At 72.8% G+C, this 112785-nt stretch carries 108 protein-coding genes and 3 pseudogenes (2 of these 111 cut by a window edge); 53 read left to right on the top strand and 58 right to left on the bottom strand.

Translation table 11 applies throughout. The features are described from left to right. From QI554_RS04845 to QI554_RS04860, 4 genes and pseudogenes are all read right to left on the bottom strand, one after another. Nucleotides 1-441, bottom strand: partial view of a response regulator gene (locus QI554_RS04845; protein WP_281466192.1) — the 5' portion only. Its footprint begins 207 nt before the window's first position; 441 of the gene's 648 nt are visible here — the first part of the coding sequence; it begins with the start codon at nucleotides 439-441; its stop codon lies beyond the left edge, outside the window. Continuing rightward, on the bottom strand, nucleotides 429-1520 hold the full coding sequence (locus tag QI554_RS04850; RefSeq protein WP_281466194.1) for a sensor histidine kinase: 1092 nt from the start codon (nucleotides 1518-1520) through the stop codon (nucleotides 429-431). Before QI554_RS04850 ends, QI554_RS04845 begins: the two co-directional genes overlap by 13 nt. 172 nt (nucleotides 1521-1692) lie before the next feature. Further along, a complete protein-coding gene (locus QI554_RS04855) occupies nucleotides 1693-2445 on the bottom strand; it encodes a sigma 54 modulation/S30EA ribosomal C-terminal domain-containing protein (protein WP_281466196.1) in 753 nt (250 codons plus the stop codon). Between the two features lie 195 nt (nucleotides 2446-2640). Continuing rightward, nucleotides 2641-2928, bottom strand: a pseudogene (locus QI554_RS04860) (chlorophyllase); the annotation flags it as partial. Here QI554_RS04860 and QI554_RS04865 point away from each other — a divergent pair. Continuing rightward, a pseudogene (locus QI554_RS04865) lies at nucleotides 2924-3037 on the top strand (TetR family transcriptional regulator); the annotation flags it as partial. The pseudogenes QI554_RS04860 and QI554_RS04865 sit on opposite strands and share 5 nt — an antisense overlap. 15 nt (nucleotides 3038-3052) lie before the next feature. Here QI554_RS04865 and QI554_RS04870 read toward each other — a convergent pair. The 3 genes from QI554_RS04870 to QI554_RS04880 form a co-directional block, all read right to left on the bottom strand. Further along, a complete protein-coding gene (locus tag QI554_RS04870) occupies nucleotides 3053-4195 on the bottom strand; it encodes a site-2 protease family protein (RefSeq protein WP_281466198.1) in 1143 nt (380 codons plus the stop codon). A 510-nt stretch (nucleotides 4196-4705) separates the two neighbouring features. Further along, on the bottom strand, nucleotides 4706-6709 hold the full coding sequence (locus QI554_RS04875) for a sigma-70 family RNA polymerase sigma factor (RefSeq protein WP_281466200.1): 2004 nt from the start codon (nucleotides 6707-6709) through the stop codon (nucleotides 4706-4708). A 74-nt stretch (nucleotides 6710-6783) separates the two neighbouring features. Continuing rightward, a complete protein-coding gene (locus tag QI554_RS04880; protein WP_281466202.1) occupies nucleotides 6784-7098 on the bottom strand; it encodes a YciI family protein in 315 nt (104 codons plus the stop codon). Between the two features lie 246 nt (nucleotides 7099-7344). Here QI554_RS04880 and QI554_RS04885 point away from each other — a divergent pair, with 246 nt between their 5' ends. The 3 genes from QI554_RS04885 to QI554_RS04895 all read left to right on the top strand — a co-directional run bounded on the left by QI554_RS04885 (nucleotide 7345) and on the right by QI554_RS04895 (nucleotide 9742). Continuing rightward, nucleotides 7345-8031, top strand: a complete 687-nt coding sequence (locus QI554_RS04885) for a DUF998 domain-containing protein (protein ID WP_281466204.1) — start codon at nucleotides 7345-7347, stop codon at nucleotides 8029-8031. A gap of 173 nt (nucleotides 8032-8204) precedes the next feature. Continuing rightward, on the top strand, nucleotides 8205-8726 hold the full coding sequence (locus QI554_RS04890; RefSeq protein WP_281466206.1) for a hypothetical protein: 522 nt from the start codon (nucleotides 8205-8207) through the stop codon (nucleotides 8724-8726). Between the two features lie 182 nt (nucleotides 8727-8908). Continuing rightward, nucleotides 8909-9742, top strand: a complete 834-nt coding sequence (locus tag QI554_RS04895) for a hypothetical protein (protein WP_281466208.1) — start codon at nucleotides 8909-8911, stop codon at nucleotides 9740-9742. A gap of 105 nt (nucleotides 9743-9847) precedes the next feature. On the opposite strand, the gene QI554_RS04900 is transcribed toward QI554_RS04895, so the two are convergent. From QI554_RS04900 to QI554_RS04920, 5 genes are all read right to left on the bottom strand, one after another. Then, nucleotides 9848-11044: a globin domain-containing protein gene (locus QI554_RS04900; protein ID WP_281466209.1), complete on the bottom strand. Its 1197-nt coding sequence runs from the start codon at nucleotides 11042-11044 to the stop codon at nucleotides 9848-9850. 76 nt (nucleotides 11045-11120) lie between these two features. Continuing rightward, nucleotides 11121-11564, bottom strand: coding sequence for an RrF2 family transcriptional regulator (locus QI554_RS04905; protein ID WP_281466211.1), 444 nt, complete (start codon nucleotides 11562-11564; stop codon nucleotides 11121-11123). A gap of 259 nt (nucleotides 11565-11823) precedes the next feature. Beyond that, complete coding sequence (locus QI554_RS04910; RefSeq protein WP_281466213.1) at nucleotides 11824-12285, bottom strand: hypothetical protein; 462 nt, start codon at nucleotides 12283-12285, stop codon at nucleotides 11824-11826. A gap of 35 nt (nucleotides 12286-12320) precedes the next feature. Then, complete coding sequence (locus tag QI554_RS04915; protein WP_281466215.1) at nucleotides 12321-12983, bottom strand: response regulator; 663 nt, start codon at nucleotides 12981-12983, stop codon at nucleotides 12321-12323. After that, nucleotides 12980-14185, bottom strand: coding sequence for a sensor histidine kinase (locus QI554_RS04920; protein ID WP_425527913.1), 1206 nt, complete (start codon nucleotides 14183-14185; stop codon nucleotides 12980-12982). Before QI554_RS04920 ends, QI554_RS04915 begins: the two co-directional genes overlap by 4 nt. A 132-nt stretch (nucleotides 14186-14317) precedes the next feature. Here QI554_RS04920 and QI554_RS04925 point away from each other — a divergent pair, with 132 nt between their 5' ends. After that, entirely contained in the window at nucleotides 14318-14896 is a 579-nt protein-coding gene (locus QI554_RS04925; RefSeq protein WP_281466219.1) for a class I SAM-dependent methyltransferase, read from the top strand. Between the two features lie 131 nt (nucleotides 14897-15027). Here the strand turns inward: QI554_RS04925 and QI554_RS04930 are convergent, their stop codons facing one another. Beyond that, nucleotides 15028-15864, bottom strand: a complete 837-nt coding sequence (locus tag QI554_RS04930; RefSeq protein WP_281466222.1) for an NAD(P)H-binding protein — start codon at nucleotides 15862-15864, stop codon at nucleotides 15028-15030. Nucleotides 15865-15946: 82 nt separating this feature from the next. On the opposite strand from QI554_RS04930, the gene QI554_RS04935 reads away from it, so the two are divergent. Further along, complete coding sequence (locus tag QI554_RS04935) at nucleotides 15947-16939, top strand: AraC family transcriptional regulator (protein WP_281466224.1); 993 nt, start codon at nucleotides 15947-15949, stop codon at nucleotides 16937-16939. Between the two features lie 156 nt (nucleotides 16940-17095). After that, nucleotides 17096-18565, top strand: coding sequence for an amidase (locus QI554_RS04940; protein ID WP_281466226.1), 1470 nt, complete (start codon nucleotides 17096-17098; stop codon nucleotides 18563-18565). Between the two features lie 15 nt (nucleotides 18566-18580). Here QI554_RS04940 and QI554_RS04945 read toward each other — a convergent pair whose 3' ends face one another. From QI554_RS04945 to QI554_RS04955, 3 genes are read right to left on the bottom strand one after another with little or no spacing between them, the layout of a single operon-like run. After that, entirely contained in the window at nucleotides 18581-19234 is a 654-nt protein-coding gene (locus QI554_RS04945) for a response regulator (RefSeq protein ID WP_281466227.1), read from the bottom strand. Next, nucleotides 19212-20414: a sensor histidine kinase gene (locus QI554_RS04950; RefSeq protein WP_281466230.1), complete on the bottom strand. Its 1203-nt coding sequence runs from the start codon at nucleotides 20412-20414 to the stop codon at nucleotides 19212-19214. The genes QI554_RS04945 and QI554_RS04950 overlap by 23 nt, the downstream gene beginning before the upstream one ends. Further along, a complete protein-coding gene (locus QI554_RS04955; RefSeq protein ID WP_281466232.1) occupies nucleotides 20351-21184 on the bottom strand; it encodes a hypothetical protein in 834 nt (277 codons plus the stop codon). Before QI554_RS04955 ends, QI554_RS04950 begins: the two co-directional genes overlap by 64 nt. Nucleotides 21185-21354: 170 nt before the next feature. On the opposite strand from QI554_RS04955, the gene QI554_RS04960 reads away from it, so the two are divergent. Continuing rightward, nucleotides 21355-21672, top strand: coding sequence for a hypothetical protein (locus QI554_RS04960; protein ID WP_281466234.1), 318 nt, complete (start codon nucleotides 21355-21357; stop codon nucleotides 21670-21672). A gap of 20 nt (nucleotides 21673-21692) precedes the next feature. Here the strand turns inward: QI554_RS04960 and QI554_RS04965 are convergent, their stop codons facing one another. Next, a complete protein-coding gene (locus tag QI554_RS04965) occupies nucleotides 21693-22256 on the bottom strand; it encodes a type 1 glutamine amidotransferase domain-containing protein (RefSeq protein ID WP_281466236.1) in 564 nt (187 codons plus the stop codon). A gap of 47 nt (nucleotides 22257-22303) precedes the next feature. After that, the gene (locus QI554_RS04970) at nucleotides 22304-22876 is read right to left on the bottom strand and encodes a DUF2231 domain-containing protein (RefSeq protein WP_281466238.1); all 573 of its coding nucleotides are present in this window, start codon (nucleotides 22874-22876) and stop codon (nucleotides 22304-22306) included. A gap of 138 nt (nucleotides 22877-23014) precedes the next feature. On the opposite strand from QI554_RS04970, the gene QI554_RS04975 reads away from it, so the two are divergent. After that, nucleotides 23015-23332 (top strand): hypothetical protein, encoded by a 318-nt coding sequence (locus tag QI554_RS04975; protein WP_281466240.1) that lies wholly within the window; start codon nucleotides 23015-23017, stop codon nucleotides 23330-23332. Nucleotides 23333-23525: 193 nt separating this feature from the next. Further along, nucleotides 23526-25370 carry a transketolase gene (locus tag QI554_RS04980; protein WP_281466242.1) on the top strand — a complete coding sequence of 615 codons (1845 nt, stop codon included), beginning with the start codon at nucleotides 23526-23528 and terminating at the stop codon, nucleotides 25368-25370. A gap of 61 nt (nucleotides 25371-25431) precedes the next feature. Here the strand turns inward: QI554_RS04980 and QI554_RS04985 are convergent, their stop codons facing one another. Continuing rightward, nucleotides 25432-28572: an FAD-binding and (Fe-S)-binding domain-containing protein gene (locus QI554_RS04985; RefSeq protein WP_281466244.1), complete on the bottom strand. Its 3141-nt coding sequence runs from the start codon at nucleotides 28570-28572 to the stop codon at nucleotides 25432-25434. A 305-nt stretch (nucleotides 28573-28877) separates the two neighbouring features. Here QI554_RS04985 and QI554_RS04990 point away from each other — a divergent pair. The 3 genes and pseudogenes from QI554_RS04990 to QI554_RS05000 all read left to right on the top strand — a co-directional run. After that, nucleotides 28878-29435: pseudogene (locus QI554_RS04990) on the top strand (hemerythrin domain-containing protein); the annotation flags it as partial. Between the two features lie 263 nt (nucleotides 29436-29698). Then, nucleotides 29699-29896 (top strand): hypothetical protein, encoded by a 198-nt coding sequence (locus tag QI554_RS04995; protein ID WP_281466246.1) that lies wholly within the window; start codon nucleotides 29699-29701, stop codon nucleotides 29894-29896. 40 nt (nucleotides 29897-29936) lie between these two features. Continuing rightward, nucleotides 29937-30245, top strand: coding sequence for an HGxxPAAW family protein (locus QI554_RS05000; RefSeq protein ID WP_281466248.1), 309 nt, complete (start codon nucleotides 29937-29939; stop codon nucleotides 30243-30245). A gap of 379 nt (nucleotides 30246-30624) precedes the next feature. Here QI554_RS05000 and QI554_RS05005 read toward each other — a convergent pair whose 3' ends face one another. The 3 genes from QI554_RS05005 to QI554_RS05015 all read right to left on the bottom strand — a co-directional run bounded on the left by QI554_RS05005 (nucleotide 30625) and on the right by QI554_RS05015 (nucleotide 33408). After that, complete coding sequence (locus tag QI554_RS05005; protein ID WP_281466250.1) at nucleotides 30625-30909, bottom strand: hypothetical protein; 285 nt, start codon at nucleotides 30907-30909, stop codon at nucleotides 30625-30627. Further along, complete coding sequence (locus QI554_RS05010) at nucleotides 30906-31382, bottom strand: hypothetical protein (protein WP_281466252.1); 477 nt, start codon at nucleotides 31380-31382, stop codon at nucleotides 30906-30908. Before QI554_RS05010 ends, QI554_RS05005 begins: the two co-directional genes overlap by 4 nt. A gap of 214 nt (nucleotides 31383-31596) precedes the next feature. Next, nucleotides 31597-33408 carry a glycoside hydrolase family 35 protein gene (locus QI554_RS05015; protein WP_281466254.1) on the bottom strand — a complete coding sequence of 604 codons (1812 nt, stop codon included), beginning with the start codon at nucleotides 33406-33408 and terminating at the stop codon, nucleotides 31597-31599. Nucleotides 33409-33700: 292 nt separating this feature from the next. Here QI554_RS05015 and QI554_RS05020 point away from each other — a divergent pair, with 292 nt between their 5' ends. The 4 genes from QI554_RS05020 to QI554_RS05035 all read left to right on the top strand — a co-directional run bounded on the left by QI554_RS05020 (nucleotide 33701) and on the right by QI554_RS05035 (nucleotide 37845). Next, on the top strand, nucleotides 33701-35065 hold the full coding sequence (locus tag QI554_RS05020) for an ABC transporter substrate-binding protein (RefSeq protein WP_281466256.1): 1365 nt from the start codon (nucleotides 33701-33703) through the stop codon (nucleotides 35063-35065). 233 nt (nucleotides 35066-35298) lie between these two features. After that, nucleotides 35299-36165, top strand: a complete 867-nt coding sequence (locus QI554_RS05025; RefSeq protein WP_425527916.1) for a carbohydrate ABC transporter permease — start codon at nucleotides 35299-35301, stop codon at nucleotides 36163-36165. After that, on the top strand, nucleotides 36162-36998 hold the full coding sequence (locus QI554_RS05030; protein WP_281466261.1) for a carbohydrate ABC transporter permease: 837 nt from the start codon (nucleotides 36162-36164) through the stop codon (nucleotides 36996-36998). The genes QI554_RS05025 and QI554_RS05030 overlap by 4 nt, the downstream gene beginning before the upstream one ends. A gap of 40 nt (nucleotides 36999-37038) precedes the next feature. After that, the gene (locus tag QI554_RS05035) at nucleotides 37039-37845 is read left to right on the top strand and encodes an AraC family transcriptional regulator (protein ID WP_281466263.1); all 807 of its coding nucleotides are present in this window, start codon (nucleotides 37039-37041) and stop codon (nucleotides 37843-37845) included. Between the two features lie 42 nt (nucleotides 37846-37887). On the opposite strand, the gene QI554_RS05040 is transcribed toward QI554_RS05035, so the two are convergent. Next, a complete protein-coding gene (locus tag QI554_RS05040) occupies nucleotides 37888-38799 on the bottom strand; it encodes an aldose 1-epimerase family protein (protein ID WP_281466264.1) in 912 nt (303 codons plus the stop codon). Nucleotides 38800-39095: 296 nt separating this feature from the next. Here QI554_RS05040 and QI554_RS05045 point away from each other — a divergent pair, with 296 nt between their 5' ends. The 6 genes from QI554_RS05045 (at nucleotide 39096) to QI554_RS05070 (ending at nucleotide 45067) form a co-directional block, all read left to right on the top strand. Further along, nucleotides 39096-40040, top strand: coding sequence for a hypothetical protein (locus QI554_RS05045; protein WP_281466266.1), 945 nt, complete (start codon nucleotides 39096-39098; stop codon nucleotides 40038-40040). Between the two features lie 213 nt (nucleotides 40041-40253). Continuing rightward, a complete protein-coding gene (locus QI554_RS05050) occupies nucleotides 40254-41516 on the top strand; it encodes a substrate-binding domain-containing protein (RefSeq protein ID WP_281466268.1) in 1263 nt (420 codons plus the stop codon). Between the two features lie 5 nt (nucleotides 41517-41521). Further along, nucleotides 41522-42280, top strand: a complete 759-nt coding sequence (locus tag QI554_RS05055) for an ABC transporter ATP-binding protein (protein ID WP_281466270.1) — start codon at nucleotides 41522-41524, stop codon at nucleotides 42278-42280. Continuing rightward, nucleotides 42277-43077, top strand: a complete 801-nt coding sequence (locus QI554_RS05060) for an ABC transporter ATP-binding protein (RefSeq protein WP_281466272.1) — start codon at nucleotides 42277-42279, stop codon at nucleotides 43075-43077. Before QI554_RS05055 ends, QI554_RS05060 begins: the two co-directional genes overlap by 4 nt. Continuing rightward, nucleotides 43077-43943: a branched-chain amino acid ABC transporter permease gene (locus tag QI554_RS05065; RefSeq protein WP_281466274.1), complete on the top strand. Its 867-nt coding sequence runs from the start codon at nucleotides 43077-43079 to the stop codon at nucleotides 43941-43943. The genes QI554_RS05060 and QI554_RS05065 overlap by 1 nt, the downstream gene beginning before the upstream one ends. Before the next feature lie 5 nt (nucleotides 43944-43948). Continuing rightward, complete coding sequence (locus tag QI554_RS05070) at nucleotides 43949-45067, top strand: branched-chain amino acid ABC transporter permease (RefSeq protein ID WP_425527917.1); 1119 nt, start codon at nucleotides 43949-43951, stop codon at nucleotides 45065-45067. A 126-nt stretch (nucleotides 45068-45193) separates the two neighbouring features. Here the strand turns inward: QI554_RS05070 and QI554_RS05075 are convergent, their stop codons facing one another. Continuing rightward, the gene (locus QI554_RS05075; protein ID WP_281466276.1) at nucleotides 45194-45820 is read right to left on the bottom strand and encodes a hypothetical protein; all 627 of its coding nucleotides are present in this window, start codon (nucleotides 45818-45820) and stop codon (nucleotides 45194-45196) included. A gap of 323 nt (nucleotides 45821-46143) precedes the next feature. On the opposite strand from QI554_RS05075, the gene QI554_RS05080 reads away from it, so the two are divergent. The 7 genes from QI554_RS05080 to QI554_RS05115 all read left to right on the top strand — a co-directional run bounded on the left by QI554_RS05080 (nucleotide 46144) and on the right by QI554_RS05115 (nucleotide 53324). Next, the gene (locus QI554_RS05080; protein ID WP_281466278.1) at nucleotides 46144-46872 is read left to right on the top strand and encodes a class I SAM-dependent methyltransferase; all 729 of its coding nucleotides are present in this window, start codon (nucleotides 46144-46146) and stop codon (nucleotides 46870-46872) included. 54 nt (nucleotides 46873-46926) lie between these two features. Further along, the gene (locus QI554_RS05085) at nucleotides 46927-47790 is read left to right on the top strand and encodes a hypothetical protein (RefSeq protein WP_281466280.1); all 864 of its coding nucleotides are present in this window, start codon (nucleotides 46927-46929) and stop codon (nucleotides 47788-47790) included. Nucleotides 47791-47931: 141 nt separating this feature from the next. Beyond that, nucleotides 47932-48921: a hypothetical protein gene (locus tag QI554_RS05090; RefSeq protein WP_281466282.1), complete on the top strand. Its 990-nt coding sequence runs from the start codon at nucleotides 47932-47934 to the stop codon at nucleotides 48919-48921. 87 nt (nucleotides 48922-49008) lie between these two features. After that, entirely contained in the window at nucleotides 49009-49776 is a 768-nt protein-coding gene (locus QI554_RS05095; protein WP_281466284.1) for a maleylpyruvate isomerase family mycothiol-dependent enzyme, read from the top strand. 89 nt (nucleotides 49777-49865) lie between these two features. Further along, entirely contained in the window at nucleotides 49866-51092 is a 1227-nt protein-coding gene (locus QI554_RS05100) for an ATP-grasp domain-containing protein (RefSeq protein ID WP_343230761.1), read from the top strand. A 227-nt stretch (nucleotides 51093-51319) separates the two neighbouring features. After that, nucleotides 51320-52039 (top strand): DinB family protein, encoded by a 720-nt coding sequence (locus QI554_RS05110; RefSeq protein ID WP_281466286.1) that lies wholly within the window; start codon nucleotides 51320-51322, stop codon nucleotides 52037-52039. Between the two features lie 271 nt (nucleotides 52040-52310). Beyond that, nucleotides 52311-53324, top strand: a complete 1014-nt coding sequence (locus tag QI554_RS05115; RefSeq protein WP_281466289.1) for a hypothetical protein — start codon at nucleotides 52311-52313, stop codon at nucleotides 53322-53324. Between the two features lie 92 nt (nucleotides 53325-53416). Here the strand turns inward: QI554_RS05115 and QI554_RS05120 are convergent, their stop codons facing one another. Together QI554_RS05120 and QI554_RS05125 are read right to left on the bottom strand one after the other, a co-directional pair. Continuing rightward, nucleotides 53417-53800, bottom strand: coding sequence for a VOC family protein (locus tag QI554_RS05120; RefSeq protein WP_281466291.1), 384 nt, complete (start codon nucleotides 53798-53800; stop codon nucleotides 53417-53419). Between the two features lie 160 nt (nucleotides 53801-53960). Then, on the bottom strand, nucleotides 53961-54458 hold the full coding sequence (locus QI554_RS05125; RefSeq protein WP_281466293.1) for a hypothetical protein: 498 nt from the start codon (nucleotides 54456-54458) through the stop codon (nucleotides 53961-53963). Between the two features lie 336 nt (nucleotides 54459-54794). On the opposite strand from QI554_RS05125, the gene QI554_RS05130 reads away from it, so the two are divergent. Then, complete coding sequence (locus tag QI554_RS05130) at nucleotides 54795-55541, top strand: alpha/beta hydrolase (protein ID WP_281466295.1); 747 nt, start codon at nucleotides 54795-54797, stop codon at nucleotides 55539-55541. A gap of 56 nt (nucleotides 55542-55597) precedes the next feature. Then, a complete protein-coding gene (cas3g, locus tag QI554_RS05135; protein WP_281466297.1) occupies nucleotides 55598-57832 on the top strand; it encodes a type I-G CRISPR-associated helicase/endonuclease Cas3g in 2235 nt (744 codons plus the stop codon). 29 nt (nucleotides 57833-57861) lie between these two features. Here cas3g and QI554_RS05140 read toward each other — a convergent pair whose 3' ends face one another. From QI554_RS05140 to QI554_RS05160, 5 genes are all read right to left on the bottom strand, one after another. Beyond that, nucleotides 57862-58116 carry a hypothetical protein gene (locus QI554_RS05140; RefSeq protein ID WP_281466299.1) on the bottom strand — a complete coding sequence of 85 codons (255 nt, stop codon included), beginning with the start codon at nucleotides 58114-58116 and terminating at the stop codon, nucleotides 57862-57864. A 67-nt stretch (nucleotides 58117-58183) separates the two neighbouring features. After that, the gene (locus QI554_RS05145; RefSeq protein ID WP_281466302.1) at nucleotides 58184-58729 is read right to left on the bottom strand and encodes a hypothetical protein; all 546 of its coding nucleotides are present in this window, start codon (nucleotides 58727-58729) and stop codon (nucleotides 58184-58186) included. 233 nt (nucleotides 58730-58962) lie between these two features. Beyond that, nucleotides 58963-60438 carry an extracellular catalytic domain type 1 short-chain-length polyhydroxyalkanoate depolymerase gene (locus QI554_RS05150; RefSeq protein ID WP_425527914.1) on the bottom strand — a complete coding sequence of 492 codons (1476 nt, stop codon included), beginning with the start codon at nucleotides 60436-60438 and terminating at the stop codon, nucleotides 58963-58965. Between the two features lie 76 nt (nucleotides 60439-60514). Further along, nucleotides 60515-60706, bottom strand: coding sequence for a hypothetical protein (locus tag QI554_RS05155; RefSeq protein WP_281466307.1), 192 nt, complete (start codon nucleotides 60704-60706; stop codon nucleotides 60515-60517). Next, complete coding sequence (locus QI554_RS05160) at nucleotides 60697-60930, bottom strand: hypothetical protein (RefSeq protein WP_281466309.1); 234 nt, start codon at nucleotides 60928-60930, stop codon at nucleotides 60697-60699. Before QI554_RS05160 ends, QI554_RS05155 begins: the two co-directional genes overlap by 10 nt. An 82-nt stretch (nucleotides 60931-61012) precedes the next feature. Here QI554_RS05160 and QI554_RS05165 point away from each other — a divergent pair, with 82 nt between their 5' ends. The 3 genes from QI554_RS05165 (at nucleotide 61013) to QI554_RS05175 (ending at nucleotide 63826) form a co-directional block, all read left to right on the top strand. After that, nucleotides 61013-61969 (top strand): helix-turn-helix domain-containing protein, encoded by a 957-nt coding sequence (locus QI554_RS05165; RefSeq protein WP_281466311.1) that lies wholly within the window; start codon nucleotides 61013-61015, stop codon nucleotides 61967-61969. 32 nt (nucleotides 61970-62001) lie between these two features. Beyond that, on the top strand, nucleotides 62002-62571 hold the full coding sequence (locus QI554_RS05170; RefSeq protein WP_281466313.1) for a hypothetical protein: 570 nt from the start codon (nucleotides 62002-62004) through the stop codon (nucleotides 62569-62571). Nucleotides 62572-62677: 106 nt separating this feature from the next. After that, complete coding sequence (locus QI554_RS05175) at nucleotides 62678-63826, top strand: hypothetical protein (RefSeq protein WP_281466315.1); 1149 nt, start codon at nucleotides 62678-62680, stop codon at nucleotides 63824-63826. A 56-nt stretch (nucleotides 63827-63882) separates the two neighbouring features. Here QI554_RS05175 and QI554_RS05180 read toward each other — a convergent pair whose 3' ends face one another. From QI554_RS05180 to QI554_RS05205, 6 genes are all read right to left on the bottom strand, one after another. Beyond that, nucleotides 63883-65169 (bottom strand): MFS transporter, encoded by a 1287-nt coding sequence (locus QI554_RS05180; protein WP_281466317.1) that lies wholly within the window; start codon nucleotides 65167-65169, stop codon nucleotides 63883-63885. Continuing rightward, nucleotides 65166-65705 carry an ArsR/SmtB family transcription factor gene (locus tag QI554_RS05185; RefSeq protein ID WP_281466319.1) on the bottom strand — a complete coding sequence of 180 codons (540 nt, stop codon included), beginning with the start codon at nucleotides 65703-65705 and terminating at the stop codon, nucleotides 65166-65168. Before QI554_RS05185 ends, QI554_RS05180 begins: the two co-directional genes overlap by 4 nt. A 40-nt stretch (nucleotides 65706-65745) precedes the next feature. Beyond that, nucleotides 65746-66387: a CoA transferase subunit B gene (locus tag QI554_RS05190; protein WP_281466321.1), complete on the bottom strand. Its 642-nt coding sequence runs from the start codon at nucleotides 66385-66387 to the stop codon at nucleotides 65746-65748. A gap of 1 nt (nucleotide 66388) precedes the next feature. After that, nucleotides 66389-67162 (bottom strand): CoA transferase subunit A, encoded by a 774-nt coding sequence (locus QI554_RS05195; protein WP_281466323.1) that lies wholly within the window; start codon nucleotides 67160-67162, stop codon nucleotides 66389-66391. A 180-nt stretch (nucleotides 67163-67342) separates the two neighbouring features. Next, a complete protein-coding gene (locus tag QI554_RS05200) occupies nucleotides 67343-69301 on the bottom strand; it encodes a helix-turn-helix domain-containing protein (RefSeq protein ID WP_281466325.1) in 1959 nt (652 codons plus the stop codon). A gap of 142 nt (nucleotides 69302-69443) precedes the next feature. Beyond that, on the bottom strand, nucleotides 69444-70238 hold the full coding sequence (locus tag QI554_RS05205) for a 3-hydroxybutyrate dehydrogenase (RefSeq protein ID WP_281466327.1): 795 nt from the start codon (nucleotides 70236-70238) through the stop codon (nucleotides 69444-69446). Between the two features lie 301 nt (nucleotides 70239-70539). Between QI554_RS05205 and helR the strand changes: the two genes are divergently transcribed. Next, nucleotides 70540-72696, top strand: a complete 2157-nt coding sequence (gene helR, locus QI554_RS05210; protein ID WP_425527915.1) for an RNA polymerase recycling motor ATPase HelR — start codon at nucleotides 70540-70542, stop codon at nucleotides 72694-72696. Nucleotides 72697-72700: 4 nt separating this feature from the next. Here helR and QI554_RS05215 read toward each other — a convergent pair whose 3' ends face one another. Then, a complete protein-coding gene (locus QI554_RS05215) occupies nucleotides 72701-73966 on the bottom strand; it encodes a tannase/feruloyl esterase family alpha/beta hydrolase (protein ID WP_281466331.1) in 1266 nt (421 codons plus the stop codon). A gap of 241 nt (nucleotides 73967-74207) precedes the next feature. On the opposite strand from QI554_RS05215, the gene QI554_RS05220 reads away from it, so the two are divergent. Beyond that, entirely contained in the window at nucleotides 74208-75851 is a 1644-nt protein-coding gene (locus tag QI554_RS05220) for a hypothetical protein (RefSeq protein ID WP_281466333.1), read from the top strand. A 26-nt stretch (nucleotides 75852-75877) separates the two neighbouring features. Here QI554_RS05220 and QI554_RS05225 read toward each other — a convergent pair whose 3' ends face one another. The 3 genes from QI554_RS05225 to QI554_RS05235 form a co-directional block, all read right to left on the bottom strand. Continuing rightward, the gene (locus tag QI554_RS05225) at nucleotides 75878-77350 is read right to left on the bottom strand and encodes a serine/threonine-protein kinase (protein WP_281466335.1); all 1473 of its coding nucleotides are present in this window, start codon (nucleotides 77348-77350) and stop codon (nucleotides 75878-75880) included. Between the two features lie 483 nt (nucleotides 77351-77833). Beyond that, nucleotides 77834-78454 (bottom strand): pyridoxamine 5'-phosphate oxidase family protein, encoded by a 621-nt coding sequence (locus QI554_RS05230; RefSeq protein ID WP_281466337.1) that lies wholly within the window; start codon nucleotides 78452-78454, stop codon nucleotides 77834-77836. A gap of 87 nt (nucleotides 78455-78541) precedes the next feature. Continuing rightward, nucleotides 78542-78868 carry a hypothetical protein gene (locus QI554_RS05235; protein ID WP_281466339.1) on the bottom strand — a complete coding sequence of 109 codons (327 nt, stop codon included), beginning with the start codon at nucleotides 78866-78868 and terminating at the stop codon, nucleotides 78542-78544. 115 nt (nucleotides 78869-78983) lie between these two features. Here QI554_RS05235 and QI554_RS05240 point away from each other — a divergent pair, with 115 nt between their 5' ends. Then, nucleotides 78984-79880, top strand: a complete 897-nt coding sequence (locus tag QI554_RS05240) for a PfkB family carbohydrate kinase (RefSeq protein ID WP_281466341.1) — start codon at nucleotides 78984-78986, stop codon at nucleotides 79878-79880. A 19-nt stretch (nucleotides 79881-79899) separates the two neighbouring features. On the opposite strand, the gene QI554_RS05245 is transcribed toward QI554_RS05240, so the two are convergent. The 3 genes from QI554_RS05245 to QI554_RS05255 all read right to left on the bottom strand — a co-directional run bounded on the left by QI554_RS05245 (nucleotide 79900) and on the right by QI554_RS05255 (nucleotide 82157). Next, on the bottom strand, nucleotides 79900-80520 hold the full coding sequence (locus tag QI554_RS05245) for a DUF459 domain-containing protein (RefSeq protein ID WP_281466343.1): 621 nt from the start codon (nucleotides 80518-80520) through the stop codon (nucleotides 79900-79902). Nucleotides 80521-80763: 243 nt separating this feature from the next. Further along, the gene (locus tag QI554_RS05250; RefSeq protein ID WP_281466345.1) at nucleotides 80764-81606 is read right to left on the bottom strand and encodes a hypothetical protein; all 843 of its coding nucleotides are present in this window, start codon (nucleotides 81604-81606) and stop codon (nucleotides 80764-80766) included. Then, nucleotides 81603-82157 (bottom strand): SigE family RNA polymerase sigma factor, encoded by a 555-nt coding sequence (locus QI554_RS05255; RefSeq protein WP_281466347.1) that lies wholly within the window; start codon nucleotides 82155-82157, stop codon nucleotides 81603-81605. Before QI554_RS05255 ends, QI554_RS05250 begins: the two co-directional genes overlap by 4 nt. Before the next feature lie 417 nt (nucleotides 82158-82574). Between QI554_RS05255 and QI554_RS05260 the strand changes: the two genes are divergently transcribed. Continuing rightward, nucleotides 82575-84581: an APC family permease gene (locus QI554_RS05260; RefSeq protein WP_281466349.1), complete on the top strand. Its 2007-nt coding sequence runs from the start codon at nucleotides 82575-82577 to the stop codon at nucleotides 84579-84581. Here the strand turns inward: QI554_RS05260 and QI554_RS05265 are convergent. The 3 genes from QI554_RS05265 to QI554_RS05275 form a co-directional block, all read right to left on the bottom strand. Then, nucleotides 84569-87199, bottom strand: coding sequence for a serine/threonine-protein kinase (locus QI554_RS05265; protein ID WP_281466351.1), 2631 nt, complete (start codon nucleotides 87197-87199; stop codon nucleotides 84569-84571). The genes QI554_RS05260 and QI554_RS05265 overlap by 13 nt on opposite strands. A gap of 85 nt (nucleotides 87200-87284) precedes the next feature. Continuing rightward, nucleotides 87285-87713 carry a DUF6299 family protein gene (locus tag QI554_RS05270; protein ID WP_281466353.1) on the bottom strand — a complete coding sequence of 143 codons (429 nt, stop codon included), beginning with the start codon at nucleotides 87711-87713 and terminating at the stop codon, nucleotides 87285-87287. A gap of 76 nt (nucleotides 87714-87789) precedes the next feature. Continuing rightward, on the bottom strand, nucleotides 87790-88680 hold the full coding sequence (locus QI554_RS05275) for a PhzF family phenazine biosynthesis protein (protein WP_281466355.1): 891 nt from the start codon (nucleotides 88678-88680) through the stop codon (nucleotides 87790-87792). Nucleotides 88681-88864: 184 nt separating this feature from the next. Between QI554_RS05275 and QI554_RS05280 the strand changes: the two genes are divergently transcribed. After that, entirely contained in the window at nucleotides 88865-89644 is a 780-nt protein-coding gene (locus QI554_RS05280) for a S1 family peptidase (protein ID WP_281466356.1), read from the top strand. 4 nt (nucleotides 89645-89648) lie between these two features. Here QI554_RS05280 and QI554_RS05285 read toward each other — a convergent pair whose 3' ends face one another. Then, the gene (locus QI554_RS05285) at nucleotides 89649-90467 is read right to left on the bottom strand and encodes an SAM-dependent methyltransferase (RefSeq protein WP_281466358.1); all 819 of its coding nucleotides are present in this window, start codon (nucleotides 90465-90467) and stop codon (nucleotides 89649-89651) included. Between the two features lie 153 nt (nucleotides 90468-90620). Between QI554_RS05285 and QI554_RS05290 the strand changes: the two genes are divergently transcribed. The 6 genes from QI554_RS05290 to QI554_RS05315 all read left to right on the top strand — a co-directional run bounded on the left by QI554_RS05290 (nucleotide 90621) and on the right by QI554_RS05315 (nucleotide 94960). Continuing rightward, the gene (locus QI554_RS05290; RefSeq protein WP_281466359.1) at nucleotides 90621-91070 is read left to right on the top strand and encodes a hypothetical protein; all 450 of its coding nucleotides are present in this window, start codon (nucleotides 90621-90623) and stop codon (nucleotides 91068-91070) included. Between the two features lie 112 nt (nucleotides 91071-91182). Then, nucleotides 91183-91743 (top strand): MOSC domain-containing protein, encoded by a 561-nt coding sequence (locus QI554_RS05295; RefSeq protein ID WP_281466361.1) that lies wholly within the window; start codon nucleotides 91183-91185, stop codon nucleotides 91741-91743. Between the two features lie 14 nt (nucleotides 91744-91757). Then, on the top strand, nucleotides 91758-92738 hold the full coding sequence (locus tag QI554_RS05300) for a DUF5996 family protein (RefSeq protein ID WP_281466364.1): 981 nt from the start codon (nucleotides 91758-91760) through the stop codon (nucleotides 92736-92738). A gap of 233 nt (nucleotides 92739-92971) precedes the next feature. Continuing rightward, a complete protein-coding gene (locus QI554_RS05305) occupies nucleotides 92972-93889 on the top strand; it encodes a DMT family transporter (RefSeq protein ID WP_281466366.1) in 918 nt (305 codons plus the stop codon). 163 nt (nucleotides 93890-94052) lie between these two features. Further along, on the top strand, nucleotides 94053-94520 hold the full coding sequence (locus QI554_RS05310) for an SRPBCC domain-containing protein (RefSeq protein ID WP_281466368.1): 468 nt from the start codon (nucleotides 94053-94055) through the stop codon (nucleotides 94518-94520). 65 nt (nucleotides 94521-94585) lie between these two features. Beyond that, nucleotides 94586-94960 (top strand): ArsR/SmtB family transcription factor, encoded by a 375-nt coding sequence (locus tag QI554_RS05315; protein WP_281466434.1) that lies wholly within the window; start codon nucleotides 94586-94588, stop codon nucleotides 94958-94960. Between the two features lie 318 nt (nucleotides 94961-95278). On the opposite strand, the gene QI554_RS05320 is transcribed toward QI554_RS05315, so the two are convergent. Both QI554_RS05320 and QI554_RS05325 read right to left on the bottom strand, forming a co-directional pair. Next, complete coding sequence (locus QI554_RS05320; protein ID WP_281466370.1) at nucleotides 95279-95779, bottom strand: MarR family winged helix-turn-helix transcriptional regulator; 501 nt, start codon at nucleotides 95777-95779, stop codon at nucleotides 95279-95281. 131 nt (nucleotides 95780-95910) lie between these two features. Next, nucleotides 95911-97347: an MFS transporter gene (locus QI554_RS05325; protein WP_281466372.1), complete on the bottom strand. Its 1437-nt coding sequence runs from the start codon at nucleotides 97345-97347 to the stop codon at nucleotides 95911-95913. Nucleotides 97348-97530: 183 nt separating this feature from the next. Between QI554_RS05325 and QI554_RS05330 the strand changes: the two genes are divergently transcribed. Then, nucleotides 97531-98187, top strand: a complete 657-nt coding sequence (locus QI554_RS05330) for a TetR/AcrR family transcriptional regulator (RefSeq protein WP_281466374.1) — start codon at nucleotides 97531-97533, stop codon at nucleotides 98185-98187. Between the two features lie 124 nt (nucleotides 98188-98311). Continuing rightward, the gene (locus tag QI554_RS05335) at nucleotides 98312-99496 is read left to right on the top strand and encodes a serine hydrolase domain-containing protein (RefSeq protein WP_281466376.1); all 1185 of its coding nucleotides are present in this window, start codon (nucleotides 98312-98314) and stop codon (nucleotides 99494-99496) included. A 435-nt stretch (nucleotides 99497-99931) separates the two neighbouring features. Here the strand turns inward: QI554_RS05335 and QI554_RS05340 are convergent, their stop codons facing one another. The 3 genes from QI554_RS05340 to QI554_RS05350 form a co-directional block, all read right to left on the bottom strand. Further along, complete coding sequence (locus QI554_RS05340; protein WP_281466378.1) at nucleotides 99932-100768, bottom strand: ATP-grasp domain-containing protein; 837 nt, start codon at nucleotides 100766-100768, stop codon at nucleotides 99932-99934. Next, complete coding sequence (locus QI554_RS05345) at nucleotides 100765-101703, bottom strand: ATP-grasp domain-containing protein (RefSeq protein WP_281466380.1); 939 nt, start codon at nucleotides 101701-101703, stop codon at nucleotides 100765-100767. The genes QI554_RS05340 and QI554_RS05345 overlap by 4 nt, the downstream gene beginning before the upstream one ends. Nucleotides 101704-101936: 233 nt before the next feature. Further along, nucleotides 101937-102848, bottom strand: a complete 912-nt coding sequence (locus QI554_RS05350) for a LysR family transcriptional regulator (RefSeq protein ID WP_281466382.1) — start codon at nucleotides 102846-102848, stop codon at nucleotides 101937-101939. A 147-nt stretch (nucleotides 102849-102995) separates the two neighbouring features. Here QI554_RS05350 and QI554_RS05355 point away from each other — a divergent pair, with 147 nt between their 5' ends. The 5 genes from QI554_RS05355 (at nucleotide 102996) to QI554_RS05375 (ending at nucleotide 108172) form a co-directional block, all read left to right on the top strand. Continuing rightward, a complete protein-coding gene (locus QI554_RS05355; protein WP_281466384.1) occupies nucleotides 102996-103349 on the top strand; it encodes a YybH family protein in 354 nt (117 codons plus the stop codon). A gap of 234 nt (nucleotides 103350-103583) precedes the next feature. After that, entirely contained in the window at nucleotides 103584-104039 is a 456-nt protein-coding gene (locus QI554_RS05360; RefSeq protein ID WP_281466385.1) for a MarR family winged helix-turn-helix transcriptional regulator, read from the top strand. 67 nt (nucleotides 104040-104106) lie between these two features. After that, on the top strand, nucleotides 104107-105189 hold the full coding sequence (locus QI554_RS05365) for an epoxide hydrolase family protein (protein ID WP_281466387.1): 1083 nt from the start codon (nucleotides 104107-104109) through the stop codon (nucleotides 105187-105189). 183 nt (nucleotides 105190-105372) lie between these two features. Further along, nucleotides 105373-106110, top strand: coding sequence for a type 1 glutamine amidotransferase domain-containing protein (locus QI554_RS05370; RefSeq protein ID WP_281466389.1), 738 nt, complete (start codon nucleotides 105373-105375; stop codon nucleotides 106108-106110). 151 nt (nucleotides 106111-106261) lie between these two features. Then, a complete protein-coding gene (locus tag QI554_RS05375) occupies nucleotides 106262-108172 on the top strand; it encodes a ricin-type beta-trefoil lectin domain protein (protein ID WP_281466391.1) in 1911 nt (636 codons plus the stop codon). Between the two features lie 133 nt (nucleotides 108173-108305). Here the strand turns inward: QI554_RS05375 and QI554_RS05380 are convergent, their stop codons facing one another. From QI554_RS05380 to QI554_RS05400, 5 genes are all read right to left on the bottom strand, one after another. Continuing rightward, complete coding sequence (locus QI554_RS05380) at nucleotides 108306-109556, bottom strand: vanadium-dependent haloperoxidase (RefSeq protein WP_281466393.1); 1251 nt, start codon at nucleotides 109554-109556, stop codon at nucleotides 108306-108308. 116 nt (nucleotides 109557-109672) lie between these two features. Next, a complete protein-coding gene (locus QI554_RS05385; RefSeq protein ID WP_281466395.1) occupies nucleotides 109673-110332 on the bottom strand; it encodes an HAD family hydrolase in 660 nt (219 codons plus the stop codon). An 82-nt stretch (nucleotides 110333-110414) separates the two neighbouring features. Then, nucleotides 110415-111209 carry a VOC family protein gene (locus tag QI554_RS05390; RefSeq protein WP_281466398.1) on the bottom strand — a complete coding sequence of 265 codons (795 nt, stop codon included), beginning with the start codon at nucleotides 111207-111209 and terminating at the stop codon, nucleotides 110415-110417. A 64-nt stretch (nucleotides 111210-111273) separates the two neighbouring features. After that, the gene (zapE, locus tag QI554_RS05395) at nucleotides 111274-112419 is read right to left on the bottom strand and encodes a cell division protein ZapE (protein WP_281466399.1); all 1146 of its coding nucleotides are present in this window, start codon (nucleotides 112417-112419) and stop codon (nucleotides 111274-111276) included. A gap of 98 nt (nucleotides 112420-112517) precedes the next feature. Next, nucleotides 112518-112785: the 3' portion of an organic hydroperoxide resistance protein gene (locus tag QI554_RS05400; RefSeq protein WP_281466401.1), read on the bottom strand. Its footprint extends 143 nt past the window's final position; only the last 268 of its 411 coding nucleotides appear in the window; its start codon lies off the right edge, out of view; the stop codon is at nucleotides 112518-112520.

The following is a 112785-nucleotide window of genomic DNA, read 5'->3' on the forward strand; positions in this document are numbered from 1 at the left end:
CGTCAGGGGGTCGTCCCGGCGGCGGACGACCTGCGCGATGACCTCGGCGTCGAGCGCCATGCCGCCCGCCGCGACCTTGTGCAGGGCGTCGATGAATTCGGTGACCCGGCCCACCCGGTCCTTCAGCAGGTAGCCGACGCCCTGGTGGCCGGTGGACAGCAGCTCGGTCGCGTACGCCTGTTCGATGTACTGCGACAGGACCAGGATCGGGAAGTCCGTCCGCTTCCGGCGTATGGCGATCGCCGCTTGGAGGCCCTCGTCGCGGAAGGACGGCGGCAGGCGCACGTCCACGATGGCCGCCTGCGGCTCGTGCTCCTCCACCGCCGCGAGCAGGCCGTCGGCCGTCTCGGCGACGTGGGCGACCTCGAATCCGTGCTTGGCGAGGATGAGCTGCAGGCCCTCGGCGAGCAGCACGTTGTCTTCTGCGATCACGAGGCGCACGGCAGCTCCACGGTGATGACGCTCGGGCCGCCGGCCGGGCTGTCGACGGTCATCTCGCCGTCGAGCGCCATCGCGCGGCGGCGTATGCCGGCCAGGCCGGTGCCGCGGTCCTCGTCGGCGCCGCCCTCCCCGTCGTCGGTGACGCGGATCCGCAGGCGGTCGGCCTCGCGTTCGACGGTGACGGTCGCGGAGGAAGCGCCGCTGTGCTTGGCCGCGTTCGTCAGCGACTCGACGACCGTGAAGTAGGCGGCGGTCTCGACCGCGACGGGTACGGCGCCCAGTTCGCCCATGTCGAGCCGGGCGGGCACGCCCGACCGCGCGACGACGGCGCTCAACGCCCCGGACAGTCCGCGGTCGGCGAGGATCGGCGGGTAGATCGTGCGCACCACGTCGCGGAGTTCGGACAGCGCGGCCTCGGCGCTGGCGTGCGCGTTCTCGATGAGGTTCTCGGCGGCGTCCGGCTCGTCGCGGACCGCCTGCCGCGCCAGGGCGAGCTGCATCGTCATCGCGACGAGGCGGCCCTGGGCGCCGTCGTGCAGGTCGCGTTCGATCCGGCGCAGCTCCGCGCCGTGCGCGTCGACGACGTCGGCCCGGGTCTGCGTCAGCGTCTCCACGCGCGCCGTCATCCGCTCCTTCTGCGACGGTTCGAGGACGCGGGACTGCAGGCGGGCGAGCGGCGGCAGCACGTAGTAGGCGGCGGCGCCGAGGACGACGGCCTGGAGACCGCCGAGGAACACCGCGTCGGCCCAGCCGTCGATCGCCACGTCGACCCACAGATGCGGGCCGTTGTCGGCCGGGAACGCCCACCACAGGGTCATTCCGATCAGGCCTTCGACGAGGTTGCCGAGGACGAGGAGTGCCAGCAGGCCCGCGGGAACGCCCGTCAGCGCGTTGAGCGCCAGCATGCGCCGCGTGGTCGGCGACGCGTCGATCTCCGCGCCGAGCCACCGCCGCGCGGCCGACCGCCGCCGGTTCGCCCAGCCGGTCACCGGGTGGGGCAGGAGGAACAGACCGCCGAGTGCGGCGAACAGGTTGCCGATCAGGTAGGCGCCGGCGCGCAGCGCTTTCGTTCCGTGCATGACGATCAGTATGCGAATGTGATCGCCGCTGTGGGAGTACAGCTGGCTGTACCCCTGGGCTCGGGGTCCGACGTGGGCGTGCCCCGGCAGGGGGCGGCACGGGCGAACGCAGCCATGGTTACCGTGCCGTCCCCTCCCGGGGCACGCGTGCTGTCGCGTCGGGCTGCTGTGCCTAGGCCAGGCCGCCGGCGGGCCTGAGGAGCCCGTAGTGGCCGTCGAAGCGGCGGTAGAGGACGCGGCCGAAGCCGGTGTCCGGGTCCGCGTAGAACAGGTGCGGCAGACGGGCCTTCTCCAGCCGGTCCACGGCCTGTTCGTCGGTGAGTCGGTTCGCCGCGCCGGGCTGCAGCGTCCACGGGATGCCGCGGTTGTCCTTCGGCGGGCCGGCGGCGACGGTGCGGGCCACGCGGTAGCCGGTGGGGCCTACGCGGTAGACGACGGCCTCGGTCTCGGTGTCGGGGTCGACGAAGAGGTGGATGTCGTAGTCCATCGCGTCCATGGTCTGGGCCGCGGCGTCCGGCGAACACCACACCAGGGTGGGCGTCTTCACCCGCGCGATACGGGCCTGGCCCGGCGGCAGCGTCGCCGACGCGGCCGGCGCGGCGGCGGCCGAGGTCCACGGCCACGGCCGGGGACGCCACGGGCCGGTCACGTCGGCGATCCGCTGGCGCAGGGCGTCCGCCGCCCGCTCCGCCGCGGCGCCGACACCCGCCGCCGAACACTGCACGCGCACGCGGCGCCCGTCGACCTCGGCGCCGATCTGCACGAGCCCCGCCCGGGTGGGGTCGCTCGCGCCGGTGAGCCGGACCCGCACGTTCTCCACGAGCGCGTCCGCGCTGAGCGCCACCGAGGCCACCCTCGTCCGCGCGCCCGCGGCGAAGCCCTGTGCCATTCCGGTGACAGCGACCGTGATGTTCTTGACCGACACTGCACGCCTCTCATGCCGTCCGCGGCCACGTCGTGCCCGCTTCGTCGCGAGCTTCGACCCTACGATCGCCTGACGATAGGGCCATAGGGCCCTACTCCGACATCCCTGCACCAAAGCGGCCCCTGGCCGCGCCGATTTCGGGCCGGTCGCCGCACGCTGTCGGGGCGCCTCGACACCGCGAACCCGGGCCTCGGGCTACTTGCTCCGCAGCCGCCCCAGGGGGTCGGATTCCCCCTCCAGCGCGGCGGCGGCCGCCTTCCAGGCGGTGTCGTCGCGGTCGAGGGCGCTGCGCAGGTAGGCCGTGGTGAGCCGCTGGAGCAGGGCGACCCGGGCGGGGTTCTCGTCGGTCGTCTCGGCGACCTCGTACCCGGCGATCCCGCCGAGGGAGTGCTCGGCGCCGAACAGCGTGAGCAGGGTCTTGCCCGCGGAGCTGTGGACGTAGGGGTCGGTGAACCAGTCCGGCCCACGGGTGGACAGCTGGGAGCTCATGCGCGGCATCGGGAACCTCTGCATCGGCGCCGACAGCGACCCCCGCTACGACGCCCGCCCCCTGGTCGCGCTCCTCGTCGCGGGACTCGGCCGACCGAGCTGACCTCCGCGGCCGTGCTCAACTCCCGCGGCGCCGGGGGTCGGTCGTCGTCAGCCACGTGACCATGCGCGTGACGTCCGACCCGGACAGCACGCCGAGGAGCCGGCCCTCGTCGATCACCAGCACCCGGTGCTCGGGCCCCGGTTCGAGCCGGGGCAGCAGGTCCCGCAGCGGCTCGTCGGGGCCGACCACGGCGACCTGCGCGAGGGGCAGCATGACCGCTCCCACGGTCACCGCGCCGCGCCGGTACTCGGGCACGTGCTGCGCGGCGTGCAGCGTCAGCAGGCCGAGCGGGGCGCCGGCCTGGTCGGTCACCGGGTATGCGGAGTGCCGGTAGCGGTAGGCGTCGCCGAGGAGGAACTCGGCGACGGTGGCCGAGTCCGGCACGGTCACGGGCTCGCGCGTCATGGCGTTGCGCACGGGGATCTGGCCGAGCGTCGCCCGCACCTCCGCCTGGCGGGCCTCCATCGTCGCCGCCGCGACCAGGAACCAGCCGATCGCCGCCAGCCACAGCCCGCTGAACGTGGTGCCGCGGATGAAGAGGAACAGGCCGAGGGCCACCAGCAGCCACCCGAAGGCACGACCCGCCGTCGCGGCACCGGTGGTCGCGCGCAGCCGGTCTCCGGTACGCCACCACAGCAGCGCGCGCAGGAGCCGGCCGCCGTCCAACGGCGCGGCGGGAATCGCGTTGAACACCGCCAGCGCGACGTTGATGACCGCGAGCCAGACCAGCGCGTCGACGGCCAGGCCCGCTCCGGAAGCCGTGTCCGCCGTCCACGCGCCCAGGGCGAACACCCCGCCCAGCAGGAGGCTCACCAACGGCCCGACCCCGGCGATCCGCAGCTCCGCGCCCGGGGTCGCCGCCTCGCCCCTGAGCCGTGCGACGCCGCCGAGCAGCCACAGGACGATGTCGTCGACGTCGACCCCGTTCCGCCGCGCCACCACGGCGTGCGCCAGCTCGTGCGCGAGCAGGCAACCGAAGAACACGGCGGCCGTCAGCAGGCCCACCGTCCAGTAGGCCTCCGTCGAGTGCCCGGGATGCGCGTCCGGCAGCCGGCTGCGCGCCAACCCGATCGCGATCACCCCGAAAATGACCGCGACGCTCCAGTGCACCCCGACCCGCACCCCGAGGATCCGCCCGAGCCGGAACGTGGCCCGCACCGTCCACTCCCAACCTCACACGCGGCACCCACCCGGCACCGCACCACCGCGACGACGAGGCCTGTCGGACCTCACGCCGCCGCCGTCCTGCACCTTCGATGAAACCTCGCCCAGCCCGCCGAGGCCAGTCCCGAACGGCGCCCCCACCCCCCACCTCGGCATACGCCCGCCCGCTCCCCGACGCTCAGCACCGCCTACGTGCCGGGGCGCACGCCTGCACCGGCTCACCCGCCCGCTCGGGAGGAACCGTGGGCACCTCCGAATCCGATGTGCGTCGCGCACTCGGACTGCCCGACCCGACACCGGAGAACCCGGCCGGGGCCGACTTGAGGGCGTCCTCGGTAACACGTTTCCGGCCGACTCCACGCGGGTCGAGTGGCGCTGCGGGTACTGCGCGGGTGAGGGCATGCTCGGCGGTAACACCGCGTACGACTACTCGTACCGCGCGGCCGTGAGGCTGCCCGGCGGGCCCTTCGTCGAGCCGCTCCCCCTGTGAGCGGGAGTGCGGTGTCAGAGCCGGCGTCGGGACGTCGCGAGTTGGCTGAGCGTGTAGCCGGTGCCGGTGGGGTCGAGGTGCTTGGTGGCCTGTTTGAAGAGGTACTCGGCGCGCTCGTAGGAGAGTCGGCCGCGGCCTGTGTCGGGGCACAGGTCGGCGGGGGCGGGCGTCCTGGCCGGGGCGGGTCTGCGGTCCGCCAGGAAGAGCGGTCCTCGGGTGCGGCCGCCGACCAGGGCGGGCAGCAGGCGGGCGGCGCCGGAGCGCCAGGAGACCGGGACGGAAGCCGTTCGGCCCTCGGCCGTGACGCGGGCGCAGCGGGCCGTGAGGTCGAGGTCTTCGACGTTGACGGACAGCACCTTCGCGGCGCCGGCGCCCGACTCGAACACGATCCGCCAGAGCGTTCGTTCGCGTAGCGGCACCGCGGGCATCCGCCACAGGGCGTCGAGTTGCCCGGCCCCCAGGGCCGGTCGCCCCGTGCGGTCCTCGAGTCGCCGCTCCACGTCGGCCGCCAGGTCTGCCACGGACGCCCAGGACGAGAAGGAGCGGACCGCCGCGCGGTGGCGGTTCCACGTCGGGGCCGCCGTGGCGCCCCACGTGACGGCGAAGACCCGGCCCACCTGACCGGCGGTCACGTCGGCCAACGCGGTCCGCGGCCCGAGGTCGAGGCACAGCCGGTGCAGGGTCTGGCCGTACGACCGGACCGTCGCGGCGCCGAGGTCCTCGCGGGCGAGGAAGTCGCGGACGGCCCCGCCCAGGGTGACGCCCGCCGTCCGGGTCGGGGCGTCGGCCGCGCGGCGCAGGAGGAAGGCCCGTTCGGGCGCGTTGCGGGTGAGCGCGGCCGCGCGTTCGAACTCCGGCGCGGCCTCGGCGTGGCGCCCGAGCCTGGTCAGCAGGTCGCCGCGGACGACGGACAGCAGGTGGTAGTCCTTGAGCGCCGGATCGGCGGTGAGCGTGTCGACCACGTCCAACCCCGCCTGCGGACCGTACGCCATGCCCAGGGCGACCGCGCGGTTGAGCTGGACGACGGGGGACGGCACCAGGCGGATCAGCGCGTCGTACAGCGCCGCGATCTGCCGCCAGTCCGTCTCGTCCGCGGTCCTCGCCTGGGCGTGCGAGACGGCGATGGCGGCCTGGAGGACGTACGGCCCCGGCGGCCCGCCGACCTCGCGGGCCCGCAGCATCGCCGCGAACCCGCGCCGGATCAGGAGCTGGTCCCACCGAGCGCGGTTCTGCTCGTGGAGCTGGACGGGCTCACCGGAAGGGCCGGTGCGCGCCGCGCCGCGCGACGCCTGGATCTCCATCAGCGCGACCAGGCCGTGGACCTCGGCCTGGCGCGGCGCCAGTTCGGCGAGCAACCGCCCCAGGCGCAGCGCCTCAAGGCACAGCGACGGACGCATAAGGTCGTCGCCGGACGTCGCCGTGTAGCCCTCGTTGAAGATCAGGTAGATGACCTCGAGCACCGACGAGAGCCGTCCCGCGAGTTCGGGGCCCGGCGGGAGTTCGAACGGGATGCGCTCCTCGGCGAGGACCCGCTTGGCCCGGGCGATGCGCTGCGCGACGGCCTGCTCCGACACCAGGAACGCGCTCGCGATCTCCGCGGCGGTCAGGCCGCCCAGGAGCCGGAGCGTCAGGGCGGCTCGGGCGTCGGCGGGCAGCACGGGGTGGCAGGAGACGAACATCAGGCGCAGGACGTCGTCGTCCACGCGTTCCTCGAAGTCCCGCTCCTCCGCTCCCTGTTGTTCCAGCGTGCGGGCGAACTCACCGTGCTTGCGCGCCATCCGCTCGCTGCGGCGGAAGTGGTCGACGGCGCGCCGCTTGGCCGCGGTCATGAGCCAGGCGCCGGGGTTGTCCGGGACGCCCTGCGTGGGCCACTGCTCCAACGCCGCGACCAGCGCGTCCTGCGCGAGCTCCTCGGCGAGACCCACGTCGTGGACCATCCGGGTCAGCCCGGCGATGATGCGCGCGGACTCGAACTTCCACACCGCGTCGATCGCGCTATGGGCGCCCGGGGCCGTCACGCGCACGATCAGAGCACCGCCCGAGCCGCTGTGCAAGCCAGGGCGGTGCCCGTCACCGTAGCCGACCCCGACTCTCAGAAGAGCTGGCGCATGAGGGTCTCGCCGTCACCGATGATCTTGAGGAAGCGCCGGGACAGCTCCATCGCCTCCTCCTTCGACTGCACCTCGATCAGCGCGTACCCGCCGACCGCCTCCTTCGCCTCGGTGAACGGCCCGTCGGTCACGGTGATCTCGCCGCCGGCCGACGTGATGAAGCTGCCCCCGAGCTCCATCCCGCCGGTGGCCAGCAGCACACCGGTCTTCGTCAGCTCCTCGACGAACTTGCCCATCTCGGCGAACAGGGCCTCGTCGTGGCTCTTGTCGCTGGTGCTCGTCAGCAGGAATCGCATCGCCGTGTCTCCTTCGTGCTCGAACCCGTAGCCGGGCTTTCCCCTGTGCGTCGAACGACCCCATGTGACAGGGAACGCAGCCCGCGCACCCGATGCGTTCCCTGTCACATCCCCAAGACGACGCGTGGTCGAAAGCCGAAAGCCGAAAGCCGAAAGCCCAGAGCCCGAAGCCCGAAAGCCCGGAGCCCGAAGCCCGAAGCCCCGAAACCGACGCCGACGCCGACGCCGCCACGAAAGGCCAACGCCATGACCACCGCCGCCGCCACCGCCACCGCCACCGCCTCCCTCCCCCGAGCCACCTCCCCCGCCTCGGCCACGACTCGACGCCTGCTGACCGCCGGCGCCCTGGCCGCACCCGTCTGGGCGGTCGTCTCCCTCACCCAAGCCCTCACCCGAAACGCGTTCGACCTGACCCGGCACCCCCTCAGCGCCCTGGCCAACGGCTCGCTGGGCTGGATCCAGATCACGAACTTCCTGGTGTCGGGAACGCTGTTCATCGCCGGATCCGTCGGCCTGCGCCGCGCCCTCCTCGGCACACCGGGCGCGACCTGGGTGCCCCGCCTCGTCATGACCGCCGGCATCGGCATGATGGCCGCCGGCATCTTCCGCATGGACCCGATGGACGGCTTCCCGGCCGGCACGCCCTCCGGCACCCCGGACACCCAGTCCTGGCACAGCAACCTGCACATGGTCAGCGGAATGCTGTCCTTCACCGCCCTGGCGGCCGCCTGCTTTGTCCTCGCCCGCCACCACTCCCGCGCCGGCCGACCCCGCACCGCCATCGCCTCCCGCACCGCAGCCGCCGCCCTCATCGCCGGCAACGCCTGGGCCCTCTCCGGCGCCCCTGCAGGAGCCCTGACCATGGCCGTAGGCGTCACCACCGCCATGACCTGGATCAGCACCACAGCCTTCCGCCTCCGCACCCCCGTCTGAGACCCCACCACCGAACGCCCCCTCAGAGGCCCTGCCGGATTCCCCGACAGGGCCTCCGGCGCACCCCCTGACAACCCCGGAGGCACCGCCCGACAACGCCATCGATATGGTTCCGGCGGATTGCGGACGGGGCGCGGTTCTCACGCCTTTGCACATCTCAGCCAGGAGCACCCGTGCGCGCCCGCATCGCCACCGTCAGCGTCGTCTTCGCCCTGTCCCTCGTCACCGCGGGATGCGGAGGCGGGGACGACGCGGGAGCGATGCCGACGACCGCAGCCAGCTCTGCACCTACGCCTGGCCTCCAGACCGAATCGGCCGCCGGCACCCCGACGAGCGCACCCGCCGGCACCCCGAGCCGCACCGCCTCAGCCGCTCCGCCCGCCATCGACACGGGCTCGATGCACCTGGCCGAGGCCGCACAGGCCGCCGGCGTACAGGCGCCGAGTTCCGCAGCCGTCGCCGCCTATTTCGCGGACCTGAACGCGATCGACCCGGCGATCATCGGCGGACGCCCCACCATGATGTCGCTGATGTTCAACAGCCTGGGCACCTGCCGAGCCCTCGCGAGCCACCGGGACCCGCAGAACCTCCTCGTCCAGACGCTGATGAGTTTCAGCAACGACCAGATCCAGCTCACCCGCGACCAGGCCACCCGCGTCATCGACGCCATCCGCCGCAACCTCTGCGCCGCGTAAGACCGCGGCCACACGCCTGCACCGCACGCGCTGTCCGCGCGTCTCAGCAGGACAGCCGCGTCACCACCGCGTCTCCCGCCAGCACGGGCGTCGGAAAAGCGGTTGGCTTCATCCGGCTGGCGGGCGAGAGTGGGGCCGCAGTCCCGACGGGCGGGGCTACGAGGGTCATGGAGCAGCCTGCTTTGACGGAGACCACGCCGTATGACGCTGACCGAAGTGCCTTTACGCGTGCGGCGCTTGCACGTCTGGTCCTCAGCGACACCAGCGCGGAGCTCGCCGATGTGGCGGGGAATCTCGCGATCACGCGCTTTGACGATCAGACGGGACTGGGCGGGCGGGCCAGTGAGGCCGCGGCCGTGCGGGAGAGTGCCGAGCGGCTCGTCGCCGAGGCGGTGATCTTCGAGCGGGAGCGCGGGAGTTCGTGGGAGGAGATCGCCGGATATCTTGGGATTGACGCGGACAGCGCTCGCGAGCGGTTCACCCCGGCGGTCGAGCGCTGGCACCGTGCCTTTGAGGAGCCGTACCGGCTGGACGAGAGCGGGCGCAAGCGCGTGCTGCAGCTGCCCTTCGCGGCGTACGACCCCGAGTCCGTGTGTCGGCTGCTCGATCTGAGGGTGCGTCTTCGCGTCTACTTCAACGACGAGCACCCCGTCAGCGGGGCACTGCGTTCCGATAGCGCGGCCGACGGGGCTCAGGCTCCGGACTACGACCTCGGCGGCCGGGTTATGCGCGAGGACCTCGGTCGGCTCATGCGCCTGCTGGCGCGCTTCGCGCACGCGGACGGCGGTCCGACCGACTGGGACGCCGTTGCGGCGGGACTGCGCGGCACGGACGAGGACGAACTCGACGCATGGGATGCCTACGTCGTGGAGGGCACCTCGACGTCGCTCCGCATGCGGTTCGCGAACGTCTCCCGTGACGACGGACTTGTCGAGGTCGTCGTTTCGGGGGCGACGGACCGCGAACTGCGGTTGCGGATCGACACGTTGTTCACGGTCTTCGGCCCTGACGCGTAGGGGCCGTCAGGGCCGAAGCCGGACCGTCCACGAGGCCGGGCGCCGGGTTGCGGCGCGAACCGAGGTCCGCGCCGAAGCATGCCCGGCGTCCGGCCCGAACGGGTTCTACTGCTGCCCGAGCCAGAGGTCCGGGCCGAAGACCTCGTAGTGGATGGCCTCGGCGGGGACGCCGCGGCGCAGGAGGTCTCCGCGGACCGCGCGCATGAACGGGAGCGGGCCGCACAGGAACGCCGTAAGTCCGTCCGGGAGTTCGAGCGCGTCGAGGTCGGCCTGGCCGACGGCCGCGTCGGTGTCGGGGTCGGCGGCGTCCTCGTACCAGACGTGCAGGGTCGCGCCCGGGTGGGCGGCGACGAGGTCGCGCTGTTCGGCGCGGTGGGCGTGGTCGGCGGGGCCGCGGTCGGCGTGGACGACGGTCACCGGTCGGGTCGATCCGACGGCGGCCAGGTGGTCGAGGATGGACAGCATCGGGGTGATGCCGATGCCCGCCGAGGCCAGCAGCAGCGGGCCGTCGCCGTCGGGCAGGACGAGGTCGCCGAACGGCAGGGACACGTCGAGGACGTCGCCGACGCGGGCGTGCTCATGAAGCCGGCTCGACACCTCGCCCTCGGGCCCGACGCCGCCGCGGACGCGCTTGACGGTGATGCGCCACTGCGCGGCACCGGGCGCCGCGGACAGGCTGTACTGGCGGATCTGCCGTGCACCGTCCGGGAGTTCGACGCGCACGCTGACGTACTGCCCGGCCTTGAACGCCGGCGCGGCGGTGCCGTCGGCGGGCCGCAGGACGAACGAGACGGCGTCGGCGGTCTCTTCGTGCCGCTCCGCGATCTCCATGCGCTGCCAGATGTCGCCTTCGGTGCGCCCGGCGTCCTGGTACAGCCCGGCCTCGAGGGCGATGAGCGCGTTGGCCATCAGCCAGTAGACCTCGTCCCACGCCGCGGCGACCTCGGGGGTGACGGCGTCACCGAGGACGTCGACGATGGCGGCGAAGAGGTGCTGGTGGACGATCTTGTACTGCTCGGACGTGACACCCAGCGCGGCGTGCTTGTGGGCTATGCGCGCCAGCATGGCGTCCGGGCGGGCGTCGGGCCGCTCCACGAGCATGGTGGCGAACGCCGCGATGGATCCGGCCAGGGCCTGGCGCTGTTCGCCGTTGGCCTGGTTGCCGCGGTTGAACACGTCGCGCAGGAGCTCCGGGTGGGCCGCGAACATCCCCGCGTAGAAGCGCTGGGTGATGTCGCCGAGGGCGGCGCCCACCGCGGGGAGGGTGGCGCGGACGACCGGTACGGACTGCTCAGAGAGCACGGTGACTCCTTTTATTTGGTAAAGGATCTTCGTATTTTTCGGCCCGATGCGCCCTGCCCTCGTAGGGCGCTCCGGGTCAGTCTTCGGTGCGGTCGGACAGTCCGATCAGCACGGGCCCCGTGGGTGACGAGACCAGATCGCCGACGGTCAGCCCGTCCAGCGACGCGTAGAACGCCTCCTGCGCGTCGCGTAGTGCCCGCCGCAACCGGCAGGCGCCGCGGAGCGGGCACGGCGGGTCGCCTGCGCACGCAACGACCTCACCCTCCCCCTCCAACTCCCGTACCAGCCACCCGACGGTGGCCGACCGGCCGAGGCCGGTGAGCTCAAGGCCGCCGCCGCGGCCCCGGCGTGCGTCGACGACGCCGAGTTCGCGCAGCCGCGAGACGGCCTTGGCCATGTGCGTGTACGGGACGGCGACGTCGTCGGCGACCTCACGCGTGGTCACCACCGCCTCCGCGTCGGACACGGCAAGGCGCATGACGGCGCGCAGCGCCAGGTCAGTGAACTTCGTCAACCGCACGCCAGGACGCTATCAAATACGCATCGGCGATACGTATTCAGATGAGGTGTCCCGCGCCACATCCGCCTTGCGTCGGATCCTATGCACCCGACATTGGGCCCGAGAGGCCCCGGTCCCTGGGCCGTTCGGCCCTATTGGGACCCCTCCCCCGTGCCGGGATCATGGCGCGACGGCAGGGAGGGGTTCGTAGCCCTCACGCGCATCTGCGCACCCCTCCCGGCCGGTCTGTTCGTGCACACGCAAGGAAACGCGGCGGCGTTCAGGCGCCGAGATGACGCTGGAACTCGTCGATCGTGCGCCGCCGCATGGTGAAGAAGCCGAGCCAGGACCCGTCGGCGTAGTGGACGCGGAACCGCGCCACCACCTGGAGCCGGGGTCGGCGTTCGACGCGCACGACCCACCCGCGCGGCACCTCCCACACCGGGGTGCCGTTCATGTGGTTCACCAGGCCGACACGCCGGTCGGTGATCCGCAGAAGGAGTGCCCCCGTGGTCTCGGGCATCGACGCGGCGATGCTGCCCGCGCCCCCGGAGACCGCCCCGACGCTCTGCATCAGCCGGTCGCCCAACTCGGCCCCGCGCCGCCCGCGTCCGTCGGGATTGAAGTGGTTCAGACGGACGCCTTTGGCGCTCTTCGCCGGTACGGCGATCCCGTACGCCACCAGCACCTCGGCCGGTTCCAGCCCTGCCGACGCCGCCTGCTCCCGCACGGATTCCGCCACGTTCGCCCCTCCCCCGTCCAATAAAGGGGACGAGCCTATCCACCGGGCCGGACGAGCCCCGACTCGTAGGCGAACACGACCGCGTGGATGCGGTCACGGAGGTCGAGCTTGGCCAGCACCCGGCCCACGTGGGTCTTCACCGTCGTGTGCCCGATGTGCAGCCGCTCCCCGATCTCGGCGTTGGTGAGGCCCGCCGCGACCAGGGCGAGCACCTCGCGCTCACGGTCGGTGAGCATCCTCAGGCGCGCCTGGTCGCGCGGGTCCGCGAGGCCGGTGAGGTGCTGTTCGAGCAGCCGGCCGATCACGGACGGCGCGACCATCGCGTCGCCGCGCAGCACGCCCCGTACCGCGACCAGGAGTTCGGGTGCCGGGGCGTCCTTGACGACGAACCCGCCGGCTCCGGCGCGCAGCGCGGCGTACGCGTAGGAGTCCAGGTCGAAGGTCGTGACGATCAGCACGCGCGGCGCGTCGTCCCGCGCGCAGATCCGTTCGGTCGCGGCGATGCCGTCCAGACCGGGCATGCGGACGTCGAGCACCACCAGGTCGGGGGCCAGCTCGCGCGCCAGTTCGACGGCTTCGGCGCCGTCCGCGGCCTCGCCGACCACCTCGAGGTCGGGCTGCGACCCGATGATCATGCGCAGCCCGACGCGGACCAACTCCTGGTCGTCGCACAACAGGACACGGGCCACGTCGGTCATGCGGCCACCGGCCTGTTCCCAGCGCCTGCGCGGTCGACCGGCAGGTCCGCACGCAGGGCGAACCCGCCGTCGGACGTCGCCCCCGCATGGACCCGCCCGCCGAACATCGCCACCCGCTCCTCCAGCCCCCGCAGCCCCTGCCCCGCCGACGGCAGCCCGGCCGGCGCCGCGGTCCCCGCCGCGTTGCGCACCTCGATCCGCACGCGCCGCCCGGCGGTGTGCGCGGCGCCGAAGTCGACGTGCACGGTGCCCGCCGCGTCCGGGGCGGCGTGCTTGACCAGGTTGGTCAGCCCCTCCTGGACGACGCGGTAGACCTGGAGCGTGAACGACGCGGGCAGGCCGTCCGACTCACCGGTGGTGGTGTAGTCGATCGGCGCGCGACCCAGCGAGCACCGGGCGACCAGTTCGCCTATGTCGCGCGATCCGGGCTGCGGACCGAGGGCGGCCTCGGGCGCCCGCAGGACCTCCAGCAGCACACGCAGGTCGTGCAGCGCTGCCCGGCCGGTTTCGGAGACGATGTCCAACGTACGGTCGACCGCGGCCGGATCCGCGTGCCGGACGAGCTTCGCCCCTTCCGCGTTGAGCACCATGACCGAGACGCTGTGCGCCAGCACGTCGTGGATCTCCCGTGCCACGCGGGCGCGTTCCTCCGCGACCGCGGCCCGGGCCAGCGCCTCGCGCTCGGACTCGGCGAGCCGGGCCCGGCGTTCCACCTCGGCCAGGTACTCGCGACGAGAGCGGTTGAACGCGCCGAGCAGCGCCGCCGACGCGAACAGCAGCGCGGTCGCGCCGGGCGTCATCACGCGCACGTCGGCGTCCACCTGCGGGTACGTGGACACGGCCCACACCAGCGTCAACCCGGCGGCGAAAGCCGCCAGTCGCGCGGCATCGCGCACCAGTCCACGCACGACGAGGGTGTAGAGCACGGCGGCCAGCGCGACGTTGCCGCGCTGGATCTCGTCGCCCCACACCTGGCCGGCGAACTGCACGAGACCGGCCGCCGCGACAACGACGGCCACCAGCCTCGGGTGCCGCCGACGCGCCAGCAGCGGCAGCACCAGGAACGCCATCACCACGATCTGGACCGGCACAGGCCGCCACTCGGGATGGGCGCCCACGCGCGGCGGCACGGCGACCGCGGTCGCGAGCAGCACGTCCGACACCCACGGATGGGAATGCCACCAGCGCGTACACCTGTCCACGAGCGCAACGTAACCGCCGGGCGCGTACGCCCGCGTCCTCCACGGCGTCGATCATGCGTCCTCCTGGGGAAGGACCAGCCAGGTCAGCCACGCTGACGACCTGTCACGGCGACCCGCCCGAGGCTGCGTCGCATGTCCATCCCCCTGCAGTTCCTGCACCACCCGCGCCGCACCGGTGCCATCACCGCCAGTTCGGCCGCACTCGCCCGCCGCCTGACCGAGCCCCTGGCGCTGCACAGCGCCCGCACCGTCGTCGAACTCGGCCCCGGGACAGGCGCGGTCACCGGCGCCATCCGCGCCCGGATGCACCCGGACGCCCGGCTGATCGCCGTCGAGCTCAACCCCGTCCTCGCCCAGGCGGTGCGCGAACGCTTCGCCGGACCCGACGTCGACGTGCACACCGCGTCCGCGGCCGACCTGGTCGACCTCGTCGACGGCCCGGTCGACGCCGTCGTCTCCGGGCTCCCGTGGGCCGCGATGCGCGCCGACGAACGCACGGCCGCACTCGACGCGGTCACCGCGGTCCTGCGCCCCGACGGAGCGTTCACGACCTTCGCCTACATCCATGCCGCCTGGTCGCCCCCGGCGCGTCGCCTGGCCGCCGACCTGAGGGCGCGCTTCGCCGAGGTCCACCGCAGCCCGGTGGTGTGGACGAACACGCCCCCGGCCTTCGTACACCACGCCGTAAACCCGAAGGCCGGACGCCCCTGAGGTTGGCAACCCCCGGTACCTCGACGGGACTCCGTGCGGGCGACGCGACGCGCCACGACCCGCCCGCGGTCAACGGGACGGGTCGCGGCGCGCCCGGCTTAATGCATCAGTTCCACATCCCCGTTAGTGCATCAGTTCCACACCCCCGTGGCCGCCGCCGCGGCCACGTAGTCCTCGAACGCGCGGGCCGGCCGCCCCAGAGCCTGGTCCACCCCGTCGGAGACCACGGCGCCCCGGCCTTCGCGGACGTCGACGAGCAGCCCGGCGAGCAGCCGCGCCACGTCCTCCGGGACGCCGTTCGCGAGCCAGCGCCGGACCAGGACTTCGGCGTCGACGTCGGTGTACGTGATCGTCCGCCCGGCGGCCTTGCCGATCAGTTCCACCGCTTCCCCGAAGCCGACCGTCCGCGGCCCGGTGAGCTGGTACGTCCGGCCGTCGTGTTTGTCGTCGGTGAGCGCTGCCGCCGCGACCTCGGCGATGTCCTCGGCGTCGATGAACGGCGTACGCCCGTCGCCGGTCGGCAGCGCCACCTCGCCGGCGAGGACCGCCGGCAGCCAGAAGCTCTCGCTGAAGTTCTGCGCGAACCAGTCCGGACGCAGCACGGTCCAGCCCACGCCCGAGTCGCGGACCGCCTGTTCGGCCGTCTTCAGCGGATGACCGTCCGCGGCCTCACCGACTCCGTACGCCGACAGCAGCACCAGCCGCCACACCCCCGCCGCCACCGCGTCGGCCACGAACGCCGGTATCCGCGCCCGGTGGTCGACGCCCGCGCGCAGCTCGGGCTCCAGGAGGTACGCCGCGGTCACTCCGTCCAACGCGGGCGCCCAGCCCGCCGGGTCGCCGAGGTCGAAGGGGACGTCGCCGCGGGTACGCGACGCGGTACGGACCGACAGCCCCGCTGCCCTGAGCCGACGCGTGATGCGCCGCCCGGTCGTGCCACTGCCGCCGATAACAAGGAAGTTCGCCATGCCTCCAGCGAACTGCACCGCCCGCGGACGATCCATGGGTGAACGTCGCCGGAACCTTGGTGATCGTCTAGCCTCGTCGGGCATGGACGTCCTCAGCGACCTGTTGCACCGGGCCCGTGCCACCAATCCGCTGATCCGTCAGCTCGTCCAACGGCCGCCCTGGTCGATGACGTTCGCCGACCCGCCGCCGCTGACCGCCGTGACCGCGCTCGGCGGCCCCGCGTGCGTCCGGCTCGGCGGGTCTCCCGACCCCGGCCCCAACCCGGACTCAGACTCCGCCGTCGACCCCGTGCACGTCGCCCTCGCCCCCGGCGACATCGTCCTCATCACCGGCCCGGGCCCGCACACGGTCTCCGACGCCCCTTCCACCCCAACGCAGTTCGTCATCCGAGGCGGACGCAAGTACCTCGCCGACGCGAACTCCGAGGCGGTGTACGGCCAGGAGGCACTGGCACCGCGCACCTACGGCGACGGCCTGCCCGGCGCCACGACCGTGCTCCGGGCGGCGTACGAGCTCCGCGGCGGCGCGGGCGACCGCCTGCTGGACCTGCTGCCGCCGCTCGCGGTCGTGCCCGCCGGACCTCGGACCCGGGCGGCGCTCGACCTGCTCGCCGCCGAGGTCGCCCGTGAGGAGCCCGGCCAGGACGCCGTCCTGCACCAGATGCTCGACCTCCTGCTCGTCCTGGCGCTGCGCGCCTGGTGCGCCAGGCCAGGGGCCGACCCGTCCTGGTACCGGGCGCTCGCCGCCCCGGCCGTCGGCGACGCGCTGCGCCTGCTGCACGAAGAGCCCGCCCGCGCCTGGACGGTCGCCGGCCTCGCCGCCGAGACCGGCCTGTCCCGCGCCGCGTTCGCCGCCCGCTTCACCCGCCTCGTCGGCGAACCCCCGCTCGCCTATCTCACCGCCCACCGCATGACCCTCGCGGCCGACCTGCTCCGCGACACCGACACGACCGTCGCCGCCGTCGCCCGCGCGGTCGGCTACCACGACGCCTTCGCCTTCAGCACCGCCTTCAAGCGGGCCCGCGGAGCCACCCCGTCCGAGTGGCGCCGTCAGGCTCGCCGCGTCCAGCCGTGAGCCGGATCCCGCCGTCACCGATACGGGTGAGGAGTTCCCGGAAGCGGGCGCGCCCCGCGGCGCCGGTGGGATAATGCTGCTGTGGCCTCGCCGTGCCCGGCACGACGGCCGGCGGGGCTCGGCTGCGCGACGTACCGTCATCCTCGAGGCCGGCCCATGAGCACTCTCAGCGCCACCGACGTCGACACCGTCACCGCGCTCGACGCCACCGCCCAAGCCGCGCTCGTACGCGACCGCCACGTGACCGTGGAAGAGCTGGTCACCGCGGCGATCGCCCGGATCGAGCGCCTCAACCCGGCCCTCAACGCGGTGATCACGCCGACGTTCGAGCAGGCGCTCGCGCAGGCACGCGCGGGCCTGCCCGACGGTCCCTTCACGGGCGTCCCGTACCTGATCAAGGACCTCGCCACCGAGCAGGAGGGGGTGCGCTTCACCGAGGGGTCGGCGTACCTGCGCGGCAACGTCTCCCGGCACGACCAGGAGCTCGTCCGGCGGCTGCGCGCCGCCGGGCTGGTGCTGCTCGGCAAGACCAACACGCCCGAGTTCGGCATGGCGCCGACGTGCGAGCCCGTCCTGTACGGGCCCACCCGCAACCCGTGGGACCCGGCCCGCACCACAGGCGGGTCCTCGGGCGGTTCGGCGGCCGCCGTCGCCGCGCGGATGGTTCCGGCCGCGCACGGCAACGACGCGGGCGGTTCGATCCGCTTCCCGGCGTCCTGCTGCGGCCTGTTCGGGCTCAAGCCCAATCGCGCCCGGGTGCCGCTCGGGCCGGCCTACGGCGACGCGTTCGGGGGCTGGGCGGCGGAACACGCGCTCACCCGTTCGGTCCGCGACTCCGCCGCGCTGCTGGACGCCGTCGCGGGACCCGCGCCCGGCGACCCGTACACCGCGCCGCCCGCGCCCGGCCCGTTCGCCGCGGAGGTGGACCGCGAGCCGGGCCTGCTGCGCATCGCGTACAGCCTGACCGCGTCCGGCGGCCACCCCGTCCACCCCGACTGCGCCGCCGCCCTGGAGGACGCCGTCGGGCTGTGCGCGGACCTCGGCCACGACCTGGTCGAGCAGGACCTGCCCGGGCTCGGCGACGAGGTCGGTGAGGCGATCGGCACCGTCTACTACGCGGCGATGGACTGGATCGTCGCGTACTGGACCCGGGAGCTGGGCCGCCCTCCGGCGCCGGGGGAACTGGAGCCGTACACCCGGGCCTACTGGGAGCACAGCCGTCGCGTCACCGGCGGCGACTACCTGCTCGCGGTCACCACGCTCCAGGCGTTCGCGCGCACCGTCGCCGACTTCCTGACCGGCTACGACGCCTGGTTGACCCCGACACTCGCCCAACCTCCGCTCCTTCTCGGCGAGATGACGTCGTCCGAGGACGACCCGTGGCGTACGGCCCGCAACAGCTCGCCGTTCGTCGCGTTCCCCGCGATCGCCGCGAACATCACCGGCGGACCGGCCATGTCCGTGCCGCTGTACTGGTCGCGGGAGGGCCTGCCGATCGGCGTCCACTTCCTGGGCCGGGTCGGCGACGAAGCCACCCTGTTCCGCCTCGCGGGGCAGCTCGAACGGGCCCGCCCCTGGGCCGGCCGTGTGCCGCCGGCGGCAAGGACGTGGCCCGCCCGTGTGTGAGCGCCGAGGACGCGGTCAGCCCGCGGGCCGGGCGAGCAGCAGGTAGGTGACCGCGGCCAGCACTCGGCGGTGGTGGTCGGCGGTCTCCGGGATGTCGAGCTTCTGGAGGATGGCGCGCATGTGGGTCTCCACGGTGCGCTCCCCGAGGTGGAGCCGGGTCGCGACGCCCGCGTTGGAGTGGCCTTCGGCGACGAGGGCGAGGACGTCGCGTTCGCGGTCGGTCAGGCGGGACAGCGCGGTGTCGCGGCGGGCGGGGGCGAGGAGCGCGCCGACGACCTGGGGGTCGAGGGCCGAGCCTCCAGCGGCGACCCGCGTGAGGGCGTCGAGGAAGTCGTCGACGCGCAGGACGCGGTCCTTGAGCAGGTAGCCGAAGCCGCCCTCGGCGACGAGCGCGACCGAGTGCCGGGTCTCGACGTGCTGGGAGAGCAGCAGCATCGGGAGGCCCGGGTGGGCGCGGCGGAGTTCGCCCGCCGCCTTCGCGCCGTCGTCGGTCATGGTCGGCGGCATGCGGACGTCGATGACCACGAGGTCGGGCGCGGATTCGGCGACCGCGGCGGGGAGTTGGTCGGCGTCGCCGACGGCGGCGACGACGGTGTGGCCGACCTCGGTCAGCAGCCGGACCAGCCCTTCGCGAAAGAGCACCGAGTCATCGGCCACCACGATCCGCATGGGGGATCACCGCCTTCACGGTCGTTCCGACACCGTCGGGGCTTTCTATCGCGAACTCGCCGCCGACGGAGGTGACCCGGTCGCGCACCGAGGTCATCGGGCCGTGCGCGCCGCCCACGCCGTCGTCGGCGACGAGGACGGTCAGCGCGTCGCCGGTGTGCGCGACCTCGACGGTCAGCTCGCCCGCCGCGGCGTGCTTGAGGGCGTTGGCGTACGCCTCGGCGACCACGAAGTACAGCGTCGTGGCCAGCACTTCGGGTAGCGGAACGTCGGCCACCGAGAGCCGGACGGGTACCGGGCTGTCCGCGACCAGGGACGCCAGCGCGGCGGGCAGGCCGTCGTCGAGGCGGCTGGGCCGCAGGCCGTGGGCCAGGCTGCGGAGTTCGGCGATCGAGGCCTCCAACGCCTCGACGGCGGCGTCGAGTTCGCGATGCTCTGGGCTTCCGGACTCAAGCCGCCGCTGCACCGAGCGCAGCCGCATCCCCGCCGCGACGATCTGCTGCTGAGCCCCGTCGTGGAGGTCGCGTTCGAGGCGCCGGCGTTCCTCGGTGGCCGCCTGGACGAGACGGGCCCGGCTGGTGCGCGCGTCCTCCAACGCGGCGCGCAGTTCGAGCCGGAGCCTGCTCACCTCGATCGGCAGTGCGGCGAGAGCTACGAGTTCTCTCGCTCGGCGCTGCCTGCGGGCCGACGTCCGGCCGAGCACGACCAGGCCCACCTCGGCGGGTCCGCTGCGCAGCGGGATGCGCCCGCCGTCCGGCGGCGCCGCGACGGCGGTACCGGACGGGTCGACGTAGCCGTCGGCAGTGCTGCCCGGCAGCTTGAGCCACAGCGTCAGACCGGGGTCGTCCAGGGTGTCGCGCAGGACGGTCTCGACGTCCTCCGGCGCGGCCGTCCCGTCGCGCACGTCGCGCACGAACTGCTGGATGCGCGCGGCGTGGACGTACCTCTCCCGGTCGACCACGCGGCCCACCGCCGCCTGGACGCGCCGGTGCAACGGCAGGACGAGCAGCGCCACCGCGAACGCGGCACCACCGCCGCCGACGGCGCCCGATGCACCGACCGCCGCGCCGAGTCCGAACACGACCGCGGCGAACACGCCCGCGGAGACCAGGGTGGTCAGCAGCCAGGCGAGCGTCTCCCCCATGAGCCGGTCGACGTCGAAGAGGTCGTGGCGCAGCACGCGGTCGCGACCGACGCCGGGACGGCGACCAGCATCGCGACGAGGAACCCGGTGTAGGCGACGCTCGGCGGGGCGTCCCACCACGCCTGCATCGCCCAGCCGGCGGCCAGCAGCACCGGCACGGTGGACGCGCCCGCGACCAGCCAGCGCAGTTGCAGGCGGGTCGTCGCGTCGCCGCTGCGATAGCGCCCCACGAGCGTGCGTACGGCCGCGGCCGGCACCGCGAGGATGCCCGCGAACACGCAAACGGCCAAGGTGACTTCGACCGGCGTCGGCAAGGGGGAGGACTCGCTCGAGTACGCGAGCCACGACGCCAGCGCGTGCGCCGCCACCCCGGTGCCAAGCGCCCACCACAGCATCACCCGCCCGCGACGCCCGGGGATCGGGCCGTTCGGGAACACCAGGCACAGCGCGGTGAATCCGGCCAGGTTCCACACCCACGCCCCGAGTTTGACCACGTAGAGGATGTGGGCGCCGACCCACGGGTGCGCCGTGTGCGAGGTCTCGCCCCACAGCTCAACGGCGAACACGGCGGCCGGCGCCGCCCCCACCCAGACCAGGGCCGCGCCCACCCAGGCGTCCGGCACGCGCAGCCCGACCAGGACCCCGATCACGACGGGGACCGTCAACACCGCGACGGTGACCGCGACGACGGCCGCCGGGTCCTCCCCCGCGGGGCCCGCCGACAACGCGGCGAACAGCCCGACGGCCGAAGCGAACACGGCGACGGGCAGCACGATGCGGCCGCGCCACCGGGTCCGTGCGTCCACAGCGCCATGATGCCCGCCGGGCGGAACGGCGGCATCCGTACAGGCACTTAGGCGTCGGCCCGTGTCAGGGTTCGGGGCCGGCCCCGATGTGCGGCGCACCCCCGCGAGGCGACGCTGGCAGCGCGGTCACATCGACCCGAACTCCGACCCCGGACCCGGGAGGGCCTCTCATGGAACTGGCGATCCTGCTCGTACTGCCGCTGCCGTTGGGCTACTTCGTCCGCGATCGACTGGCGGCCTACCTCGCCTACGTCGCGGTGCACTCGTACGTCTTCACGTTTCAGACCATGACGCTCACCAAGGCCTGGGTGGGCGGCGACCATTCCGCATTCGCGAAGGACCCGGACGCCGTGGAGTGGGCGTACGGCGCGGTCAACCTCGCCTTCTACGCCGTCGGCCTGACCCTGGTCGCCGCCGGCCGCCGACTGCGCGCACGCCGCACGGGACGCGCCGCGGGCGTCGACCTCGCGGCGGGCGACCGGGCGTAGGAACCGCCGAACAGCGCGGCTCAGCGGACGCGCACGCGGTTTGCGAACACGTTCAGGAAGGCCTCGTCGAACGCCTTGAGGTCGTCGGGCTTCCGGCTGGTGACCAGCATGCTGCGGCCGTTTTCGCAGACCGCGACGGGCTCGTCCACCCACATCGCGCCGGCGTTGCGCAGGTCGGTCCGCAGACTGGGCCACGATGTGACGGTGCGGCCCAGCAGGACCCCGGCCTCGATGAGCGTCCACGGGGCGTGGCAGATCGCCGCGACGGGCTTGCCGCTGTCGAAGAACGACTTGACGAAGGCCACCGCCGCGGTGTTCGTCCGCAGCTGGTCGGGGTTGGCGACGCCGCCCGGGAGGACGAGGCCGACGAAGTCCTGGTGGCCGAGCGGGAGGACGTCGTCGACGACGAAGGTGTCCGCCTTGTCGAGGTGGTGGAAGGCCTGGATCTCACCCGGCTTGGTCGACACCAGGCGCGGCGTCCCGCCGGCGTCCTGTACCGCCTGCCACGGGTCGGTGAGTTCGACCTGTTCGACGCCCTCGGGGGCGACGAGGAACGCGACCTGCTGTCCTTCCAAATCGACCATGGCGATGACCTCCCTGTGCTGTGCTGTCGTGTCGTGCTGTTTCGGTGTCAGCGCGCGTCCACGCGGGTGAAGAGGTCCCCCGTCGGCTGCCCGTCCGGGCTCGGCCCCGGCACGTCGACGCCGACACCCAGCCGGTACGCCAGGTGCCCGCCCAGGTAGCCGCCCGCACCGACGGCGGTCAGCCCGCCGAGCGCCCACAACCTGCCGCGCAGCGGCCGGTGCCGCATGCGTGCGGTCAGCGACGCGCAGTAGCAGGCGATGCCGATCCAGTTGCAGGCCGCGTGGGCGACACCGACGCGGCGTTGCGCGGGGCGTTCGGCAGCGGCGAGGTCGACCGCGCCCGCGGCGGCGGCCGGCACCGCGGCGGCGAGGCCGACCGCGATCAGTTCGGCGGATGCCCGTCCGGTGCCCGGCACACAGTCCAGGACGGCGGACGACAGCCAGGCCCCGATCGGAACCTGGACGAGGATGGGGTGCGCGGGGTGCCCGAGGGGTGTGCCGCGCAGGGCGTCGCGCACCGTGCCGTCGGGGGCGCGTGCCGCGAGGGCGCGCAGCCACGCCGCTGGGCGGTCCAGCACGCCGGCCCGTTCGAGGCGCGTGGTGATGGTCGTGGTCCGCATGTCTGGCGGCTGCCCAGGCTCGCGCAGGGTATGCGCCCGGGTCGCCGCCGACCGTCTTTCGGCCCAGCCGCGGCAGGTCGCACCGGGCGGCCCGCGTGGTCGGCGGGTCAACCCGCACGGCACGGGTAGCCGCCGAGCATGAACCTCACCCTCGCGGACTCCGCGGGGCCGGGCGCCGGCACGGTCGCCCTGACGGTCGTGGCCGTCCTGGTCCTGGCCGCGATGATGTTCGTCCCGCTCGTCCACCGCCTGCGCCGGGAACGCCGCCGGGCGACCGTCGGCCGAACGCCGCCTACCGACTCCACGCACCCCGGCGGGAACCCGCACGCCGCACCGGGCACGGACCACCGTCCGCGCCTCGAACCCGACGAGGGCCGCCCCGCCACCACCGGGCCCGGCGCCGGCACCGACACCGGCGACGAAGCGGACGCGGGCCGCCGCCGAGAAGCCCGATGACGTCCGCCGCACCGCCCCGCGGGACCCGGGCTGCGGCGCCGCCGGCTCCCGCCCGCGCGGACGGCGCCGCCGCTCGCCGTAAGGGCGTCCCCGGGCCCGTCCCCCCTGCCCCGGCGGCCACGTCCTGGGCATGCTCCGCCGCGGACCGGGTAGCCGACCGCCTGGCCAGGATCGTCGTCCTTGAGGACCCCCGATGGATCATCCGCAACTGACCGAACTCGCCCGCACGCTGCGCGTGGACTCCGTGCGCGCGTCCAGCGCCGCCGGATCGGGCCATCCGACGTCGTCGCTGTCGGCGGCCGACCTGATGGCGGTGCTGCTCGGCCGTCGGCTGCGCTACGACTTCGCCGACCCCGGGCATCCCGGCAACGACCGGCTGGTGTTCTCCAAGGGGCACGCGACGCCCCTCCTCTACGCCATGTACCGCGCGGTCGGCGCGGTCTCCGACGACGAGCTGCTGACGTTCCGCACGCGGGGCAGCCGCCTGGAGGGCCATCCGACGCCCCGGCTGCCGTGGGTCGACTTCGCGACCGGGTCGCTCGGCCAGGGCCTGCCGATGGGTGCCGCGCTCGCATGGGGGATCCTGCGCCTGGAGGCCGGCCCCGCGCGGGTGTGGGTGCTGTCCGGCGACGGCGAGACGGCCGAGGGGTCGGTGTGGGAGGCCGCCGAGTTCGCGGGGGCGCACGGGCTCGGCAACCTCACGCTCGTGCTGGACGTGAACCGGCTCGGGCAGCGCGGGCCGACCCGGCACGGGTGGGACCTGGACGCCTACGCGACGCGCTTCGCCGCGTTCGGCTGGCACACCGTCACCGTCGACGGGCACGACATAGCGGCGATCGACGCCGCGTACGGCGAGGCCCTCGACACCACCGACCGGCCCACCGCCGTCATCGCCCGCACGATGAAGGGCCGGGGCGTGCCCGACGTCGAGAACCGCGAGGGCGCGCACGGCAAACCGGTGCCGGACGAGGCGCGGGCGATCGCGGCGCTGGGCGGCGAGCCGTCCAGGCAGGTCGTGGTTCCGGTGCGTCCGCCGCTCCCCACCCACCTCGCCGACCGGGAGACGCTGGACAAGGACGCGGACCTGCCCGTGTACGAGGTCGGCGACGAGGTGCCGACGCGCAAGGCGTTCGGCGAGGCCCTGGCGGCGCTCGGCGACGTGCGCGGCGACGTCGTGGCGGTCGACGGCGAGGTGGGCGACTCGACGGGCCTGAACTCGTTCGCCGAGCGGCACCCCTCGCGGTTCCTGGAGTGCTACATCGCCGAGCAGCAGCTGGCCGCGTCGGCGGTCGCGCTGCAGACCCGCGGCTGGCTGCCGTTCGCGTCGACGTTCGCGGCGTTCCTGACCCGCGCCCACGACTTCCTGCGCATGGCCGCGATCGGGCACGCGAACGTCTGTATGGTCGGCTCGCACGCCGGCACCTCGATCGGGCAGGACGGGCCGTCCCAGATGGGTCTCGAGGACCTGGCGATGTTCCGTGCCCTGCACGGTTCGACGGTGCTGTACCCGTGCGACGCCAACCAGACCGCGCGGCTCGTCGCCGCGATGGCCGAAGCGACCGGCATCCGCTACCTGCGGACCACGCGCGGCGCGACCCCGGTCGTCTACGGCGCCGACGCCGTCTTCCCCGTCGGCGGCAGCCGCCTGCTCCGGCCCGGCGACGGGGCGCAGGTGACGGTGGCCGCCGCGGGGATCACCGTGCACGCCGCGCTCGCCGCGGCCGACCGCCTGGCCGAGCGCGGCGTTCCGGTACGGGTACTCGACCTGTACTCGGTCAAGCCGGTCGACACCGAGGCGCTGTACGCCGCGGCGGCCGCCACCGCGTGCCTGATCACCGTCGAGGACCACCGCCCCGAGGGCGGCCTCGGCGACGCTGTCGCGGAGACGTTCGCCCGCACCGACGCCCCGCCCGCGCCGCGCCTGGTCCGTCTGGCGGTGCGTCACATGCCGGGCTCGGCCACGCCGGGCGAGCAGTTGGCCGAGTCGGGCATCGACGCCGACGCGGTCGAGACCGCGGTGCTGGCGTGCCTGGCCTGACCGCCTGACCACCTGACCATCTGACCACCTGACCGATCACGTCCGGGCCACGGACACCCTGTCACCCCTCCGGTACCTCGAACCCGTCGACGTATCGTGTCAGTTCGCGCACGCCACGCCCGGTCCGCCGCCCCGACAGCGCCGCCAGTGCGGCCGCCACGAGTGCCCCGCCGCCCGCCGCGGTCGCGAGCAGCCTGGCCCGGCGGGCGGGCGGTACGGGTCGCGGCAGCCGTTGTTCGGGCAGGCCGCCGTCGGCCGGGCCGCCGTCCATGCCGCGTTCCAGCGCTTCCGCGAGGTGCATCGCGGTGCGGCCGGTGTCGGCCTGGGAGATCTGGGTGCGGCAGCTGAAGCCGTCGGCGATCACGAACGCGTCGGGGTCGGTGCGCCGCACGGCGTCCAGCAGCCCCAGGTCGGCGATCTCCAGGGACAGCGCGTGGTGCCCGCGCTCGAAGCCGAAGTTGCCGGCGAGGCCGCAGCAGCCGACGTCGAGCACGTCGGCGTCGAGCCCGGCACGGCGCATGAGTTCGCGGTCGGCGTCGAACTTCATGACGGCGTGCTGGTGGCAGTGCGTCTGGACGGTCGCGGCCCGGCCGATGTGCGGCGGCCGCCACCCGTCGGCCTCGTCGCCCGTCAACACCTCTGCGAGGGTGCGGACCTGGTCGGCGAGCCGCCGCACCCGGTCGTCGCCGGGCAGGAGTTCGGGCGCGTCGGCGCGGAACACGGCGGTGCAGGACGGCTCGAGCCCGACCACGGTCGTCCCGGCGTCGAGCCATGGCGCCAAGGCGTCCGCCGTGCGGCGCAGCACGCGCTTGGCCGTGCGCAGTTGGCCGGTCGAGATCCAGGTGAGCCCGCAGCACACCGGCCGGTCGGGCACGGCGACGTGGAAGCCCGCGGACTCCAACACCCGTACCGCGGCCTGCGCGACGTGCGGGTGGAAGTGGTTGGTGAACGTGTCGGGCCACAGCAGGACGGTGCGCGGGTCGCCGGGATCGGGACGTGTGCGCCCGCTCTCGGCCCACCAGGTGAGGAAGGGCCGCGCCGCGAACACGGGCGCGTCGCGCTCGGGGGCCACGCCCGCGAGCCGCTTGCCCGCGGCGGCGAGGCCCGGCGCGTACAGGAGGGCGTTGACCACCTCGGGCGCCGCGCTCGCGAGGTGCGCCCACAGCGGCAGCCAGCCCATCGAGTAGTGCGCGGCGGGCCGCAGCCGGCCGGCGTAGTGGTGGGACAGGAACTCGGCCTTGTAGGTGGCCATGTCGACGCCGGTGGGGCAGTCGGAGCGGCAGCCCTTGCAGGCGAGGCACAGGTCGAGTGCGTCGCGCACCTCCGGGGAGCGCCAGCCCTGCGTGACGGTGGAGTCGGCCTGCCCGCCGAGCATTTCGAACAGCAGGCGCGCGCGGCCACGGGTGGAGTGCTCCTCCTCGCCGGTCGCCCGGTAGGAGGGGCACATGACGCCGCCTTCATGCGAGCGGCAGTTGCCGATGCCGATGCACCGGGTGACCGCGCGGGTGAAGGAGTGGTCGTCGTGCGGGTAGTCGAACGCGGTGGCGGCGGGTTCGCGCGGGCGCCACCACGGCCCGAGCCGCAGGTCCTCGTCGACGCGGTGCGGGGCGACGACCTTGCCCGGGTTCATGTGGTCGCCGGGGTCGAACAGCGCCTTGGCCTCGCGGAAGGCTGCGAGCAGGCCGGGGCCGTACATGCGTTCCAGCAGTTCGCCGCGGGCCTGGCCGTCTCCGTGCTCGCCGGACAGCGATCCGCCGTACGACGTCACCAGGTCCGCGGCGCGGCCGAGGAACGCGCGGAAGGCGACGACGCCTTCGGGCGTGCGGAGTTCGAACGGGATGCGGGTGTGCACGCAGCCGTGCCCGAAGTGCCCGTACAGCGTGGGATGGTCGAGGCCGAACTCGGCGAACAGCCCCTTCAGGTCCCGCAGATAGTCGCCGAGCCGGTCGGGCGGGACGGCCGAGTCCTCCCAGCCCTCCCACGTGTCGCGGCCGTCCGGCGGCCGTGCGGTGACGCCGAGCCCGGCCTCGCGGGCCTTGAGCGCGCGGACCTCGCGAGCGGGGTTGTCGGAGAAGGCGACGGTCGGGTCGTCGGGTGCGCGCCCGATTGCGTGCAGAAGGTCGTTGGCCTGCCGGTCGACGTCGTCGCGGGTGTCGCCGGCGAACTGCACGAGCAACCAGCTCTCCCCCTCGGGGAACGTGTCGAGCGATTCGAGGTGGACGCCTTCCTCGCGCATGAGCTGCGCCATGCGGCCGTCCAGCGCCTCCAGGAGGTGTGGGCTGCTGTGCTCGAGCATTCGGGGTACGGCGTCCGCGGCGGCGCAGATGTCGTCGTAGCCGAGCACGAGCATCGACTCGGCCGGCGGCACGGGCACGAGGTCGAGCTCGGCGCGCAGGACGGCGACCATCGTGCCCTCGCTGCCGACGAGCGCGCGGGCCAGGTGAAAGCCGCGTTCGGGGAGCAGGTCGTCGAGGTTGTAGCCGGAGACCCGGCGGGGCAGCTCGGGGTAGCCGGTGCGCAGGTCGGCGAGGTGCCGGTCGACGAGGGCGCGCAGCTCCGCGTACAGCGTTCCGCGGCGGCCGCCTGCGGCGACCACGGCGTCGAGCTCCTCCGGCGGTGTGGGGCCGACCCAGCAGCGCAGGCCGTCGTACGTCACGATCTCCAGGCGCCGCACGTTGTCGGCGGTCTTGCCGTACGCCTGCGCGCTCGCGCCGCACGAGTTGTTGCCGATCATGCCGCCGAGCGTGCACTGGCTGTGGGTGGCCGGCTTGGGACCGAACATGAGGCCTGCGTCGGCGAGCTGACGGTTGAGCTCGTCGAGGACGATGCCCGGTTCGACGACGCAGACCCGGCGTTCGGCGTCGAGCGACACGAGGTGGTTGCAGTACTTCGTCCAGTCGATCACCACGGCCGCGTTGGTGCACTGGCCGCCGAGGCTGGTTCCGCCGCCGCGCGAGAGGACGGGGGCGCCGTGGCGGGCGCACACGGCCACCGCTTCCGCGGCGGCGTCGACGTCGTACGGCACGACGACGCCGACGGGTGGCTGCCGGTAGTTGGACGCGTCCGTGGAGTACACCCCCCGGCTGCCCGCGTCGAACCGGACCTCGCCGCGCACACACTGTCGCAGCTCGGCCGCCAGGGCCTTCGCGTCCAGCGCCGCTCCGTCTCGATGCTCTCCGTCGTGCCGCCGAACGCCGTGCATGCCGCCGTCTCCCCATTCGTCTCCCGGGCCCGACGCGACCACGCAGCGCCCGGGCCCGCACATGTCCGCCTGTGCGGCTACCCGATGCGCCGGACGGAAACCGACACCGGGCACCGCGTCGCAGGCGACGCACCCGGGTAGCGGCCCGCCATGACGGATCACCGCGAGGAACTCGCCGCGGTACGGGAGAAGATCGAGGCGGTCTACGCAGCCCGCCACACCGGCCGCGACGCGTCATGGACCGGCCGCCCCGGGGTGGCCGCCCGAACGCCAGGACACGAAATCCCGCGAAGTGAGGCGCAGCCATGGGCCACGGCGGCGACATCATTCACGAACTCAAGGCCGACCACCGCGAGGTCGAATCCCTCTTCGAACGCATAAGCGCGGCGGCGCACGAGAACCACAAGCGCAAGCGCCTCGCCGAGGAGCTGACCGTCGAGCTCGTCCGGCACTCGGTCGCCGAGGAGCAGTACCTCTACCCGGCCGTGCGGGCGCGCGTCCGCGACGGCAACGCGCTCGCCGACAAGGAACTCGCCGACCACGCCGAGGCCGAGGGGCTCCTGAAACGCCTCGAACGCACCGTGCCCTCCGACCCGGCCTTCGGGCGGCTCGTCGCGAAGCTCGAGACCGAGGTCCGCGTGCACATACGCGACGAGGAGCGGCGGCTGTTCCCGCGACTGCGCCGGGCGTGCGGCAAGGCCGAACTGGCGGCGCTCGGCGACGACGTCCGCCGCGCCAAGCAGGTCGCACCGACCCGCCCGCACCCGACGACGCCCAGTACACCGACGGCGAGCAAGGTGCTCGGGCCCGTGGTCGGCCTGGTCGACCGCGTCCGCGACCTCTTCGCCGCCCGCGGGCGGGAGGACTGGCCGGACGTCGACGAAGCGGAGGCCGCCGACAGGGCACGGGCCCGCGTCGCCCGGCGCGAGGCCGACACGTGGACGTACGACGAGCTGTACGCCGAGGCCAGGCGCCGCGGCGTCAGCGGCCGTTCCAAGATGAACAAGCAGGAGCTGACGTCGGCGCTGCGGCGGTAGCGGCGCACGCGGCCGCTGGGGCGCACGTGTCGTACGCCCCGATGCCGGGTAGCGACGCGATGCCCGAGCCACGACGAGAGGAGCACGCCATGCCCCGCCGATTCGAGTCACGTCACGGAGCCGCGGCACGCACCATCACCCCGACCCCCGGCGCGGTCAAGGACCAGGCGGACGCGCACGGCGCGACGCGGGGGAACATGGGCAAGCGCGCCGCCTGCACCGCCGGTGCGGTGGCGGCCGGCACCGGGCTGCTGCTGTGGCGCCGGTCCCGCGCCAAGGCCGGCTGACGGGCGCGCCGCCGCCGCCCGCTCCGACGAGGAGGACCCCGTGCCGACGCACCGACCGGCCAAGCACTACGACAAGGGCAGCAGCCCTGCCGGCTGGACCACCGTCGTGGTGATCCTGGCCGGCGTGCTCGTGGCCGCGGCGGCGATCGTCCTCGACCACCCCTGGCTGGTCGGCGTCGGCGCGGGCGTGGCCCTCGTCGGCGCACTCGCGGGACACCTCCTGGCCTGGGCCGGCTGGGGCGACCCCCCGAGCTTCCGCAGCACCGACGACGAAAAGCGCAACGCGGCCTGGAAAGCGGGCCGCCTGAGACTGCACCCACACCGCGGCGGCCCCGACACGACAGTCTGAATCCCGGCCACTCCGCCGTTCGACGAGGAGGCCGCCCGCGCGTGGGTCGAGGCCGAGGTCGCGTGCGTGCAGGAGACACGATCATCGAGAAGGCCGCCGCCATCGAGCCCATCGACAACCAGGCCGTCGCCTTCACCCTCACCGACCCAGCGGTCGAGCACCCGAGCAGCGACCGCGGCGCGAGGACGCAGCCGCGCGCCGCCGCCGAGGTCCGCCTCGGCTCGCCAGGCCGGCGCAGGGGGAGGTCCGCCTCGGCTCGCCAGGCCGCGCAGGGGCCTCGGCCCGCGCCGCTGCCGGAGTCGGAGCCGGTCGGCACGAGCACGCGGCCGGTTCCTTTCGCGCCGGTCGTCTGTCGCCCGTCGGCGCCCCCGCCCGCTCGTCAGCTCGTCTCGGCCGAGCCGTCCTCGTCCTTCCCTGTGGCGGCCTCGCGGGCCCCCTCGATGTCCGCGGCCGATGCTGCGTTCTCATCGGCGCCCTGGCGTTCGGGGGCTTCGCCTTCGCCCGTCGGCGACTCCGCCGTGCCGTCGTCGCCTGCGGCGCGTTCGGCTTCGCGGCGTTCGCCCAGGGGGACCGGGGACTCCTTCTCGCGGTAGAGGCGCACCGCCTCCCGGGCCTCTTCGATCTTGCGGGCCACGCGTTCGGGGCCCGTCTCGTGGCCGGTCACAGCGCGTCCTCGACGGTCACCGGCGCCAGCCCGTGGAGGATCGTCCCGGCCTGCGCGGCGGCCGTGAGCCGGTCGTTGAAGGCTTCCAGGCGCTCGTCGGGCGTGAGGTGGTCGACGTCGTCGGGCCAGGTGCCCGGTGGGACGAGCTCGACGACGGCGCAGCCGATCTCGGTCGCGGCGCCCAGCCACCCGGAGGTCAGCGGCGTCGGGGCGCCCGTGCGCCACGTGTGGCGGCCGCCGAGCATGCTCAGCGCCGCGAAGCAGCCGTCCCATACGTGGATCTCGGCCGAGGTGGCGGCCGCGTCGCCGACGCACAGCAGGAACCCGGACTCGTACGCCTGGTCCACCAGCCGCAGGTAGCGCGACCGCGTCGGCTCGACCAGCACCTGGGCGAGCAGCCCGTCGTCGAACACCTCGAGCGCGAAAGCGATCCGCAGCCGCGCGGGCGCCTCCGCGGGAGGAGGCGTGTTCATAACGGCTCCCTTCGCCGGCCCCGAGTCCTGCCGGGCCGCTACCCGCGGCCGTGTCCGTGGCACCCCCACGAGGGCACGGTGCCCGGCGCCCGCACCCGCTCCGGTGTGGCGTCGACGTGCACACTCTCCGTGACCTCGGACGGAGTCATGACGTACCTCCGTCCCCCACCTTCGAGCATGCGCACCCCGACGCGGTCAGGGCAAACGGCGGCGCTCACACCTCCGGGGCCGCCGCCTCCGTGCCCAGGTCCGGGGTGTCCGTCAGCGTCACGAGCCCCGGTCCGGGTCCGTGCAGTTCGAGGACGGTGAGCTCGTTCAGGCCGCGTCGCAGGACCGGTGCCGGGACGTACAGGGTCCGCTGCGGTCCCGCCGACCAGTAGCGGCCCAGGTGGAAGCCGTTCACCCAGCACAGGCCCTTCTCCCAGCCGTCCAGCCGGACGAAGGTGTCGGCGGGGTCGGCCACCTCGAAGGTGCCGCGGCGCAGGACGGGTGTGCCGGGCAACGCGGCCGCGGCGCCGTCCGGCAGCACCGGGGCGTCGATGAACGGCAGCGGGTAGATCTGCCACGAGAACAGGTTCTGCCGTTCGAGCCGGACGCCGCGGGTGATGCCCTTGCGGTCGTGGAGCCCGGGCCCGTAGTTCACGCGGCCGCAGTTCTCGACGAGGATGTCCAGCCGCGCGCCCCCGGCCGGTACCGCCGGCAGGTGGGCCGTCGCGTCGGCGCCTCCCGGGCCGGCGGTGCTGCGGTCGAGCACCGCGACGGGCACGCCGTCCAGGAAGACCTGGGCGCGGTCGGCCAGCCCGTCGAGGTGCAGCGGGCCCGGCTCGCGGGGGCCGCTGACCCAGGTGCGGTACAGGATCAGCCCGTACGCCTGGTCGACCTCCTCCATGGTGAGCGTGTGCGGCGACAGCACCGGCGTGCTGAGGTCGTCGAGGTGGGCCAGCAGCGGCGCCGCGTGCGGCAGCCGGACGTCCCCGAGCTTCAGCCGGGGCGGGGCGGGCGGCGGCGGTGCGGCGGGCAGGTCGGCATGCCTGCCGATGACCTCTCGGAACGCCCAGTACTTGGGCGTGAGTTCGCCGGCCTCGCTGATCGCCGCGTCGTAGTCGTAGCTGGTGACGGTCGGCTGGTAGCCGTGTTCGGCGTCCTCGTTCGCGCCGTTCATGAAGCCGAAGTTGGTGCCGCCGTGCGCCATGTACAGGTTGACGGACGCGCCCGCGGCGAGCATCTCGTCGAGTACGGCCGCCGCGTCGGCGGCGTCACGGACGTGGTGCGGCTCGTGCCAGTGGTCGAACCAGCCGTTCCAGAACTCCATGCACACCGGCGGCCCGTCGGGCGACCAGCGGCGCAGCACCTCGAAGGACTCCCCCGCCCGTGACCCGAAGTTGGCTGTCGGCAGCACACCGGCCAGGGTGCCGCCCTGCATCATCGGCTCGGTGGGCCCGTCGGAGGTGAACAGCAGTCCGGTGGCGCCGCGGCGGCGCAGTCCGTCGGCGAGGTGGCGCAGGTAGCGGGCGTCGTTGCCGTAGCTGCCGTACTCGTTCTCGACCTGGAGCGCGATGACGGGGCCGCCGTTCTCGGCGAGCAGCGGCACGAGTTCGGGCATGAGGGCGTCGAAGTAGCGGTCGACGGCGGCGAGGTAGCCCGGGTGCGCGCAGCGCAGCCGCATGCCGGGGTCCTTGAGGAGCCAGGCGGGCAGGCCGCCGAGCTCCCATTCGGCGCAGATGTAGGGGCCGGGCCGGACGATCGCCTTGAGGCCGTGCCGCGCGGCGGCCCGGACGAAGCCGGCCAGGTCGTTGGGACCGGTGAAGTCGAAGCGTCCGGGTTCCGGTTCGTGCCGGTTCCAGGCGACGTACGTCTCGACGGTGTTGAGCCCCATCGCGCGCAGCCGGGCGAGGCGGTCGTCCCATTGCGCGGGGTGCACGCGGAAGTAGTGCAGTGCCCCGGAGAGGACGCGGAACGGCCGGCCGTCGAGGGTGAATCCGCGGGGGTGCGGGACGAGGCCGGTGGTCGTCGAGGTGGTCGTCACGGTGCTCCTCGGCGGTGCAGGGGCGGCGGGTCGCGATCATCCTGCCGTGGCGTCGGGGACACGGATTTGCAGTCTTCTCCGACCGCTCCTGGACTTTTCTTCGGACCCCACAACGGCCGAATTCAGCGGGACCGGCGATGATGTTGGACTTTCCCGAAGGATCAGTACGACAAAAGCATGATCACCACGGCAACCCGTTGACGCCCCCCGGCGGACGCAACATGATCGACCGCCACCACCCCCGTTCGGCCCTTCGCCGAACGCTGCCCATCCAGGAAGGGACGGCCACACCATGTGGGGTACCACCCGTCGTGGGCGCGCCGCGCGCCGCGTCGCCGCCGCAATATCGGTCGCCGCGCTGGCCGCGCTCGCCGCGTGCTCCTCCGACGACTCCAACGACGCGAAGTCCGGCTCGGCCGCCAGCCAGTCGAGCGGCGCGGGCGGCGGCAAGGGCGACACCGCGCAGCTGGAGTTCTGGGGCTGGGCGCCCGGATACGACAAGGTCGTCGAGGCGTTCAACGCGTCGCACCCGGACGTCCACGTCACCTTCAACAAGATCGACCCGGGCTCCAAGGGCGGCTACGCGAAGATGCTCGCCGCGGTCAAGGCCGGCAACGCGCCGTGCCTCGGCCAGGTCGGCTACGAGACGCTGCCGAGCTTCCTCGTCGAGGGCGCGCTGGCCGACGTCACGAAGGAGGCCGCCGCCGCGAAGGCCAAGTACGCGCCGGGCGCGTGGTCGCAGATGGGCGTCGCGGGCCACACGTACGGCATCCCCGTCGACACCGGCCCGGTCGCGCTCTTCTACCGCACCGACGTGTTCCAGAAGTACAACCTGACCCCGCCGAAGACGTGGGACGAGTTCGCCCAGCAGGCCGACAAGGTCAAGGCCGGCGACCCGGCCGTCGCGTACTCGGCGGTCGGCGGCAACGACCCGTGGTGGCTGGCCGGCATGGCCTGGCAGAACGGCGGTTCGTGGTTCGGGACGTCGGGTGACACGTGGAAGGTGTCGATGACGGAGCCGGGCACGCAGAAGGCGATGCAGTACTGGCAGGGGCTGCTGGACAAGAAGGTCGTCGCGGCCGACCCGACGTCCACGCCGGACTGGTACAAGCGCATGCAGGACGGCACCTTCGCCACCTACGTGGGCCCCGTGTGGTTCAGCGCGCTCCTCGAGGAGAACGCGAAGGGCGCCGCGGGCAAGTGGGCGGTCGCGCCGATGCCGACGTGGGACGCGTCGTCGAAGGCGACCAGCAACATCGGCGGTTCGGGCACCGCGGTGCTCAAGGGCTGCAAGAACACGCAGGCGGCCGTGACGTTCGCCGACTGGATGTCGAGCGACCCCGCGTCGCTGGCCACCCTGGTCAAGGAGACCGGCATCTACCCGGCCGCGGCGGCGGGCGCCGACCTGGACGCGCTCAAGCAGCCGTCGGCGTACTTCAACAACCAGAAGATCTACGACGTGTTCAAGGAGTCGGCGGCGAACATCCCCGACAAGTGGCAGTGGGGCCCGACGATGACGCAGGTCTCCTCGGACCTGACCGACCTCGCGGGCAAGGCCGCGTCGGGCGGCGGGCCGCTCACGGGGGCGCTGAGCGAGACGCAGGCCAAGACGCTGAAGGCCATCCAGGACAAGGGGCTGAAGGCGGCCGCCGGCTGAGCCTCGGCGCCGGGCGGCGCTGACCGCTCCGACCTCCCCGACCAGCACCAGCGATGGGACCCGGCCCCGCCCCCGCGGCGGGCCGGGTCCCGCACCCGTACGCAACACTCCCCGGCAGGAGCCCGCCCTTGACCACCGCGTCGCCACCCCGGACCCGGCCGTCCCGGCCCTCACCGCCCCCGGACACACCGCGCCGCCGCCCGCGGCGCTGGCGGCGCAAGGCCGCGCCGCTGATGTTCCTCGCCCCGTTCGGCGCGCTGTTCGTGGCGATGTACGCGGTCCCGGTCGGGTACGCGGTCGTCGAGAGCCTGCACAAGATGAAGCGCTCGGGCCTCGGCCTGACCCCGCCCGAACGGGTCTGGGCCGGCTTCGACAACTACCGGCGCGCGCTGGACGACGACGCCCTGTGGTCCGGCGTGGGGCGCGTCCTGCTCTTCGGGATCGTCCAGGTGCCGGTGATGCTCGGACTGGCCCTGGTCCTCGCGCTCGTGCTGGACAGCCAGTCGGCGCGGCTGAAGGGGCTGTTCCGGGCGGCGTACTTCCTGCCGTACGCGATCCCGGGTGTGGTCGCCACCATCCTGTGGGCGTTCCTCTACATGCCGCGGTCCAGCCCGGTCGTGTCGATGCTCGACGGCCTGGGGCTGCCGTCCGACTTCCTCGGCGAGGACGCCGTCCTGTGGTCCATCGCGAACGTCGTGACGTGGGCCTGGACCGGCTACAACACGCTCGTCATCTACTCCGCGCTGCAGGCCGTGCCGCGCGAACTGTTCGAGGCGGCCGCGCTCGACGGCTGCGGACCCTGGCGCATCGCGTGGCGCATCAAGGTGCCGCTGGTCGCCCCCGCGATCGCGCTGACCACCGTGTTCTCGGTGATCGGCACACTCCAGCTGTACACCGAGCCGCGCGTGCTGCGCCCGCTCACCTCCACCATCAGCGCGGACTACACGCCGATCATGTCCGCCTACCACCAGGCCGTCGAGAACAACGACTACGGGCAGGGCGCCGCGGTGTCCGTGCTGCTCGCGCTCGGCACCTGCGTGCTGTCGTTCGCGGTGCTCAAGATCTCGGCCCGACTCACGAAGGGCAGGGCCAGCCTGTGAAGCCGTCCGTCCGCAGCCAAGTCCTCACGACCGCCTTCCTGTTCCTGATGGCGACGTACTTCCTGATGCCCGCGTGGTGGCTGCTCGTCGCGTCGACCAAGTCCTCGAGCGACCTGTTCGGTTCGCACGGGTTCTGGTTCGCCGACATGAACCTCGGGTCGAACCTGCACCAGCTGTTCACCACCGACGACGGGGTGTTCGGCCGGTGGATGGCGAACTCCGTGCTGTACGCGGTGGGAGGCGGCGCGGTCGCGACCCTCCTCGCCGCGATGGCCGGCTACGCGCTCGCCAAATACCCCTTCCGCGGCCGGGGGTTCGTGTTCTCCATCATCCTCGGTGCGGTGCTCATCCCCGCCCCGATGCTCGCCCTGCCGATCTACCTGATGCTGTCGAAGGCGCACCTGATCGACACCGTGTGGGCGGTGCTCCTGCCCTCCGCCGTCAGCCCGTTCGGCGTCTTCCTCGCCAAGACCTACGCCGAGGCCGCCGTTCCGGACGAACTCCTCGAGGCGGCACGGCTGGACGGCGCGAGCGAGTTCCGGATCTTCCGGACGATCGGGCTGCGCATCATGTCGCCCGCGCTCGTGACCGTGTTCCTGTTCCAACTCGTCGCCGTGTGGAACAACTTCTTCCTGCCGCTGATCACCCTGAACGACCAGGACCTGTGGCCGGTCACGCTCGGCCTCAACGCCTGGAACAGCGACCCGAACCAGCCCCGCGCCAACCTCGTCGTGGCCGGCGCGCTGGTGTCCGTCCTGCCGCTGGTGCTGGCGTTCCTGTCCCTCCAGCGGTTCTGGCGCTCGGACCTGATCGCGGGCGGGGTGAAGGCGTGACCTGGTCCGTACACCCGCCCGCGCCTACCATCGACGCGCCATGATTTTCGCGCGCTACCTCACCCCAGGGCAGGAGCACCGGCGGCTCGGGCTGGTGTGCCTCGGGGTCGGCTGGCAGCAGGTGCACGCCATGCAGTTCCAGGGCCGGGTGCTCGGCTGCTACCAGCTCACCCTGATCACCGCCGGGACGGGCTGGTTCCGCTCGGGCAGCGCCCAGGCGCCGCGGATCCCGGTGCAGGCGCCCGCGGCGTTCCTGCTGTTCCCCGGGCTGTACCACGCGTACAGCCCGGACCCGACGGGCTGGCGCGAGCACTGGGTGCTGTTCGAGGGCCCGACCGCGGCGGCGTACGAGGAGCTCGGGTTCCTCGACCGCAACGACCCGATCACCTCGCTCAGCGCCGTCAAACCGCTGCGCGCCGGCTTCGACCGCCTCCTCACCGCCGTCGAACCGGGCGCGCCGAACCGCGAGGTCGTCACGTCGGCGGTGGTGCACCAGCTGATCACCGACCTCAAGGCCGTGCGGGTCCACGAGGACGGGTCCCGCGTCGTCCGCTACTTCGACGAGCACGCCACCGAGCCCCTGACGGTCGGCGAACACGCCCGCCGGCTCGGCCTCGACGAGGCGTCGCTGCGCGGCGAGATGCAGCGCGCGACCGGCACGACGCCGAAGGAGTACATCGTCCGCACCCGGCTGTCCCGTGCGAAGCGCCTGCTGCTGGCCACCGACCAGCCGGTCCGCGAGGTCGCGCGGAACGTCGGCTACGACGACGCGGCCTACTTCACCCGGCTGTTCACCCGGCGCGTGAACCAGTCCCCGACGGAGTTCCGGAAGTCGGGGCAGGCCTGACCCTCGGGCGGTGTCAGGCCTGCCCGCGTCGGGCGGCCGCTGTCAGGAGGACGCGCTCCACGACGTCAGGCCCCAGCGCAGCACGTGCCGGGCGTCCGGCGCCAACGTCACCAGGCCGACTCCGGTGCGGAAGGCGTCCGCCGGGCACGACATCGGCTCGACGGCGATGCTCCGGCGCCGGGCGGACGAAGCGAGCGTGTCGCCCGTGAAGACCTGGAGGAACTCGGCGCCCTCGCCGAGCCACAGGTCGGTGCCGTGGCCGCCGGACGGGTGCGCGAGCGTGACCACCGCCCGCCCGTCGGCGCCGCGGGTGAGTTCCGTGAATGCGGTGTCCAGGCGTCCCGGGCCGACCGGGCGCGGCGTGCGGAAGTCGTACTCCGTTCCGGCGACCGCGGCGGCGGTCCCGTCGCCCGGCAGGCGCTGTGCCACGGGGAGGGTCAGGAGCGCGTCGTCGACCAGGTCGGTGCCGACGGTCAGGTACGGGTGCTGGCCGATCCCGTACGGCGCGGCGGCGTCGCCGATGTTGCGGGCCGTGATGGTGACCGCGAGCCCGCCCGGCCCGAGCGCGTACTCGATGTGCACCGCGACGGCGAACGGGTACCCGGGCTGCGGCCACACGGTCGCGGTGAGCTCGGCGCGCTCCGGGTCGCGCGCCGCGACCTGCCAGGACGTCCAGCGCAGCAGCCCGTGGATGGCGTTGCCGTGCGCCGGCTCGGTCAGCGGCAGCTGCTGCTCCTCGCCGTCCCACGTGTAGCGGCCGCCGCTGATCCGGTTCGGCCACGGCGCGAGCACCTGGCCGCGCCCGCCGACGATGCGCTCGGCGGCGGAGAACCCGGCCAGCACGGGGCGCCCCGCGACGGAGTAGTGGCGCAGCGCGGCGCCCAGCTCGACCACGACCGCGGTCTGGTCGCCGTGGCGCAGCTCGATCTGGTGCCCTGACGGACTCGTCGGCATGTCCCGCCTCCTCCCGTGCGCGGACGCGCCCGCCGTCGCGGTGCGTCGATCATCAGGGGTACCACGACGGAGGCCCCGTTACGCACGTGCGGTCCGCCGTTACGGCGTGTCCGTCCGTTCGAGGAGGTGCTTGAGCGTCGCCTCGGCCGGCGCCTCGTCGGCCGGCGTGGCCGCCGGGTCGAGGGAAGTTTCCGGCGCGGAGCGGCGCTTCGCTCGCCTACCGTGGTGAAAGGCGGACGCTCTGGGGGGAACCGGGCGTGGACCGCCGGGTGTGCCGTGACATCGGGGGGTGGGGCATGCGTCGGTTGTGGTCGGGGATCCGGTGGGTCCTCGTGGCGGTGATGCTGCTGCCCGCGCTCGTCGGCTGCGAGTTCGGGTCGACGTCGCCGGACGGCCCGCACGTGGGCTACGCGGTGGGGCCGGTCAGGCTGTCCGTCGGGCTGGACGGGGTGTCCGTCACGCTCGGCCGTTCGTGGGTCACCCCGCTGGGGACGTTCTCCGTCGAGGGCGGTGTGAAAGTCGCCCGCGAGCACGAGAACACCGATTCCATGACCGTGGTCATCCGGCACACGGTCGGCGGGCGGCCCACCGAGAGCGTGTTCACCGTCGGCGGCGACCGGCTGCGGGTGGTCGCGCAGGGCACGACCGTGCAGGAGTTCTCGCCGAACCTCGTCGTCATCAACGCCACGCCGGGGACCACGATCGACATCAACCCGGACGGCCCGGTCCCCACCGTCCCCGCGACCACGCGGCCGGGCACGGCGAACGGCGGCAATCCGGGCGGCGTTCCCGTCGGAACGCGCACCCCGTCGTCGACGCGGTCCTCCGCGGGCACCAAGCCCACGCGCACGCTCCCCGCCTCCGGCACGGCGCTGCCGTCCGCCTTCGTCGGCTCCTGGTACGGCCCGGTCCGGCTGGCCGGCGTGAACCAGTACGGCTCGACGATGTCCGTCGACCTGACCGGCGGCGGCGTAGACCAGACGGTGGGCCAGGCCATGACCCCCGCCGCGGCCGGCCTGTGCCCGGCCTCGCTGGTCCTGGCCAGCACCCGCGGCCACCCGGTGACGGCCACGCGCGTCCTCGTGCGCGTCCTGCCGATAAACGGATGCGACATGCCGGTATGGGCCGAACTGACCGTGCGCGGCAACGCGCTGGCCCTGGTCACCTACGCCGGCGCCGACGCCGCCGACCAGCACACCGCCGCCCTCGTCGCCGCGGACCTGCAACTGCAGTCCCGCTGACCGACCGACGTTCCACCCGCATGCCGGAAGGCCCGGTCCACCATGGTGGGCCGGGCCGTCCGGCGTGCGGGTGTGGTCCGCCCCCATGACTTCGCCGAGAGGTGCGGTTCCCGGTCACATGTCGCGCCGGTCACAGCGCGCCTAGGGTTCCCGGCACCAGGTGCCAGTCGAGGCATCGAGCGTTCCCCCCTCAGCCCTCAGGAGTCAGCCGGCATGCGTAGTCCGAACACCCTCGACAGGGACAAAGCACTGCAGACCCGGCACACCCGTCTGGCCCGGAAGGCCGTCGCGCTCGCGGTGTGCGGCCTGCTCGCGGCGGGCTGCGCGAAGGCCGGGACCGCCGGGTCGGCGTCGGGCGGCGGGACCGGGGCCGCGGACCCGGTGAAGGTCGGGCTGGTGTACTCCAAGACCGGCCCGCTCGCCGCGTACGGCAAGCAGTACGTCGAAGGCTTCAAGGCCGGCCTCGACTACGCGACGCACGGCACCGGCGCGGTCGCGGGCCACAAGGTCGAGGTCGAGGAGCGGGACGACGCGGGCGACCCGGCGAAGGCGGTGTCCGCCGCGAAGGACCTGATCGGCAAGGGCGTCAAGGTCCTGGCCGGCTCGACCGCCTCGGGCGTCGCGCTGCAGGTGGCGCCGCTGGCGGCGCAGAACAAGGTGCTGTTCATCAGCGGCCCGGCCGCCGCCGACGCGATCACCGGGGTGAACAAGTACACGTTCCGCTCGGGCCGCCAGTCGTACCAGGACATCCAGGCCGGCGCGTCCTACCTGAGCGCGCCCGCCGGCAAGAAGGTGACGGTGCTGGCGCAGGACAACGCGTTCGGCCAAGCGAACGTCGCCGCGGTCAAGGCGATCCTGGGCGCGAAGGGCGCGACCGTCGACACGGTGCTCGCGCCGCCGAGCGCGACCGACCTGACGCCGTTCGCCGCGCAGGCGAAGGCCGCGAAGCCGGACCTGCTGTTCGTGGCGTGGGCGGGCGACACCGCCGCCGCGCTGTGGACGTCGCTCACGCAGCAGGAGGTGCTGGCCACCACGAACGTCGTCACCGGGCTCGACCTGGCGGCCTCGTACCCGCTCTACGGCACGGGCGCGGACCGGATCTCGTTCCTCAACCACTACTTCGCCGGGGCGGCCGGCACCGAGGTCGAGAAGGCGATGACCGACGCGGTCGCGAAGGCGGGCGCCAAGCCGGACATCTTCACGCCGGACGGCTTCACCGCCGCGCAGATGATCGTGCACGCGGCCGAGGCCGCCAAGGGCTCGACCGCCGACACCGACGCCCTGGTCAAGGCGCTGGAGGGCTGGAGCTTCGACGGCGTGAAGGGCACGTTGACCGTGCGGGCCGCCGACCACGCGCTGCTGCAGCCGATGTTCCAGGTGAAGCTGACCGGCGCCGGCGCCACCGCAGCCCCGTCCGTGACCGCGACGCTCGCGCCCGAGAACGTGGCCCCGCCGGTGGCCGCGATGGCGGGCTGATCCACATGCCGAACCCCGCCCCGGTCCTGCGGCTGCGCGGCCTCGGCTGGTCGGTCCGCGGCGTCCCGATCGTCGAGGACGTGTCGTTCGACGTGCACGAGGGCGAGTTCGTCGCCTTCATCGGCCCGAACGGCGCCGGCAAGACCTCGCTGTTCAACCTCGTCTCAGGCATATACCCGGCGAGCGGCGGGACGTTGGAGCTGGACGGCGCCGACATCACCAGCGCCCCGGTGCACGTCCGGGCCCGGCGCGGCATCGGCCGTACGTTCCAGACGTCGTCGCTGTGGCCCGGCCTGTCGGTGGCGGAACACGTGCGGCTCGCCGCACAGGCCGCCGCCGGGCCGCGCGCCTCGTTCCGCATGTGGCGGCGCGCCGACCGCTTCGCGGCACAGGTCGCCGAGACCCTGGATCGCACCGAACTCGCGCACCGCGCCGACACGTTGGCGTCGGCGCTGTCGCACGGCGAGAAGCGCAAGCTCGAACTGGCCGTGCTGCTCGTCGGCGAGCCGCGCGTCATCCTGCTCGACGAGCCGATGGCCGGCGTCAGCGCCGAGGAAGTCCCGGCGCTCACCGACCTGGTCCGCTCGGTGCACCGCGACCTGGGGCGCACCGTGCTCATGGTCGAGCACCACATGGACGTGCTGCTCGGCCTCGCCGACCGGGTCGCCGTCATGCACCACGGCACGCTGCTCGCACTGGACACGCCGGACGCGGTCATGGCGGACGCGACCGTGCAACAGGCCTACCTCGGGGAGGCGTTGTGACGTCCGAGGCACTGCTATCCGCGCGCGGCCTGCGCGTTGTGATCGACGGGCTGCACATCCTGCACGGCGTCGACCTGGACGTCGCCCCGACCGGGGTGACCGCGCTGCTCGGCCGCAACGGCGCCGGGAAGACCACCACGGTCAAGGCGGTCATGGGCCTGGTCCCGCGCACCGGCGACATCCGCTTCGCGGGACGCGACGTCGGCCGCCTGCCCACGCACGCGGTCGTGCGCCAAGGCATCGGCTACGCGCCGGAGGACCGCGGCGTGTTCGCCGGGCTCACGGTGGCCGAGAACCTCCGGCTCGCCGAGCGGGACGCGGATCCGGCGTACCCGTTCGTGTACGAGCTGTTCCCCGAACTGCGCTCCCGTGGGCGCCAGTTGGCGGGCACGCTGTCCGGTGGCCAGCAGCAGATGCTGGCCATCGGCCGCACGTTGCTCAACGCGAACCGGCTGATCGTCGCGGACGAGCCCACCAAGGGGCTGGCGCCGAAGATCGTGGCCGAGGTCGCGGACGTGCTGGCGCGGGTGGCCGAACGCGTCCCCGTGCTGCTCGTCGAACAGAACCTCGCGCTGGTGCGGCGGGTCGCCGGGACGTGCACGGTCCTCGCCGACGGGCGTACCGCGCACCAGGGGGACGCCGCCGAACTTCTCGCGGACGAGGAGGCGGCGCGGCGGCTGCTGGGGGTGGGCGGTGGCCATCCGGTTGCCGCCTCGTCGATCGCGACTGCCGCTCCTGCTGTTGCCGCTGCCTCTGCCGCCACCGCCACCGCCACCGCCACCAAGGAGGCTCCCTGATGGCCACCGTCGTCCTGCTGGCCTGCACCGGGCTGGGGCTGGGCGCGCTGTACTTCCTCATCGCGTCGGGTCTGTCGCTGATCTTCGGGCTGATGGACGTGCTGAACCTGGCGCACGGCGCGCTGCTGTCGGTCGGGGCGTACGCGACGTGGTGGGGTGCCGCGCAGGCCGGACTGAACTACTGGCTCGCACTGGCGTTCGGCACGGCGTTCGGAACGGTCGCCGCGGTCGTCCTCGAACTGGTGCTCATCCGGCCGCTCTACACCCGGCCGAGGGACCAGATCCTCGCCACCGTGGGTGTGGGCCTGGCCGTCCCGGCCCTGCTCATGGGCATCTGGGGCGGCGACGCACGGCCGTTCCCGCAGCCCGAATCGCTCGCCGGAACCGTGCACATTGCGGGTGCGGCGGTCCCGGTCAACCGCTTCGTGCTGATCGGCGCCGCCGCCCTCGTGCTGGTCGCGCTGCGGCTGTTCCTGGCGCGGACCCGCTACGGGCTGATCGTGCGCGCGGGTGTCGAGGACCGGGCGATGGTGACCGCGCTGGGCGTCGACGTCCGCAAGGCGTTCACCCTCGTCTTCGCGATCGGCGGCGCGGCCGCCGCGCTCGGCGGCGGGCTGGCGGCCCTCTACTTCGGGTCGGTGAACCCCGGGCAGGGCGCCAACCTGCTGATCTTCGCCTTCGTCGTCGTGGTGATGGGCGGCATGGGCTCGGTGGCGGGCGCCGCCGCGGCGGCCGTCGCGGTCGGGCTCGTCCAGCAGTTCGCCAACTACTACACCGCCGACGGGCTCGGCGACCTGGCCGTCGTCGCCCTCCTCGCCGTCCTCGTCCTGGCACGGCCCCGCGAACTGACCGGGAGACTGGCTTGAGCACCGTGACCTCGTCGACGCCGCCGACCCCGGCGGTCCCGTCGCCCTCGCCGCCCTCGTCCGCGACCGGGGCGCCCGCGCGCACCGCCCGCATTGCGCTGCTGCGCTGGTGGCCGCTGGCCCTGTTCGGCGTGCTGGCCGTGCTGCCGTACGGCACGGTGCGGGTGCCGGGCCTCCTCGACGGGCCCGTCGGTAGCCCCGGCAGCCTGCAACTGCTCGCCCTGTGCCTGGTGTTCGGCGGTCTGGCGACGAGCTACGACCTGCTGCTCGGCCGCACCGGGCTGCTCTCCTTCGGGCACGCGCTGTACTTCGCGGCCGGGCTGTACTTCACCGACCTGGCGATGCTGGAGTGGCGGCTGCCGCTGGCGTCCGCCGCCCTGGTCGGCATCGGCGGCGCGGCGGTGCTGTCGGTGCTGCTCGGCGCGGTGAGCCTGCGCGTGACCGGGATCGGCTTCGCGATGGTCACGCTGGCCTTCGCGCAGGCCGGGGCCATCCTCGTGCAGCGCAACCCGGGCGGCGTGACCGGCGGCGAGGAGGGCCGCGCGGCGCCGTCCGACCTGCTGCCGGGGAGCCTGATCGGCATCGAGAACACGCCCAACCTGTACTGGATCGCGCTGGCGTACCTCGCGCTCACGCTGGCGGTGGTGCACTGGACGTCGTCCTCCCCCACCGGCCGGGTGTGGGCGGGCATCCGCGAGAACGAGCGCCGTGTCGAGGTGCTGGGGCTGCGGCCGTACGGCTTCAAGCTGGTCGCGCTGGCGGTGGCCGGCACGCTCGCGGGCGTCGGCGGCGTCGTCTACCTCCTCCTCACCGGCGGGGCGACGCCCCAGGCGGCGGGCTCGGACACGACGCTGTCGCTGCTGGTCATGGTGGTGCTGGGCGGGTCGGGGACGCGCTGGGGGCCGGTGCTGGGCGGCGTCCTGTACACGTGGGCGGCGCACCGGCTCGGCGACCTGGCCAACTCGTCCGCGATCGCCGACCTGCCGGGGGTGTTGCGGGTGCCGTTGTCCCAACCTCTGTTCCTGCTGGGCTCGTTGTTCGTCGGCGTCGTGTACCTGCTGCCGGGCGGGCTGGCGAAGCTGTCGAGCCGGTGGCGGCCGATCAGGGGTGGGTTGACGGCGTGACGGGTGGCGCCGGGCCGGGTCGGGCCCGGCGCCCCCCCCCTGGCGGGACGGCTAGCGTCCGGACGGCGGGGGGGGGGGGGGGGCGCGGGGGGGGGCGCCCCCCCCCCCACCGCCTTGTCGGGACGTCTAGCGTCCGGACGGCGGGGTCGGCTTGGAGCCACGCGCCGTCCGGGGCTTGGCAGTTGCCGTCCCGGACGCGGGCTTCGCCCTCGAACCGGCGCCCCGCGCACCGTCCTTCGCGCGGCCCGCGACCTCCTTGGCCTTGCCCTCGGTGGCGTCGGCGACTTCCTCGGCCTTGTCCCGGGCGTCGTCGACGCGCCGCTTGGCCTCGTCCTTGATCTCGTCGGCGATCCGCGTGGCGTCGTCCCAGGTCCGGTCCTTGACCCGCTTGGCCTCCTCCTCCGCGTCCTCGAGTTTGCCGCGGGCCCTCTCCACGACCCTGTAGCCGCGTACGGCCAGGTCGTCGTAGGCGTCGACGGCCTTGCCGTACTGGCCGCGCACGAAGGCACCGGGGTTGTCGGCCAGCGCGCCGACGGTGTCGCCGACCGCGGACTGCACGTCCGCGACCGTGGACGAGACGCGGTGGCGGAGCTCCTTCACGTTCGGGGGAAGGCTGATCCTTCCCTCGCTCATCATCGCGGTGGCGTCGCGGATCTTCTCCAGCGCGAGGTCGCCCGCGCCGACGAAGGCGTAGATCGGCTTCGCGTTCGTCGAGCTCTTCCGGCGTTCGATGACAGTCGCCGTGGTGTTCACTCGCTACCCCCGGAGCTGGGTGGTGGTCGGGAGGGACCGCGCGGTCCGCGGGCCCCTCGGCCCGGCCCCGCAGGCGGCAACCGGGCCGTCGGTCGCGTCGTACAGGCCTCTGCTGCCCGGGTTCGCCGCGTGCATGCACGCCGCTCCAGCCGGGCGCGCCCGCACCCCGACACCCTGATTTCGACCCATTTCCCCCTCCCCCTTCACCCGAACGCCTGAAATCCGGCCGGCCCTGCACCCACCCGGGTGGCAGGCCGCGTACCGGATTTCGACCCGGTGGTAGCAAGGGCCCCGACACCGCCGCCGAAGGAGCCCGCACCGCGATGCCGACCCACCAGTACGACCGCATCGGAAGCCGTTTCGAGGAGTCGAAGTCCACCGCGGCCTTCTCGGCCGCCGACACCCACAGCCTGCTCCTCACCATCGGCGACGTCACCGGCACCGCCGCCCTCGACGTCGCGTGCGGCGCCGGCTACAACACCCGGCTGCTCGCGGAACGCGGCGCCACGCCCGTCGTCGGCGTGGACATCTCCCCCGAGATGATCCGCCTGGCCCAGGGCCACGAGACCGAACGCCCGCTCGGCATCGAGTACGCGGTCCACGACGTGGCCGCGATGCCCGAGCTCGGCTCATTCGAACTGGCCACCGCCGTCTACCTGTTCAACTACGCCCCGTCGCGCGCCGCGCTGCGCGCCATGTTCCGCGCGATCCACGCCAACCTCACGCCCACCGGCCGGCTCGTGGCGATCGTCCCCAACCAGGCGCCGTTCCCGGACAGCAACTGGGACGCGGTCGGCGTCACCATCCGCGAACGCGTGCCCGGCCCTGAAGCCCCTTTGCTGCGCGCGGCGTTCCTGACCGAGCCGCCCATCCCGTACGAGTTCGTCGAATGGCCGCGGCGCGACCTCGAAGAGGCGGCCCGCTCAGGCGGATTCGACGCGGTCGACTGGCTGCCGACCACCACCCCGCCCCCGGACGAAACCCACGGCACCGACGTCTGGAACGCCTACCGCGCGGCCCCGGTCTCGTCGTTGATGATCTGCCACCGCTGATATGGCCGCCCACATACAGTGGGTTGCCACAGCAGTGACCATTGGGGGGACCGCATGCTGGAACTCAAAGGCGCCTTCGCTAAACCGGGGAGCGCCTACGCCGAGGCCTTCGGGCTCGTACAACAGGTGGGCGTCTTCGACGACATCATCGCCGCCACGAACACCACGCTCCTCGTGCGCGACGGCGACCTCGAACGCACAGCCGAGACCCGCATGTTCGTCGGCGGGGTCGACACCGAGGCCACCACCCACGCTGCTTGGCTGACGGAAGGCGTGCAGTCGCGCCCGACGACGATTCAGATCCACATGGTCGGCGAACCGCCGATCACCGCGACCCGGGACGCCCAGACGCGGCTCGCCGACGCCGTCGAGGTCCTCGTCCACGAGTGGTGCCTGCACGGCGACAAGTTCTGGACGTTCATCAAGGGCATGCACGGCGAGGCGTACCGGGGCACGAGCAAGCTGTCGAAGCTCGCGGACCTGTACCACGACGCCTTCCCTGCGGCGGCGACGGCCTTCGACCTGCCCGAACACCGGGCGCTCGCCGAGAACACCCACGCGTACTTCCACATGACGCTCCACACCCTCAAGGACAGCCACCCCACCCTTGCCGGCCGCCTCCTCGCCGCCTGGCAACGCGACGTCGACGGCTACGCCCCAGCGGCCCGCCCCGGCCACAAGGCAACGGTCGCCTGGGGCACGGGAGGCGTGCCTCCTGTACGCACCGAACCGAGGAAGCCGCGACAGACCGCCTCCCCGTTCGACCGCGAGGTCAGCAAGGAAGAACAGGACGCCTTCGCCGACTTCTTCAGCGACAACGAAAGCAACGACGAACACGAGAGCAAGGACTCTCACAAGTCGTCGTCCTCGTCCTCGTCCTCGTCGGAGGAGAAGCCCGTCAAGAAGGAACGGAAGTAGCCGACACCCGTGCCCCGGGTCACCCAGGCCCGGGGCCGACCGATCCGACCGGAGGAGCCCCCGCGAACCAGAACGACCATGCGCCCCGTGTAGCGCCCGGTCGCCCTTGAGCCGCGTGGCCCGTCCTGGTTGCGTGTGCGGGTGAACGAGCACTCGTCCCTGCTGGGCACCGCATCCGCCGCGACCCAGGTCGCCGTCCTGCGCCGTGTGGACGCCGGGCTCCGGGCCACGTTGCTCAGCCGGAACGTACCGTCGGCGGCGTTGACCGCCTTCGTGCTCGAACACGGGACGCTCGACGAACGGGTCGCACTGGCGCACAACTGGTTCGTGGCACCAGAGGTGCTCGTCGCCTTGGCCGCCGACCGGCACCCGGCTGTGGCCGCCGCGCTGCACGAGAACTGGGCGGCCCCGCGCGAGGCGTTGCTGCCCGGGCTCCGGCTCGTTCCGCCTCGGGAACTCGTCAATCCCGGCTGGATGGACCGCGAGCTCGGGGCCCGCTACCGGTCCGCGCGGCTCGGGCTCGCGGTGGAACTCGACGACCCCGACGTGACCGTCGAGGCGCTCACCGTCTTCCAGCCCGAGTACAACAGGTCGGGGGCCGCAGCCATCGTCGTCAGGGGGCTTTCCGGGTTGCTGCGCGCCGCGGGCGCGGACGCCGTCCGTGCCGTCAGCGCGAAAGTGCATCCGGTCCCCGCTCCGCAGCCCACCGTCGTGAGTGACGCCCTCGACCACCCGACCGATACCGCGCGCCTGGCTGCCGCACTCGACCATCTCTGCGGCCCTGCCGGGCTCCTCGACCGCGTGCGGGCCGGCACATCGTCGTGGGGCGCGGCGTTCCTGGCACCCCGCGGCCCTTTCGACTGGCCTGCCGTCGAGGCCGCCCACCGGGCGGACCCGTTGCCGAACAGGACGCTCGCCGGCCTGACCCTGCAGGTCGGGTGCCCGCCGACTCTGCGCCCGGCGCGGGACCGCCGTCCGGGCGCCCCAGCGCCCTCCCCCGAGGTGGCGGCCCTTACGGCCAGTGCCCTCGGCACCGACCCCGAACGCTGGCTCGTCGCCCTCCGCCTCCTCGCCGACTTCCCCGGTACCGTCCCCGAACTCCTCGACACCGCTGCCAAAGCGTCAACATGAGCTGTTCAGGACCTCGGCCGCGCCGCGGCTTGATCGGGCGCGAAAATCCACTGTCCGCTCAGCGGTGCACGGTGATACAAAGCCGCCATGGCCAACACCCTGGGATTCCCCGACCTGCTGCGGCTTATCGACGAGCGGTCGTCCGCCTTCTGCGCCGCGGTCGCCGCCGCGCCCGGTCTCGACGTGCAGGTGCCGACATGCCCGGAGTGGACACTGTTCGATCTCGTCCGGCATCTGGGCGAGGGGCGCCGCGCGTGGGCCGCCACGGTCGCGGCGGGGCCTGACGCCACCGGCAAGTCCGCCCCGGGTGGCGATCCCGCGCCGCAGGAGCGTGAGGCTCTGCTGGCCTGGATGGCCGAGTCGACGCAGCAGCTCCTGGACGCCCTGCGGGAGGCCGGTCCGGACCGCGGCTGTTGGACCTGGTGGGGCGCGTCGCAGTCCCCGCGGACCTGCGGTGCCGTCGCCCGCCACCAGCTGCAGGAGATCGCCGTACACACGTACGACGCCCAGGTCACCGCGGGCGCCCCGCAGCCGCTGCCGGACGAGGTGGCGGTCGACGGCGTCGACGAGTTCCTGAGCACCTGCTGCGCGACGACCGAGGCCTGGCCGCACGAGCCCGCGACCATCGAGTACCACGCCACCGAGGGCCCCTCCTGGCGCGTGTGGCTCTCCGCCGACGGCGCGCGGATCACCGACCTGACCGAGCCCGCCGGGGACGCGGCCAATGTCTCCGCCAGCGGCACGGCCAGCGAGCTGGTGCTCTTCATGTACGGCCGCAACCCGATGGAGTCCGTCAAGATCGACGGCGACCGGGTCGTGTTCGACCGGATCATCGCCTGGGAGCCGGAGGTCTAGGACCAGGCGCGTCCGGACCGGACACCGGTGAGTCCGGTCCGGACACGGCACCTGCACCCGCAGACACCGACAACATCTATCGTGTGCCGATGCCCAACGCTCTGCTCTTCCCCTGTGACCCGCTGAACCCCCGTCGCCCGGATCCGCATTTCGCGCGCGAGGCCGCCGCGGCGCGCGAACTCGGGTTCGCGGTGGCGTACGTCGACCACGACGCCGCCCTGCGAGGCGACGCCGCCGAGGCGGTCGCGCGCGTCCCGGAGGGTTTCGGCGCGCTGTTCTACCGGGGCTGGATGCTGCCGGTCGCGGCGTACGAGGCGATGGACGCGGCGTTGCGGCGGCGCGGGGCGTTTCCGGTGTCGAGCCCGCGCGCGTACCGCGTGGGCCACGAACTGCCCAGCTGGTACCCGTACTTCCGACAGCACTCGCCCGCGAGCCGGACGATCCCGCTCGCGGACGGCGAACGCCCCACGGCCACACGCCTCGCCGATGAGGCCGTCGAACTTCCGCCGGGGCCGGGCGTGGTGAAGGACTGGGTCAAGTCCCGCAAGCACGAGTGGGACACCGCGTGCTTCGTCCCCGACCTCGCCGATACTGTGCGCCTCGAGTCCGTCGTCGCGGCGTTCCTCGACGGGCAGGCGGAGTTCCTGACGGGCGGCGTGGTGATCAGGGCGTACGAGAACCTCACCGGGCCCGAGGTGCGTGTGTGGTGGCTGGACGGCGAGCCGGTGCTGGCCACCCCGCACCCCGACGCGCGGGAGGACGCCGACGCGGTCGCCCCCCAGGACGTCCCGCTGTCGAACGAACTGCGGGCCTCCGTACGCGATCTCGACGCGCCGTTCGTGACCACCGACCTCGCCCTGCGCGCCGACGGCGTGTGGCGCGTGGTGGAGGTCGGCGACGGCCAGGTGTCGGATCTGCCGGCCTCCGTCGATGCGGCGGACCTGCTGCGCCCGCTCCTCGGCGACCGACCCGCGGTACGAGTCCGGGAGTTCGACGGCCGCCTGCACGACGACCCGTCCGACGTCGTGCTGTTCGACCTCCTCGCGGACGTGACGACCTACCACAATTTCCTCGTCGTCGAACGCGTCGACACCGACCCTCCGGAGCAGTTCTACATCCAGGTCTACCTGAACGAGGACCTGACCCTGAGCGTCGAATACCGCGACGGCGGCGCGGACCGGCACTTCGAGGCGACGCTCGAACGCTGGGGCGACTTCGCCGTCCACGACCTCGCCGCAAAGGTGCTCGCGGACTGGACGGCCGACCGCCCCGGCTGGCGCGACGCGCTGCCGTGGCAGCCGTTGTCCGACTACTGAGCAGGTTGAGGGTATCTGGTCACTGATCCGCCGCGCCCTGGCCAACACCACATTCACCGACCCCGAACACCTGATCCAGGCCGTCCGGCGCCAACTACGCAGCGTGCAGCACCGACCGGGGCTCATCGACGGCGCATTGGCTGGAACCGGGCTCAAACTCACGCCGATACCGCCGAATCAAACCGGGGAGGCTGGCTTTGTCGGTGCTCGGACCTACCATGCGGCGCATGACGCGATATATCGACGAGGATCTGCACGGTGCGGAGTTCCGTGAGTGCGATCTGACCGGGGCACGCCTGATCGGCGTCGTCATGCAGGATGCCGTGATCGACGGGCTCGTCACCAACCTCGTAGTGAACGGTGTCGAGGTCACCGAGTACGTCGAGGCAGAGCTCGACCGGCGTCATCCGGTGCGGGTGCTAATCCGCTCCGAGGACCCGGACGATCTGCGCGAGGCATCGCGTCAGCTCCATGCCGGCTGGGCCGCCACGATCGAGCGAATCCGCCGTACGCCCGGCATCGAGCGCCGCAGCATGAACGACGAGTGGTCGGCGTTGCAGACGATGCGCCACCTGGTCTTCGTCCACGACTCGTGGTTCCGCCGCTGCTGCCTGGGCTCGACGGAGCTGTTCACACCGATGGGCATCGGGACGACCGTCGAGCCCTACCGTGGAGCGCACGGAATTGACCTCTCGCTCGATCCGGCCCTCGACGAGATCGTGAGCGTGCGTGACGCACAGGCCGCCGAGCTTGAGGCCTGGCTCGACGAGGTCACCGCCGTGCAGCTCGCAGCGCGAGCGCCGGTGCCCGACGACGATGTCTGGCCGCCGTACGCCCGGGGCCGCTTGGTGCGGCAGTGCCTCGGCACCGTGCTCAACGAGACCTTCGAGCACCACGGCTTCTGCGTTCGCGACCTCGACCTGATCGAGGCACAGGACGCCGAGTAGGGCCGACTACGCACAACGTGCGCCGGACCGAACAACTGTCAGCCCTCGACGACACCACACCTCAAAGCTCAGCAACAAGGCAAATGCGCTGTTCGCCGTAATCGGCGCGGCTCGCGGTGCGACACTCCCCGGATACGCCTTGGCAGCGAAACAGGGGGCATCCGATGCCGACGCCGATTCCGGCGACCGACGCGCAGCTGCGGTCCAGCGGGCGGCGGACCGATGGGCCGACGACACGCGGCGGGTCTTCGAGACCACATGGCGCGCACCCGTGACGGCCGACCGGCTGCTGGCCGCTGTGCCGTCCGGGCAACGCCGGGATTTGTGGGGCGAGTTGCTGAGGACGTTCGTGGAGGCACGTGTCCACGACCTGGCGGCCGAGGCGGCGAAGCGCCGCGTCCCCGCCGCCGACCAGGCGTACACCGCGCTGCGGGACGCCACCCCGCGTCCGACCGACCAGGACCTCGCCCAGGGCCCGGCCACCGACCGGATGCTCGCCGACACCGTCGCGGCGACGGCCGCGGGCCGTGAACTGTCCGCGTTCGCCGCCGACCTCGCCAAGCACATCGAGGACCTGGCCGGCCGCGCGATGCCTCTCGAGAGGCTTCGCGTCCACAAGGACTCCGAACTCTCCACCGCTTCAAGCCGGTTGGCGGTCCGCGTCGCGCAAGCCGACCGGATCGCGGCGCGCATCGACGCCTACCCCGACCGAGCGGCCCTGCTCGCCGCGATCGACCCTGCCTTCCGGGAAACCCTCACCTCCGGCCACGCCCTGCTCGCGGACACCGGACGGGCCTGCGCCGACGCCGACCGCGCCCTGCGCGCCGGGCTGGACGGCACCCTGGCCGACCAGGAGGCGGCGATCACGGCCGCCTTCGACGCCGTCACGCCGACCGTGACGGCGGTCGCCGACGAACTGACGTTCCAGCTGACGGCCGTCGCGGAGGCCGCCATCGGGTACATCTGCGCGCCGCCCCCGCCGGACCCCGTTCCCCCGGAGTTCGCGAGGTTCGTGACCACCTACCGCGAGGGCCGGCAGGCGGTCCTCCTCGCGCCGACCGCGGCGGCCAAGATCGCGTCCTGGCGCCACTTCGACCCAGGGCACGGCGGAGAGCTGCCGCTCTCGGCGTTGGAGAACGCTTTCGGTACGGACATACCGGCTCAGCTGCTCGCCGACGCGCTCACGCACATCGCCCGCCAAGTCCCGAACGCACCCTTGGATTACGAGGAAGCGGTGAGCTCCATCCGCAAGTGGGCGGAGGAACACAACGCGCCGCGACGGTAGCAGCCCGCAAGGCCGCCCGCCGCGGCCCGGAGCGCCAACCCGACGCCTACAGCCGCCAGAACAGCACGCCACACCGGATCCGCGCCCGAGCGTCAGGAGTCCGCGGCCGCCCGGTCGGACTCGCTGCGCAGCACGCAGAATTCGTTGCCCTCCGGATCCGCAAGGACCGCCCAACCGCTCCCGTCGGGATTGCGGTGGTCAGCGACAAACGTCGCGCCAAGACCCAACAGCCGCTCCACCTCCTCGTCCCGCGAGGTCTCGGGACGCAGGCACAGGTGCACCCGGTTCTTGACCGTCTTCGGCTCCGGCACCTGATTGAAGTACAGCACCGGGCCCTCGGTCAGCATCACCTGGGTCTCGCGGGACCCCGGCCTGTCCTCCGGATGCAGCGGGCGACCGGTCACGCCGCTCCAGAACCGGGCCAGCTCATAGGCGTCCGCACAGTCGATCGCCACGTTCTGCAATACCGAGACCATGCGCGCGAGCTTTCTCGATCTTCACCGGAATCGCCACCGGGCCGCACCCGCCCGGGTGCGGCGCATCGCCGCGCTGTGCGGCGGCGGGGTCGCCTGCGGGCGCCCCGCTCCGCGGGTGCCTGCGGCGTGGTCCGGAACGTGAACGCGATCGCGTCGCAGGTCAGTGCGTAACCACCTCACAGTCCGCGGCCACCACGTCGAACGTGTCGGCCTGGACCGTGTCGAAGCCGGTACCGCAGGTGATCTGGTCGCGCACACCGTTCTTGGCGTGGACGCTGTCGTTGCCCGAGCCCGCGCTCACGTTGGACGGGGTGCCCGGCACCGCGAGCGTGATGGTGTCGTTCTGGTCCCCGCTGGTGGCGTTGATGCCGGTCAGCGTCGCGGTGCTGCCGCAGTCGGCCGAGGTCGCCGACAGCCTGAGGCAGCCCGGCCCCGCGAACACACCGGCGGCGTCGCTCACGATGACCCGGCCGTTCGACGTCGAGAACGCGACCGTGTTCGCCGTCGCGTTCGCCGCGGAATAGGCCACCGTCGGGCCGTTCCGTATGAGCGTGGAAGGCGAGGCGCCCGCCACGCCCGACAACACCATCGGCACCGCGAGACCGATTGCCGCGGCCGGTGCGAACAGCGCCAGCCGGCGTCTCTTGGTGGTGTTCATGCCAATGCTCCTCACGTGCTTCGACAGTCCGGAGACAGCGCACAGAGGCAACGCACGGGGACAAGGGGCCCATAGGGCGGCGGCACCGACGCACATCGCCGGGCTGCCCGTCCTGCCGGTCGAGATCCTCTCCGACGACCACGGGCCGCCGAAGATCTTCCCCCTGTTCCCACGGTTCCCGCATGCGGACCGCTTGTCAACGCGTACCCAGCCTGCTCCCCCCACGGTTGCACGACGCATCTCAACGTTTGGCCGGGGCGCGACGATCGAGCAGGCGCTTGATCGGCTGTGGAACGATCACAACTGTCCTGCCAGATCCTTCGGAGGAGTCACCACGTGACCGGCGACCAGTCGATCCGCAGCGCCGCGGCGTTCGAGGGCTTCACAGTGGAGCACGACGGTGAACGCCTGAGTTGCGCGCGGGCCATCCCGTATGCCGAACACCCGGCGCAGGTCAGGCAATCGGTCGTTCTGCTGCACGGTGCCGGCACCGGCAGCAAGCAGCGCCTCGTCGGGCTGATGAGCGACAGCGCCGCACGCGGCTACCAGGCTCACTCCTTCGACTTTTCGGGCCACGGCGACAGTTCCGGACGCCTGGGCGAACTGAGCCTGGAACGCCGGTTCGTGCAGGCCCGCGCGGTCATCGACTCATGCGTCCCCGCCGACCACCGGCTCGTTCTCGTCGGGTTCAGCATGAGTGGTCACACGGTGGCGGATCTGGCGACGCACTACGGCGGCCGGGTGCAGGCCATCGGCCTGTGCGCGCCTGCCGTCTACGCCGCCGAGGCGTGGAGCGTTCCGTTCGCTGCGGGCTTCACCGAGATCATCCGCACGCCCGACAGTTGGCGCCGATCCCCGGCACTCGAAGTGTTCCGTGCCCTAACTGCGCGCGCCGTACTGGCGACCCCGGCCGTCGACGAGGTCATCCCCGAGGCCGTCACCGAAGCCGTTGCGGAGGCACTCAGCGCGTCGCCCTCGCTATTCACCCGTCTCGTCTACCCGCGGGCGGACCACAAGCTCGGTCTGTGGTTCCAGGAGAACGCCGCAGAGCGCAAGGAGTTCCTCGACGCCGTCCTGGCCTGACCGTTTTCTCCGTCGGACATCTAGAGTCGGGAGTCCGGCGGGCGAGAGGGCAGTGAATGACGAGCGGATTCGGGGAGTTCTTCCACACAGCGACCGGCTATCGCCCGTATGCCTACCAGGCGGGGCTCGCAGAGAGTGGGCTGCCGCGATTCGTGCGGGTTCCGTCCGGCGGCGGGAAGACCGCGGCCGCCGTGCTGGCGTGGCTGTACCGCCGACTGGTGTCCGCGCCCGAGGAGACGCCGCGGCGATTGGCGTACGTGCTGCCGCAGGGCGGCCTCGCGGACCAGACCCACACGCGGATCGCCGAATGGTTGCGCCGGCTCGGGTACGCGGACGAGGTGGATCTGCACCTGCTCGCCGGCCCTGAGTCGCAGAACGGCACATGGCGGCGGTATCCCGAGCGCACCGCGATTCTGGTGGGCACGCACGACGTTTTGCTGAGCCGGGCGTTGATGCGTGGGTTCGCCGATTCACGGACGATGGCGCCGGTGTCGTTCGGGCTGCTCAACACCGACACCCATTGGGTGTTCGACGAAATGCACTTGCTGGGACCTGGTTTGCCGACGAGCACGCAGCTGCAGTCACTACGCGAATCGCTCGGCACGACGGCGCCGACCCACAGCACGTGGATGTCGTCGACGCGGGACGGGGACCCGGAGATTGGGGCGGGCGAAGCCCCGACAGGCGGCCACCTCAGCGCGATTCGACGCATCAGGCGCCTCGCCCCGGACCCGACACGGTACGTACAGGACCTCGTCGACGCGCTGGGCTCCGCACACGTCCCCGGCACGCAGACCGTCGCCGTACTCGGCTCCGCACAGCGCGCTCGCGAGGTCTACGGCGCGCTACGCAACGCGCATCCGGACCGGGAGATCGTGCTGGCGCATCCGTACGCGCGTTCCGTCGACCGCCGTGATCGCGCGGCGGCGCTGGAAGACACCGGCCGGGACCGGATCCTGGTCACGACGCGGGCGCTGGACGCCGGATGCGACGTGTCCAGCCGTACGCTCCTGACCGAACTCGCCCCGTGGAGCGCGCTCGTACAACGCGCCGGCCGCTGCAATCGTCACGGCGAACACCCCGACGGCGGCGACCTGTTGTGGTGCGTCCCGCCGGAGGGCCCCGGGGCCGACGTGGGCGTCGCGACCTGGCTGAACGCCCACGAAGGCGAGGCAGTCACGACCGCCGACCTCTTTCACGCCCGTGTCGACCCAGACACACCACCTTCCCAAACCCTCCACGAGCACGACGTCTTGGCGATGTTCGACAACGCCCGAGGCGCGGCTCCGACCGACGCGAGTCCGTGGATCCGCGCCGACGAGGATCGAACGGTCTTCGTTGCGTGGCGGACCTGGGAGTCGGGAGAACCGGCGGAAGACGATCCTGAACCCGCCCGAACCGAGCAGTGCGAGGCGCCGCTCGCCGACGTCCGCGAGCTGTTGGACGGCGGCGTATGGCTGCGCGACCCCGCCGACGGCCGGTGGCGGCACGCTGTGGCCGACGACCTCCGCTCCGGATCGCTCCTGGTCGTCGACTCGGCGCGCGGCGGCTACCTCCCCGAGCTCGGCTGGGCGCCGGAGAGCGACGCCCCGGTGCCGTCGCTGTTCACGGGACGCAGGCCTCCCACGACCGGGTGTGTCGCGTGGGTGAGCCTCGACCAGCACCTGCTGGAGACCGAGGAGGAGGCCCGCGCGGTTATGGCCGGCCTCCCCGGGCTGACCGAGGCGCAGCGGGAAGCCGTCGCCCACGCCGCCAGATTCCACGACCTGGGCAAGTGCCACGACGTCTTCCAGGCCATGCTGCGCGACGGCGGCGGCGATCCGCCCGACGACCTGCTCGCCAAGTCCAAAGCCCCGTGGAACAACGGCGTTTCGGCACGTCCGTACTTCCGGCACGAGCTGGTCAGCGCGCTCATCCTGCTGAACGGCGAGTACTGGCACACCCCCAGCGTCGACCCGAGGTTGGTCGCCTACCTGGTCGCGGCGCATCACGGCCAGGTACGCGTGTCGGTGCGCCCCGAGACCGACGAGGACGAACTGACCCTGCTCGGCGTCCGGAACGGCGACCACACGCCCCCGGTCACCATCACCACGGGCGACCACTTCCCCGCGCAGTCACTCGACACCGAGGCCTTCCGCCAAGGCGGTTCGTGGACGCCGCAGACCTTGGCCCTGCGAGACCGCGACGACCTGGGCCCGTTCCGCCTCGCCTACCTCGAGTCCTTGGTCCGCGTCGCCGACTGGCGCTCCAGCGCCCGCCACGACGGCCCCACGGTGGGACTCGTGCCCTGAGCCACGGGTCCGGACGCCAGGCCGCCCGATCAGAGGTTCGCGATCAGCCCCCAGGTGAAGAGGACGGCTCCGACGTAGAAGAGGACCGACACCACCCACATGGTGCCCATCGCCTCGTCTGCGTTCTCTTGCGACATGCGGCCGATCCTGACCTTGAGCGCGAAGTGCGCCTTCGCCAACCGCGGCATGCCGATCGCCACGATCCAGCAGACGATGGCGACGAACAACCAGGTGCCGACGCCCCCGTCACTCCCCTTAGCCGCCGCCTCCGCCAAGCCCTGCATATGCTGTGCCTCCCCCGCGTCACGGCACCTTCACCATGGCATGCGATTCACCCTCGCGTTGCGAAGTTCAGCGTTCTCGGTCGCGGTGGATCTCCGCGCGGACCGCATCCCAAAGCACATCCGCCGCCCGGGTGGCCTGAGCGGCCACTGCGCCCAGGTCGTTCTGCGGGTCTTTCGCTCCGTGCGCGTCTGTCGCATCGTGAGGGGTTTCGCGCGTGACACCCAACATTTGTGCCTGCCACTTCAGTTCAAGTGCGGTCTCCTTCTCGAGCCACTGCCGGAAGGCCGTCCTGACGGCTTTGGACGCGTAGGCGTGCCGCCGAGCCTCGAAGAGATAGCGGTTCGGGGCCTCGTACTGTCCGGGCCAGTCCTGCCAATCGCTGTCGACGGCGTCTCCCCGGCTTCTTTCCATCGCGTTGGTGCGCTCCTCCACGGAGTGGTGAACGTAGGCGAGGATCTCCTCGTACACGGCGCATTCACGCTCCCAAAGGCGCTGGTCGTGAGCGAGATCTCGTTGGCGCCGGAGCGAATACCCCGCGAGCCATGCGGAGGTGCCGATGCTGATCGCAGCAATGGTGCCGGTGATGACCGCGGCGATGACAGGTGCGCTCATATTCAGGACCTTTCACGGCACCGATCTGTCCATGACCCGGATCCTGCCGCAAGGGCCGTGGCGCGCCGCGCCGTCATGACCCGTTCAGCCCAACCTTGTGCCGAGAAACGCTCGATCGGTTCGCTGGATACGACGCGGCCGAGTCCGGCCGGACGACGACGCACAGCTGAACCGACGAGCGACAGCCGTCCCGTCGGCGATACGGGGTACGGAACGGCCGTCGCGTGTGGTTCTCAGGGGCAACCCTGGTCCGCCAGCACGTAGTAGCCCGGCGCGGTCTGCTTGAGGGTGTGGACCGTGAAGACGTTCCACAGCCCCATGGCCTGGTTCGAGCCGTTGGCGTAGACGTAGCCGCCGCTCTGGTGGGCGCGGCCAGCGGTGGTGTGGGCGTAGTTGCTGGCCGTGAAGCAACTCGGGGTGGCGCTGCCGGTTGTGGTGGCGCTGACCGGGGTGGAGGTGGCCCCTGACGTCCCCGATGTGTCCACGGCGGCAACGGTATAGGAATACGCCGTCCCCGCCGCGAGTCCGCTGTCCGTGTACGAAGTCCCACTAGCGGAACCGACCTTGGCGCCGTTCCGATAGACCGCGTACGACGCGGCCCCGGCGACCGGGTCCCACCTCAGGCTCGCTGTCGTGTCGGTCGTGCCCGTCACCGTGAGCCCCGTGGGCGCGGGCAACGACGGCGTGCCGCCGCCCGTCCCGTCCAGGCCCCAGAACTGCGCCGTGTAGTAGCTGGAGCAGACCGTGTCGAGAAAGAACGCCCCCGTTGCGCCGCACTGGTCGACGCCGCTCCCGGGGTCGACCGCTAGGCCGTGGCCCATGCCGGAGATCGTGTAGAGCGCCACAGCGGGGCGCCCGCCGGTGTCGTTGTACGTGCTGACCGTCGTCCCGCCCGGCAGGGTCCGGGTGTTGGACGCCGTCTGGCCGACGCCCCACACGTTCGTCCACTGGTCGCGCGACTCGGTGGCGTTGACCGGGTAGACGGTGTTGTCGGACGTCCCGTGCCAGATCGCCACGCGCGGCCACGAGGTCGTCCCGGCCGGGGCGGCGGCGCGGACGAGATCGCCCCATTGGGCGGGCGTCTTGCTGACCGGCCCGTACATGCAACTGTAGGCGGCGGTCTGGTTGTTGGCGCAGTACGCGGGGACGCCCGAGTCAATCGACCCGCCCGCGAACACGTCCGGGTAAGCCGCGAGCACGTCCGCGGTCATCGCGCCACCCGCCGACAAGCCGGTGATGAACACTCGGCTGACGTCGGTGCCGTAGCGCGCGACGGCGGTGTCGACCATCTGCTTGATGGACAGCGCCTCGCCCTGCCCGCGTTTCGTATGTCCGGGCTCGTACCAACGGAAGCACGACTGCGACTGGTTACTCGGGTCAGTCTGCGGAAAGACGAGCGAAAAGCCGTACAGGTCCGCGTACTTGGTCCAGCCGGAGTTGGCGTAGTAGTCAGCAGCGGTCTGCCCGCAGCCGTGCAGGGCGACGACGAGCGGGGCGCGGGCTGGGAGGTTCGCCGGGGCGTACGTGTACATCGCCAAATTGCCCGGGTTGGACCCGAACCCGGTGACCTGCGTGAGCCCCGAGGCGGAAGCCTCCGGCGCCCCAGCGACCAGCAACGCACCCACGACGGCGAACGCCCCGGCCACGGCGGCCACGCGTCGACGAACGGCTTTCAGACGAGCAGCTCTTGCGATGGGAATCGACGGCATGCGGCAGCTCCTGGTCGAGGACGCGATGGACCGGCCCGGCACGCCTGGCCCCAGGCGTACCGGCCCGTGCCTCGAATCATCGGACCGAGCCGAAGTCGCTGAAATGGCCGGGAAGTCCACTGTTCGCGCGCCCGTCATAGGCCACGAGGCCATGCCGCACCCAACCGACGGGCACGTCCACCAGCAGACGAGGCGGAACACCCCCGTCCGGCACCTCGACGACGACGCCGTCGCCGTAGTCCCAGTACCGGAACCGGATCAGGAGCATGGCGGCTCCCCCTCGACACCGGACGGTAAGAACGACGCGGCATCGCCACCGACCGGCGTCCAGCTCACCCAGGCCGGCCCAAGGTTCGTCGTCACGGTGTACCGCTCGTGCGTACGCCCGTCCGGCAGGACGTCGTACACGCGAACAGTCATGCGCGGGCCGCGCACGCGCGGCTCCTGGAGTTCAGCCCCGGCGCATTCGGAGGCATTGACGCGATCAGCCATGCAACTACCGTGTCAGCCATCGGTCATCAGCAATATGCGCGAGCACGCCACAACCATTGGCGCTATGAGCCAATATGGCGCCATGGCTACGTCAAAGACCCGGACGGAACGCCGCGCCATGGAACGCACCGCACAGGAGATCCGCCTGCGCGGCCTGCGGAACGCCTCGACCGTCGCCGACGTCGTCGACGGGATCCTGGCCGCGCTGCCGGACGCGCATCCCTTGGAGGCGCACCGTTGGGCGCAGGGGTGGGACCGGCGAGAGCTCTCCATACGAATCGACATGGTGTACGAGCGCGCCGGGCTCGCCCCGCCCGGTGTCGCCGATGCCGAGATTTGCAGGTGGGAGCACGGAGACCGGCGGCCGAACGACGAACGTATCGACGTCCTGTGCCAGATCTATGGGACCCGGCCGGATCGGCTCGGCTTCGGACACGATTACAGTGGCGCCGTGCTCGGACATCTCGAACAGGCAGGTCTCATCGACCTCTACCCGCTCACCACGAGCGACTCGAAGGCCGACCTCGTCGGCCGATTGAGCTCGGCTGCGCAGCACATCAACATGTTCGGCCTCACCCGCAACTACTACGCGGGCGAGGCCATGCTGCCGCTCTTCGAGCACAAAGCCGCCAAGGGCGTGCCCGTACGGCTGTACATCATGGACCCGCACTGCGACTCGCGCCGGGACCGCTATCGCCTCGAGCCGGCCGAGGCGGCGATGGAGGATCCCGACCGCTACACGCGCGAGATCCTGCGGCCGCTCGCGGAAGCGGCGTCGGCCAGCGAGAACTTCGAGATCTACCTGTACAACTTCCCCTGCTCGTTCGCGATGGAGGAGGTCGACGACGCCATCCGCGTCATGCTGTACGGCCACGGCAAGCGCGGCACCGACGGCCCGATCCTGACCTTTCAGGCAGGGACCGAGTTCCACCGGTACTTCTCCGACCAGCTGCGATGGATCGAGCGACTGGCGGCGGCCGATCCGATCCCGGAACCGTGGCGTTCCAAGGGCATCGCGGTGTGGCGGTACGAAGGCTGAACCACAGCGCGACACAATCTAAAGTTCCGAGCATGGTGCCTAAGAGTTTCTACGACTTGAGGTTCGGCGTATCTCCCGGTGGCGCCAGGAAGGACGCGCACCACATCCGCGGCAGCCTTGACGAAGTCGTAGACGCTCTGGAGTCCGAGCTCGACGAGTCCGTCAACGTATGGATGCTCTTCGACTACGGCGCCGATCTGGCCTTGGACGTGTATCAGCGAGGCGAGCGAGTGCGTTCGATCGATCTTCACCCGTTCGTCGCGATCCGGGTCGACGGCTACCCGGAGATCACCTTCCTCGGCTCGGGCAAGCCGACCGGCTACGCCGTGGGCGCGGATGACGCAGCGAAGGTGAAGGCGGAGCTCGCCGACGGGCTCTTCGACGGCAGGTTCGACGGCAGGATCGACGCCACCGTGGACTGGGATCGTGTCCTCGTCCCGCCGCTTGTGGGTGAGATCGCGGAGTACGGCGACTATGTCATGCTCGGCGACGGCCCCGTCGATGACCTCTCCGGCCTCGACGACCTCGACGAGGACGAGTTGGCGGACGAGCTGATCGAACGGGACTACGTCGAGTACGGGGACCACGACTTCGAAGCGTGAGCCGGCTCGCGGCACGGTCCTGCAACACCGAGGCACCCAGCGGGCCGGGCCAAGCCGTTGGGCCCCTGCGCACCAACGCGTCAGAGCCCGCTGCAAGCATGCCGCCATGCACCTCGACGACCTGCTGCGAAACGCCACCCCGGCGCCCGATCGCGAACCCGCTCTGCCCGTCCCCACGGACTGGCGCGCCGTCGAGCGGTGGCTGGGCACCCAGCTCCCCGTCGCCTATCGGCGTGTCGCGGAGGTGTGGGGGCCGGTGGAACTGGGTGGCGCCCTCGAAATCGCTGTTCCCTGCCACGGGGAGTACTTCGACTATGGCCAGTGGCTGCGCGAGTGCTCTTCGCCGGAGGCCGGGCTGCTCTTCTGGCCCGACGAGGGCGGACTACTGGCCTGGGGGCGGCTGCGCGACCACACCCTGTTCTGGGACACATCCGTCTCGGCCGACCCCGACGCGTGGACCGTCGTCTCCTGGATGCCATCGGACCGGTCCCAGCCGAACGCCGTCCACGACTTCGGCCTGACGACGGCCGAGTTCCTCGATGCCGTTACCAGTCCGGAGTACGGACACCAGAACAGCCCCCGCCCGGTGTCGGCGACCATCAGGCGTACCCGGTACCGCTCCGACGTGTCCGCATGGCCCGTCCCGGACCTGCCCGCCCGTGAGCGGCACGCGGACCGTCGTGCCGCGTTCCGCGAAGGGGCGGGGTGGGACACCCTGGTGCGCTTGGTGCCACCGCCGGAGCAGCCGCGGTTGGACGACGGCGTCACGTGGGACTCGGTCTTCACCCGCCTCGGCACCAGACTGCCGGCCGAGTACGTGACGCTGATCGAACGCTACGGACGCGGTCACTGGCGCGAGACGCTGAACTTCGTCGACCCGTTCCGCACTGACGCAGGCGGCTTGTTCTGGGAGATCCACCGGCTCACCGAACTGTGCGGGATCCTGCGCGAGGACGACCCCGACGCCCAGCTCCCGTCGCTCTGGCCCGCACCCGGCGGCTTCCTGCCGTTCGCCGTGACCGTAGGCGTCGACACGGTCGGCTGGTGGACGGTCGGCAAGCCTGACGCATGGCCGCTCGGGGTGCTGAACCGGGAACTCGACCACGAATACCCGCCCCTGCATGCCACTCTCGTCGACACCCTCCTCGCCTGGTGCCGCGGCACCTACGACGACCAAGGCTTCTGGACGCTGCACGACGACGATCCGCCCCCGACCGAGGACGAACTCTTCCACGCCGCCGAGTTCACTCCCTAAGGCGTACGTGGAGCGCCGAGCCGGGCTCGGCGCTCGCTCAACAGCCTCGGGGAGAGCTACAGAGCAGCCGCCGGGACGGGGACCGGAGATTCCGCGCGTTCGGGGGCATCGACCGGGGCAGCCGCGGCCAAGGCGGACTCGATGCGGCGGTTGGTGGTCATCGTGGACGTGACCGCGGTCATCGCCAGGAGGAGGCCCGCGGCCGTGTACAGCGGGGTGCGCACGTCGTACGTGGTGGCCAGCCAGCCGCCGAGGAAGGCACCGAAGGGGGCGGCGCACATGGAGAGCATGCGGGAGGTGGAGGCGACCCGGCCCATGAGGTGGGCGGGGACGATCGCCTGGCGAAGGGACGGGCCGATCACCATCGTGGCGCCCATGCCCGCGCCGCAGACGGCGAGCGCGAGGCCGGCGACGTACGGGTTCGGGGCGGCGGCGAGGCCCAGGATCGCGAGGCCCTCGACAGCGGCCGTGCAGGTCAGCGCGGTGCCGGTGCCGAGTGCCCGGCCAAGCCGGGAGGCGATGGCGGCACCGATCAGGCCGCCGGTGGCCTCGGCGGTGAGGAGCAGGCCGAAGCCGAAGGTGCCGATGCCGAGCCGGTCGTGGGCGAAGAGGGCGAGGACGGTCTCGACGGCGAGGAAGGCGATGTTCCCGACCGCCGGGCGCAGCGCGAGCCCGAGCAGCAGCCGGTCCCGGAACACGTACGAGGCGCCGGCCCGCGCCTGCCGCAGCAGCGACTCATGAGCCTGCGGTACGGGCTTGGACGCGGCGGGCAGCGACCGTACGAGCACCGCGGAGACCGCGAACGACACCGCGTCGGCGAGCAGCGGAACCGACCGGCCGATCGCGAGCAGGGCGCTGCCCGCGGGCGGTCCCGCGAAGCCGGACGCGGCGGTCTGGGCGCCGCGCAGGCGGGAGTTGGCGCGTTCCAGGAGCATGGGGTCGCGGCCGAGCAGGTCCGGCAGGTAGGCCGTGGCCGCGGTGTCGAAGAGGAGTGAGCCGAGGCCGAGCAGGAAGGCGACGGCCGCGAGCAGGGGAATGCCCAGCATGTCGAATGCGGCCGCTGCCGCGGGTATCGCGAGCAGCACCGCGCGCGCCGCGTCCGTGACCCACATCGTGCGCCGCCGGTCCCAGCGGTCCACCAGCGCACCGCCGAGCACCCCGAAGAGCAGCCACGGCAGGGTGCCGACTGCGGTGACGACGGCGAGCGCCATCGGATCCCGCGTCAGCGTCAACGCGAGCAGCGGCAGTGCGGCATGTGACACGCCGTCACCGAGCGAGGAGATCGTCTGGGCGGTCCAGAGCCGTCCGAACCCGGTCGGCAACGTCTTGACGTCTGACGTCACTTGGCATCCCCTCCGGCCTGCTCGCCCTTCGCCGGGTGGAACAGTGCGAACACGAGCGACGCGTCGGGCAGCGACGGGTCGGACAGCTCCCGGTACTCGTCGGCCAGTGCCTCGAGCCGCGCGCCCAGCTCGGCGAACTGCTCGTCGGTGAGCCGCAGATGCGCCATCCGTACGTGCCGCTCGCCGTCCGCCGGCGATGCCTCGAGGTCCGCCACCGCGTGCCGCATCAGGACGTCCGGCCCGCCCTCGCCCGGATCCGGCATCACGATCGACCGCGCGGCCATGGCGTAGTACCGCTCGACGACCCCCCGGACCTTCCGCGTCCGCACGACCTTCACCAGGCCGGCCCGTTCGAGCAGCCGTACGTGGTAGCTGGAACTCCCCTTCGCCAGGCCCACCCGCTCGGCGATCTGCGTGATCGTCGCGGGTTCGAAGCGGAGCACGGCCATGATCCGGTGGCGCGTGAGATTGGAGACGGCGCGTAGCTGCTCGTCGGTGGTGACGTCGAACGTATCGGGAAGATCATCCGTAGGCATGCGAGTAATGGTCAACGTTTCTTGACCATTGCGCAAGGGGTTATCCCTCGGACTTCCGCAGGAGCTCCGCCTCGGTGGCGTTCTGGACGTCGTCGACCGTGACACCGGGAGCGGTCTCGACCAGGGCCAAGCCCCTGTCCGTCACGTCCAGCACCGCCATGTCGGTGATGATCCGGTCCACGACGCCGCGGCCGGTGGCGGGCAGCGAGAGCTCCGACACGACCTTCGGGCTGCCGTCGCGCGCGACGTGTTCCATCACCACGATCAGCCGTCGCGCCCCGTGCGCGAGGTCCATCGCCCCGCCCATGCCCTTGACCATTTTGCCCGGGATCATCCAGTTGGCCAGGTCCCCCGTCGCCGAGACCTGCATCGCGCCCAGCACCGAGACGTCGATCCGGCCGCAGCGGATCATGCCGAACGAGAACGCCGAGTCGAAGTACGCCGCCCCGGGCCTCACCGTCACGGTCTCCTTGCCCGCGTTGATCAGGTCCGGGTGCTCGGCGCCCTCGTGCGGGTAGGGCCCCACCCCCAGGATCCCGTTCTCCGAGTGGAGCACCACGTGCACGCCGTCCGGCAGGTGATTGGGGATCAGCGTCGGCAGCCCGATGCCCAGGTTGACGTACTGCCCGTCACGCAGCTCCAACGCGGCGCGGGCGGCGAGTTGTTCGCGGTTCAGCGGCATGTCAGTCGCTCCTCGCCATGTCAGCGGCAGCCGGCACCGCGGTGCGGCGTTCGATCCGCTTGTCGGATGGATCCGCCGCGACGATCCGGTCCACGTAGATCCCCGGCAGGTGAACCAACTCCGGGTCGAGATCCCCCGGTTCGACGATCCGGTCGGCCTCGACCAAGGTGACCCGCGCCGCCATCGCGCACAGCGGGTTGAAGTTGCGGGCGGCCGCCGCGAAGACGCAGTTGCCGTGCCGGTCGGCTACTTCGGCCCGCACCAGCGCGAAGTCGACCTCGACGGCCTCCTCCAGGACGAACCGCCGTCCCCGGAACTCCCGTACCTCCTTCGCCGGCGAGGCGACGGCCACCGTGCCGTCCGCCGCGTACCGCCACGGCAGTCCGCCCTCCTCCACCTGCGTCCCGACCCCGGCCGGGGTGTAGAACGCGGGGATGCCCGCCCCCGCCGCGCGCAGCCGCTCCGCGAGCGTTCCCTGCGGGGTGAGTTCGACCTCCAGCTCGCCGGCCAGGTACTGCCGCGCGAACTCCTTGTTCTCCCCGACGTACGACGACGTCATCCGCGCGATCCTCCCGGCGCCCAGCAGCAGCCCGAGCCCCCAGTCGTCCAGCCCGCAGTTGTTCGAGACGACCGACAGCCCGCTCGTCCCCGCGGCCGCCAGGGCGCCGATCAACGTGGACGGGATGCCGCAGACCCCGAAGCCGCCCACGGCCAGCGCCGCTCCGTCGGGGATGTCCGCGACGGCGTCCGCGGCCGACCCCACCACCTTGTCCATGTGCAGCCTTCCGTCCGTCCATACGTGGCATGCCCGGCACCACGTCGGTGTGGTGCCGGGCGATACCACCCTGGCCGGGGCGGACGGACGGGACGATGTGTGCAAGCGCCACATCCGGCGGAACGCTAGGGTGCCGGACGCCACACGCGCCGACGAGGACCCCCAAGTCCCCCGGCAGGCTCAGCCTCCGGCCTCGGCTCCTCGCTCCGAGACCTCCAACAGTCGCAGCGCCACCTGCAGTTCGAGCCCCCGCTGCGGTTCGTTCCAGCCCGCGCCGAGCAGTGCCTCGATGCGGTCGAGGCGCTGCACGACCGTGTTCACGTGGATGTGCAGCTCGTCCTTGGCGCGGGTCAGGCTGCCGCCGGAGGCGAAGTACGCCCGGAGTGTGCGCACCAGCTCGGTGCCACGCCGCGCGTCGTACTCCAGGAGCGGCCCGAGCGCGTCGCCGACGAAGTGTCCGACATCCTGCCGGTTGCCCAAAACCACACCCAGGAAGCCGAGTTCGGAGGCACACGCCCCGTCCCCGGAACGCCCCAGCACCACCAGGGCCCGCAGGCACCGCGCCGCCTCGCCGTAGGCCTCGGCGATGCCGCGCGTCCCCGCCGCGGGCCCGGCCGCCGCAACCGTCACGGGCGAGCCGACGCGGTGTTCCAGCTGCACGGCGGCCCGCCGGGCCGCATCCCCCGGCGGGGTGCCGTCGTCCGGCAGAAGCAGCACCGTCGATCCGGCGTGCTGCGCGGTCACACCACCGCAGGCGAAGAGGAACTGCCGTGCCCGGGCGCCGAGTCGCTCCTGGCCCGCGCTCTCGGTGCCGGCGACCAGCACCAGGTGCGGCCGGTCGAGGTCGATGCCCGACCGCCGGGCACGCGCGGAGAGTGCCGCCGGGTCCCGGTCGGGGTCGGTGAGCAGGTCGGTGAGGAGTTCGCCGCGGACCCGGTTCTCGGTCTCGGCGACGGAGCGGCGCAGCAGCAGGAGCAACGCCGTTACGACGCTGGCCCGTTCGAAGACGCGCCGGTCCGGGTCGTCGAGTTCGGCGCGGTGCAGCACCAGGCTGCCGAGCGCCTCGGGCCCGGCGAGGATGGCGCAGATCCATGTGCCGTGGCGCGGCACCGCGCGGCCGAGGGCGTGGGACTCCTCGGTGGCCTGGACGAGCGCCGACCGCTCGGCCGCAGCGGGGTCCATGTCCGGTGCCGTGTCGGTGAGTTCGATGCCGTCGGTGTCGTGGATGGCGACGGGCGCGCTGAGCAGCGCCGCGACGGCGGCGGCCACCTCGGGCAGGTCGCCGCCGCGCAGTACGAGGTCGGTGAGCTTGTCGTGGGCCTCCTCGGCCCGCTGCACGGCCGCCGCGTGGGCCTGGATGACGGTGTTGGCCTCGGCGAGTTCGGCGAGGGCCGCGCGCGTGTCGGCCATGGCGCGGGCGGTGTCGATGGCGATGGCGGCGTGGGTGGCGAGCGAGCTCATCAGCGCGACCTCGTCGCTGCTGAACGCGCGCGGGCTGCGGTCGGCGGCCATCAGCACCCCGACGACCTTGCCGCCGTCGCCGCGCGTCGACCCGAGCAGCAGCGGTACGCCCAGGATGGCCACGAGCCCCTCGTCGAGCACGCCCGCGTCGATCTCGTCGACGTGCCTGAAGCGGGTGTCGGTGCGGTAGTCGGGCGTCGCGTACGGGCGGGCGGTCTGCGCGACGAGGCCGCCGAGGCCGACCCCGAGGCCGAGGCGCAGCCCCTGGAAGATCGGCGAGATCGACCCCTCGGTGACCCGCATGTAGGTGTCACCGGCCTCTTCGTCCGGGAGGGTGAGGTAGGCGGTGTCGGTGCCGAGCAGCATCCGGGCGCGCCGGACGATCGACCGCAGCACGGAGTCGAGGTCGCGCAGCGCGGCGAGGTCGCCGGCGGTGTCGAACAGCGCGGTCAGCTCGCGTTCGCGGCGGCGGTGCTGGCGCAGCGTGCCGCGGATGCGCAGCGCGTCGGCCGTGGCGCTGTCGAGTTCCGCGAGCGCCTCGGGCCCGGCTCCGGCGGCGCGGGCCTGGGCGGCGAGGGCGCGGAAGTCGTCGGCGGGGGCGTCCTCGGCGAGGAGTTCGAGGAGCCGGTGCATGAACCGCGCGGTGGGCCCGGGCGGCCCGGGGTGCTGCTGCGCCATGGTGTCCTGTCCGTCCGCCGGGCCGACGAGGGCCAAGGAGGGAGATGCGTGCGCGCCACCGTACGGTCCCCCTGCGTGGACGCGACATGGTGCCACGGCACATTCCTTGGCGTCAGCACATGGCGACGACCCCCACAAGTGGTCAGTGCGCCGTCCACCCGCCGTCCAGCGACAGCGAGGTGCCCGTGACGTAGCCCGCCTCCGCCCGGCACAGGTACAGCACCGCCGCCGCGACCTCCTCGGGCTCGATGAGCCGCTTGATCGCGGGGCGCTCCAGCATGATCTCCCGCACCACCTCGTCGCCGGAGATGCCGTGCGCGGCGGCCTGGGCGGCGATCTGGTTCTCGACGAGCGGGGTGCGGACGTAGCCGGGGCTCACGCAGTTGCTGGTGACGCCGTACGGCGCGCCTTCGAGCGCGGCGACCTTGCTGAGCCCCTCCAGCGCGTGCTTGGCCGCGACGTACGCCGACTTGAACGCGCTCGCGCGCAGCCCGTGCACCGAGGAGATGTTGACGACGCGGCCCCAACGCTGCACGTACATGTGCGGCAGCACGCGGCGCACGATGCGGAACGGCGCCTCGACCATGACCTTCTGGATGAGCGTGAACCGCTCGGCGGGGAACTCGTGGATGGGCGCGACGTGTTGCAGCCCGGCGTTGTTGACGACGATGTCGACGCGCTCGGGCAGCGTCTCGACGGCGTCCGGGTCGGCGAGGTCGACGGCGTGCGCGGTGCCGCCGATCGCGTGGGCGACGGCCTTGGCCTCCTCGGCGGCGATGTCGACGACGTGGACGTGCGCGCCCGCCGCGGCGAGGGCGACGGCGCACGCCCGCCCGATCCCGCTCGCCGCCCCGGTCACCAGCGCGACGCGTCCGGTGAGGAACCGGTCGGTCGTGTGGGTGGGCGAACCGTCGTCTGTGATCGCGCTGGATTCCATGGCCACACCGTAGGAATCGCGCCGCGCCGGGCACACGGGGCGCGGCACCACAGTTGCGCGCCGGACGGTGGTCGGTGGAACCATGCCCGGACCCGCTCGCGAATCGCAAGCGGAGGCGGAAGCGGAGGCGAAGGCGAAGGCAGAGGAAGAGGCGGAAACAACGAAGGCAAGGAGCGACTTGCACTCCTTGCCACTCTCAACTTATAGCGCACAGGGGGCCTTGCGGCAAGGCCCCGGTGGTGCCGCACAATCGTCGACCTGAAGCCAAAAGCGACCGAAACAGGGGATCTGTACCTTGCGAGTGCTTTCGTCCGATGTGTTCGACCTGCCCGCCCGACTCTCCGCCAAGGCCGACCCCGCGCTGACCGCCGGCGACGAGCGGCACTTCGCGGCCCTCGCGGACGCCGTCGCGCAGCAGGTCGCCGAGCTGTCCGACCGCCTCGACCAGGCGCGTAAGGCTCCCGGCGGCGCGGGCCGGGAGGCGATGGACCGCGACGCCGAGGTCTACCGGCTCACCAGCCGCCTGCGCGCGCTGCGCCGCTTCGGCCTGGACCTGTGCCTGGGCCACATGGTCGGCGCGGACGGCGGCGAGCCGGTCTACATCGGACGCCTCGGCATCACCGACAGCGCCGGCCGCCGCCTGCTGCACGACTGGCGCTCCCCCGCCGCCGAGCCGTTCTTCGCCGCCACCCACGGCGACCCGATGGGCCTGGCCACCCGCCGCCGGTACCGGTGGACGCGCGGCCGCGTCACCGACTACTGGGACGAGGTGTTCACGCCGGACCAGCTCGACGCGGGCCGCGCCGCGCTCGACGACCAGTCCGCGTTCATCGCGAGCCTCGGCGCCGACCGCTCGCCGCGCATGCGGGACGTCCTCGCCACCATCCAGGCCGACCAGGACGCGATCATCCGGGCGGGCTCGCGCGGCGCGCTGGTCGTCGACGGCGGCCCCGGCACGGGCAAGACGGTCGTCGCGCTGCACCGCGCCGCGTACCTGCTCTACTCCGACCCGCGCCTGGGGCAGCACCGCCGCGGCGGCGTGCTGTTCGTCGGCCCGCACCAGCCGTACCTGGCCTATGTATCCGACGTACTGCCCAGCCTCGGCGAGGAGGGCGTCCAGACGTGCACCGTCCGGGACCTCGTCCCCGAGGGGGCGGGTGCCGGGGTCGAGGCCGACCCCGAGGCGGCGCGCCTGAAGGCGTCCGCGGACATGGTGAAGGCCGTCGAGAAGGCCGTGCGCTTCTACGAGGAGCCGCCCACCGAGGGCATGGAGGTCACCACCGACTGGTGCGACACCTGGCTGAGCGCCGACGACTGGGCCGAAGCGTTCGGCGCCGTTGAGCCGGGCACGCCGCACAACGACGCGCGCGAGCGGATCTGGGAGGAGCTCGTCACGATCCTCACCGACAAGTACGAGGGCGACGCGTCCCCCGATCTGTTCCGCCGGGCACTCGAGCACAACGACGAGCTGACCGGCGCCCTCAACCGGGCGTGGCCGCTGCTCGACCCGGCCGACCTCGTCGGCGACCTGTGGACGGTGCCGGCCTACCTGCGCATGTGCGCGCCGTGGCTCACCCCCGACGAGGCGAAGCGGCTGCGGCGCGTGGACGGCCAGGCCTGGACGCTCTCCGACCTGCCGATCCTGGACGCCGCCCGGCAGCGCCTCGGCGACCCCAAGGCCGTGCTGCGCAGGCGCCGCCGCGAAGCCGCCGTCGCCGCCGAGCGCGAGCGCATGGCCGGCGTCATCGACAACATCCTCGCCGCCGACCTGGACGGCGAGGGCGCGGTGAGGATGCTGCACGGGCAGGACCTCAAGGACAGCCTGGTCGACGAGGGAGCGCTGCCCGGCGGCGAAGCGGACCCGCTGGACGGTCCGTTCGTGCACATCGTGGTGGACGAGGCGCAGGAACTGACCGACGCGGAATGGCAGATGCTGCTGCTGCGCTGCCCGTCGCGCAGTTTCACCGTCGTGGGCGACCGGGCGCAGGCCCGGCACGGCTTCGCGGAGTCGTGGCGGGAGCGGCTGGAGCGCATCGGCCTCGACCGGGTCACGCTCGCCTCCCTGTCCGTCAACTACCGGACGCCGGAAGAGGTCATGGCCGAGGCCGAGCCGGTGATCCGGGCCGCGCTGCCGGACGCGAACGTGCCGACATCCGTGCGGACTTCGGGCATCCCGGTGGTCCACGGCGCGGCGGCCGACCGGGACGCGGTCCTGGAGGCGTGGCTGGCCGAGCACGCCGAGGGCACGGCCTGCGTGATCGGCGACCCGTCGTTCGAGGAGACCTCCCGGGTGCGCTCGCTGACGCCTGAGCTGGCGAAGGGGCTGGAGTTCGACCTGGTCGTCCTCGTCGACCCGGACGCGTTCGGCGGCGGGATCGAGGGCGCTGTCGACCGCTACGTCGCGATGACGCGCGCCACGCGGCAGCTGGTCGTCCTGACCGGACCGGCAGCCGCTTAGCGGGTCACCACGTGCGGATGTCGGAGTCGTCGACCTCGTCGCCCCAGGCGACGGTGCGGCTGGACGGCGGCTCCGTCCCGCGCTCGACCCAGTCCTCGAGGGCGGCGAACACGGCCTTGTAGGCGGGCAGGAGCGGGCGCAGCCGGCCGGGGAACAGGTCGCAGAAGCCGTCCACGTGGTTGCCGCCTTCGATGCGGTACTGGCGGTGCAGGTGGCCGCGTCCCGCGGCGGCGACGAGTTCGGCGTACGCGTCGGAGTGCAGTTGGATCGGCAGCAGCGCGTCGAGGGTGCCGTGAAAGGACAGCAGCGGCTTCCCGATCGCGCCGGTCAGCTGGACGCGGGCGACGGCGTCGTGGACCGCGGCCGGGCGGCTCGCGTAGTCGTAGGCGGCGTCGCTGCCGGGCTGCCCGGGGCCGGCGAACGGGACACCGGTGCTCGGCAGGCCGGGGCCGGGATGGTCCGGGTCGAAGACGGCGCGGTAGGTGCGCTGCGTCAGGTCCCAGTACGCCTGGTGGTGGACCTCCCAGAGGAACTCCGAGCCGGGCGGGAGGCCCGCCTCGATCAGGCGGGCGTGTGCCTCGGTGTCGCCGCCGTCCCGGTAGCGCGGATAGTCGGCGAGCACCGCCGGCAGGTAGGAGAACAGGTTGGGGCCCTGGGCGCGCCACAGCGGGCCCTCCCAGTCCACGCCGCCGTCGTACAGCTCGGGGTGGCGTTCGAGCTGGACGCGGGCCAGGTAGCCGCCGTTCGAGATGCCGACCACGTACGTGCGCTCGGGCGCGCTTCCGTAGTGCCGCTCGACGGCGACCCGTGCTGCGACGGCCAGTTCGCGCAGCCGCCGGGTCCAGTCGACGAGGGCGTCGCCGGGGTGGTCGCCCGCTGTGTGGAAGTCGAGGCCGGAGTTGCCCTTGTCGGTCGCCGCATAGGCGTAGCCGGCGGCGAGGGCGTCGTCGGCGATGAGCCGGTCGGTGGCGTACTGCCGCCGGATCCCGGGCGCGGCGGTGACCAGCAGCTTGCCGTTCCACGTGTCGGGCAGGCGCAGCACGAACTGGGCGTCGTGGTCCCAGCCGTGGTGCGTGTTGAGCTTGCCCGCGGCCGGGAAGTACCCGTCGACCTGGATTCCGGGCACCGGGCCGCGAGGCGGCGGCGTGTCGGCGGCGTGCAGGTGCTCCCAGTCCTCGCGCACGGTGTGGCCGCTCGCCAGGGTGCCGGCGGTGGTCAGGTCGTCCAGCCGTACGGCCTGCTGGTGCTCGGCCCCAGGCATGTCGGCCATCGCCGGCTCCTTTCGCGGGAAGGTGGTGCATACAACGACGCGGAGGTATCCGGACGACGCTACGGCGCCGGCGCGCGCCCGGTCCATGGTGCCGGTCGCCACGCGTCCCGCCCTCGGCATGGCGATCGAGGCCACTGCTCCGAACGGATGTCCGTGGCGGCGGGTCGCGGCGGGTGGGGTGCCCCGCCCCGCGACGGCCGGGACACTGGACGGACACCGGCCGAGCGTCGCGGGAGGCCCCATGTCCGACACGCACGCGGGGAACACGAGCCGGCGGACGGGGCGCCAGGCCGTCGTCATCGTGCACGGCATGGGCGAGCAGCGCCCCCTCGACGCGCTGACCGGCTTCATCAACGCGGGCCTGCCGCCGGACGACGGGAACCACCGGCTGTACTACTCCCGCCCAGACATCGTCGGCGGCGGCTACGACTCACGGCGCTTCCTCGCCCCCGCCACCGCCGACCGCCCGCAGACGGAGTTCTTCGAGTACCACTGGGCGCACCTCATGCAGGGCAACCGGCTGCGCGACATGCGGTCGATCACGCGCCGCCTCCTGCTGCGGCCGCCGTGGCGCGTGCCGGCCGGGCTGCGCCTCGCGTGGCTGCTGATCTGGCTGCTGGGTATCGCGCTCGCGTGCATCATCGCGATCGGGCCGATCCACGACGAGCTGCTGCAGACGTGGGAGGACGCGTACGCGTGGCTGCTCGGGCTGGCCGGCGGCGCCCTGCTCATCCTCGTGCTGGCGTTCCTGCTTGGCCACATCGGCATGTTCATCCCGGGCATCCTCACCAACAGCTTCGCCGACGTCGTGCGCTACCTCGACACCACGCCGCGGTCGTACGAGGTGCGCCGGCAGATCCGCAAGGGCTTCGTCGACCTGCTGGAGAACCTGCACACGTCGCGGTACGGCGGCAACCCGCGCTACCAGCGGATCGTCATCGTGGCCCACAGCCTCGGCGCGTACATCGCGTACGACGGCATCAGTTACCTGTGGAGCACCATGAACACCCGTGCCCGCCAAGGGGCTTCGGGGGCGCCGGACGGGCTGCGCGGACTGGAGGCGGCGGCCAGGTGGCTGGACGAGGACTCGGAGGAGGCCCGGCAGACGTACCGCAGGGCGCAGTACCGGCTGTGGACCGGGCTTCGGGCCCAGGGCAACCCGTGGCTGATCACGGACTTCGTGAGCGTCGGAACGCCGATGTACTTCGCGGACGTGCTCGCCGAGCGCACCCCGAAGCGGTTCGCGACCCGGGTCCGCAGGCGCGAACTGCCCACCTGTCCGCCGCAGAACGAGGAACGGGCCGGCGACACCGCGCCGCCGCACTACTCGTACTCCTGGCGGGGTCGTGAAGTTCTGTACGGGGCGGCCCCGTTCGCGGTCGTGCGGTGGTCGAACCTGTGGTTCCCCTCGGCGCCGCGCTGGTTCGGGGCCACCGGCGACTGGTTCGGCGGGCCGCTCCGGCCGTTGTTCGGCGACGGCGTGCACGACGTGCGGGTGACCGGCAACAGACCGAAGCGCTGGATCCCGGCGTTCGCGCACGGCTGGTACTTCAAGTTCCCGGACGACCACCACCCCGACTCCATCACCGCACACCTGAAGACGGCACTCGACCTGGGCGACACCCACGCGCACGACCCGTGGCTGCGCCCCACACGGGACCAGATCGACACCGCCCGGCACCTGTTGCACGAGGCCGGCTTCTCCTGCCGCCGCATGACGCGCAAGCACGTCGACCTGACGGACCCGAGGGAGCCGGTGCCGCGCCAGTCGGTCCGGGACTGGCTTTCGTCCATGACGCGCTCTCAACTCGCGTGCCTGATCGAAGACTTGAACTGGCGCGTGAAGCGGAAGAAGGTCGGGACGCTGCTGGACCCGGAGGAGTAGCGCCCTCCACCCGATTCCGCCGAGCGTCACGCCCCGGTCCGGCGGCACCATCGCGCGCTGGACCCCAGAGTGGCCGTCACCGCCGCGCCGGCCGCCAACGTGGCCGTCGGAAGGGCGACCCCCAGGATGAGGAAGCCGGGTGGCGTGTCCAACGTCAGCTTCGCGCCTCCTCCGAAGGCGAAGTACTGCACGATCAGGCTGCCGCTGTGGAACGCCGCCAGGCTCGCGGTCGCCACCAGCATCCGGCGTCCTCGTTCGCTGCGCTGGGACAGGCGCCACGCGCCGATCGCGACCAGAACCGCCTCGGCGACGGCCACGACCAGGTTGACCGAGATCACGCCCTTGGGTGCCCCTCGCTCGTCGAGCAGACCGAAGAACTTGACCACCAGATAGAGGATTCCGGGCACGCACAACCCCGCGAGGGTGACCGCAGTCTTCGCGCTGCGCCCGCCGTCCCGGTCCGGAGCCGTCCAGTTCGGCGTGTAGGGGCCGGGCGGCTGCGCCCACCCGTTCACCGGCGGCTGGGGCGGTCGGGGAGGCGGAACGTCGTAGCCGGGTCCGACCGTGGTGCCCCCGCGCGGTGTGGGCGGCGGGGCGTTCCGCCACGTCGGGACCGCGGCCTCGGGCACGGCCGACGCAGGTACGGCAGAGGCAGGCGTGTGTTCGAGCTTCCGCAGCGCGACGGCGAGTTCGGCGGCGCTGCCGTACCGCCGGTCGGGGTCCTTCTGCAGCAGCCTCAACACCAGTTCGTCCCACGCGGCCGGTACGCCGGGAGCCACCGAGCCGGGGGCGGGCGGCGGTTCGGTGAGATGGGCCGTCAGAAACCCGACCGTGTCCGGGGCCTGGAACGGCAGGCGGCCGGTGATCAGCTCGAACAGCAGGCAGCCGAGCGCGTACAGGTCACTGCGCGCCTCGGCGAACCCGCGTGCCTGCTCCGGCGCCATGTACGACGGCGTGCCCACGATGAAGCCGGTCTGGGTGAGGCGCTCGGAGGTCGCACCGGGATCGGCCGCACGCGCGATCCCGAAGTCGAGGACCTTCACCATGCCGGACGGCGTGACGATGACGTTGGACGGCTTGATGTCCCGGTGCATCACCCCGGCCTCGTGCGCGTCGGCCAGCGCGTCGCAGATCTGCGCGCCCCACCAGGCCGCCTCCGGGAGCGTGACGCCGCGGCGCCGCACGATGACGTCGAGACCCTCGCCCCGGACCAGTTCCATGACCAGGAAGGGCGCGTTGCCGTCGTCGGAACCGGTCTCGCCGAGGTCGTGGACGGTCACGATGTTCGGATGCTGCAGCCGGGCCGTGAGCCGCGCCTCGCGCAGGAACCTGCCCCGCGACTCGGCGCCGCGGCTCCCGCCGCCGGCGAGCAGCGAGATCACCTTGACCGCGACGCTCCGGTCCAGCGACTCGTCCCGCGCCTCCCACACCTCCCCCATGCCGCCCTCGCCGAGCTGCCGGACCAGGCGGTAGCGGCCTCCCAGAACTTCGCCCTGCACTCCTGCGCCTCCCCGTGGTGAACTGCGGTGCGACGACGCGGGCGCACGCCCCCGGCATCCGGCCGGAGCGTAGCAACGCGCCATGGACGACGGGGGAAACGATGGAACTCATCTGCGGGCACGACGAACCTCCCTACGGCTCGCCGCTCTGCGCGCACATCACGGCGAAGTGGACGGAGTCGAAGACGGCACTCGACTACTTCACCCGGTACACCGGCGTGGGGGTGACGACCGAACGCGTCTGCGAGCAGTGCCGGGACCTGCTCGCCGAGGGCGGGACGGTCACCACGGACCGTATGTGCGAGGACTGCTTCCGCGAGGTCGAAGGCTGCGTTCTGCAGGGCGCGTTGGGGGCGCCGGAGGTGCGGGAGCGTATTACGGAGATCGACTCCAGCTCGTCGAGTTCGACGGCATCCGCCTCATACGCTGGCGGACCGAGCAGGGCCCGCGGGCGGCGGTGTCGGACCAGTAGCGGCTACGGGGTCACCCAACCTTCGCCCGCAGTTCGGCGTTCTGCCGTTCGAGGTCGGTGACGCGCTGCTGGAGGCTGCGGATCGTGTGCTCGACGACGTCGCGCGGGAACAGCTGCGGGATGTGCTGGCGGCAGTTCCAGTCGTACGCCTCGACGTCGATGAGCAGCGCCCGTTCGACCTTCGCGGGGTAGCCGGCGGGCGTGAGCGCGGCGATCAGGTCCGGGTCGTCCGCGGCCTCGACGGCGCGGGCGCGGCCGAAGACCTTCATGCGGGTCCGGGTCGTGTAGTCCATGAGGAACAGCGAGACGCGGTCGTCGTGGTCGAGGTTGCCGCGGCTGATGTACTGCCGGTTGCCGCGGAAGTCGGCGAAGCCGAGCGTGTGCGCGTCGAGGACGTGGAGGAACCCGGGCGGCCCGCCGCGGTGCTGGATGTACGGCCAGCCGCTCTCGCCGACGGTGGACATGTAGAAGCTGTCCCGGTCGGCGATGAAGGCGGCCTCGTCGGGCCCGATGAGGTCGGCGACGGGCGGGGCGGCGTCGGCCATGCGCGCGTACGAGTCGCGGCTGCCGTGCCGTTCCTGGTGCCGCTGGACGTCGGGGGTGAAAGCGATCTGCGCGTAGCGGCTGGTCACGGCGTTCCTCCGAGAGCCGGCAGTTAATGTCTGATGCAGAGAATAACCGTTACATCGATCGATGCATTCCCGTGCCGCGTCGCCATTTCAGAACGGCACGAAGCCGTCCGCCAGGTCGAGCTCGAACGGCCCACCCGGCACGGCCGGGTCCCAGCCCCGGCCGAGCGCGAGCCGGACCGCCCGGGCGACGTCCGCAGGCGTGACGGCGTGCGCCGGCCGGCCGACGAAGTTGCCCGCGTGGGCGTGGGCCGTCGTGACGACGAGGACGCGCCCGGGATCCTCGGCGCGTTCGACCACATAGGCGCACGGCCGCCACGCCATGCCGCGCACGTACGTCGGCCGGCCCCGCAGCATCCAGCGGTACGCGGTGCCGTCGACGACGATCCGCCGTGTGCTCTTGCGCGCCAAGGTCACGTGTCCCCCATTCCGTCCACCCCTGACCTGCCGTCCCACGGCCGCCCGCCGGGCATCGCCGCGTCCGCCGACGGGTAGCGTCGGAGGCATCGCCCACCGTACGCAGGAGACCGCCGTGCCGCCGACACCCCGTGCGCTGTTCGTCGGGTTGTGCACGCTCGACGTCATCCAGTCCGTCGACCGCGCGCCCGGCCCGAACGAGAAGGTCGTCGCGCTGCGCCAGACCGTCGCGGCGGGCGGCCCGGCCGCGAACGCCGCCGCCACCTGCGCGGCGCTCAATGGGCAGGCGACCCTCGTCACGGCCCTCGGCCGGCACCCGCTCGCCGCCGGTGCCCGAGCCGACCTCGCCGGGCTCGGCGTCCGCATCATCGACACCGACCCGACCCGCGACGACCCGCCGGCGATCTCCTCGGTGCTAGTGGACGCGGCCAGCGGCGACCGCGCCGTCGTCTCCACCAACGCCTCGGGCGCCGAACCCGAGGTCCCGGAAGCCCTTCCCGACGAGATCGCCGCAGCGCGCGTCCTCCTCGTGGACGGCCACCACATGGACCTCGCCCACGCCGCCGCCACCGAGGCCCGAAACGCAAGCCGCCTCGTGCTCTTCGACGGCGGCAGCTGGAAGGACGGCACGGAGGAACTGCTCTCCCACGTCGATGTCGCGGTCTGCTCGGCGGACTTCCGTCCACCGGGCGCGGCCTCGACCGACGAGGTCCTCGCGTTCCTCCTCGCCCGGGGCGTCGCCTTCGCCGCCGTCAGCCGAGGCCCGCTGCCCATCCGCTGGCGCACCCGCACCACCCACGGCGACCTGCCGGTCGCCGCCGCCCGCGTCGTCGACACCGTCGGCGCCGGCGACGTCCTCCACGGCGCCCTCGCCTACGCCCTCGCCGCCCGCCCCGAACACCCCTTGACCGACGACGAGTTCACCGCCGCCCTGAGCTTCGCCTCCACGACAGCGAGCCGCTCCTGCACGGCCTTCGGCACCCGCGAGTGGATGACCATCGAGCACGTGTGAGACCGCGTCAGACAGTAGGTCAGCCTGTCAGGCCGTCGAGCCAGGGCCACCAGCCGCCTGTTGTGACGAGGTCGGCGAGCATGTCGTAGCCGGCCGGGTCGCAGTGGGCGCCGTCGCCGTAGCGGGTGATGCTGGACCACCATTCGGGGCGTTCGTCGAGGGCGTGGAAGACGGGGATGAACGGGGCGCCCTGGGCGGCGCATTCAGCGGCGTAGGCGTCGGTCAGGGTGCCGATGTCGTCGCGGCCGCCGTCGTGCGGGATCGGTGCGGGGCCGACCACGAGGGTGGGCCAGCCCGCGTCGCGGGCGTCGGTCAGGACGGTGCGGAGGTTGGCGACGCTGTCCGCGAGGCCGACGCGGGGGCGGCCGTTCTCGTGGGTCGTGTCGTTGACGCCGAACGAGAACACCACGCCGTGCGCGTCGCCGCCGGTCGTGAGACGGGGCGCGGCCTCGGCGTACCAGCGGGCGGCGATGTCGGCGGAGGTCTCGCGGCGCACCCCGAGGTTGTACGCGACCAGGTCGTAGCCCTTGCGTCGAGCCTCGCCCGCGACACGTCCGGCCCAGCCGCCGCGGTCGACGTCTCCGACGCCTTGCGTGAACGAGTCTCCGACGAAGCAGATACGCAGATCGGGCGTGCTCATGAGGGTGTCCGTCCCGCTTTCCGGCCCGGTCCAGGTTGCCGACGGCCCGGCGCCGCTCGTCCGATGGTGATGTTGATGTCGGTGCCAGACGCTAGCGGGGGGCGAGGGTCCGCGGCTCGCGATTTATACCCCCGGGTCCAGGTCGTCGCCCCATCCATGCACAACCTTTGGCCGCGCATGGATGGCGGACACGACGCGCCGGTGCAGGCGGTCCGCAGATCGGCCTCGGTCGGCCCGCGTCTATCAGCGGGTTGCTCGGGTGGGGCTCGCCGACAGGTTCGGGGAGCCGGGGGTCCACGGCGGGGGGCCGCCGGAGAAGTCGGCCGGGTCGGGCTCGGGGACCGTCTCGCCCGGTGCGGGCGACCTCGGGACGCCGGCGGTCGCTCGCGTGATGACCGAGCCGTCGGCGGCGTAGACCGTCACGGTGGACACAGTGGCGAAACGGTAGTGCTCCCGGTCGGCCGATTTTGACGGCGGTACATAGAAGACGGACCATCCAGGCGTGCCCGGCAGGGTGACGACCGAAGCGACGTAGATGCGGCCGTCCAGGTCGATGACGGCGCCAGCGGCGGGCGTGTGGCCGAGGTAGACGACGCCGCCCAGCAGCAGGAGTCCATCGACGTCGGGCCGTTCCATCACGTAGGCCGAGATGGCGGGACGGTCGACGCTCTCGGCGGGACGGTGCTTCGACGGGCGCATGTCAACCACGGTGGTGGCCCCGGTCGGCCGCTTGATGTCGGCGCGGTCCGCGTACATCGTGAACACGTAGCCCGCCCCGACCTCGAAGTGCTCGCCGGGCTGCAGCACGCGCACCGGCGCGAACGACGGTGCGGCCGTCGGCACCCGTGGCACCGCCACGGTCGCCGCGGGACGGGTGTGGGAGGGCGTGAGGCCGGGCACCGCCGCCACCACGCCCACGACCCCGGCCAGCACCGACACGGCGGTGCCGGTCCACACGCGGCGCCTGCGTACGCGCAGGGCACGGCCTCGGGCGACCACCCGTTCCACCGGCGGGGGCGTCGTGTCGCGATGGGCGTCGACCCCGTTCAGGGCGCCGCGCAGCAGTTCCTCGTCCGTCAGGGTCATGTCGTCACCGTCTTCGGAGTGCTCGGGTTTATGGGCCGGGCCGGCTCACGCAGGGCGGCCAAGGTGCCATCCGCCCGCAACGTGGCGATGGCGCGGGCGCTCTGGCTGCGCACGGTCGACGCCGTGGTGCCCAGCACCGCCGCCGCCTGCGCGGGGCTCATGTCCTCGAAGAAGCAGAGCACCAGGACCGTCCGCTGGCGGCGCGGCAGACGGGTGAGCGCGCCGACCAGCGCGTCCCGGGCGTCGACCTGCCCGGTGGCGTCGTCGTGCACAGGTTCGGGCACGCGCGGGGACAGCAGTTCGCGCAGCCTCGTGCGGCGCAGGCGTGTCGCGTGTGTGTTGACGAGGATGCGCCACACGTACGCGTCGATCTGGTCGCTCTTCTCGACCTTGTCCCATTTGACGTACGCGCGGCTGAGCGCGGCCTGCACCAGGTCCTCAGCGTCGTGGTGGTTGCCCGTCAGCAACCTCGCCGCCCTCAGCAGCCGCGGCCAGCGACTCGCCATGAAGGCCCGGAAATCCTCGTCCGTGTTCTTGGGGCCGGTGGTCATCGCAACGCCGCCTCTGGCCGCGCTGCGGTGCATCTGATCGGTCTCATGCCGTCCCCCGTGGCGTGTTCGCGTTTGGGCTACCTGTCCGTACGACGCCCGGAGAGCACCAAAGTGCTGCTCGCGTCCGCGGTCGGCAGCGGTCTCACCCACAGCTCGCGGCCTTGACACAGCGTCAGATGTTGCGGAGCAGGAGCGTTTCCTCAACGCAGCCCCGACGCCGTCAACGTCAATCTTGACGGCTTCCTAACGCCGGGTGGTCCGGAGGCCTTCGCGGCGCGACCTAGTCTGCTTTCGCCCCCTTCGGATCTTCGGCGTCGCACGCGGCGGCGGAGGTCCGGCGGAGCGCCGGGCTCCGGCCCGACACAGCGGCTCTGGCGGCGGCACGAACCCTCACCCCCGACAGGAGACCGCACCACCATGGCTGCGCCCGTGAAACCGTCGCGCCTGCGCGCGTGGCTGCTGGAAGACCAGGCCGAGATAAGCAAGCACCACACGCCTCGCGCCGAACCGGCCAGGCTCGCCGACCGGGCGAAGCAGCAGGCCGAACCGGCCCAGCCTCCCGCCGAGGAGGCCGCGGACCACGGTGACGAGGCCCGCCCCTGGTGGCGGGTGATGTGCCTCACCGGCCTCGACTACTTCTCCACGCTCGGCTACCAGCCGGGGATCGCCGCGCTCGCCGCCGGTCTCCTCTCGCCGCTCGCCACGATCGTCCTCGTCGCCCTCACCCTCTTCGGCGCGCTCCCGGTCTACCGCCGGGTGGCGGAGGAGAGCCCCCACGGCGAGGGCTCGATCGCGATGCTCGAGCGGCTGCTGTCGTTCTGGAAGGGCAAGCTGTTCGTCCTGACCCTGCTCGGGTTCGCCGCGACGGACTTCCTGATCACCATCACCCTCTCCGCCGCCGACGCGACCGCGCACATGGTGGAGAACCCGCATCTGACCAGCACGCTCAGCGGCCACGAGGTGCTCATCACGCTGCTGCTGGTCGCACTGCTGGGGGCGGTGTTCCTCAAGGGCTTCGGCGAGGCCATCGGCCTGGCCGTCGTGCTGGTGTTCTCGTACCTCGTCCTAAACGCGGTCGTCGTCGCGAACGGCCTGTGGCACGTCTTCCAGAACCCGCAGCTGGTCACCGACTGGCGGCACGCGCTGGTGGCCGAGCGCGGCAGCATATGGACGATGATCGCCGTGTCGCTGGTGGTCTTCCCCAAGCTGGCGCTCGGCCTGTCCGGCTTCGAGACGGGCGTCGCGGTCATGCCGCACGTCAAGGGCGACCCGGGCGACGACCCGCGCCGACCCGCCGGGCGGATCCGCGAGACGAAGAAGCTGCTGACCACGGCCGCCGTGATCATGAGCGTGTTCCTGATCACCAGCAGCTTCATTACCACCGTGCTGATCCCCAAGGACGAGTTCAAGACCGGCGGCGAGGCCAACGGCCGCGCGCTGGCCTTCCTCGCGCACGAGAACCTCGGCTCCGGCTTCGGCACGGTCTACGACGTCTCCACGATCCTGATCCTGTGGTTCGCCGGCGCCTCCGCCATGGCCGGCCTGCTCAACCTCATGCCGCGCTACCTGCCCCGGTACGGCATGGCCCCGCAGTGGGCCCGGGCCGTCCGTCCCATGGTCATCGTGTTCATCCTCGTCGCGTTCCTGGTGACCTGGCTGTTCAACGCCGACGTCGACGCGCAGGGCGGCGCCTACGCCACCGGCGTCCTGGTACTGATCTCTTCCGCGGCGATCGCCGTGACGATCGCCGCCCACCGCGCGCGGCAGCGCGGCTGGACGATCGGCTTCGGCGTGATCTCCGCGGTGTTCCTCTACACGACCGCGATCAACGTCATCGAGCGCCCGGACGGCGTCAAGATCGGCGCGTGCTTCATCGCGGGGATCATGGCGCTGTCGCTGCTGTCCCGCCTCGTCCGCGCGTTCGAGCTGCGCGTGACGGACATGGAGCTGGACGACATGGCCCAGCGCTTCGTCCGCGACACCGCCAACCGCACGATCCGCTTCATCGCCAACGACCCGGGCACCCGGGACGAGGCCGAGTACCGCGACAAGGCCGAGCAGATCCGCGCCGACAACCACATCCCCCCGGGCGACGACATCGTGTTCGTCGAGGTCACCGTCCTCGACCCGTCGGAGTTCGAGGCCGGCATGCGGGTCAAGGGCGAGGTCCTGCACAACCGCTACCGGGTGCTGACGCTGGAGAGCTCGTCCGTCCCGAACGCCCTGGCCGCGCTGCTGCTGCACGTCCGCGACGCTTCAGGGCAGCTGCCGCACATGTACTTCGAGTGGACCGAGGGCAACCCGATCGCCAACTTCCTCCGGTTCTTCCTGTTCGGCCACGGCGAGGTCGCACCGGTCACCCGCGAGGTCATCCGCGAGGCCGAGCCGGACCGGTCCCGGCGGCCGCACGTTCACGTCGGCTGACGGGCCCCGTCCCGCGCCTGTGTGGCGAAGGCGAGCGCCACGGTCACCTGGGCCGCCGTCCGGACGACGGGGTCGGTGATGTCCTCGGCGGCCTGCCCGGCGGCGTCCGGGGCGGTCTCGGCAAGGTCCGCGACGACCTCGACGAGCAGCGGGTCCCGGTCCCGTCCGGGGAGTTCGGCGATGAGCTGGCGCGCGAGGGGCAGGTCGGTGCCGGCCAGCTCCCGGAGCGGAGCCCACGACTGGTCGACGTAGTTCCCGACCTCAGGGGGGCGCCGCACGATCTGCCACGCGTCGCGCACCAGGTCGCGAGCCCTGCCGACGTAGTCCGCGGCCACGGTCGCGGCCGCCTGCACAAGCGCCTTGGCCATGGTCAGGCGCTGCATGTCGCTCAGCGCCTTCCTGCCCGTCTGGGCCCGCTTCACCAACTGCTCGCACGCGTCGGGATCGATGGCCGCGATGTGTTCGGCCGCTTGCACCAGGGTCCAGGTCGTCGCGCCGTCGCGGATGTGCGCGAGCGTCTGCTGGGCGGCCATCCGCCCCAGGTCCGAGTCGATGGGGAACGCGGCGCGCGCGAGCTCGCCGAGCGTGTCTGGGTTGTCGAGCCCGGCGTCGGGCACCGTCGCCCACGCGGCCTCGGCCCAGTGCCGGGCCTGGACCGGGTCGTTGTGCGCGACGGCGCGGGCCATACCGGCCAGCGTGGTGGCGCGCCGCGAGGGGTCGGCGATCCGCGACACCAGCCGGGCCGCACGCGCGGGGTCCACGGCCGCGGCGGCCACCGCGACCGCCGCCAGGTCCCTGGTGTCCGCGACGTCGGCGGTAATCCGTCTCCGAGCGGCGCCCAGACGCCAACGGCTGCCGCCGGTCGGTCCGGTGGCAGGGGCGCCACCCAAGCCCCAACGGCTGCCGCCGGTCTGTCCGGGGGCGCCTCCGGGTGCGGCGAGCGCTCGACCGGCGGCGTCGATCAGGAGCGCCGTCTCGCGGTGGCCGGCCTCGGCGGCGGCCTTGACGGCGTACTCCCAGCCGAAGCGGGACACGGAGTCGCGCGGAAGCCTGTCGAGGATCTCCGCCGCCCGCGCCGGATCGGTGCGGGCCACTTCGACGGCGGTCCAGCACAGCGCGGCTTCCCGGTCCTCGGCCTTCGGCAGGCGAAGCGCGGTCTGCTCGGCGAGGCCGGTCAGCCTCGCGGCGGCGTACGGGTCCGCGGCCCGACCCGCGCCTCCGAGTTCGGCCAGCAGGGAGGGCAGGACGAAGGCGTACTTCCGGTCGGGCGGCAGTTCGCGGGCGGCCGTTTCCACACCGCGCATGAGTGAACGGGCGGTCTCCGGTTCGGAGTCCGCGACCAGGCTCGCAAACCGGCTCAGTACGCGCAGGCGGTCCTTCCGTGCCTCGTCCACGAGTTCGGGATCGTGGATCCGTGCCATCAACGGCTCGGCAAGGTCGACGAGCCTGCGGACGAGGTCCGGTTCCGTCAGCTCGCCCGCGAGGTGCAGCAGCCACTCGGCGCGGCACTCCTCCCGGACGCGTGGGGCCAGCTCTTCGATGAGCCCGGGTGCGACCGCGCCGATCTCGGAGAGGGCGCCCTCCCTGGCGTCCGGGTCGCCGACGGACTCCGCTATGCGCAGGGCCCGCGCGATGTGGTCGCCGAACTCCGTTTCGGGGGAAGGCCGATGGGGGATCACCGACGGCACCCGCGGCGCGGGAGGCCGCTCAACACCCGGCTTCGCATCATCGCCCGGCTCCCCGTCCGGGCGCGGCTCGGCGTCCCGGGCCGGCTCCGTGCCCCGCCTCCGTTCCGCTTCCGACCGGTCGCGGCGCAGCATCACGACGGCCTCGTCGGTCGTCGGCCGCGCGTCCGGTGTCTTGTCCAGCATCCGCAGCACCGGATCGCACAGCCACCCCGCAGCGTCCGACAGGGGCGGATCCGCGGCGCCGATGGCGCGGATCGTCGCCATCATCGTGTCCCGCTTGAACGGCGATATGCCTTCCAGCAGTTCGTACACGGTCGCGCCGAGCGCCCAGATGTCGCCCGCGGGGGCGTCGGTGCCGTCGAAGCGCTCCGGCGCCATGTACTCCACGGTGCCGACGGTCAAGCCGGTCCGGGTGATCCGGGTGTCGTCGGAGTGCTTGGCGATACCGAAGTCGACGACCAGGACCCGCCCGTCCCGCGCCAGCATGACGTTCGACGGCTTGACGTCTCGGTGCACGATCCCGGCCGCGTGCGCGGCGGCTAGGGCGCGGGCGACGTGGCGGCCGATGCGCGCGGCGGAGTCCGGTGCGAACCGCTCGCCCGCGGCCAGGAGTTGCGCGAGCGAGGGGCCTTCCACCAGGTCCATGACCGTCCACGGGGTCCCGCTGTCGTCTTCGACGACGTCGTGGACGGCGACCACGTTGGGGTGGCTGCGCAGTACGGCCGCGTGGCGGGACTCCTTCGCCGCGTAGGCGAGGGCGGTCCGGCGTTCCTGGGATGTGGCGTGCGGGTCGACGACCAGCCGCTTGGCGGCGACGTCCACGTCGAGCCGCTGGTCCCGGGCACGCCAGACCTCGCCCATCCCGCCGCCGCCGAGGCGGGCGGCCAGACGATAGCGTCCGGCGATCACCGTGCCGACGGAGTACTCCACAGGCCGGTCCCCCTGCCGCCGTGGCCGCTATGCGAGCGGATCAACCATAGTGCGGCGCCGGGTCGGCCGCCCGGGAGTGCCCGGGTCAGCCGCCCGTGAGTGCGACGGGTCCGTGGTCGGCGGCGACGACCTCCGGCATCACGAGGAAGCCGCTGTGCGTGAGTTCGACCATCGAGGCCTCGCCCTGGACGGTGCCCGGCGCGAACCCTTCGACGTGGTCGGTGTTGGTCCACGTGTGCGGGGCGCCGTCGCAGATCGCGTGCGTGCCGCCGATGCCGGCGCCCGTGCCGTTCCGCCGTTCGAGGCGGGCGCCGACGAGCACCAAGCCGGTGTGCGTCGGGGCGCACTGGTAGGTCCCCGACACGGAGACGGTTCCGTCGGCGGCGGCGTATCCGGTTCCGTCGAGGGAGACGCTGTCGGCTCCGGCGGCGTTGGCGGACGGGGTGGCCAGCGTCGAGGCCGCGGCGATCCCTGCGGCGATCAGCAGCGCGGCGCGGCGAGGTGCAGTGCTCATGCCCGCCTCAACGACGGGCCTCGCGTGGGGTGTCGCGGCATGCGTACGAACGAGTGACGCACACCGGACAACGTGCTCAGAGCACGACGACTCCGCCGATCGCCGCCGTGCCGCCGACGCTCACGAGCGGACCGGGCGCACCGGGCGCACCGGGCGTGCTCGACGCCGTGATCGTGGCCGGGCTGCCGAGGGAGTCGCCCATGTCGGAGGTGAGGCTCGTGATCCCCCGCGCGGCGAGGTGGGCCGCGAGGCAGGCGGTGCTGTTGGCGTTGGCGATGTCCTCGGGGACGCCGATGGACGGGGCGAACATGCGGGCCGCGACACGCCCGGCGTCGTCCGGGACGGTGTACGCGTAGCAGCCCAACAGGCCCAGGTCGTCGCAGGCTTCGCGCAGCCGGGCGAAGTCCGGGGCGAGTGCGGCGAGGGCGGGCCGCGTGGTGACGGGGACCAGCAGCCGGGGTCGGCCGAGGGCGGCGGCGGTCACCCCGGAGGCCAGGCCGCCCGGCCCGAGCCCCAACGTGTCCACCACGCGGTCGTGTTCGCGCCCGGCCGGCTCGCAGCGGTCGACGCGGCCCGGGTCGAAGGAGGCCGCGAACGAGCCGTCGACCGCGCCGGCGCGTCCCGCGAAGGACCGGGCGGGGGTGCGTACGGCCGCCTCGACATCGACGCCGCCGCGGTCGGCCAGGTACGCGAGCGCCGCGACCGTCCCGTGTCCGCAGGCCGGGAGTTCGCCCGCCGAGGTGAAGAAGCGCAGCGCGACGTCGAGGGTTCCGTCCCCGGCGTCCCGCGCGCTGACGAAGACGGCGTGCGACGCTCCGGTCAATCCCGGTACGGCACACCGTTGTTCGTCGGTCATCGGCGCCTCGTCGAGGACGGCCGTGGGGCTTCCCCCTCGCCCGTCGCGCCGGCAGGCGTGGACGATCGTGGCCGCGAGGCCGGTTCCGCGCAGTGCGGCGTCGTCTGGCATGCGGGTGATCGTAAGTCAGCGTCGCCCGGGGCGCGGTGACCCGGTTCACACCCGTTCGGCGGCCGCGCGCGGGAAGTTCGGCAGGGCATGCAACCGTATGCCGGTGCTTACCGTTTTACGGGTGGGTGGTGCGTTGCACCGCTTTTTCCTTCCTTCTGCACGTATATGAGACGAGGAGGTGCGCATGATCCGTTTACGGTTGAGGTCGTCCGGGCGTGCGCTCATGGGTGCGGTCGCTGCGGTGGCGCTGGCGCTGGTCGGCGTGTCCGCGTCGCCCGCGGCCGCGATTCGCAACGGGAGAGGCGCGTCGATCGAGCAGGCGCCGTACACCGTCATCCTGATGACGGCGGAGGGTGTGCAGTTGTGCGGCGGCACGCTGGTGGCGTCCGACAAGGTCCTGACCGCCGCGCACTGCGTGACGGCCGTTGACGATCCGACGACGCTGACGGTGATCGCCGGCCGTACGGACTACACGCAGGCAGGCGGGCGCCACCGGCAGGTGGTGAGCGCCAAGGTCCACCCGCTGTTCGACCAAGGGACGTTGACGTACGACGCGGCGGTGCTGGTCCTCGACCGCCCGCTCCCCTACCCGACGCTGCCGATCGCCGGCCCGCACGACGGCGGGCTGTACCAGGTCGGGCGCAAGGCGACCGTGTTCGGCTGGGGCGCCATGGACGGCGGGGTCCCGACAACGACGTTGCAGCGTACGACACTTGTGGTGTCGCCGGTCCCGGCGTGCGACCCGTACACGTTCCCCGAGGACACGGCCGCGCTGAAGGTGTGCGGCCTTGGGCCGAAGGCGAATCCGGGCACCAGCATCTGCCGCGGCGACTCGGGCGGGCCGCTCGTCGAGGACGGCAAGCTGATCGGGATCGTGTCGTCCGGCAACAAGTACTGCACCGACGAACAGCCGCGTTCGGCGTTCACCCGTGCGAGCGCGATCCGCAGGGGCCTGGGCCTGTAGCGGCTCAGACCTTGCGCCCGACCCCCGCCGCGATCAGCCGGCTCGGGTTCTCGGCGGCCGGCGAGTCCTCGACGGGCTCGTCCGGCCGCCACAGCGGCAGCTCGACGACACCAGGCTCGACGAGCTCCAGCCCGTCGAAGTACGCCGAGATCTCCTCCAGCGTGCGGAACCGTCCGGTGCCCAGCATGGACAGGAAGATCCGCTCCATCTCGTCGGTGACCGGCGGCTGGGCCTTGAAGTGCGTGATGAACAGGTGGCTGCCGGGCACGACCGCGTCGACGTACCGCTTGACCAGGCCCGCCGGGTCCTCCTCGTCGCCGAGGTGGTGCAGCACGCCGATCATCAGGACGCCCAACGGCCGGTCCAGGTCGATCAGTTCGCGCACCTCGGGGCGGGACAGCACGTCGTCGGGTTCGCGGAGGTCCGCGGTGATGACCGCGGTGTTGGCGTCGCCGGCGAGCAGCGCGCGGCCGTGCGCGAGGACGATGGGGTCGTTGTCGACGTAGACCACGCGCGCGGCCGGGTTGTCGGCCTGCGCGACCTGGTGGGTGTTCTGCACGGTCGGCAGCCCGGAGCCCAGGTCGAGGAACTGGTCGATGCCCTGGGCGGCGAGGTAGCGGACGCCGCGCGCGAGGACCTCGCGGTGCTGCCACGCGCTGTCCGCGCTGATCGGGAGGACGCTGCGGATCTTCTCGGCGACGGCGCGGTCGGACGCGAAGTTGTCCTTGCCGCCCAGCATGGCGTCGTACACGCGCGCGATGCTCGGCACGGTCACGTCGATGCCCTGCGGCGCCCAGTCCTCGATCGGATCGCCCTCAGCCATCGGTCCCCCTCGACTCACAACGCCCACCCGTCAGTTGACGGTTGGTCAGAAAGGATCGTAGCCGCCCGCGCACCTCGGTAATCCCCATGATCCGATGAACGGACGGGTGGTGTCGGGCACATCACGTCGGAACGGGTCTTAGGCTCAGCGGTCATGGTGTGTCTGCAATGCGGCAAGCCGATCGCCGCCGTGAACTCGGGTCTCGCGTCGCCCGCCCGGATCTGGCGGGGCAGACCTCGGCGGTACTGCTCGGACGCGTGCCGCATGCGCGCCTACCGCGGACGCCGGACGGAGCGTCCCGCGGCTCCCGTGCGGGTGGACCGCGAACGGGAGCTGGCCCGCGGCGCGAAGGACCTGGCCGCCGAGCTCGCGGCGGCCGTGGGTGCGGTACGCCGGACCCTGCCGTCCGAGCGGCTGTCCCGCGAGGCCCGCGCGGAAGCGCTGGCGGACGCGCTCCCCGAGGCCCGCCGGGCGGCGGCGCTCGCGGCGGCGCTGCTGATGCTCTTGGAGCCCGACGCGGACGGCGCGGACAGCGCAGACGGCGCAGACGACGAGACCGGCGCCGGACACCGGGTCGAGGCCGAACCGCACCCCCCGGCATGATGGGCGGCGTGCGCACCGGGCCCGCCCCGGGACGCACGCGGCCGCACACCCCCGCGGCCGTCCGCGCACGCCGAGCACCACCCGGCGCGCCACCGCACGCAGGAGGAGTCCGATGAGCACGCCGCACCCCGCGCCCGGAACCGTCAAGGCCGTCAGCAGCAACGCGGAGTACTCGTTCACGAAGCCGAACCGCGGCAGCATCCGCCTGCTGGCCGGCCTGGGCGTCGAGGGCGACGTGCACGCGGGTGTGACCGTCAAGCACCGCTCGCGGGTGGCGCGCGACCCCGATCAGCCGAACCTGCGCCAGGTGCACCTGATGCACGACGAGCTGCACGAGGAGCTGCGCGCCGAGGGGCACGCGGTCGTGCCGGGCTCGCTGGGCGAGAACATCACGACGTACGGCGTGGACCTGCTCGGACTCCCGACGGGCACGCTGCTGCGTCTGGGCGACGAGGCGGTCGTCGAGGTCACCGGCCTGCGCAACCCGTGCCCGCAGATCGACGGGTTCTCGGACGGCCTGATGGCGCGCCTGGTCCCGCGCGACGCGAAGGGGCGGGTGCAGCGTCTCGCGGGCGTCATGGGCGTCGTGCTGGTCGACGGCACGGTCGCACCTGGCGACCCGATCCGCGTCGAGCTTCCCGCCGAGCCGCACTCGCCGCTCCAGCCCGTCTGACCGACGATGGGGGCATGACCCCCGCGCCCGTGGACCCGCAGGAGCACCCCGACCTGCCGGAGCTGCCCTACGAAGCGTGGTCGGACACCCTCGACACGCTGCGGCTGTTCGTCCAGATCGTCGGCAAGGTGAAGCTGGCCGCGACGCACCCGCGCAACCACTGGTGGAACGTCACGTTCTCGCTGGACGCGCGCGGCCTGACCACGCGCCGCCTGTGCGTCGACGGGGTCTTCTTCGACATCGCGTTCGACTTCGTCGACCACCGGCTGGTGGTGCGGACGGACCGGGGCGACGTGCGCACGTTCGCGCTCGACGGCGGGCTGAGCGTCGCCGGGTTCGACGCGCGGCTGCACGGGACGCTGGCCGGCCTGGGGGTGGACGTCCCGCTGCGGGAGAAGCCGTTCGGCGTACCGCACCTGACCACGCCGTTCGCGGACGACACGGCGCACGCCACCTACGACCGGGCCCGCGTCGAGCGGTACTGGCGCGCGCTGTCGTGGTCGGCGGACGTGTTGGAGGAGTTCACCGGCTGGTTCACCGGCAAGACCAGCCCGGTGCACGTCTTCTGGCACTCCTTCGACCTGGCCGTCACGCGCTTCTCCGGCAAGCGGGCCGATCCGCTCGGGACGGCGGACCCGGTGACGGCGGAGGCCTACTCGCACGAGGTGGTGTCGTTCGGCTGGTGGGCGGGCGATCCGAAGGTGCCCTACCCGGCGTACTACTCCTACACCGCGCCGAAGCCGGACGGCCTCGCCGCACGGCCGCTCAGCCCGGCCGCGGCCGCGTGGGTGGACGACGGCGCGATGGCGCTGCTGCCGTACGAGGCCGTGCGCGCCGAGCGGGACCCGCGCCGCGCGCTGCTCGCGTTCCTCCAGACGGCGTTCGAGGCGGGCGCGGGCGCGGCGGGCTGGCCCGCGGACGAGCTGACGTCGTCGTGGTGCCCGACGCCCGAGCAGCTGCGTGCCCTGGCCCGCTCGGGGCTGCAGGGGCGCTGAGCGCGTAAGAGGCTGACGCCGAGCGGCCGCGTCGCCTAGGGTGGCCCCTATGCCAGACCACACCCTGGTCGCGGTCTTCCGCACCAGCACCCCGCCGCCGGTCGCCTTCTAGGGCGCACCGGCGAGGCGCGGGTCTCCGCGCTTCCCTCTCCCCCGTGACGTTCCCGGGGTCCCTTCGCCGTGCGCCCGTTTCGGATCACTCATCCCTGATTCGCGAAACGGAAGGTCTCGGCGTGTCCACACGCACTTCTGCTCCGGTACGTCCGCACGCCCGCCAAGCGCGGGGGGCCACACGGGCGTTCGCCCGCGGTCCCCTGCCGATCCTGGTGGCGTGCCTGTTGTGGGGCAGCACCGGCACGGTCGCCTCGTTCGCGCCCGCGGGCGCGGGTCCGGCGGCGGTCGGCTGCTCCGGGCTGCTCTTCGGCGGGCTCCTGCTCTTCGTCACGACGCGGGGTGCGTGGGCGCTGCTGCGCGGCGCGTCCGGCCGTGAACTGCGTGCCCTCGCGCTGGGCGCGGTCGCGGTGGCCGGGTATCCGGTCACGTTCTATCCCGCGGTCGCGCGCTGCGGGGTCGCGGTCGCGACGGTGGTCGCGCTGGGCGTGGCGCCGCTGTTCGCCGGTCTCGCGGAACGCTCAGCGGGCGGGGCGCGCTGGTGGGCCGCGACGACGGCGGCCGTCGCGGGCTGCGCGCTGCTGGTCGTCGGGCAGGACGCGGCCGGGGCGCGGGCGGACCTCGTGGGGGTCGGGCTCGCGGTGGCGGCCGGGCTGTCGTACGCGGTGTACGCCACGGTCGGCGCGCGGCTGATCGCGGCGGGCCGGCGCTCGCGTCCGGTGCTGGGCGTCATGTTCGCGGGGGCTGCGGTGCTGGTGGCGCCGCTGGTGGTCGCGGACGGCGGGTGGCTGGCGTCCGGGCGCGGTCTCGCGGTCGCGGCGCATCTGTCGGTGCTGACGACGTTCGCGGCGTACACGCTGTTCGGGTTCGGCCTGCGCTGGACGACGGCGGCGACGGCGACCGCCCTGACACTGGCCGAACCGGCGGCCGCGGCGGTGCTCGCGGTGGTGGTGCTCGGCGAGCCGATGGCGGCGCTGTCGTGGGCCGGACTCGCGGTGACGGGCGTGGCGTTGGGGGCGCTGACGCTGAGCCGCGGCTGACCGCACCCGACCGGGGCGGCGGCCTCACCACGGGGCCGCCGCCTCTCGCGCACCCAAAACGCAACCTCAGGGTTGCGCATTCGGACCGCAACCTGCAACCTTGAGGTAGCACGTTGCGCTTCGCCGCCCGCCGCGACCCGGCGGGCCCGTCCCGGGAGTTGCCATGACCACGCCGATCGCCGACACCATCGAACGCGAAGTCCTGATCCACGCGCCCGTCGAGCGCGTGTGGGCGGTCCTGACGCGGGCCGAGCACATCGGCGTGTGGTTCGGCACCGGGCAGCCCGCGAGCGTCGACCTGCGCCCGGGCGGCTGGATCGTCTTCGACCACCCGGGTCACGGCGAGATCCCGGCCCTCGTCGAGGAGATCGACGCGCCGCACCGGCTGACGTTCCGCTGGGCGGTCGTCGGGCCCGGCGGCACCCGGCCGGCGCAGGGCAACCAGACGCTGGTGACGCTCACGCTGACCGAGGAGGCCGGCGGCACGCGCGTGAACGTCCTCGAAAGCGGCCTCCTCGACGTCGACACCACGCAGGAGGAACTGGCCTCGCGCTACGAGGCCAACGCCCAGGGCTGGACCCACGTCCTGGCGGGCCTCGGCCGGTACGCCGAGGCGACCGCGGCGGCATGACCGTGGCACGGCCGACCGCCGCGGACGGGCCCGAGGCGGCGTCCCCCGGCACCGCCGACGAGGGCCTGGAACGGGTCCTGTCCGCCCTCGCCGACCCGACCCGGCGCCGCATCCTCGACCTGCTCGCCGAGTCGGACGGCGGCACGGCGACCGCACTGGCGACCCGACTCCCCATCAGCCGCCAGGCGGTCGTCAAACACCTGGCCGTCCTCGACCGGGCGGACCTGGTGACGGGCCGGCAGTCGGGCCGCGAAGTCCGCTACCGCGTACGACCGGAGGGCCTTGAGGGCACCGCCCGGTGGATGAACGGGCTTGCCGCGCAGTGGGACCGCCGACTGGCGGCGATCAAGCTCCTCGCCGAGAGCGACGTTCCCGACGAGCCGCCGCACGCCGGTCCCGCCGCGCCACCGGAGGCGTCCCGCCCGGGCGACGACGTTTGACCCGCCGTCAGGGTGTGCCCGGTGGATCGCTCGGGCTTCGCGCCGCCCGGCACGGAGCCGGGCTCCGCCGGCCCTCCCAAGCCCTGCGCCCTGCTTGGGAGGGCCGCAACGCCCAGCATTCCCGCCCAGCACTCCCGCCCGGCACGACACGGGCTGTCCGACGAGGATCCACCGGACAGCCCCCGACCGGGGCCGCCGCCGAACCCCCGGTGGCGTCCCTTCTTCCTTCCGCTTCGGCCGTCAGACGCGACGCCGCTCCCGCAGCCGAGCCCGCCGAGACCGCCGTGGCGGTCCTGGCCGCGCCGTCCCGGCGTCCCGTCAGGCGCCGTTCGCCGGCTTCGGCGTGACGTTGGCGATCATCCGCTGGAGCACGCGCACGGTCGTCGCGTAGTCCGCGTCGCTGATGCCCTCGTGGATGTGCGCGCGCACGGAGGGGGCGATCTCCTTGACGCGCAGGCGCGCCGCCTCGCCCTCCGGTTCGAGGCTGAGCGCACCGTCCGGCGTCCGGGACAGCCAGCCGCGCTCCACCAGGACGTCGGACTCGGCGGCCAGGTCGTCACCGGGGAGCAGGTAGTCGACCATGGCGTCGGCCAGGTCGGCGAGGGTGCGGGGCGCGCCGTCCGGGGAGAGGTCGTCCGGGGAGAGGTTGCGCAGCAGCCAGAACTGCGGCTGCGTGAGGCCGAGTTCCGCCTGCCGCGAGCGGATGTAGGCGATCACGTCGCGGTGCGCGAGCCCGGTCCAGTAGCCGACGGGCTGTGCGGCGAGCTCGGTGTCAGTGGGCTCGGCGGCGGCGGTCGGGGTCGAGGTCTCGGCGCTCATGACGGCTCCTCAGGTCGTTCGCGGGACCGGCTCCGCCGAGTGCCCGCACGTGCAGTGGTGCTCGGGGGAACCCGCCTGCGACCGGTCTTGTTCTCGGCGGCGCGGTGATCTACCGCACACAGGCGAAACGTTCAGCCCCGACGCCGCTCGCGCAGGCCGACCGCGGTCAGCACGGCCACGACCAGGAACAGCACCGACGCGGCGCGGAACGCGAACGCGTAGCCGTCGGCCGCGCCCGAGGCCCCCGTCCCGGCGTGCGAGTCGGCGAGCGAGGCGAAGAGCGCGATGCCGATCGTCGGCCCCATCAGCATGAAGGTGTTGAACACCCCTCCGGCCAGCGCCGCCTGGCTCTGCGGGACGCCGCGCGTCGCGCCGATCACCGCGCTCGCCGCGGTCAGCGAGATCCCGACGGGCAGCATCAGCAGCCCGGCGAGCGGCAGTCCGACGTACGAGGACTCCGACGTCACGAACCCGAGCAGCAGGAACGCGGCCGCGTTGACCAGAAGTCCGAGCGGCGCCGCACGGTGGATGCCGAGCTTGGCGACGGCCGTCGCCGCCGACGCGCCCGCCGCGATCAGCACCAGGGTGTACGGCACGAACGCCATCGCCGAGCGCAACGCCGTCCAGCCGAGCGCCTTCTGGAAGTACAGCGAGAGCAGGAACGCGCTGGACGCGCCCGCGATCGGCGCGAGCATGCCGGTGCCGAGCGCGACCGCGCGCTGCCGGGACGCGACGAAGTCCATCGGCAACAGCGGTGCCGCCACGGCGCGTTCGACGGCGACGAAGGCGGCGCCCAGCGCGATGCCCGCGGCCGCGGCGCCGAGCACGACGGGGCTCGTCCAGCCGCGCGCGCCGACCTCGGTGAGGGCGTAGCCGATGAGGGCGAGGGTCCCGGTGGCCAGCACCGCGCCGAGCACGTCGAGGCGCGCGCCGGCCCGGCGGGCGTGCGTGTCGGGCAGGAGCCGACGTCCGAGGACCGCCGCGGCCGCACCGATCACGGCGATGACGACGAACGCCCAGCGCCACGACGCGCTCGCCGTCAGACCCGCGAGCTGCATGCCGAGCGCCGCGCCGATGCCCGACAGCCCGCCCCACGCGGCCATGGCCTTGCCGCGCGAGCCCTCGTCGCGGAAGACGTCGCCGACGAGCGCCATCGCGGCCGGCGCCGCGATCGCCGAGCCGACGCCCTGCGCGAGGCGGGCGCCGATCAGCGCCTCGCCGGAGGGCGCCGCCGCGACGACGAGGGACGCGAACGCGAAGCCGCCGGTGCCGACGGCGAACATCCGCACGCGCCCGTATATGTCGGCCAACCTGCCGCCTAGGAGGAGTAGGCCGCTGAACGCGAGCGTGTAGGCGGCGTTCGTCCACACCAGTCCGGCGTTGCCGAGGCCGAGGTCGCGCTGCAGGTCGGGGCCGATTCCGGCGGTGACCGCGACGGCGGTGTTGAGCACCGCCTGGACGGCGGCGAGGACGGCGAACGCCTTGGCGGCGCGCGGCGCGGCGTCCCCGCCGCGGGCCGACGTACCAGAGGCGGGCGAGGCGGCGGTGAGAGCGGTGGTCGAGTGCACGGCGGTCTCCCGGTGGGCGGGTGCGGGCAGGCGGACGCGTTCGCGCCGCCACGCGCGGTGGAAGAGGTGGATGCGTGCGCCGGGTCCGGCGCACGACTAGACTGTACTCAGAAGTACAGATGAACTCAAGAGTACAGTTCGCGCCCCGCTCCCGGCGGGGTGGCAGACCCAGAGGAGCCGACCGTGCCGACTGCGAAAGCGGCCACCCCCAAGCCCCCGGCCACCCAGCCTTCGGGCGAGCGCGCCCGCCGCAAGCGCGAGGCGATCGTCGAGGCGGCCGCGACGGCGTTCCTGCGGAACGGCTACGACGCGGGCATGGACGCCATCGCCGCCGAGGCCGGCGTCTCGAAGGTCACCGTCTACAACCACTTCGGCAGCAAGGAGGCACTGTTCGTCGACGTCGTGCGCGCGATCCTCGACCGCGCGCTCGCGGTGCCGAACCGGCTCATCGAGGAGAACCTCACGCACTCCACCGACCTGCGCGCGGACCTGCTGGAGCTGTGCCACGCGTGGGTCGAGGGGCACGCGACGCCCGAGGTGTTCGCGCTGCACAACGTCGTCATGGGCTCCAGCGGCAGGTTCCCCGAGCTCGGCGAGGCGTGGCTGGACCTCGGGCCGCGCCGGTTCCACACACTGCTGCGCGAGGCGCTGCGGGCGCAGACCGAGGCCGGGCGACTGGCGGTGGACGACACCGAGCTGGCCGCCGTACAGCTGTCCGGCCTGGTGTTCCTGCCGCAGATCGCCTTCGGCTCGGCGGGCGCGCCGCCGGACGCGGATCTGACCGAACGACTCGTCCAGGGCGGCGTCGACATGTTCCTGAGCCGCTACCAGGCCGCGTAGAACCGACCCCGCGACACGACAACTGTACTGGACTGTTGAGTACACATGTACTTTCCAGTACAGTTCTTGGTGTCGGCGGGAGCCTTCCCGCACGGCTACGCTCGCGCACCCCTCGGGAGGGATCATGTCCGTCGGAATCCAGTCGGCAGGCTCGGACCGCGTCGTCCACGGCACGGTGGCGAAGGGCTACGAAGGAGTCCGCGCCGTGTTCGAGCAGGTCGTCGCCGACGACTACAACGAGCCGGGCGCGCAGCTCGCCGCGTACGCCGACGGCCGCCAGGTCGTCGACCTGTGGGCCGGCGACGACATCGCGGGCGACACGCTGCACGCGGTGTTCTCCAACACCAAGGGCGCGGCGCACGTGGTGGTCGCGATGCTCGTCGAGGACGGGGTGCTCGACCTCGACCGCCGGGTCGCGGAGTACTGGCCGGAGTTCGCCGCACACGGCAAGGCCCGGCTGACGCTGCGCCAACTGCTCCAGCACCGCTCCGGCGTCATCGGCGTCGACGGCGGGTTCAGCACCGCGGAACTGGCCGACGACCGGGTCGTGGCGGCCCGGCTGGCCGACCAGAAGCCCTTCTGGGAACCGGGCGAGTCGTACGGCTACCACGCGTACGTCATCGGCGCGCTGACCGGCGAGGTCGTGCGGCGCGTGACCGGCTCCTCGATCCAGGAGCTGTTCGAGGAGCGCATCCGCGCGCCCTTCGGGCTCGACTTCTACATCGGCCTCCCGGAGGAACAGGAGGCCCGCTACGTACCGGTACGCCCGATGGACCCGCCCCCGCAGCTCGCCGCGCAGCTGGCGGCCAACCCGATCCCGCCGGACAGCGCCCTGGGCATCGCGTTCAACCTGAACGCGACGCCGCCCACCGACCTGGCCGCCTTCATCAACGAGCGCTCCGTCCGCGCACTCGGCCCGACCTCGGCCGGCGGCATCGGCAACGCCCGCGGCCTCGCCCGTTTCTACGCCGCCGTCATCGGCGGCCTGGACGGCGCCCCGGCCCTGCTGTCGCCGGACACCATCGCGGAGTTCTCCCGCCTCGGCACCCCGGGCGTCGACGCGGTGACCGGCGACGTCGACCACTTCGGCCTCGGCTTCGAAACCGTGGCCCTGCGCTACCCGTTCCTCGGCGCGGCCGCCTTCGGCCACAGCGGCGCCGCCGGCTCGCAAGCCTTCGCAGACCCGACCAGCGGCATCGCGTACGGCTACACCCGCCGCCGCTTCCACTTCCCGCCAGGCGGCGGCGCGACCGAAAACGACGCCCTTGCCGCAGCAGTCGTACGGGCGGCAAAGGCCGAATCCGCCTGAGCCCCCGCACAGGCAGCCTCCGCCCGCCCGGCCAACGGACCGGCGGCCACCCACAGCGCGGGTGGCCGCAGCCCTGACTCGGCACTCAGGAGCCCGCTATGGCAGCCGGTGGACCTTCCCGCTCACGGCACCGGGCGCGCCACGTCGGCCTGCGTCCCTCGCAGCGCTCGCGCCGGCCCGCACTGCCAGGCAGCGTCGCGGCCACGCCACAACGTCTCCGGCCGCCGTTCACGGCCGCACCCAGCGCCTCGACCTGACGACCCGCGAACTCGCCACCGTCGCCGCCTGCACCGCCCCCGGCACCGCCGCCCCGCGGATCGGCGCCTGGTCCACCGACACCACCCCCGCCCCCGCCGGGATCGACCCGTGCACCAGCGAGCTCTTCCCCGACCCCGCGACCCCCGTCACCCACGCAAGGCCCGTCCCGTCGTGGCCCTATCTCGTCGGAGCCACCGTGCCTCGTTGGCTCTGGGGCGGGATGCGGGCGGTGTGGCGGGCTACCAGTTCCGCCAATGCGGCCGGGGCTTCGGGGATGCCTCGGAAGCCGGGGAAGGCGTTGACGTCTACCAGGGCGGGGCCTGTCGCGGTGGCGATCAGGTCGACGCCGTATATCTGGAGGCCGTAGGCGTCGCCGACGGCGCGGGCCAAGTCGGTCCAGGCGGGCGGGACCTGGTCGGGTGTCAGTTCGACGGTCGTCTTGGACCCGGCAGCGGCGGCGGGGCTCGTCGGGGGGCGGCGTAGACCGGCGAAGACCTTCCCGCCGATCACCCAGAACTTGTGGTCCCAGCCGTCCCCCGCCGCGAACTCCTGTACCACGACGGGCTCGTCGCGGCCCGCCGCGGCGCGGGCGAGCTCGTCAACCGTTCCGATCTCGGGCACGGGGTTGGCCCGGCTGCTGAACCGGCTCTTGAGAACGAGCGTGCGGCCGCCGAACCGTGCGGCCGCGGCCGCCAGTGCGCCCGGGTCGGCGAAGCCGTGCGTCGCAGGCATCGGCAGGCCCGCGGCCGCCGCCGTCGCGGCCGTGCCCAGCCGATCCAGGCACGCCTCGGTGGCGGCGGCCGAGTTCACGACCGGAACGCCCGCGGCCTCGGCGCGTCGACCCAGGTCGAGTCCGGCGGGCGAGCGGGTCTTGAGCAGGTACAGGTCGGCGTCGCCCGGACCGTCCGCGTCCGGGGCCAGGAACTCGACCCGCCACGCGCGTTCCCGCGCGAGGGCGGCGAACGCGGCGAGGGTCGGGTGCTCCGGGCGGTCGGTGACCACGCCCACTCTCACGCGCGGACTCCCTGCCCGCGGGCGGCGGATTCCAGGCGTCCGGCGACACCGTGCGGCGCGGGCTGCCGGTTGGGCGGGACCGGTGCCGGTTCCACGGCCGTACTCACAGCGCCCGCACCGAGCATGGACGGCTGTCCGGCGAGCCGCAGTACGGTCGTCGCGACCCGGTCGACCGCGTCCGGCACCGCGCGGAAGCTCGGGAAGTCGTTGACGTCGACGACGATCCACCCGTCCGGCCCCTCGACCGCGTCGATGCCGAACAGGTCGAGCCCGTACACCTCGCCGACGCGCGTGACGATGCGCGCCAGGTCGTCGGGCAGCGGCACCTCGCGCGAGGTCACGCGCCGTTCCGGGTGCAGCGGCGAGGTCCGCACAGTCGCGTGCAGTTCGCCGCCGACGCAGTAGATCTTGTAGTCGACACCCGGGTTGGGGATGTACGGCTGGACGAGCAGGAACCCCTCGTCGCGCAGCGCGTGGCGGACCTCGGCGAGGTCGCGCGCGTCGCGCACAATGTGCACGGCGCGCCCGGAGTTGCCGCCGACCGGCTTGACGACGAGCGGCCCGCCGGTCGTCTCCAGCGCCGCGAGGATGTCGGTCGTCGCCGCGAACCAGGTGTCCGGGAACGGCAGTCCGTGCTTGCGCGCGAGCGCCGCACCAACCGCCTTGTCGCGTACAGTGTGAACGGCACGCGCGTCGTTGATCGTGGTGACGCCGACCGCCGCGGCGGCGTCGAAGAGACTCAGGCCTGGCCCGCCGGACACGGTTTTGAGGACCCACGCGTCGTGGCCGCGCGCGAGCAACTGGTCGAGGTTGACGAGCGAGCGGCCGGGCTCGACGACGTCGATCTGGTGGCCGCGCTCCCCCAGGCGGCGCGCGACGTCGAGCGGCATGCTGTCGTCCCGGTACTGGTCCTCGATCAGAAAACAGAGCCTCAAGGCACCGCCCCTATCCCCCATCGTCCGCCGCGCGACCCCCGCGCGGGAGACCACATTTTCACGCCGCCCGGGTCGGCCGTGCGCGCGGGCGGTGTAATTGACCAGATCCGGAATGAAATACCGGACACAATATGATCATTCGCCGACACTGACCGGTCACATCACATACCCGCACCGCGGATGACGTAACGGCCGCGCTGCTTCACGCGGCCGGATCGGCTGGATCGGTCGGGTCATCCGGCCCGGTCAGGCGCCTCACCCGGCCCCGCGAACGCCGCCCGCGCGTGCGCCACGAACGCACGGGCCGCCGGTCCGGTCGGCGCGTCCGCGCGCCACACCAGTTCGATGCGGGCGCGCGGCCGCGGCGACGTCAACGCGACCGGCCGCAATCCACCGGGGTGCGCGGCGGCGAACGCGGCGGGCAGGATCGCGATACCGAGTCCGTCCGCGGCGAGCTGCCCGACCATGAACGGGTCGCCGGCCTCGAAGGCGACCCGCGGCCGGAACCCGGCGGTCGCGCAGGCCGCCTCGAGCGCCGTCCGCATACCGCTGCCGCGCGGCAGGCACGCCAGCGGCGCGTCGCGCAGCGCCCCGAGGGTGATCTCGGCGTGCACGGCCAGCGGGTGGCCGGGCGGGACCGCGGCACCCAACTCCTGTTCGGTGACGACGAGCCCGTCCACGCCCGCCGGGCGCCGCTCCGCGACACCGACGACCGCGAGGTCGAGCCGCCCCGCGCGCACCGCGTCGAGCAGCCGGTCGGAGCGGTCCTCGGTGAGCGTGATCTCGACGTCCGGGTGGGCGCGATGGAACGCGGCCAGCAGCCCCGGGAGTTCGCCGAGCGGGCGGGACGGGATGGTGCCGATCGCGACGCGGCCGCGCACCAGCCCGGTGAGTTGCTCCACGGCGTGCCGGACGGCGGCCACGTTGTCCAGCGCGGCGCGCGCGTACGGCAGCACCGCCTCGCCGACGGAGGTCGGCCGCACGGTGCGCCCGGTGCGGTCGAGGAGCTCCTGCCCGAGCTCGCGCTCCAACTGCCGGATCTGGGCGCTGACGCCGGGTTGGGCGACGTGCAGTCGGGCCGCGGCCCTGGTGAAGCTCGCCTCGTCGACGACCGCGACGAGGTATTCGAGCTGACGCAGTTCCATAACTGTCGATTCTAGCTGGCATATGAACCATGTCTTGGACTTCTGGATCGTGGCCGCCGAGAATAGAGGTGCGGACAGGGAAGGCGGCACCGGAAGCCGCCGAACGACCGCACACAGCACGGGAATCGCAGGAGAAGAGGGATCGTCATGAGCGTCGACCGCGAGAAGGCCGCCACCCCCGAGGACATCACCCGCCTGTTCGTCGAGCGCGTCAACGCCGGCGACGCGGAGGGCCTGGCGGAGCTGTACGAGCCGGACGCGGTGATGGCCTACCCGCCCGGCCAGGTGACCTCGGGACGCGCCGCGATCCTGGCGCTGTTCGAGGCGATGATCGCCGCCCGGCCGACGTTCGCGCCCGAGGAGCCGCTGCCGACGATCGTCACGGGCGACCTCGCGCTGACCTCGACCCGCGCGAAGGACGGCACCGGGGGCCGCGCGCAGGTGGTGCGGCGGCAGGCCGACGGCAGCTGGCTGCGCGTTCTGGACAGGCCGGAGGGCTGATCGGCGCGTTCCGTGCGGTGTCGTACGGAAAACGCGGCGGACCGGAGACGGTCGGAAATAGGGCGGGCGGACGGAGTGCTCACGCACCCCGGCCGCCCGCTTTCGCGTGCGCGCCGCGCAGGACCCGAGACACAGTAGCCATGTACTTAGTAGCCATGTACATTGTTTCTGGTGAGGCCGGCCCCGCCACCGGGACCGACCAGGACCACCGCCGCACCACCCGAGGAGACCGCCATGACCGCCCCGACCGTCATCGCCACCGCGACCCCGCTCAACCCGCAGATCCTCGGCCAGGCCGAGAACGCCCACCGCGCGCTGCTGGAGCGCATCCTCGGAACGCACGGCGGCACCTACCACCAGTGGGTCGCGCTCACCCTGACCGCGAACGGCGGCGACACCGTCGAGCGCGCGCCGCTGCTCGGCCGGATCGCCGGCGCGCTCAAGGTCGACGCCGAGACCGCCTCCCGCGCCCTGTCCGACCTGGTCGCCGAGGGCCTCGTCGCCGAGACGCCCGACGGCGCGTCCGTGGCCGCGACCGAGGCGGGCCGCGCCCGGTTCGGCGCCGTGCGGGCCGCGATCGGCGAGAAGCTCGGCCGCGCGTACGCCGTCGCCACCGCGGAGGAACTGGCCGTCGCCGGCCGCGTCCTGGCCGCCGTCACCGAGCGGATCGACGCGGAACTGGCCGGCTGACCCCGGCCCGTCCCCGCTTCGCCGTCCACGCCCCGACCACAGCGAACACGCCCTCGGAGGACCCGCCATGATCACCCCCTTCCGCATCGACATCCCGCAGGCCGACCTCGACGAGCTGCACGACCGGCTGGCCCGCACCCGTTGGCCCGACGAACTACCGGACGCCGGTTGGGACTACGGCATCCCGCTGGCCCGGGTGAAGTCGCTCGCCGAGTACTGGCGGACCGGCTACGACTGGCGCAAGTGGGAGGCCCGGCTCAACGAACTGCCGCAGTTCACCACGGAGATCGACGGGCAGAACATCCACTTCGTGCACGTGCGCTCGGAGGCGCCGGACGCGCTGCCGGTCGTGCTCACGCACGGCTGGCCGGGCTCGTTCGTCGAGTACATGGAGGTCGTCGAGCCGCTGTCCCGGGAGTTCCACCTGGTCATCCCGTCGATACCGGGCTTCGCGTTCTCCGGTCCGACGCGCGAACGCGGCTGGGACGTCGACCGGGTGGCCCGCGCCTGGGCCGAGCTGATGGCCCGCCTCGGCTACGACCGTTACGGCGTGCACGGCGGCGACTTCGGCGCGGCGATCTCGCGTTCCCTCGCCGCGCTCAAGCCGGACCAGGTGGTCGTCGCCGCACACTTCACGTACCTGCCGACGCCGCCCCCGCCGGGCTGGACGGGCGAACTGTCGGACGGCGACCGCGAACGCGTCGAGCAGATCAAGGCCTACATGGCCAAGCAGCCCGCGGCGCGGGTGGTCAACTCGACGGTGCCGCAGACCCTCGCGTACTCCCTCAACGACTCCCCGACCGGCCTGCTGGCCTGGCTCACCGAGCGCATCACCGAGTGGGGCGACCCGGACGTGCCGATGAGCGACGACCACCTGCTGACCAACGTGTCGCTGTACTGGCTGACCGGCACGGCCGGTTCCGCAGGGCGGCTGCACCGCGAGTCCACCACGCCGCCGCCCGGCGTCACCCAGCCCGTGGGTGTCTCGGTCTTCGCGCACGACATCACCCGGTCGATCCGGGTGTTCGCGGAGCGGTCGTTCGACATCGTGCACTGGGCCGAGTTCGAACGGGGCGGCCACTACGCACCGTTGGAGATCCCCGAGGAGTACGCGTCGGACTTCGCCGCGTTCTTCCGCGCCTACAAGTAGCACCGCGCCCGCTGTGCCCCGTGCAGCCCCACGCGCACGGGGCACAGCGCCTCGGCGGAAGCGTGTTTCGCGCGATACGGACGCGGAGTTCGCCCAGCGCACGGCCGATTGACCGGGCGATCGACAGCCCTGAGGATGCGATCCGCCAACCGGCCGTATCCACGCACACTCGGGGGACTGAGCATGACCGCCACCGTCGACACACACGGCGCCAAGAGGATCCTCATGGTCGTCTCGAACCCGGCGGTCTCCGCGCGGACCGGCTGGGACATCGGCTTCTGGTGGGCGGAACTCACACACCCGTACTGGGAGTTCACCGAGGCCGGCTACACCGTCGACATCGCCAGCCCGGACGGCGGGACCCTGCGCGCCGACTCCTGGAGCGACCCGCGCGACGAGTCCGGCTACTCCGCGCACGACCTGATCAGCCTCGGGTTCATCACCTCGCCGCGGCACGCCACGCTGATCGAGGACACCCGTCCGCTCGCCGAGGTGGCGCTCGCGGACTACGACGCCGTGCTGCTGGTCGGCGGCCAGGCCCCGATGTACACGTTCGTCGACGACAAGCGCGTCCACGACCTGCTGGCCGACGCCTACGATTCCGGCAAGATCACCGCGGTCATCTGCCACGCGACCGCGGCCCTGCTGAAGACCCGGCTCTCCGACGGCGAACTGCTCGTGTCCGGCAAGACGTGGACCGGGTTCGCCAACTCCGAGGAGGACTTCGCCGACGAGTTCGTCGGGCAGCGCATCCAGCCGTTCCGCATCGAGGACGAGGCCCGCGCCCTCCCCGGGACCAACTTCGTCGTGCAGGGCCGCTTCCGCGCGCACGCGCTGCGCGACGGGAACCTCGTCACCGGCCAGCAGCAGTACTCGGGAGCGGCGGCCGCGCGCCTCGTCATCGAGGCGCTGGGCAGGTAGCCCCGGGGCCGCCCCCCTCCGGCCGGCTGCCGAGCGAGGTGTATCCGGCGGTTACTTGACTCGGTCTTGTTATCCGGCGGCCACCTTGCCGTTACGCGGCCGCGGGAACGTGTGGTGACCGAACGGTAACCACCACACAAGGGGTTGAAGCATGCGACACCGTCGCATCGGAAGGATCGGCGGCGCCGTCGCCGCGGCGCTCGCGATGTGCGCCGCGGCGCTCGGCACGGCCGTGACGCCGGCGCACGCCGCCGGGGCCTCCAGCGCCAACCTGATCGTCGACGCCGGGGCCGAGTCCGCGGCCATCTGCTCGACCAACGGGCTCGACGGCATGACGATGCCCGGCTGGACGATCACGAGCGGCGAGCCGACGGCCGTCTGCTACGGCGCGCCGGACGGCTTCCCCGACGCCTCCACCCCCGGATCGCCCACCCGGGGACGGCAGTTCTTCGCGGGCGGCGCCACCGGGGACGCGTCGCTCACGCAGACCGTCGACGTCTCCGCGGCCGCCTCCGCGATCGACGCGGGCGGCACGACGTACGACCTGACGGGATGGCTCGGCGGGTACGCGGGCCAGCTCGACCGCGTCGGCCTCGCCGCGACGTTCCGCAACGCGTCCGGCGGCAGCCTCGGCAGCGCCCAGCTCGCCCCGGCGACCAGCACCGACCGCGGGCTGGCCACCAAGTTCCTGTACCGCGAGGCGACCGGCGCGGTGCCGGCCGGCACCCGGTCGATCAGCCTGGTCCTGGCGTTCACTTGGACCGCCGGGAACACCACCGACGGCTACGCGGACGACCTGTCGCTGACGCTGTCCACGCCGCTCCCCGCCCCCGCGCTGACCGAGCCCGCGTCCCAGGTCCCGGGCTACGACCACGTGTTCATGGTCATGATGGAGAACGAGAACTACGAGGACATCGTCGGCAACACCAGCAAGGCCCCGTACCTCAACAGCCTGGCCAACGCGAACACGGTCCTCACCCAGTCGTACGCCGTCACCCACCCGAGCGACCCCAACTACGTCGCGCTCGCCGCGGGCGGCCTGTACGGCCTGCACGACAACAGCCCGTTCACCACGACCATCGACGCCCCGCACATCGGCACCCGCGTCGAGCAGGCCGGCAAGACGTGGAAGAGCTACATCGAGAACCAGAACGGCAACTGCGACATGACCACGCACGGGAGCTACAGCCCCGACGACGTGCCGTTCGTGTTCTTCAAGGACATCAAGGCCGACCAGGCCCGCTGCGCCGCGCACCTCCAGCCGCTCACCACGATGGTCTCCGACCTCCGGTCCGCGGCTACCACACCGAACTTCGCGTGGTTCGCCGCCGACGGCTGCGACGACATGGAGGGCTGCGGCATCACCGCCGGCGACAACTGGCTGAAGAACACACTGCCGAACATCTTCGCGTCGCCCGCGTGGCGCACGCAGCGGTCGCTGCTCGTCATCACCTTCGACGAGGCGGCCACCAAGGCGTACGGGCCGAGTTACCCCAACCGCATCCCGACCGTCCTGATCGGGTCGCAGGGTTCGGTGAAGACCGGCTTCCAGAGCGGCGGCCGCGTCGACCACTACGGCGTGCTCGCCACCGTCGACAAGGCCCTCGGCCTGGCGCCGCTCACCAACAACGACCGCTACGCCGCGCCCGTCAACGACGCGTGGAACCCGGTCGGCACGACGCCCGCCGGGCCGATCACCGGTGTGGGCAGCGACCGTTGCGCGGACGTCCCCGGAAGCAACACCACCGACGGCACGCAGCTGATCCTGTGGGGCTGCCACGGCGCCGCCAATCAGCGCTGGACGCTCGGGGCCGACCGCTCCGTGAGCGCCCTGGGCAAGTGCCTGACCGCCGCCACGGCGAACGGTTCGGCCGCCACCATCAGCACCTGCACCGGGGCCGCCACGCAGAAGTGGACGTACGACCCCGCCACCATGCGCCTGAGCAACGACGCTTCGGGCCGCTGCCTCGACGCCAACGGCGGCGCGACGGCCGACAACACGAAGTTGATCGTTTGGGACTGCCACACCGGCACGAACCAGCAGTGGATCGCCCCGAGCTGACGATCCCTCACAAGTAGGCACCAGCGGCGCCCGGCCCCGGACCCCGCTGCGGTCGACCCGCGGCGAGGTCCGGCCCGGCACGTCGCGTACCGGCCGGGCGCCGTTGACCGGCCGGTACGCGCGTGCCGGCCGGTCAGCGCAGCAGGTCGCCCACCCGGCGCAGCCCCCAGTCGGCGACGGACCGCCCGACCTCGACGCCGGTCTCGTCGGAGTAGCGGAAGTGCACGCCCTCCCACACGCGGGCGTCCACGTTGTCCTGGGTGAGCTGCTGCCAGCGGTCGTACGTCAGCCGGACCCCCGACGGGCTGGTGAGCGTCACCGGCGCGGTCGGCCCCCGCCCGGTGAACGCGGTCAGCACACGCTCGGCGGCGCCCGCGAACCCGGCGTGCCCGCTGGGGTATTCGGGGTGGCGCGGGGTCACCGTGAGCGTCGTCCAGGTCGGGTCCGGATCGATCGCGCCTTCGCGAATGGCCGTGACCGGGCGCCAGCGCGTATACGTGTACTTCGCCTCGTAGACGGCGATCTGGGCATCGACGCTCACCGCATGGAACGCCCCGATGAGCGCCGCGCGGGCGGCGAGCGGCCGGTGCGCCTGCCCCGCGACCGCGGCGCGCAGCGCGCCCGTCCAGCCGGCGAGCGAGGACTGCTCCCAGAACCGCGCGACCTCGGTCTGGTGCGGCGTGCGCAGCGAGCCGGTCGCGCTGCCGTACGCCCGGACCTCGTCCACATGGCGGCGGTACCGCGCGGAATCCAGCGCGGGCGCGGGCCCCGGCCGGAACCGGTCGTTGCGGTCGAGCAGGAACGGCACGCCGTTGCGCTGCCCGTACTGCACCGCCGCCTCGAACCCGGGCGGCGTGGGCCGCCAGACGCCGGGGGCCGCGGGCGGGACCGGGAACGGCGCGTTGACCTCGGCGGGCGTGAGGTGGTCGGCGGCGCGTTCCGCAAGGATTCGCCGGGCTTCGTCGGCTCCGGCCCGGGCACCGGCGGTCGCGCCCTTGCTCCCGCCCTGCGCCTCGAGGGTGCGCGCCAGCGCGGCGTCCAGGTCACGCCCCGCGGCGTCGGACGCCTGCGGGCGCAGCACACCGTGGACGGCCGCGGCAACGGCGGCCTCCTGGAAGCCGGGTCGGCCGGACCGCCGTGCCGCGCGGGCGGCGGCGACCCAAGCGGCCGCCCACGTACGGCTGTTCGTGACCTGCACGGTGACGCCCGACGCGGCGACCGCCGCCACGGTCGCGTCGAACCACGCCAGGGCGACGTCGTCGGCTCCGGTGCGCCCGGGCGTGCGACCCACCCCGCCGCGGGCCGGCGCGGCCGCGGCGCTCGTGCCGACGGCGACCGCCGCGGCGGCCCCGAATCCGGCGGCCACAAAAGCCCTGCGTCTCATAGAAGATCCCCTTGATCGGACGTGCTCCGCGCGTTCGGCAGCAAGCGTTGCAGCCAGTTGTGAACGCGCTGTGTCCGGATTCGCCGGGGTCCGGCGGTCTTCGCGACCGCCCCGAATCAGACTGCGAAGCCCAGGAGTTGCGGCAGTTTGCGCATGTCGTCGAAGACGACGGTGTCGTCGCCCGCAAGCCAGTCGGCCGGGGTGAGGCCGCCCGCGTAGCCGAAGGAGCGCATGCCGGCCGCGCGGGCGGCCTGCACGCCGTAGCGGCTGTCCTCGATGACGACGCACTCGGCGGGGTCGACGCCCATGCGCTCGGCGGCGTACAGGAAGACGTCGGGGGCGGGCTTCCCGCGCGCGACCTCGAGCGAGCTGAAGATGCGGCCCTCGAAGCGCGGCCACAGGCCGGTGACGCCGAGGGTGTGCCGCATCTTGGCGTGGTCGCCGCCGGACGCGACGCACGTCGCGACGTGGGGCTGGATCCCGTCGAGCGCTTCGGTGATGCCGTCGATCACCGGCAGCCCGGCGTCGACGTGTTCGCGGTGCACCTGGTGGAACCGCTCGTGCCACACGGCGCCCGAGCCCTCGCCCAGGTGCTCCTCGATCTGCGCGGAGATCGACGGCGCGGAGCGGCCGATGAAGCGTTCGACCACCTCGTCGGCGGTGATGGGCCAGCCCATGCCGCCGAGGACCTCGACCTGGACGCGTACGGCAATGCGCTCGGAGTCGACGAGGACGCCGTCGCAGTCGAATATGACGAGGCGGGTGGAAGCGATCATGGTTCCACCCTAAACGGACGCGCGGCGGCCCCGCTCCGGAGTTCCGGGGCGGGGCCGCCGTCGCACGCGTACGACCCGACCGCTACGCCGGCGGCGCCACGTCCGTCGGCTTGATGACGGCGAACACCCCGCCCTGCGGGTCCTGCACGACCGCCATGCGGCCGGCCATCATGTCGAACGTCGGAACGATGAGGGTGCTGCCGGCGCGCACCGCGGCGGCCACGGTGCTGTCGGGGTCGTCGACCGCGAAGTACGTCATCCAGTGCGGCGGGGTCTCGGCGGGCCACGTGTCGTCGATCTGCTGGGCGCCGCCGCAGACCCGGCCGTTCGCCATCATCGCGTGGTACGCGGGCATCTGGGGCATCGGTTCGAACGTCAGGCCGAACACCGCTTCGTAGAACGGCAGTGCGGCGGCGAGGTCACGGGTGTTGAGCTCGTTCCAGGTGACCGCGCCGGGCTCGTTGACGCGCTCGGCGCCGATGAACTCCAGGTGCTGCCAGGCGCCGACGACCGCGCCCGACGGGTCGGCGCAGACCAGCATGTGGCCCTTGTCGCCGACCTGCATGGGCTCCATGAACAGCTGGCCGCCGTTGGCCTTCATCTTGGCGGCGGTCTGCTCGATGTCGTCCACGGCCAGGTAGGTCGTCCACACGGTGGGCGGGGGCGGGCCGCCGTCCATCGACATCGCCGGGCCGATGCCGGCCACCGACTTGCCGCGCAGTTCGCACACCGAGTAGCCGCCGAACTCGGGCGGACCGACCTCGCCGTTCCAGCCGAACAGGTCGGAGTAGTAGTCGATCGCGGCCTGCTGGTCGGACGCCATGAGGTCGACCCAGCAGGGGGTGCCTTGCGTGTAGGGCTGCGTGATCTCGGCCATGCCGAACCGCCTCCGGGGTTCTCCGCGCATTGGATGGTGGGTGCAGACCCACACAATCTTGCCCTTACCGGGCGGCCTCGCCACTCGGGACGGCCGACCGTGCGACCGACCGGGTCAGCTGCGTGAGGCGGCTCGCGGTGCGGTCGTGGTCGGGCGGGGCGTCGGCGGGGTCGAGGGGTTCGCCGGGTCGGTCGGGGCCGACGAGGACGAGGCGCACGTCGCGGTCGTAGGCGATGTCGATGACGGACGCGAGGCGTTGGCGGCCCTCGTGCGAGCAGTCGGCCCACGCGGGGACGGCGTCGACGACCCACGTGTCGAACCGCTCGGCGAGGACGAGGTAGTCGGCGGAGCTGGTGGGGGTCTCGCAGAGCGAGGCGTGGTCGATCCAGAGCGTCGCGGACCCGCCGCCGTCGGGCTCGGCCGAGCGGGCGGTGAGCGGACGGCGGTTGACCTCGAGGACCACGCGGGCGTCGGGCGCGGGGCGGAGGAGGCCGTGCGCGGCGAGCTGGGCGTCGTCGCCGGGGGCGAGGATCGCGCCGGCGCGGAACCCGGTGGGCGTGGCGGGCCCGCCCTCGTCCGTATCCGGCGCCAGCGTGCGGTAGTCCGTGCCGCCCGCGACCGTGACGACGTCCAGGCTCTGTTCGATGAGCGCGATGGCCGGTTCGAACAGGTGGTGGAACAGCGGGTTGGGCAGCAGCCCTTCGGGCGGGTAGTTCGACGTCGCGACCAAGGTGGTGCGGCGGCGGCCCTCGGCGAGTTCGCGGAGCAGCCGGGTGACCAGCATGGCGTCGCCGGGGTCGTGGACGTGGAACTCGTCGAAGCACACGACGGCGGCGTCGCCCACCAGTTCGACCATCGCCGTGTCGATCGCGCCGGCTTCGTCCTTGTGGGCGAAGGCGGCGTCCTGGAGGCGGCGGAAGAAGTCGTGGAAGTGCACGCGCCGCACGAGGCCGGGCGGCAGCGCGGCCGACCACGCGTCCATGAGCCACGTCTTGCCCCGCCCCGGCGGACCCCACAGGTAGACGCCGCGGACGGGGTGCGGGCCGTGCGCGTGGAACAGGCCGCGCCGGGGCGCGGCGTCGGCGGCGAGCCTGGCCAGCCGGTCGGCCGCGGCGCGCTGGTACCGGTCGAGCGCGAAGCCGTCCCGCGCGGCGCGCCGGTCGACGGCGGCACGGATCTCCGCCGCCGGGTCCCCTCCCCGAATTTTCATGATCGCGAAGCTATCGCCCCCGGCCGGGCCGCCGGACCGGCGGGTGGTGCCCGCCCGCTCCGACGACCCGGCCCCCGTGGGACGGCCGCGTCGGCCGGTCACTCGATGACGAGCTCCACCGGGATGTTGCCGCGGGTGGCGTTCGAGTACGGGCACACCTGGTGCGTGGCGTCGACCAGCGCGCGGCCGGTCTCCTCGTCGAGGTGCCCGGGCAGTTCGACGCGGAGCGTGGCGGAGAGCGTGAAGCCGCCCTCGCCGTTCGGGTTGAGGCCGACCTCGGCGGTGACCGAGGCGTCGGCGGCGTCCACCTTCATGCGGCGGGCGACGAGCTGCATCGCGCTGGCGAAGCACGCGGCGTACCCGGCG

This window comes from Yinghuangia seranimata (assembly GCF_029953285.1).
Lineage (GTDB): Bacteria > Actinomycetota > Actinomycetes > Streptomycetales > Streptomycetaceae > Yinghuangia > Yinghuangia seranimata.

What these genes read in the sequence shown, in the direction of transcription:
- QI554_RS05150 (WP_425527914.1), bottom strand. Translation starts at nt 60,438, where the DNA reads ATGCCGTCGATTCCCATCGCAAGAGCTGCTCGTCTGAAAGCCGTTCGT.
- QI554_RS05045 (WP_281466266.1), top strand. Translation starts at nt 39,096, where the DNA reads ATGCGTCGGTTGTGGTCGGGGATCCGGTGGGTCCTCGTGGCGGTGATG.
- QI554_RS05290 (WP_281466359.1), top strand. Translation starts at nt 90,621, where the DNA reads ATGGTGTGTCTGCAATGCGGCAAGCCGATCGCCGCCGTGAACTCGGGT.
- QI554_RS05035 (WP_281466263.1), top strand. Translation starts at nt 37,039, where the DNA reads ATGATTTTCGCGCGCTACCTCACCCCAGGGCAGGAGCACCGGCGGCTC.
- QI554_RS04925 (WP_281466219.1), top strand. Translation starts at nt 14,318, where the DNA reads ATGTCCATCCCCCTGCAGTTCCTGCACCACCCGCGCCGCACCGGTGCC.
- QI554_RS05170 (WP_281466313.1), top strand. Translation starts at nt 62,002, where the DNA reads ATGGTGCCTAAGAGTTTCTACGACTTGAGGTTCGGCGTATCTCCCGGT.
- QI554_RS04985 (WP_281466244.1), bottom strand. Translation starts at nt 28,572, where the DNA reads ATGCACGGCGTTCGGCGGCACGACGGAGAGCATCGAGACGGAGCGGCG.
- QI554_RS05360 (WP_281466385.1), top strand. Translation starts at nt 103,584, where the DNA reads ATGACCGCCCCGACCGTCATCGCCACCGCGACCCCGCTCAACCCGCAG.
- QI554_RS05145 (WP_281466302.1), bottom strand. Translation starts at nt 58,729, where the DNA reads ATGAGCGCACCTGTCATCGCCGCGGTCATCACCGGCACCATTGCTGCG.
- QI554_RS04850 (WP_281466194.1), bottom strand. Translation starts at nt 1,520, where the DNA reads ATGCACGGAACGAAAGCGCTGCGCGCCGGCGCCTACCTGATCGGCAAC.
- QI554_RS05175 (WP_281466315.1), top strand. Translation starts at nt 62,678, where the DNA reads ATGCACCTCGACGACCTGCTGCGAAACGCCACCCCGGCGCCCGATCGC.
- QI554_RS05205 (WP_281466327.1), bottom strand. Translation starts at nt 70,238, where the DNA reads ATGGAATCCAGCGCGATCACAGACGACGGTTCGCCCACCCACACGACC.
- QI554_RS05385 (WP_281466395.1), bottom strand. Translation starts at nt 110,332, where the DNA reads ATGATCGCTTCCACCCGCCTCGTCATATTCGACTGCGACGGCGTCCTC.
- QI554_RS05375 (WP_281466391.1), top strand. Translation starts at nt 106,262, where the DNA reads ATGCGACACCGTCGCATCGGAAGGATCGGCGGCGCCGTCGCCGCGGCG.
- QI554_RS04945 (WP_281466227.1), bottom strand. Translation starts at nt 19,234, where the DNA reads ATGCGGATCGTGGTGGCCGATGACTCGGTGCTCTTTCGCGAAGGGCTG.
- QI554_RS04935 (WP_281466224.1), top strand. Translation starts at nt 15,947, where the DNA reads ATGGACGTCCTCAGCGACCTGTTGCACCGGGCCCGTGCCACCAATCCG.
- QI554_RS05220 (WP_281466333.1), top strand. Translation starts at nt 74,208, where the DNA reads ATGTCCGACACGCACGCGGGGAACACGAGCCGGCGGACGGGGCGCCAG.
- QI554_RS05320 (WP_281466370.1), bottom strand. Translation starts at nt 95,779, where the DNA reads ATGAGCGCCGAGACCTCGACCCCGACCGCCGCCGCCGAGCCCACTGAC.
- QI554_RS05100 (WP_343230761.1), top strand. Translation starts at nt 49,866, where the DNA reads ATGCCCAACGCTCTGCTCTTCCCCTGTGACCCGCTGAACCCCCGTCGC.
- QI554_RS04915 (WP_281466215.1), bottom strand. Translation starts at nt 12,983, where the DNA reads ATGACCGACGTGGCCCGTGTCCTGTTGTGCGACGACCAGGAGTTGGTC.
- QI554_RS05215 (WP_281466331.1), bottom strand. Translation starts at nt 73,966, where the DNA reads ATGGCCGACATGCCTGGGGCCGAGCACCAGCAGGCCGTACGGCTGGAC.
- QI554_RS05025 (WP_425527916.1), top strand. Translation starts at nt 35,299, where the DNA reads ATGTTCCTCGCCCCGTTCGGCGCGCTGTTCGTGGCGATGTACGCGGTC.
- cas3g (WP_281466297.1), top strand. Translation starts at nt 55,598, where the DNA reads ATGACGAGCGGATTCGGGGAGTTCTTCCACACAGCGACCGGCTATCGC.
- QI554_RS05295 (WP_281466361.1), top strand. Translation starts at nt 91,183, where the DNA reads ATGAGCACGCCGCACCCCGCGCCCGGAACCGTCAAGGCCGTCAGCAGC.
- QI554_RS04880 (WP_281466202.1), bottom strand. Translation starts at nt 7,098, where the DNA reads ATGCGATTCCTGCTGACGAGCACCAGCGACAAGAGCCACGACGAGGCC.
- QI554_RS05200 (WP_281466325.1), bottom strand. Translation starts at nt 69,301, where the DNA reads ATGGCGCAGCAGCACCCCGGGCCGCCCGGGCCCACCGCGCGGTTCATG.
- QI554_RS04980 (WP_281466242.1), top strand. Translation starts at nt 23,526, where the DNA reads ATGGATCATCCGCAACTGACCGAACTCGCCCGCACGCTGCGCGTGGAC.
- QI554_RS05040 (WP_281466264.1), bottom strand. Translation starts at nt 38,799, where the DNA reads ATGCCGACGAGTCCGTCAGGGCACCAGATCGAGCTGCGCCACGGCGAC.
- QI554_RS04960 (WP_281466234.1), top strand. Translation starts at nt 21,355, where the DNA reads ATGGAACTGGCGATCCTGCTCGTACTGCCGCTGCCGTTGGGCTACTTC.
- QI554_RS05355 (WP_281466384.1), top strand. Translation starts at nt 102,996, where the DNA reads ATGAGCGTCGACCGCGAGAAGGCCGCCACCCCCGAGGACATCACCCGC.
- QI554_RS05380 (WP_281466393.1), bottom strand. Translation starts at nt 109,556, where the DNA reads ATGAGACGCAGGGCTTTTGTGGCCGCCGGATTCGGGGCCGCCGCGGCG.
- QI554_RS05370 (WP_281466389.1), top strand. Translation starts at nt 105,373, where the DNA reads ATGACCGCCACCGTCGACACACACGGCGCCAAGAGGATCCTCATGGTC.
- QI554_RS05365 (WP_281466387.1), top strand. Translation starts at nt 104,107, where the DNA reads ATGATCACCCCCTTCCGCATCGACATCCCGCAGGCCGACCTCGACGAG.
- QI554_RS05300 (WP_281466364.1), top strand. Translation starts at nt 91,758, where the DNA reads ATGACCCCCGCGCCCGTGGACCCGCAGGAGCACCCCGACCTGCCGGAG.
- QI554_RS05140 (WP_281466299.1), bottom strand. Translation starts at nt 58,116, where the DNA reads ATGCAGGGCTTGGCGGAGGCGGCGGCTAAGGGGAGTGACGGGGGCGTC.
- QI554_RS05020 (WP_281466256.1), top strand. Translation starts at nt 33,701, where the DNA reads ATGTGGGGTACCACCCGTCGTGGGCGCGCCGCGCGCCGCGTCGCCGCC.
- QI554_RS05190 (WP_281466321.1), bottom strand. Translation starts at nt 66,387, where the DNA reads ATGCCGCTGAACCGCGAACAACTCGCCGCCCGCGCCGCGTTGGAGCTG.
- QI554_RS05050 (WP_281466268.1), top strand. Translation starts at nt 40,254, where the DNA reads ATGCGTAGTCCGAACACCCTCGACAGGGACAAAGCACTGCAGACCCGG.
- QI554_RS05350 (WP_281466382.1), bottom strand. Translation starts at nt 102,848, where the DNA reads ATGGAACTGCGTCAGCTCGAATACCTCGTCGCGGTCGTCGACGAGGCG.
- QI554_RS05080 (WP_281466278.1), top strand. Translation starts at nt 46,144, where the DNA reads ATGCCGACCCACCAGTACGACCGCATCGGAAGCCGTTTCGAGGAGTCG.
- QI554_RS05120 (WP_281466291.1), bottom strand. Translation starts at nt 53,800, where the DNA reads ATGGTCTCGGTATTGCAGAACGTGGCGATCGACTGTGCGGACGCCTAT.
- QI554_RS05160 (WP_281466309.1), bottom strand. Translation starts at nt 60,930, where the DNA reads ATGGCTGATCGCGTCAATGCCTCCGAATGCGCCGGGGCTGAACTCCAG.
- QI554_RS05055 (WP_281466270.1), top strand. Translation starts at nt 41,522, where the DNA reads ATGCCGAACCCCGCCCCGGTCCTGCGGCTGCGCGGCCTCGGCTGGTCG.
- QI554_RS05390 (WP_281466398.1), bottom strand. Translation starts at nt 111,209, where the DNA reads ATGGCCGAGATCACGCAGCCCTACACGCAAGGCACCCCCTGCTGGGTC.
- QI554_RS05065 (WP_281466274.1), top strand. Translation starts at nt 43,077, where the DNA reads ATGGCCACCGTCGTCCTGCTGGCCTGCACCGGGCTGGGGCTGGGCGCG.
- QI554_RS05185 (WP_281466319.1), bottom strand. Translation starts at nt 65,705, where the DNA reads ATGCCTACGGATGATCTTCCCGATACGTTCGACGTCACCACCGACGAG.
- QI554_RS05155 (WP_281466307.1), bottom strand. Translation starts at nt 60,706, where the DNA reads ATGCTCCTGATCCGGTTCCGGTACTGGGACTACGGCGACGGCGTCGTC.
- QI554_RS04930 (WP_281466222.1), bottom strand. Translation starts at nt 15,864, where the DNA reads ATGGCGAACTTCCTTGTTATCGGCGGCAGTGGCACGACCGGGCGGCGC.
- QI554_RS05280 (WP_281466356.1), top strand. Translation starts at nt 88,865, where the DNA reads ATGATCCGTTTACGGTTGAGGTCGTCCGGGCGTGCGCTCATGGGTGCG.
- QI554_RS05245 (WP_281466343.1), bottom strand. Translation starts at nt 80,520, where the DNA reads ATGAGCACGCCCGATCTGCGTATCTGCTTCGTCGGAGACTCGTTCACG.
- QI554_RS05335 (WP_281466376.1), top strand. Translation starts at nt 98,312, where the DNA reads ATGTCCGTCGGAATCCAGTCGGCAGGCTCGGACCGCGTCGTCCACGGC.
- QI554_RS04885 (WP_281466204.1), top strand. Translation starts at nt 7,345, where the DNA reads ATGACCACCGCCGCCGCCACCGCCACCGCCACCGCCTCCCTCCCCCGA.
- zapE (WP_281466399.1), bottom strand. Translation starts at nt 112,419, where the DNA reads ATGAAAATTCGGGGAGGGGACCCGGCGGCGGAGATCCGTGCCGCCGTC.
- QI554_RS05270 (WP_281466353.1), bottom strand. Translation starts at nt 87,713, where the DNA reads ATGAGCACTGCACCTCGCCGCGCCGCGCTGCTGATCGCCGCAGGGATC.
- QI554_RS05260 (WP_281466349.1), top strand. Translation starts at nt 82,575, where the DNA reads ATGGCTGCGCCCGTGAAACCGTCGCGCCTGCGCGCGTGGCTGCTGGAA.
- QI554_RS05125 (WP_281466293.1), bottom strand. Translation starts at nt 54,458, where the DNA reads ATGAACACCACCAAGAGACGCCGGCTGGCGCTGTTCGCACCGGCCGCG.
- QI554_RS05010 (WP_281466252.1), bottom strand. Translation starts at nt 31,382, where the DNA reads ATGAACACGCCTCCTCCCGCGGAGGCGCCCGCGCGGCTGCGGATCGCT.
- QI554_RS05250 (WP_281466345.1), bottom strand. Translation starts at nt 81,606, where the DNA reads ATGACCCTGACGGACGAGGAACTGCTGCGCGGCGCCCTGAACGGGGTC.
- QI554_RS05110 (WP_281466286.1), top strand. Translation starts at nt 51,320, where the DNA reads ATGACGCGATATATCGACGAGGATCTGCACGGTGCGGAGTTCCGTGAG.
- QI554_RS04975 (WP_281466240.1), top strand. Translation starts at nt 23,015, where the DNA reads ATGAACCTCACCCTCGCGGACTCCGCGGGGCCGGGCGCCGGCACGGTC.
- QI554_RS05255 (WP_281466347.1), bottom strand. Translation starts at nt 82,157, where the DNA reads ATGACCACCGGCCCCAAGAACACGGACGAGGATTTCCGGGCCTTCATG.
- QI554_RS05285 (WP_281466358.1), bottom strand. Translation starts at nt 90,467, where the DNA reads ATGGCTGAGGGCGATCCGATCGAGGACTGGGCGCCGCAGGGCATCGAC.
- QI554_RS05165 (WP_281466311.1), top strand. Translation starts at nt 61,013, where the DNA reads ATGGCTACGTCAAAGACCCGGACGGAACGCCGCGCCATGGAACGCACC.
- QI554_RS04970 (WP_281466238.1), bottom strand. Translation starts at nt 22,876, where the DNA reads ATGCGGACCACGACCATCACCACGCGCCTCGAACGGGCCGGCGTGCTG.
- QI554_RS04940 (WP_281466226.1), top strand. Translation starts at nt 17,096, where the DNA reads ATGAGCACTCTCAGCGCCACCGACGTCGACACCGTCACCGCGCTCGAC.
- QI554_RS05275 (WP_281466355.1), bottom strand. Translation starts at nt 88,680, where the DNA reads ATGCCAGACGACGCCGCACTGCGCGGAACCGGCCTCGCGGCCACGATC.
- QI554_RS04995 (WP_281466246.1), top strand. Translation starts at nt 29,699, where the DNA reads ATGCCCCGCCGATTCGAGTCACGTCACGGAGCCGCGGCACGCACCATC.
- QI554_RS05195 (WP_281466323.1), bottom strand. Translation starts at nt 67,162, where the DNA reads ATGGACAAGGTGGTGGGGTCGGCCGCGGACGCCGTCGCGGACATCCCC.
- QI554_RS05095 (WP_281466284.1), top strand. Translation starts at nt 49,009, where the DNA reads ATGGCCAACACCCTGGGATTCCCCGACCTGCTGCGGCTTATCGACGAG.
- QI554_RS05310 (WP_281466368.1), top strand. Translation starts at nt 94,053, where the DNA reads ATGACCACGCCGATCGCCGACACCATCGAACGCGAAGTCCTGATCCAC.
- QI554_RS05085 (WP_281466280.1), top strand. Translation starts at nt 46,927, where the DNA reads ATGCTGGAACTCAAAGGCGCCTTCGCTAAACCGGGGAGCGCCTACGCC.
- QI554_RS04965 (WP_281466236.1), bottom strand. Translation starts at nt 22,256, where the DNA reads ATGGTCGATTTGGAAGGACAGCAGGTCGCGTTCCTCGTCGCCCCCGAG.